Raw genomic sequence first — 114,547 nt, forward strand, 5'->3', positions numbered from 1 at the left:
CTGGCCGCCAGGATGTGCTGCGTGTCGATACCCAGGTCGAGTCCGAAGTAATCCTTGCGGGTCTTTACGGCCATCACCACTTCTTCAAGCGAACAGTTACCGGCACGCTCGCCAAGGCCGTTGATGGTGCACTCCACCTGCCGGGCGCCACCGATTTTCACGCCGGCCAGGGAGTTGGCCACCGCCATGCCCAGATCGTTATGGCAATGTACCGACCAGATTGCCTTGTCGCTGTTGGGAATGCGCTCGCGCAGGTTTTTGATGAAATTGCCGTAGAGCTCAGGGATAGCGTAGCCCACGGTGTCCGGCACGTTGATGGTGGTTGCACCTTCGTTGATCACGGCTTCCAGCACGCGGCAGAGAAAGTCGGGGTCCGAGCGATAACCGTCTTCAGGGCTGAACTCAATGTCTCCCATCAGGTTTTTAGCAAATCGCACAGACAACTTGGCCTGCTCGAACACCTGGTCAGGCGTCATGCGCAGCTTCTTTTCCATGTGCAGGGCGCTGGTCGCAAGGAACAGGTGCAGGCGTCCTGAGGCCGCCGGCTTCAAGGCTTCCGCGGCCCGCGAAATATCCCTGTCGTTGGCACGTGCCAATGAACAGACGGTGGAATCCTTGACAACCTCCGCGATGGCTTTCACGCACTCGAAGTCGCCGTTGGAGCTGGCCGCAAAGCCGGCTTCGATCACATCGACCTTCAGGCGCTCCAGCTGACGGGCGATCCGCAGCTTTTCGTCCTTGGTCATGGAGGCGCCGGGAGACTGTTCGCCGTCGCGCAAAGTGGTGTCAAAAATAATGAGTTTGTCCGTCATGGTGGGGCTCCTGGCGCACTGGGCGCTCTGTATTTTGAGTGTCTTGAATCGAGGCTAATTGCTAATTGCTGATGGTAGCTTCGCCGGTCAGCTGGCCAGCCCTGCTGCGCTGCAGGCCGGAGACGATGGCTTTAAGAGAGGCTGACACGATGTTGCCGTCCATACCGACGCCAAACAGCGTCTGGTCGTTGATGCGCAACTCCAGATAGGCCACCGCCTGAGCGCCTGCCCCCGCCCCAATGGCGTGCTCGTGATAATCCAGTACGCGAACGGTGTGGCCCGTTGCATCCGCCAGGCCCGTAACAAAGGCGTCAATGGGGCCGGTGCCGGTGCCTTCAACAGCATGGCGCCGCCCCGAGAGCTGCACGTCAGCCTTGATATGGAAAGACTCGCCGCCGGTCTTCCCGGTTTCTTCAATCACCAGCCGCTGTGGCGCGGCGATGGTCTGCACACCGTACTCTTTTTCAAACAGCGCAAAGATGTCTTTCCCGGTCAACTCTTTGCCCGTTGCATCCATCACCGATTGCACTACCTGGCTGAACTCGATCTGCAGCCGGCGTGGCAGTTCAAGCCCAAACTCGCTTTCGAGCAAATAGGCGATGCCGCCCTTGCCCGACTGACTGTTAACGCGAATCACGGCCTCGTAGCTACGGCCCAGATCCTTGGGGTCAATCGGCAAATAAGGCATGTCCCATACATCGCCCTCTTTGCGTGCAGCAAAGGCTTTCTTGATCGCATCCTGGTGTGAACCTGAAAACGAGGTGTAGACCAGGTCGCCCGCATAGGGGTGGCGGGGATGCACGGGCAACTGGTTGCAGTGCTCCACTGTGCGGCGAATCTCGTCGATCTCAGAGAAATCCAGCCCCGGGGACACGCCCTGGGTGTAGAGGTTGAGCGCGATGTTCACGAGGTCCACGTTGCCGGTACGTTCGCCGTTACCAAAGAGACAACCTTCGATGCGGTCAGCGCCTGCCATCAAGGCCAGCTCACCTGCCGCAGTGCCCGTTCCGCGGTCGTTGTGGGGATGAACCGAAATCACGATGGCATCGCGCCGGGCAAGGTGGCGATGCATCCACTCCATCATGTCCGCAAAAATATTCGGCGTGGAATGCTCCACCGTGGACGGCAGGTTGATGATGCATTTGCGTTCAGGCGTCGGCTGCCAGACATCGGTCACTGCGTCGACCACCCGTTTGGAAAAAGCCAGTTCGGTGCCAGACCACATCTCGGGTGAATACTGGAAAGTCCACTCCGTTTCAGGCTGTTCCGCGGCAAGTTGCTGGAAAAGGCGCGCATTGTCGGTCGCAAGCTTGACGATCTCATCCTCATCCATACCCAGCACTACACGGCGCATGACTGGAGCGGTGGCGTTGTAGAGATGAACAATGGCTTTTTTGGCGCCTTTGAGCGATTCGAAAGTGCGGCGAATCAGCGGCTCACGTGCCTGGGTCAGCACCTGGATGGTCACATCGTCAGGAATCAGCTTGCCGTCGATGAGTTGGCGAAGGAAATCGAACTCGACCTGAGAGGCCGAGGGAAAACCCACTTCGATTTCCTTGAAACCGATCTTCACCAAGGTATTGAACATCCTCAGCTTGCGGGGAATGTCCATGGGCTCGATCAGCGCCTGGTTGCCGTCCCGCAGATCCACGCTGCACCAGATGGGCGCTTGCGTCAGCACAGCATCTGGCCAGGTGCGGTCTGCCAGCTTGACTGGCGCGAAGGATTTGTATTTGCTGGAAGGTGTTTTCAACATGGTCATCTCATCAACCCCAAAGATTACAAAAACCAGCAACCCAAAACAAAAACGGCCCGTTGCTGGTGCAAACGGGCCGTTGAATCAGGTGTACGCGTGCGCTACCGTCTCCGCCCGTTGGCAGATAGCAGTAGTGCTAGCGAAATTCGTTTCATCCGGTCAATGTACCACAATTTTATTTGTGAAGACCGCGCTCGTCGGGCTCGTCGGTGGACGTAGAAATCACGCTGGTTTGCAGGCCCTTGGCCTTGCGCCAGCCATACAGCACGTAACCCGACAGGCCGTAAAGAACAAACAGGCCGAACATGACTGTGGGCGGGTGGATGTTGATGACGGCAATCCCGAGTGCGATCAATACGATGGCCGCGAAAGGTACGCTGCGCTTCATCTGAACGTCCTTGAAACTGTAAAAAGGCACGTTCGTCACCATCGTGAGACCAGCGTACAAGGTCAACGCAAAAGTCACCCAGCGAACTTCCATTCCGCTGATGCCAGCGTCGGTCATCAGCCAGATAAAGCCAGCCACCAGCGCGGCGGCTGCCGGCGACGGCAGGCCCTGGAAGAACCGCTTGTCGACCACTCCAGTATTCACATTAAAGCGAGCCAGGCGCAGCGCCGCGCAGGCGCAATAGACAAAAGCGCCAATCCAGCCCCAGCGCCCCAGGCTGGTCAGCGCCCAGACGTAGGCAATCAGGGCGGGTGCGGCGCCGAACGACACCATGTCGGAGAGCGAATCCATCTGCTCGCCGAATGCGCTTTGCGTATTGGTCATGCGGGCGACCCGGCCGTCGAGGCTGTCGAGGATCATGGCGCAAAAGACACCGATAGCGGCCTGGTCAAACCGCCCGTTCATGGCCATCACGATGGCGTAAAAGCCGCCGAACAGCGCGGCCAGCGTAAAGAGATTGGGCAGTATGTAGATGCCTTTGCGGCGCTTGCGTATCACCACGCCTTCCGTGGCGGTCGCCGATTCTTCGCCATCATGCATAAAAACACTCCTGAGGCACAACTGGTGCGCGTAAACAGCTACTAAATTCATAGCATCCAAGGACACCATCGAGGAGCCGGCCTGCCCACCGGGGGCTTGCAATTGCCGGCTCAAGGCGCCAAGGATACCAAGATCGAAGCTGCGATCATTTTTATCGCAGCGTCGATGTCATCAGCTTGACTTCATCAACAAAAAAGCCGCGCAGGAAGTTTGCGCGGCTTTTTGCAGGACAAGGCCCTCACAGAGGGCTGAAATCAGTTGCGAGTCTGGTCAACCAGCTTGTTTTTGGCAATCCAGGGCATCATGGCGCGCAGCTTCTCGCCCACCACTTCGATCTGGTGCTCGGAATTGAGACGGCGGCGGCTCAGCAGCGTAGGGGCGCCAGCCTGGTTTTCCAGCAGGAAGCTCTTGGCATATTCGCCGGTCTGGATGTCTTTCAGGCACTTGCGCATCGCATCCTTCGTTGCCGAAGTCACGATGTTGGGGCCGGTCACGTACTCGCCATATTCGGCATTGTTCGAGATCGAGTAGTTCATGTTGGCGATGCCGCCTTCATAAATCAGGTCGACGATCAGCTTGAGCTCGTGCAGGCATTCGAAGTAAGCCATTTCAGGCGCGTAACCGGCTTCCACCAGCGTTTCGAAGCCAGCCTTGATCAGCTCAACGGTACCGCCGCACAGAACGGCCTGCTCGCCGAACAGGTCGGTTTCGGTTTCTTCGCGGAAATTGGTTTCAATGATGCCGGCTTTGCCGCCGCCATTGGCCATGGCATAGGAGAGCGCCAGGTCACGAGCTTTGCCGGACTTGTCTTGATGCACAGCTACCAGGTGAGGCACGCCGCCGCCTTGGGCGTAGGTATTGCGCACCGTGTGGCCTGGGGCCTTGGGGGCCACCATCCAGACGTCGAGGTCGGCGCGAGGGATCACGGCACCGTAGTGCACGTTGAAACCGTGAGCAAACACCAGCGAGGCGCCTTGCTTGATGTTGGGGGCCACGTCGTTCTTGTAAACCGCACCGATCTGCTCGTCGGGCAGCAGAATCATCACCACGTCGGCGGACTTCACAGCGTCAGCGACTTCAGCGACCTTCAGGCCCGCCTTTTCGACTTTGGGCCACGAAGCGCCGCCCTTGCGCAAGCCGACCACCACTTTCACGCCACTGTCATTCAGGTTCTGTGCATGGGCATGGCCCTGGCTGCCGTAGCCGATGATGGCGACCGTCTTGCCCTTGATCAGGCTCAAATCACAATCTTTGTCGTAAAAAACTTTCATTTTTCTCTCCGGAATAAGTATTGGCGAAAATGCCCTTCGACAGGCTCAGGGCGAACGGTAAACGCATATCGCCACTTGGAAGTCCGTTCGCGTTGAGCCTGTCGAAACGCGCGCACGGACGGCTTGAATCAAACTCGCAAAATTCGCTCGCCGCGGCCAATGCCACTGGAGCCGGTTCGCACCGTTTCCAGAATCGCGCTGCGGTCTATGGCTTCGAGGAAGGCATCGTTCTTGGACTGGTCGCCGGTCAACTCGATCGTGTAACTTTTTTCGGTCACGTCGATGATTCGCCCGCGAAATATATCAGCCATGCGCTTCATCTCCTCGCGCTCCTTGCCGACCGCCCGCACCTTCACCATCATGAGCTCACGCTCGGTGTAGGCGCCTTCGGTCAGGTCAACCACCTTGACCACTTCGATCAGGCGGTTCAGGTGCTTGGTGATTTGTTCGATGACATCGTCAGAGCCCGTGGTCTGTATCGTCATGCGCGAGAGGCTCGGGTCTTCGGTAGGCGCGACGGTGAGACTTTCGATGTTGTAGCCGCGCGCCGAGAACAGGCCGACCACGCGGGAAAGAGCGCCCGGCTCGTTTTCCAGCAAAACTGCAATGATGTGTTTCATAAGAAGATTCCTCTTTTCGCTGCCCTCCCCTGCGCACGGTAATGCGCAGGCTCGGCAGACAATAGATTCGTCAGGTGACGGTGAATGAATGGATGTGGCGTCGTCAGGCTTAGAGGTCTTCCGACCCCAGCAGCATTTCAGTGATGCCCTTGCCTGCCTTGACCATGGGGAACACGTTTTCCGTAGGGTCCGTGCGGAAGTCCATGAACACCGTGCGATCCTTGAGCTTGCGGGCTTCACGAAGCGCGGGCTCCACATCCTGCGGCTTTTCAATCAGCATACCGACGTGCCCATAGGCCTCAGCCAGCTTCACGAAGTTGGGCAACGCGTCCATGTAGCTGCTGCTGTAGCGGCCTTCATAGTCGATTTCCTGCCACTGGCGCACCATGCCCAAGTAGCGATTGTTCAGCGACACGATCTTGATCGGCGTGTTGTACTGCAGGCAGGTTGAGAGCTCCTGAATGCACATCTGCACCGAGCCTTCACCGGTAATGCAGAACACTTCCGATTCAGGCTTGGCCATCTTGATGCCCATGGCGTAAGGGATACCCACGCCCATGGTGCCAAGGCCACCAGAGTTGATCCACCGGCGCGGTTCGTCGAATTTGTAGTACTGCGCGGCCCACATCTGGTGCTGGCCCACGTCGGACGTGATGTAGGTATCAGCGTCTTTGGTCATGTTCCACAGCGTCTCGACCACGTGCTGGGGCTTGATGACGTCGCCTTTGCCCATGCTGTATTTCATGCAATCGCGCTTGCGCCAGCCTTCAATGGTTTCCCACCAGCCACCCAGCGCATTGGCGTCGGGCTTGAGGCCGGACTCCTTGATCATGCCGATCAGCTCGGTCAACACGTCCTTCACGTCACCCACGATAGGGATGTCGACCCGCACGCGCTTGGAGATGCTCGAAGGGTCGATGTCGATGTGAATGATCTTGCGTTCGTTTTGGGCGAAATGCTTGGGGTTGCCAATCACACGGTCATCGAACCGGGCGCCAACGGCCAGCAGCACATCGCAGTTCTGCATGGCGTTGTTGGCCTCAATGGTGCCGTGCATGCCCAGCATGCCCAGGAATTTCTTGTCGCTGGCCGGGTAAGCGCCCAAACCCATCAGGGTGTTGGTGCAGGGGTAGCCGAGCATGTCGACCAGTGTGCGCAGCTCTTGCGACGCATTGCTGAGCAGCACACCGCCACCGGTGTAGATGTAGGGGCGCTTGGCAGACAACAGCAGTTGCAGGGCCTTGCGGATTTGCCCGCCGTGGCCTTTGCGAACCGGGTTGTAAGAGCGCATCTCAACGCTCTGCGGGTAGCCGCTATACGGCACCTTGTTGAAAGACACATCCTTGGGGATGTCCACCACCACAGGACCAGGCCGGCCGCTTTTGGCGATATGGAAGGCCTTTTTCAGGGTCTCCGCCATATGGCGTGCGTCCTTGACCAGGAAGTTGTGTTTCACGATGGGCCGGGTGATGCCGACCGTGTCGCATTCCTGGAAAGCATCCAGGCCAATGGCATGGGTAGGAACCTGCCCCGTGATGATGACCATCGGGATGCTGTCCATGTACGCGGTGGCAATACCGGTCACCGCGTTCGTCACGCCGGGGCCGGAAGTGACCAGTGCCACACCGACATCGCCGGTAGCACGGGCATAGCCGTCTGCGGCATGAACGGCGGCCTGCTCGTGGCGCACCAGGACGTGCTGAATCGTGTCCTGCTTGTAGAAGGCGTCGTAAATGTGCAGGACTGCACCGCCTGGATAACCCCAGACGTATTTGACGCCTTCGGCCTGAAGCGACTTGATAAGGATTTCCGCGCCGCGGAGTTCCTGGGAATTTGTTTGTGCAGACGCAGCTGCTGCGGAAGCGATTTCCGCTTTGGAGATTTCCATGATGAACCTTTGTGAATTTCTCTAACGAAATACCTTGGGTGCTTCTTCGCCCACTCTTGTGAAGCGGCGTCGAAACTTGAGGCCAGAACCATAAGCGGAAACATAAACCGCCGAGTCATGACCCGTTTGCCTTTTGAATTGCAGGCCGTATTATGACATTTCGCGTTGCGCAATGGCAGCAGATGCCCAAAAAGGGCGGGCCGGCACTGGTTGCGGTGCGATAATTTTCCAGCCGCGTCACCGGATGCGGCCTGATTGGCATTGGCTCCGCCCTGCGGAATTCGCGGGCTCCCAATGCAACGCTGGACGAACCGGACCCCACACCGTTGGCAACTGAACAAGAACTCTCGGATTTCCTGAAAAACGTTGAAAAACGGGCTTTCAAGCGCAGCATTTACCACGTGCGGGACGAGGAGGCTGCTCTCGATATCGTTCAGGACAGCATGATGAAGCTGGCGCAGCACTATGGCGACAAGCCCGCCTCAGAGCTGCCCATGCTGTTCCAGCGGATTCTGTCGAACACCACACTGGACTGGTTTCGCCGCCGCAAGACCCGCAATGCGCTTTTTTCCAACATGAGCGACTTCGAGTCGCCGGGGGAAGAAGGAGATTTTGATCTTTTGGAAACTTTAGAGAGCCTGACCAACTCTGAAGGTACGGAAAGCGCCCAAGATGCCACTGAACGGGCGCAGATATTGCATGAGATCGAACTGCAGGTAAAGGAATTGCCCGGCCGTCAACGGGAAGCCTTTCTGATGCGTTACTGGGAGGAAATGGATGTTGCTGAAACAGCAGCCGCCATGGGCTGTTCAGAGGGCAGTGTCAAAACGCACTGCTCACGCGCGGTCCACGCTCTCAGTAAAGCCCTGAGTGCCAAAGGTATAAGACTATGACTAATTCACTACAAAAAAGAGCCGATATCCTGCAGGACCGTTTTGGCCTGAAAACCGCGTCATACCTGTCCGCAGGTGCGGCAGACCTGCCTTACGACATTTCCGAGCGCCTGCGCGCTGCCCGTGTCCAGGCCGTGTCCAAACGCAAAATAGCGAAAACCCAAACCGCCTCCAGCGTCGTCGGAGCGGGTGGTAGCGCGGCGCTTACCTGGGGCTCCGAAGATGGTTTGGGCTGGTGGGCTCGCATCGGCTCGGTGTTACCGCTTGTTGCACTCGTGGTGGGTTTGCTGCTCATCAACTCGATTCAGGACGATAACCGCGCCCAGGAAGTGGCGGAAGTTGACGTGGCGCTGCTGACCGATGCGCTGCCACCAGCCGCCTTCGCCGACCCTGGTTTTGTCCAGTACCTCAAAACCACACGCCAGGCTCCTACGGTCCAATGACCCCGCAAGCCGCCGTTCGACAAAAATCATCTCCTTCTGGCCACTCGGCGCGGCTGCAGTGGCTGTCGTTCGAGTGGGTGCTCTTGGTCGCCGCGGTGCTGGCGCTGCCCTCCCTTTCCTTCGCGCAAGCAGCCAAGCCGGTTGCCGCCTCCAGTGCGCCCTCCGCCGCCAAATCCGCTGCGAGCGCGCCGGCCAAGGTCATTGTTTCCAAGCCATCCTGGGCTGAACTGACCTCTATGCAACAGCAAGCGCTCAGACCGCTGGCTTCGAGCTGGAACACCAACATCAGCGAACCGCAAAAGCGCAAATGGCTGGAAATCTCGAAAAACTACCCTTCGCTCTCGCCCGAAGAACAGGCGACCATGCACAGCCGCATGAACGAATGGGTCACCCTGAGCCCCCAGCAACGGGCCCAGGCACGGCTGAATTTCGCCCGGACCAAAGAACTCTCCAAGCAGCTGACGCCTGAAGAGAAAAAGGCCAAATGGGAGACCTACCAGGCTCTCAGCCCTGAAGAAAAACAAAAACTGGCCGCCAAAGCCAACCCCAAACCTGCAGGGGCTGCAACAGCTGTCAAACCGGTGGCACCTCAGAAGCTCGCTCCCGTTCCCCCGCACCCGGTCAAGGCAGCCAGTAAGCCTGCGCCTAAAATCACTTCTTCACAACCGGTAGCCGCCGCTCCCGCAGCCTTGCCTGCAAGCGGCGCCATCGGCGGTCCGGGCGCCACGCCACAGCGCTGAGCGCCGCCGGCCCGCCACCGGCCCGGATTTATTGGCCCGCTCCCGCTGCAGTCACCTGCCGGCGAGCATTCATAGCGATACACGTGACAGTCACCGATACCCCCCAAATACCGTCCCTGCCCAGGCGCATGGCCTGCTGGATGTACGAAGGCATGCTGATGTTCGGCGTGGTTTTTCTTGCCGGATACCTGTTCAGCACACTGAGCCAGACCCGCAACGCGCTGGACAATCGCCATGCCCTGCAGGCCTTTGTGTTCGTCATTTTCGGGATCTACTTCGTCTGGTTCTGGGCCAAGGGCCAGACGCTGGCCATGAAGACCTGGAACATCCGCGTGGTGGATGTCCATGGCGCACCCATCACCCAAAAACGCGCCCTGCTGCGCTATGCCTTCAGCTGGCTATGGTTCCTGCCCCCGCTGGCCGCAAGCTGGATATTCGCGTTGCCAGGCCGCGAGGGTGCTGTGCTGACTTTGGGTTGGGTCGCGATCTGGGCCATCCTGGCGCGCTTTCATCCCCAGAAACAGTTCTGGCACGACGCCTTTGCAGGCACGCGATTGATCACCTGGGTAGCGCCCGAAAGGCCTGGCCGCAAGGGCAAGCCCAAGCCAGAAGCCGCCGGTGCCGCACCTTCCAGCCAGCCCTAACATCAACATGCCATAAAGCTGCGCCACAATCGCCCCATGTCCGAACAAGTTCCGCTTTCCGCCTCAGTGCCAGCTTCCGCCAGCCCCGCCGCCCACACGGCTGTTGATGAGCAGGTCAATCCCCAAAAAAACCGCAAGGGCCTGAGCCGCGTCTGGCACGCCACCGGCTACTCTATTGCCGGCCTGCGCGCCGGTTGGCATGAAACGGCGTTTCGCCAGGAGGCCATCGCCTCCATCGTGCTCATACCCGCCGCTTTCTGGCTGGGCCGCAGCTGGGTCGAGACCGTTTTGCTGGCCGGCACGGTCATCCTCATCATGATCGTGGAGCTTCTCAATACCGGCATCGAAACCGCCATTGACCGGATTGGCCCCGAATGGCACGACCTGTCCAAGCGCGCCAAGGACATGGGCAGCGCCGCCGTCCTGCTCAGCCTGCTGCTTTGTGCGGGCACCTGGGCCATGGCGCTTTTTCAACGATTTACCGCATGAACATTGGCATCAACGAAGTGACCGAAGCTCAAAAACCTGCCTTTTCCATTTGCGTTTATTGCGGCTCACGCCCTGGTAATCAACCTGAATTTGCTGCGACTGCCGCCCTGGTCGGAACCTGGATCGGCACCCATGGCGGCCAGCTGGTCTACGGCGGCGGCCGAAACGGCCTGATGGGCATCCTGGCAGACGCGGCGCTGGCCGCCGGCGCCCGGGTGGTCGGTGTCATTCCCAAAGCGCTGGTCGAAAAAGAATGGGCCCACACGGGTTGCACTGAGCTGCACATCGTCGAAAACATGCATGAACGCAAACGCATCATGGCCGAGAAGGCGGATGCGTTTTTGGCCTTGCCAGGCGGCATCGGCACACTGGAAGAGCTCTTTGAAGTGTGGACCTGGCGCCAGTTGGGCTATCACGACAAACCAGTCGGACTGCTCAATATGGGCGGCTATTACGACAACCTGCTGGCCTTCCTGGACGCGTCAGTGAAGGCCGGGTTCATGAACGAATGGCTGATGGACCTGATACGCACAGGCACCAACGCCGAACCCTTGCTCGAAGCCCTGGTGCAATCGGCAGGCATGACACCTGCAGCCACCCGCCTCGACCAAATCTGACCTAGACCGCCGCTTCGTCTTCCTCACCGGTGCGAATGCGCACCACGCGCTCGACGCTGGTGATGAAAATCTTGCCGTCGCCGATCTTGCCGGTGCGCGCGGCGCGCACGATGGCATCCACACAGCGCTCCACGTCTTCGGTTTTCACCACGACTTCAACCTTGACTTTGGGCAGGAAGTCGACCACGTACTCGGCGCCACGGTACAGCTCGGTGTGACCCTTCTGGCGGCCGAAACCCTTGACTTCCGTAACCGTCAGGCCGGTCACGCCGCATTCGGCCAAAGCCTCACGGACTTCTTCGAGTTTGAAAGGCTTAAGGACAGCGGTAATTTGTTTCACTGAATATCTCCGTTGGTTTTAACTATCTTCAAAAGCATTTAGCGGCGTGCGACATGCAAGGTCTTCACCAGCAGGGACCGCGGGACTGGCTTTGCCAGACCGCAGGCGCAGCGGCCCCCTCGGGGGGCAGGGAGCTACGCGAAGCGAGCGACCGTGGGGGCCTCATTGTCTGAATTTGCTGGTAATAGGATAGCGCCAATCCTTGCCAAAGCTCCTGTGGGTGACCCTGATGCCCACCGGCGCCTGGCGGCGCTTGTATTCGTTGATGCGGATCAGGCGCGCTACACGCTCAACCACCGCCCGGTCAAAGCCGGCGGCGATGATGCCTTCCGCGCTTTCGTCATTCTCCATATAGCGCGACAAAATGGCATCCAGCACCTCGTACGGCGGCAGGCTGTCCTGGTCGGTCTGGTCGGGGCGCAGCTCGGCGCTGGGCGGGCGCGTGATGATGCGCTCGGGAATCGGGTTGCTGCCGGTGCCATAAGGATCATTGGCATTGCGCCAGCGCGCCAGGCGAAACACCGAAGTCTTGAGCACGTCCTTGATCACCGCAAAGCCGCCCGCCATGTCGCCGTAAAGCGTGCAATAGCCGGTCGCCATCTCGCTCTTGTTGCCTGTCGTCAGCACGATGGAGCCGAACTTGTTGGACAGCGCCATCAAAAACACCCCGCGTATGCGCGCCTGGATGTTTTCTTCAGTCGTGTCTTCCTTCAGGCCCTTGAATTCGCCCGCCAGCGAAGCCTTGAAGGCCTCGAACTCAGGCACGATGGAAATCTCGTCATAACGCACCTTTACCCGCTCGGCCATTTCGCGCGCGTCGATCCACGAGATGTCGGCCGTATAGGGCGAAGGCATCATCACCGCGCGCACCTTGTCGGCGCCCAGCGCGTCGACCGCAATCGCCAGCACCAGGGCTGAATCGATACCGCCCGACAAGCCCAGAATCGCGCCTGGAAAGCCGTTTTTGCCCAGGTAGTCGCGCACACCCAGCACCAGCGCGTCCCACAGGTCGGCTTCATGGCTGCGCTCGGGAATGGTGTTCGCTATTAATTTAATAGCTTCCTGCGTACGTTCTGCCTGGGTTACAAACAGGTTTTCCTTAAAACTCTCGGCCCGGCCGGCCAGGGCCCCGTCCGCTTGCAGCGCAAACGAGCGCCCCTCAAACACGATTTCGTCCTGCCCGCCCACCATGTGCGCATAAATCAATGGCAGGCCGGTGGCCAGAGACCGGGCCTGCATCATCTGCTCGCGCTCGCCGCCCTTGCCGACATGGAAAGGCGAGGCATTGATAACGACCAGCAGCTCGGCGCCGGCCTCTTTGGCCAGGCGGGCCGGCTCTTCAAACCAGGCGTCCTCGCAAATCAGCAGGCCGATGCTGATGGCGTCGTCGCCCTCTCCGGCCTGGAACACGCAGGTGCCCTGCCCCGGCGTGAAGTAGCGGCGCTCGTCAAACACCTGGTAATTGGGCAACTCCCGCTTGGCATAGGTTTCGATCATGCGGCCTTCGCGAAGCACTCTGGCGGCGTTGTGGCGCTGCTGCACTTCCACGCTTTTGGTGCGCAAGCCCTTGCCGTTGTCGCCGTGCGTGGGCGTGCCCACCACCACCGTCAGGCCTTTTAACCCGGCCAGCTCACGGGCCACCTGATTCACGGCATCATCACAGGCCTGGATGAAAGACGGGCGCAAAAACAGGTCTTCCGCCGCATAGCCGCAAATCGCCAGCTCGGGTGTCAGCACCAGGCGGGCGCCGTCCGCATAGGCCGTGCGGGCCGCCTCGATGATCTTTTGCGCATTGCCTGGCATGTCTCCTACGCAATAGTTCAGCTGGGCAACGCAGATTTTGAGTGGCATGTAGAAGTAAAACCCCGAAAAACACGTGAAAAAAGACTCAAACGATTATGTCATCCGCGTGCTGGATTCGCCGCTGAAGGTCAATGCCGCCGAATGGAACGCCTTGCTGGCCGCGCAAAGCCCGGGCGAGGCCGTCAACCCCTTTATGCGCCATGAGTACCTGGCCGCCCTGCACGAAAGCGGCAGCGCCACGCCTGAAACCGGCTGGACGCCCTGCTTTGTCACGCTGTGGAAAGGCGACGCACTGGCCGGCGCCTGCGCGCTCTACCTCAAAGACCACTCCTACGGTGAATACGTGTTCGACCACGCCTGGGCCAATGCCTACCAGCAGCATGGGCTGCCCTACTACCCCAAAGCCGTGGCCGCCGTGCCCTTCACGCCCGTCCCTGGCGCCCGCCTCCTGGCACGTACGCCGGCCGAGCGCACCTTGCTGGTCAAGGCGCTGGTAGCCTGGTGCACGGAGGAAGACCTTTCTTCCCTTCATCTGCTGTTCACCGCCGACGAAGATGTCGCCGCCTGCCAGGAAGCCGGCCTCATGCTGCGCCACACCGTCCAGTTCCATTGGTCTGGCCCGCCCTCCGGCTACCGCGACTTCGACGACTTCCTCGCATCCCTCAGCCAGGAAAAGCGCAAAAAGATCCGCCAGGAACGCCGCAAGGTGCAGGATGCCGGCATTAGCTTTCGCTGGTCGCAGGGCAAAGAGATCAGCGACGCCGACTGGGACTTTTTCTACCGCTGCTACGAACGGACGTATTACGAGCACGGCAACGCACCCTATCTCAGCCGCGACTTCTTCCAGCGCATGCAGGACACCATGCCGGAAAACTGGCTGCTGTTTGTGGCGGAGCACGGCGCTGACGGCCAGCGCCGGCCCATTGCGACAAGTTTGATAGCCATCAGCCCCAATCCCGCAGGGGCAAATGGCCAACTTCATGCGCAGAACCGGCCGCTGACCGCCTACGGCCGCTACTGGGGCGCCCTCGCCCGTGTGGACTGCCTGCACTTTGAGGCCTGCTACTACCAGCCGCTGCAGTGGTGCATAGAACACGGCTACCAGCGTTTTGAAGGCGGCGCACAGGGCGAGCACAAAATGGCCCGCGCCCTGCTGCCCGTCAAGACCACCAGCGCGCACTGGCTGGCGCATCCCGCGTTTGCCGACGCGGTAGAGCGCTTTCTGGAGCGGGAAGGCGCGGGAATCGCGAACTACATGGAAGACCTGGAGCGCCGCAACCCTTTCAAGCGGGAGTCGCCCCCGAGCCAGGCAAAGCCGGCGGTTTAAGTCGCCCCGCCTGCCAGGCAATCCATTCATGCCGATAGCGCCCATTTGCTATAAATACCCCAAAGGAATCCCATGCCCGATAACACCCCCACAGAACAAGGCCAGTACAAGGTCAATCTCGTCGAATGTCCCGGCCTGAGCGCCGACCAGCGCGCCGCCGCCGAATTGCGCTTTCGCATGGCGCTTGAATTTGCCCTGGGCGGCCCCGAGTACGTGCTGCCCTCACTGCAGGCCTACATGCTGGCGCAAACGTTGCAGGAAGACCTGCCGCTGGAAGGCGCCTCCGAAGCCGAGGAGCAGGTCATCGCGCTATGGCAGCACGCAGAGACCGACGCCATCCTCGCAGCCATGCGGCCCTTGGGCGACAACATGGACAACGCGCGCTTCGAGATCGTCCCACTCTGAAAGCCGCAACACCTTCTTTTCGATGACGGATATCGCCACACCTGCCCCGGCTCCGCCACTGGGCCGCACCCACGCCCGGCGCCTGCGCGACATCTACCGCTCCGCCGGCTGGCCTTCGCAGGACCTGCTGGAGATTGAACTGCTCGCCAGCGGCATGCTGCAACGTGTGGCCGGCCCGGCGGGCCATGAAACCCTGCGTGTCACCGACGCCGGTGTGGCTTACCTGGCCGAGACATTGCTGCGCAACCGCGCGGCCTTGTCCAAACACGAAGCGCTGGTCGGGCGCGTTGCCGGCGAGATGGTGCGCGCCGGCCGCATCACCTGGCGCGGCTTGAGCCTGCGCGCCCAACTTCCTCCTGAAACCGAAGGCGGCAAAGTGCGCTGGTGCATGGTGCGGCCCGACGTGTTCTCGATCCGCAATACCACAGTGCAGGAATACGTGGACCCCATCGTTCACGAGATCAAGGTGCACCGCGCCGACCTGCTGGGCGACCTGCGCCGCCCCGAAAAGCGCGCGGCCTACCTCGACCTGGGCGGCGAGTGCTGGTACGTACTGGGCTGCGACGCCAAAGGCCGGCCCATAGGCGCTGCTGATGAAGTTCCCACCGAGTGCGGCGTGATGCTGATGGAAAACAATCGCCTGCTTGTTGTTCGCGCCGCGCCGCGCCGCGCGCGGCAGCAATTGCCGCTCGGCGTATGGATGGCCCTGGCCAAAGCGACACCGGTGGCCGGGCTGCATGAAGACGAGCAAGGCATGCTGTCGGATGCGGATGTGACCGGCGGCTAGCTCGCACCTCTCATGCAAAATGGCCGCGGGCATCTCGTCTGCTCACCCGCCATCTAACTCATAAATACCATATGCATTTTTTCAAATCAGGGCAAAAGTTCGTCATTGCATTCACAGTTTTTCTCCTCGGAAGCGCGCTAAATTCCAGCGCATTCGCGGTGTCCAAGCCGGAGTCAAAAAACGTCGCAGAAGCAAGGGAACTGATCGATATTGATTACGGCGACGGGAGTGTGCAGAAGGCGATTCCCCTGCTTGAAAGAGCATTCAAAACGGACCCCAACGATGCGAACCTGCTCGTGCAGGCAGCGAGAGTCGCCGTCAAAGACGGTCACCTTTCGTTCGAGAAATTTCGCAACAATCCCTGGCAAAACTACGCCGACTTTCTGGACAAGGCATTGGCGATAGACCCGGCCAACGCCAAGGCGCACATCCTGAAGGCCCAGGTGTTTGAAAGCCAGGGGAATTACGCGGAACAATTAAACGAACTCAACAAGGCAAAGGCTTCGGGTACAGATGACCCGTGGCTACTCCATGGCTATGGCACGTATTACTTGAACGTCAGGTCGTTCAATGATGCGATCAGCTATTTCGAGATGATTGAAGCTCGCGGACCAGGCAAGACAGCATCCGACAGGAAGGCATACGTTGTGGCGCTATACGACGCCTCGAAATTCAAACTGAAAAATGAACCCCTTCTGGAAAGAACCAGAAAGTATGCGGCTTTGGCGCTGCAGAACAGGTACCCGACGGATGCCTGGACGCCGCAAGGGTATGCGGCAGCCTTTATCGCCCAGCAGGCATTTGACGACGCCATTGTTTATTCCAAGGCGGCGCTTAAAACCATGAACTTCGGGCTGGGACGGCTGACGCTGGCCGTGGCCTTATACGGCAAGGCAGCCCAACTGACTCTGGCACAAGGCCCGGAGCAGGAGATAAAACCATTGCTGGATGAAGCCAACGCTCTCGGTTTCAGGAAGGCGGATGTTTTTGGCTATATGAACGCGTGTTCTGGCTGCCGCTCTCATTTCAGTGAAATTGGCCCTACTCTCGAAAAAATAATCCCAAACTAAGGTCGCAGCCGATAGTGGAACGAGAAGCAGGTATCTGCGGGACTACTTCAAACTCAAACGCACGTACAGCAACGGCCTGACACAAAACGCCCCGGCAAACCCTAGTGCCGCAGTACTGCTCACTCGGTTAACGTCTCCTCACGGAGACAATAACCATGAAATCCCTCACCGGCCTCGACGCGACCTTTTTGTACCTTGAAACCCCCGAGATGCCCATGCATGTGGGCTCGCTCAATCTGTGCGAACTACCGGAGGGCTTCAAGGGCAGCTTTCACAAGGCGGTGAAAGACCACATCAGCAAACGCATGCACCTGGCGCCGGTGTTCAGCCGCAAGCTGGTGTTCATGCCGCTGGATCTGGGCCATCCGCTGTGGGTGGACGCCGACGAGGTGGACATCGACTTTCATATCCGCCGTGCAGACCCCGTCAAAAAAGGCGCGGCGCCCATGACGCTGGCCGAGGTGCACAAGCTGTGTGCCCAACTGCACGGCGAAGTGATTGATCGCGACTTCCCGCTCTGGGAGTTTTATATTTTTGACCGCATCCAGTTGCCAGCATCGCAAGGCGGCAAGGTCGTCGCGGGCTTTTTCTCCAAGATCCATCACGCGGCGCTGGACGGCAAAGGCGGCGTGATGCTGGCCAATGCCATGCTGGACTTGAGCCCGGTGCCGCGCGACGTGGCGCCGCCCGACCCTGAGCGCAAGCGCAAGCTGGAGGCCGACCTCAAGCTGGGCAAGATGATCGGCTCAGTGTTTTCCAGCTCGCTTGGGCAGCTGGCCAAGGTTGCCAAGTCGCTGCCGGCCGCGGCCTCCACCTTCGGCAGCACGCTGGCAAAGCAGTCCATCGGCAGCTCCGCAACCGGCGTCAAGGCCAAGATGCCGATGCGCCTGGCGCCGCAAACGCCCTTTAACGCCGGCATCAGCTCGGGCCGCGTGTTTGTTACCGCCACCATCCCGCTGGCCGAAACCAAAGCCATGGGCAAGGCAGTGGGCGGTTCGTTCAACGACATGGTGTTGTGGATCTGCTCGACCGCGCTGCGCAACTACCTCACGCAACACCACAGCCTGCCCAAAAAATCGCTGGTCGCCGCCATGCCGGTGTCGCTGCGCGAAGCCGGCGCCACCGACGCAAGCAACCTGGGCAACCAGGTCAGCATGAGCCTGGTTGAGCTGGGCACGCACCTGGCGCACCCGCTCAAGCGCATGAACGCCATCATGGCCTCGACCGGCAAGGTCAAGACTTCCATGCAAAGCCTGAAGGGTTTGCTGCCGACCGATTACCCCTCATTGCTGGCGCCGTGGCTGGTGGGCGGTGCGGCCAAGATGGCGCTCAACGCCTATGGCAAAAGCGGCATGGCCAGCCGCCTGCCCATGGTGGCCAACCTGGCCATTTCCAACGTGCCGGGCCCGCCTGTGCCGCTGTACCTGGCCGGCGCGAAGTTTCTGACCTTCCACCCGCTGTCCATCATCCTGCACGGCCTGGCGCTCAACATCACCATCCAGACTTACGCCGGCCATGTGGACTTCGGCATCATTGCCGACAAGAAAGCATTGCCGCATGCCAAGGACCTCGCGAAGGCGATTGAGGATGCGTTTACCGAGGCGCAGGCGCTGATGGCCAGCGCGCCATCTGCGGAGCCTGCCGCTGCGCCAGCGCCTGAAAAAGCGGCCAAGGTGGCAGCAAAGAAAACCGTCAAAAAAGTTGCAGCGAAAGCCCCGATGAAAGCGCCAGTGAAAGCGCCCGCAAAGACCACAGCAAAGGCAGCCCCGGTAAAAACCCGCAAAACAACTGTCACGAACGTGACGAAAACGACTGCCAGGCGTGCAAGTTAGAGGCGTCTCCCTCTGTAAACAACCGTAACCGCCTCCATACTGCTTCTGTCGGAACTCCAAAAAGACACTCAATGCTCCAAGCCATGGCAAGCCCGTCATCCAAGCGAAATTCTTCCAGTTCCCCCCACGACTCCCACAAACCGCCCCTGCACGACGTTCCTCCCAGCGCCTGGCTGCTGGCGCTCGAACTGCGCGCCTTCTGGGAATTCGGCGCCCTGCTCCCCAGCTGGCCGCTGCTGGCCCGCGCCCCGCGGGGTGACGGCCATGCGGTGATGGTGTTCCCCGGCCTTTCAGCCAATGACGCCACCACCGTGCCGCTACGCCACTACCTGCAGTCGCTCGGCTACAGCCCCTGGGGCTGGGACCAGGGCTTTAACTTCGGCCCGCGCGCCGGCGTGCTGGAAGAAGCCAAGGACAACCTGATCCGTACCTTTGAAGCCACCGGCCGCAAGGTCAGCCTGATCGGCTGGAGCCTGGGCGGTGTGTACGCACGCGAGCTGGCCAAAGAGTTGCCGCACATGGTGCGCGGCGTGATAACCCTGGGCTCGCCTTTTGCGGGCTCGCACAAGGCCACCAACGCCTGGCGTATTTATGAACTGACCAGCGGCCGCAGCGTGGAGCGCGAGTCCGAGAACTACGACCTGCCGGCCGCGCCGCCTGTGCCCACCACCAGCATTTACTCGCGCACTGACGGCGTGGTGGCCTGGCAAGCCAGCATCCAGGCGCCCAGCGCAAGCAACCCCAAAACAGAAAACATCGAAGTGCTGGCCAGCCACATCGGCCTGGGCGTGAACCCCAGCGCCTGGTGGGCGGTGGCCGACAGGCTGGCGCAAGCCGAAGGCCAATGGAGGCCGTTTCCGCGTGAAGACAAGGGGCGGCTGCACGGCCTGGTTTATCCGGATCCGGCGCGGGCTTAGCCTCAACGACCACGCGAATAAACGAACAAGACAAGAAAAAGCGCCTGAAGGATCAAACCTTCAGGCGCTTTTTTTTATGCTTTATCGGCAACAGGGCTTGCTATGTTATTGATAGCGGCTTACGCACATCCCGTGCGGGCTGGAACCCCAAGTTACCGGGATTTTCAGGTCAAATTCAGGCTTTTCCGTCTTTGGCGTAGTTGGCGATGCCGTCGGTGATTTCTTTCTTCGCGGCGTCCGGGCCTTCCCAGCCCAGCACCTTGACCCATTTGCCTTCTTCCAGGTCTTTGTAGTGCTCAAAGAAGTGGGAGATGGTCTTCAGGCGCAACGGGTTCATGTCTTCGGGCTTTTGCCACTGGGTATAGAGCGAGCATTTCTTGTCGATGGGCACCGCCAGCACCTTGCCGTCTTCGCCGGCCTCGTCCTGCATCTTCAGGATGCCGATGGCGCGGCAAGTGACCACCACACCGGGGATCAGCGGCACGGGCGTGATCACCAGCACGTCGACCGGGTCGCCGTCGCCGCTGATGGTCTTGGGCACGTAGCCGTAGTTGGTCGGGTAGTGCATGGACGTGCTCATGAAGCGGTCCACAAAAATCGCGCCGGACTCTTTGTCCACTTCGTACTTCACCGGATCGGCGTTCATCGGGATTTCGATGATCACGTTGAAAGATTCGGGAACGTTTTTACCGGGGGAAACTTTATCGAGGGACATGGTCGCTTTGAGTAGGTAAGAAAAAAGAAAACGGGAAGATGACGGAGAGATGAAAACGAGAGAGCCCAGCGTGGTGGATATCACCCGGCAGCCTGGGCAGGCGCTCAGTATTTACCCTCATTTTACTGATTCATACCTTACGCCCGGCCAAGTTGTCACGTTTTGGCAGTAAATTTCAAAGGTTGGCCAATCGTCTCCACCGTATGTTGGGAGCAGCGAGGAAGCAACGCAGCGGGGGTTAAGACACCATTTGCTAGCGTTGCAACCCCCTCCAAGCGAAAAACAACGTAGGAGATTTCACATGTCAGCTATGACAGGCAACTCAGCGCTCATTCTTGCGCTGGTCTGCGGACTGATCGCCGTCGGGTACGGCATCTGGGCACGCAGCTGGATTCTTTCGCAGGACGCGGGCAACGCCCGCATGCAGGAAATCGCGGCAGCCATCCAGACCGGCGCTGCTGCTTACCTCGCAAGGCAATACAAAACCATCGCCATCGTCGGCGTCGTCCTGGCGGTGCTCATCGGCCTCTTCCTCGACGGCAAGACCGCCGTCGGCTTTGTGGTCGGCGCGGTGCTCTCGGGCGCCTGCGGCTTTATCGGCATGAACGTCTCGGTGCGCGCCAATGTGCGCACCGCACAGGCGGCCACCAAAGGCATTGGCCCCGCCCTGGACGTCGCCTTCCGCGGCGGCGCCATCACCGGCATGCTGGTGGTGGGCCTGGGCCTTTTGGGTGTGACCGGTTTTTACTGGTTCCTCACCGGCAACGGCGCCTATACGCCGGACGTCAAACTGGCCAACCTGCTGAACCCGCTGATCGGTTTTGCCTTCGGCTCATCGCTGATTTCCATCTTCGCCCGGCTGGGCGGCGGCATTTTCACCAAGGGCGCCGACGTCGGCGCCGACCTGGTGGGCAAGGTCGAGGCCGGCATCCCTGAAGACGACCCGCGCAACCCGGCCGTGATTGCCGACAACGTGGGCGACAACGTGGGTGACTGCGCCGGCATGGCCGCCGACCTGTTTGAAACCTACGCGGTCACGCTGATCGCCACCATGGTGCTGGGCGCCCTGCTGCTGTCCAACGCCGGCGCCACCGCCGCGGCCTACCCGCTGGCGCTGGGCGGCGTGTCCATCATCGCCTCCATCATCGGCTGCTTCTTCGTCAAGGCCTCGCCCGGCATGAAGAACGTGATGCCGGCCTTGTACAAAGGCCTGGCGATCGCCGGCGTGCTGTCGCTGATCGCGTTTTACTTCGTCACGATCTGGCTCATGCCCGACAACGCCGTGACGGCCACCGGCACGCAGATGCGCCTCTTCGGCGCCTGCGCGGTCGGCCTGGTGCTGACCGGCGCGCTTTGCTGGGTCACCGAGTACTACACCGGCACGCAATACAAGCCCGTGCAGCACATTGCGCAGGCCTCCACCACCGGCCACGGCACCAACATCATTGCCGGCCTGGGCGTGTCCATGCGCTCCACCGCCTGGCCCGTGATTTTTGTCTGTATCGCCATCCTGGTGGCCTTCAAGCTGGCGGGCCTTTACGGCATCGCGATTGCAGCGACTTCCATGCTGAGCATGGCCGGCATCGTGGTCGCGCTGGACGCCTACGGCCCCATCACCGACAACGCCGGCGGCATTGCCGAGATGGCCGAGCTGCCCAGCAGCGTGCGCGACATCACCGACCCGCTGGACGCCGTGGGCAACACCACCAAGGCCGTGACCAAGGGCTACGCCATCGGCTCCGCCGGCCTGGCAGCCCTGGTGCTGTTTGCCGACTACACCCACAAGCTCGACGCCTATGGCACCACCATCAGCTTTGACCTGAGCAACCCGCTGGTCATCGTCGGCCTCTTTATCGGCGGCCTGATTCCTTACCTGTTCGGCGCCATGGCCATGGAAGCCGTGGGCCGCGCTGCGGGTGCGGTAGTGGTCGAAGTGCGCCGCCAGTTCCGCGACATCAAGGGCATCATGGACGGCACGGGCAAGCCCGAGTACGACACCGCGGTTGACATGCTGACCACAGCGGCCATCAAGGAAATGATGATCCCTTCGCTGCTGCCTGTGGTGGTACCTATCGTGGTGGGCCTGGCCCTCGGCCCGCAGGCCCTGGGCGGCTTGCTGATGGGCACCATCGTGACCGGCCTCTTCGTCGCGATCTCAATGTGCACCGGCGGCGGCGCATGGGACAACGCCAAGAAATACATTGAAGACGGCAACCACGGCGGCAAAGGCTCGGAGGCGCACAAGGCCGCCGTGACCGGCGACACCGTGGGTGACCCCTACAAGGACACCGCCGGCCCGGCCGTCAATCCGCTGATCAAGATCATCAACATCGTGGCGCTGCTCATCGTGCCGCTGGTGATGAAGTTCCACAGCGGCCCCGCACAGGCAGCGCCCGCCGCTCCCGTGGCCGAGCCCCCGGCCGTGAGCGCACCGGCTGCAACGCCGACCATGGCGGCCCCGGCGCCTGCAGCCGCCACGCCAGCACCTGCGGCCTCCAAGTAAGGAAGGCTCCCCCGGCAAAAAGCCCGCTTCGGCGGGCTTTTTTTATGGCACGTCCGCCCCGCAACAGGCACATGGTTTCAAGGTGAAAACCATTGTTACCGACTGTATACGCGCGGCATTTTCTGCACGGTCAGGCGCTTTTTAAATGCCACACTAGTTGCACCTTCGACTGTGTTTTGCCGTGCTTCGCCGCTCCGGCTTCGCATGTTTTCGAAGGATCTCAGCAAAAAACTTTCATTCAGGGAGGAATGACATGAGCAACAACAGTAGCAATAGCAGCAACCATAAAAAAATGAGCGTGTCGCAGTTGACGATGCTTACCGCCGTCAACATGCTGGGGTCAGGCATCGTCCTGCTACCCACCAAACTCGCCGAGATCGGCGCGATCTCGATACTTTCGTGGCTGGTCACCGCCACCGGCTCGCTGGCGCTGGCGTACTGCTTTGCGCAGTGCGGCATGCTCAGCCGCAAATCCGGCGGCATGGGCGGCTATTCCGAATACGCCTTCGGCAAGGCGGGCAACTACCTCACCAACTACACCTACGGCAGTTCGCTGCTGATCGCCAACGTGGCCATCGCCATCACCGCCGTGGGCTACATGACCGAGCTCTTCGGCGTGAAGCTGGACCCCATGCAGGTCGGCCTGGCCACCATCGCCCTGCTGTGGATCACCACCTTTGCCAACTTCGGCGGCGCGCACATCACCGGCAAGATCGGCAGCGTCACCGTCTGGGGCGTGATCGCACCGGTGGTGGCGGTCTCGACAATCGGCTGGTTCTGGTTCAGCGCCGACACCTACATGGCCGGCTGGAACCCGCACAACAAGTCGCTCTTTGAGGCGGCCAGCAGCTCCATCGCGATCACGCTGTGGGCTTTTCTGGGCATGGAGTCGGCCTGCGCCAACGCCGATGCGGTGGAGAACCCCGAGAAAAACGTGCCCGTCGCCGTGCTGGGCGGCACCATTGGCGCGGCGGTGATTTACATCGCCTCTACCAATGTCATCGCCGGCATTGTGTCCAACCCCGAGCTGGTGGCCTCCACCGCGCCCTTCGGCCTGGCCTTCGCGCAGATGTTCAACCCGATGGTCGGCAAGGTCGTGATGGCCATGATGGTGCTGGCCTGCGTGGGCTCGCTGCTGGGCTGGCAGTTCACCATCGCCCAAGTGTTCAAGAGCTCGGCCGACACCGGCTACTTTTTGCCGGTCTTCGGCATCGTCAACAAGGCGGGTACACCCATCATCCCCATGCTGATCCTGCTGGCGGTGCAAACCGCCCTGGCCCTGCTCACCATCAGCCCCGATTTGACCAAGCAGTTCGACACCCTGGTCAACCTTGCGGTGGTGACCAACATCATTCCCTACATCCTGTCGATGGCGGCGCTGATCACCATCCAGAAGATCTCGGGCGTGGACCCGAAAAAGGCGTTTTTTGTCAACGCCATCAGCCTGGTTGCGGCCGCCTACAGCTACCTGGCGCTCTACAGCTCTGGCACACAGGCGCTGATGCTGGGCGGCGTGGCCACCATCTTCGGCTACACCCTGTTCGGCTTTGTCAGTACGCGGCTGATACGGCTCGAAAAAGAAAAGCCGTACTCCCCAAACTGAAGCCGAACTGAGGCTGCGCAAAGGCCGGGCCGCCGGCCGGCCCAGCCCGTCCGATCCGCTTTGCCAAAAGGCATTCCTTTTATTTTTTGTTTTAAACACATCGCCAAAGGAGCGCGACCATGTTTTTCAAATCCCTCGACTACCCCATCGTCATCGTTGACAACTGCTATGACTCCCAGCACCTGCGCGGCACCATGATCCGTGAGCTGGCCGGCGAGCTGCGCGCCCAGGGCCAGCGGGTGATGGACGGCCTGACGCAGGACGATGCCCGTGTTGCCGTGCGCACCTATGTAGCCGCCTCGGCCATCCTGATTTCCATCGACGCGTCCGCCAGCCAGGCCGACCAGTTCGAAAAAATCGAAGCGCTGCTGGAAGACAACCTGGCACGGCATCCCGACCTGCCGGTGTTCCTTTACGGCGAACGCGGCTCGGTTGAAAAAGTCCCGACCCAGCTCGTCAAACATGTGCGCGGTTATTTCTACCTGTTTGAAGACACCAAGAGTTTTATCGCCCGCCAGGTGCTGCGCGCCGCCGAGGCCTATATGGAGCAGTTGCTGCCGCCTTTTTTCAAGGCGCTGGTCAAGCACACCGCGAGTTCAAATTACTCCTGGTACACGCCGGGCCACGCAGGCGGTGTCGCTTTCACCAAGTCGGCCGTGGGCCGCGCCTTTCACCAGTTCTTCGGCGAAAACACGCTGCGCAGCGATTTGTCCATCTCGGTGCCCGAGCTCGGCTCGCTGCTGGACCACAGCGGCCCTATCAAGGACGCCGAGGCCGAGGCCTCGCGCAACTTCGGTTCCGACCACACCTTCTTCGTCACCAACGGCACGTCGACTGCCAACAAGATCGTCTGGCACGGCACCGTGGCGCGCGGTGACGTGGTGGTGGTCGACCGCAACTGCCACAAGTCGCTGCTGCACTCGCTCATCATGACGGGCGCGATCCCGGTGTACTTTTTGCCCAGCCGCAATGCGCACGGCATCATCGGCCCCATCAGCCACGACCAGTTCGACCCTGCCGCGCTCCAGGCCCGCATCGCCGAAAGCCCGCTGGCCAGCAAAGCCATGGCCGCGGGCGCCAGGCTGCGCATCGCCGTCGTCACCAACTCCACCTACGACGGGCTTTGCTACAACGCCGAAAAAATCGCCCACCGCATAGGCGGCGCGGTGGACTACCTGCATTTTGACGAAGCCTGGTATGCCTACGCGGCCTTCCACCCCTTCTATGAGCACTACTACGGCATGGCCAAGGGCAAGCCGCGCGAGCAGGACGCCATCGTCTTCACAACGCACTCCACGCACAAGCTGCTGGCCGCGTTCTCGCAGGCCTCCATGATCCACGTGCGCGACAGCCGCACCCGCAAACTGGACACCGGGCGCTTCAACGAAGCCTTCATGATGCACACCACCACCAGCCCTCTTTACCCGGTGATCGCCGCCTGCGACATGGCCTCCAAAATGATGGAGGGCGAAGCCGGCGCCTCGCTGGTGCAGGAAATGCACGACGAATCCTTCGCGTTTCGCCGCGCCATGCTGCAGATCGAAGGCGACCTGCCCAAAAACGACTGGTGGTTCAAGGTCTGGCAGCCCGACCCGGTCATCAAGAAACTGCGCAAGGCCGCCGGCTCGGCGACGCCGGCCTCCCAGCCCGAAGACTGGTGCCTGCGTCCCAATGCCGACTGGCACGGCTTCGGCGCGCTGGCCGACGACTTCGTGCTGATAGACCCCATCAAGGTGACGCTGACCATGCCGGGCCTGGAGATGAGCGGCGACATGGGCGCGCAGGGCATACCCGCGCCGGTGGTCAGCAAATTCCTCTGGACACGCGGCATCGTGGTCGAAAAAACCAACCTCTATTCGCTGCTGATACTTTTCTCCATGGGCATCACCAAAGGGAAATGGGGCACGCTGGTGGCCGAGCTGATGAGCTTCAAGCAGCTTTACGACGCCAACGCGCCGCTCAACGAAGTGCTGCCAGACCTCACGGACGCCTACCCGCATGTGTACGCCACCACCGGCCTGCGCGACCTCTGCGACGCCCTGCACAACTTCAACCGCACCAACCAGGTTCCGCAGGTCATGCGCGAGATGTATGTGGAGCAGCCCGACCTGGCCATGATTCCGGCCGACGCCTACACCCACCTGGTGCGCGGCGAGGTCGAGAAAGTCGAGGCGCATGAGCTCAAGGGCCGCATCGCCGCCACCATGCTGGTGCCCTACCCGCCAGGCATTCCGCTCATCATGCCCGGCGAGCGCTACAACGAAAAAGCCGAATCCATCTTCCGCTACCTGGCGATCGCGCAGGAGCAGGACGCGCTGTTTCCCGGTTTCGAGTCCGACATCCACGGGCGCGAGGTGGAAACCGACGCCTCGGGCAAGCGCCGCTACCTGGTAGAGGTTCTCAAGAACTGAGGCCCTGCTTGTTTGATACCAGCGATTTCCCCCGCTGCCGCGAACGCCGGTTTCAAGCAAAATCAGGTCCATGCAGCTCAATTACATCGCCAACGCGTCGGTTCCATCCTCTTCCGGCAAAACCATTCCCGTCATCGACCCGTCCGACGGCCAGGCCTTTGACGAGATCCAGCGCAGCAATGCGCACGACATCGACACCGCGGTGCAAAGCGCCCGCGAGTGCCTGGAGCTGGTATGGAGCCGCTTTAGCGCCGCCGAGCGCGGGCGGCTGTTGATGCGGCTTTCCGCCAAGATCGCCGAGCATGCCGAAGAGCTGGCGATGATTGAGCAGCGCGACTGCGGCAAGCCGACCAAACAGGCGCGCGCCGATGCGGCCGCCCTGGTGCGCTACTTCGAGTTTTATGCCGGCGCCTGCGACAAGCTGCACGGCGACACCATCCCCTACCTGGACGGCTACAGCGTGATGACCTGGCGCGAGCCCCACGGTGTAACCGGCCATGTGATCCCCTGGAACTACCCGATGCAGATCTTCGGCCGCAGCGTGGGCGGCGCGCTGGCGGCGGGCAACGTCTGCGTGGTCAAGCCGGCCGAAGACGCCTGCTTGTCCTTGATCCGGGTGGCGCAACTGGCCGCCGAGGTCGGCTTTCCGGCCGGCGCCATCAATATCGTGACCGGCTACGGCCATGAAGTGGGCGACGCACTGGCCCGCCACAAGGGCATTGACCACATCAGCTTTACCGGCAGCCCCACGGTGGGCACGCTGATCCAGCAGGTGGCGGCCGAGCGCCACTGCCCCGTCACGCTGGAGCTGGGCGGCAAAAGCCCGCAAATCGTCTTTGCCGACGCCGACCTGGACCTGGCCATCCCGGCCATCATCAACGCCATCGTGCAAAACGCCGGTCAAACCTGCTCGGCCGGCTCGCGCCTGCTGGTGGAGCAGGCAATTTACGAGCCCCTGCTGCTGCGCCTGGGCGCCGCCTTTGAAAACCTGCGCGTCGGCCCCGCCGCCATGGACCTGGATGTCGGCCCGCTGATCCGGCAAAGCCAGCAGCAGCGTGTGTGGGACTTTTTAAGCGATGCGCAGGTGGCCAACATCAGCATGGTGGCCCAAGGCCAGATCGTCGACGAAGCACCCGAGACCGGCTTTTACCAGGCCCCCACCCTGCTGCGCGACGTGCCCGTGACGCACCGGCTGGCGCAGGACGAGGTCTTCGGGCCCGTGCTCTGCGCCATGAGCTTCAAGAACGAAGACCACGCGGTCGAGCTGGCCAACGCCACACAGTTCGGCCTGGTCGCCGGCATCTGGACGCGCGACGGCGCGCGCCAGTTCCGCATGGCCAAACGCGTCAAAAGCGGCCAGGTGTTCATCAACAACTACGGCGCCGGCGGTGGCGTCGAGCTGCCGTTTGGCGGCGTGAAGTCCTCAGGCTATGGCCGCGAAAAGGGCTTTGAGGCGCTGTATGGGTTTACTACGCTGAAGACGGTTGCGGTGCGGTATGGGTAGCTCGGACTCAAATGGTAGTTCTTCGTCAAATAAACCTCTGATTGACCACACCAAGCTGAGCTTACGGGAGTGGTTAAAAATCGTTTTAACACCAGAAGAAGATCGAAAAGTGTTGACTCAGGTCTGTTGCTTTCCAACAGATGAGCTGCTTCGCGAATTCTTATTAAACGTAGACCTGGTCTCTGATATCGAGTGCAGACATCTCCTGCGTTCACTGCTGATCGGCGGCGGAACCTATGGATTTGACCATCGGAATCTACCGTTTCATATCGAAAATTTGCCGCTAGAAAAGTCTGAATACCTTAGACGATTGATTACCGGTGAACGTGCTTGGGAAGGTATTCACTGGATACTAGACCTGCTACCCGACAATCCCAGAAAAGCACTGGCAGTCATGGAGATTTTCTCCAGCAATTTTTTTAATCAACTCTCCGACGGATTCCTAAATGGTCTTAACGATGCGGCGTCCATTATCAAAACGCGATATATCAAAAGAGACCACGAACCAGACGTTCTTCTAGAGTTAAAACCGCTAGAGTTTGAGTTCTTGGCTTATGAGCTGTTCCGAGCAATGGGTTATGAAGCTACTCATACGGGGAAATCTGGAGATGGTGGGATCGACGTACGTGCATGGAAAAAGGAAAGAGGCCAACAAGAGCATGTTTTTATCCAATGCAAGCTTGTAAAAGACAAAGTCGGTGTTTCACCATTGCGTGAATTGTTTGCGGTAGTCGAAACCCATCGCGCAAGTCGCGGCGTTTTCATCACCAACTCGGAGTTCACCAAACCGGCTATTCGCGAATCAGGCCTACGAGGCCATCGAGTCGAACTTTTGGGATTTGCAGCCTTGGACCGCCTTCTGAATGAGAATTTCGGCCCAGAATGGCCGGCACGCTTACCGGCTCTCGTTTGGCGCGCGAACAAACGAGACCGAAGCTGACTATTACTTATCACACGTGACCACGAACTCCGCTTCCATTAGCACTGATAGTTGACGACTGATTTGATGCTGAAGATGTAATAAGCTCACGTAGTAGTTCTAAAACCAATAACACTTGGAGACAAACCCATGCGGGTCAAAGACAAATCCATCATCGTCACCGGCTCCGGCGGCGGTATTGGGGAAGGCATCGCCAGGCGGCTGGCGGCCGAGGGCGCCAAGGTCATCGTCAACGACATCAACGTCGCGCTGGGTGAGAAAGTGGTGGCGGCGATCACCAAGGCGGGCGGCACCGCCTCCTTCTTCGCCGCCGATGTGACGAAGTCCAGCGAAGTCAAAGCGCTGGTCCAGGCCGCTGTGGACCGTTACGGCCGGCTCGACGTGATGGTCAGCAACGCCGGCTGGACGCACCGCAACCAGCCCGCGCTGGATGTGAGCGAGGACGATTTCGACAAGTGCTACGCCATCAACGTCAAAAGCATTTACCTGGCCACCATCCACGCCACGCCGGTGTTTCGCAGCCTGGGCGGCGGCAGTTTCATCAACATTGCCTCTACGGCCGGCGTGCGCCCCCGCCCGGGGTTGACCTGGTACAACGGCTCCAAGGGAGCGGTCATCACCACCTCAAAGTCGCTGGCAGCCGAACTGGGGCCTGACAACATCCGGGTGAACTGCATCAACCCGGTCTTTAACCCCGACACGGGCCTGTCCGCCGAATTTGCCGGCGGGCCGGTGGACGAAGAACGCAAGGCGAGGTTTCGGGCCAGCATCCCGCTGGGACGCTTCTCCACCGCGCTGGACGTGGCCAACGCGGCGCTGTATCTGGCCAGCGACGAGGCGGACTTCATCAGCGGGGTCTGCATTGAGGTGGATGGCGCTCGGTGTGTCTAAATAAACCCCTTGAGCTAACCCTCTGATCTCAACCCAGCATGAGCCGCGGAACCGGCTTTGCCGGGCCGCAGGCGGGCGACCCCCTCGGGGGGCAGCGTATTACACGAAGTGAAAAGCGTGGGGGCTACATCCGACCGTGGAACCGGCTCTGCCGGGCCGCAGGCGCCGCCCCTCGAGGGGGGACAGGCTACACGCAGTGAGCCTGGGCGGGGGGATTCATTGCATCAAAGTCAAAGGTCATTAATCGCGCATCCTTTGGGGATAAGGGCCGTTTTTGGCCCTTCAGCAGGGCCAATGGAGTAAATTCTCCCTTTAGGCCTCCCCACGATGACGATCAAAAAGATTATTCCGCTGGCAGATATACGCTACGCAAGCCGCGTACCGCATATTCCTGCCCGCTTGACGGCGCCGACGGGCCTGTTGAGTGACACGCTGGGCCGGCCGCTGCGGGACTTGCGCATCAGCGTAACGGACCGCTGCAACTTCCGCTGCAGCTACTGCATGCCGCGTGAGGTGTTCGACAAGGACTACGCCTTCCTGCCACAAACCTCGCTGCTGAGTTTTGAGGAAATCACCCGCCTGGCCAAGGTATTCGTGGCGCATGGGGTCGAGAAAATCCGGCTGACAGGTGGCGAGCCGCTGCTGCGCAAGCACCTGGAAGTGCTGATCGAGATGCTGGCAAAACTGCAGACGCCGCAGGGCAAGCCGCTGGACATCACGCTCACCACCAATGCATCGCTGCTCGCCAAAAAGGCCCAGTCGCTCAAAGACGCAGGCTTGCAGCGCGTCACCGTGAGCCTGGACGCACTGGACGACACGACCTTCCGGCGTATGAACGATGTGGACTTTCCGGTGGCCGATGTCCTCAAGGGCATTGAGGCCGCGCAAAAGGTGGGGCTCTCACCGCTCAAGGTCAACATGGTGGTCAAGCGCGGCACCAACGACGCCGAGATCCTGCCCATGGCCCGGCACTTCCGCCACAGCGGCGCGGTGCTGCGTTTTATTGAGTACATGGATGTGGGCGCCACCAACGGCTGGCGCATGGACGAGGTGCTGCCGTCTGCCCAGGTGGTGGAGCGCCTGAACGCCGAATTCCCACTGGTGGCTATTAACCCAAATTACACCGGCGAAACCGCCGAGCGCTGGCGTTATGCCGACGGCGCGGGCGAGATCGGCGTGATCAGCAGCGTGACCCAGGCTTTTTGCAGCGACTGCAACCGCGCCCGGCTCTCGACCGAAGGCAAGCTGTTTTTGTGCCTCTTTGCCAGCCAGGGCCAGGACTTGCGCGCCCTGCTGCGCGGCAGCTACGGCGACGACCAGATCGCGGCGGCGGTGGCGCATATCTGGCAGGGGCGTGATGACCGTTATTCGGAATTGCGCGCTGAGATGCCTGCCGACACGAGCACCTCTGATTCAAACGCCAAGCGCGTCGAGATGAGCTACATAGGCGGCTGATTTGACACCCAACGACCACCACGCCATGCCCATCCACGCCGAAGCCATCACAGGCGTGATCCTTGCCGGCGGCCGGGGTTCGCGCATGGGTGGGGTCGACAAGGGCCTGCAGAACTTCAATGGCGTGCCATTGGCCTTACATACGCTGATGCGGCTGTCGCCGCAGGTCGGCGAGGTCATGGTCAATGCCAACCGCAACCTCGCCGCCTACGAGTCTTTCGGCGTGCCGGTGTGGCCCGACAGCACCGGGCTGGGCGAGTTTGCCGGGCCGCTGGCGGGCTTTCTCACCGGGCTGGAGCGCTGCGAGACGCCTTATATGCTCACCGTGCCCTGCGACACACCGCTGTTTCCGGACGATCTGGTGGCGCGGCTGGCCCAGGCCTTTGTGGCGGAAGGCGCCGACTTTGCCATGGCCGCTGCACCGGAAGAAGACGGCCAGCTCAGACCCCAGCCGGTGTTTTGCCTCATGGGCACCCACATGCTGGAAAGCCTGGTGCGCTTTACCCATGGCGGCGGCCGCAAGATCGACGCCTGGACGGCGCAGCACAAAACCGCCCTTGTGCCCTTTGACCGGCCCGGCGACGACCCGCACGGCTTTTTCAACGCCAACACGCTGGCCGAGCTGCACCAGCTGGAATCCCGCCGGGACTAGGGCCTGTTAACACTATGTTTGCAAGATGCGTTGCGAGTCAAAAAGGCCTTGAGCAAGGCGCAAAACGCAGGCGGGGTGAACCCCGTCAAGGCTTTGCAACGCCGCGCAAGGCCTTTTTGATCGCAACCCGAAGGGAATGGGGTGAGAAAGCCGCCACTCGGCGTTGCGCTCCTAGCCCAGACGTGAGTCTGGGCGTCGTCACGCGCCTTGATTGGCGGCTTTCTCACCCCATTCGCATTTGTAAACATAGTGTTAACAGGCCCTAACACGTGAAAACACTGGACCAAATTGCCGCGGAGCTGCAAGGCTACGACCCGCAAGCTCTCTCTGCCGGCCAGGTGCTGGACTTCCTCTCCCGGCTGGTCATGCCGGTGCAGGATGCCCTTGAACTGCCGCTGATGCAGGCCTTTGGCCGGGTGCTCGCGAGCGATGTGGTCTCGCCCTTTGACGTGCCGCCCCACGACAACTCGGCCATGGACGGTTATGCCTTTGACGGCAGCCAACTGGCAGCCGGCACCGCGCTGGAGCTGCAGGTGGCGCCTGGCACCGCGCTGGCAGGCAAGGCCTGGCAAGGCAGCGTGCAGCCCGGCAAGTGCGTGAAGATCATGACGGGCGCCATTATGCCGCCCGGCCTGGACACGGTGGTGCCGCAAGAGTTTATTTCCGTGCGCACCGGGGCCGGCAACGCAGAATTCATCACCATTCCCCCCAAGCTGCTGGGCGCCGGCGACAACCGCCGCCTGCGCGGTGAAGACCTGATGCAGGGCCGGCCGGCGCTCCAAAAAGGAGAGTTGCTGACACCTGCCCGTCTGGGGCTGGCGGCCTCTTTGGGTCTCAAGACGCTGAGCACCTGGCGGCCGCTGCGCGTGGCGTATTTCTCAACGGGTGACGAAATCCTCTCGCTGGGCGAGGCGCCGCGTGAAGGCGCGGTGTACGACAGCAACCGCTACACCGTCTTCGGCATGCTCAGCCGTCTGGGCTGCGAGGTGATCGACATGGGCGTGGTGCGCGACGACCCGGCCCTGCTGGAAGCGGCTTTCACCGAGGCCGCCGCGCGAGCTGACGCCATCATCACCTCGGGCGGCGTCAGCGTGGGCGAGGCCGACTTCACCAAGGCCATGATGAAAAAGCTGGGCGACGTGGCCTTCTGGCGCATCGCCATGCGGCCCGGCCGGCCCATGGCCGTGGGGCGCATACCGGCCACCAAGGGCGGCAACCCCAACGGCGCCATTCTTTTCGGCTTGCCCGGCAATCCGGTGGCCGTGATGGTGACCTTTCTCGCCTTTGTGCGCCCCGCCCTGTTGCAGATGATGGGCGCCGGCGCCGAATCGCCGCTGCTGCTCAAGGCCCGCAGCACCGAAGCTATCCGCAAGAAAGCCGGCCGCACTGAATACCAGCGCGGCTGGGTTTCCACCGCACCGGACGGCTCACTGCAGGCCAAAACCACCGGCAGCCAAGGCTCGGGTGTGCTGCGATCGATGGCCGAAGCGAATGGGCTGATCGTGTTGCATCATGCGCAGGGCAACGTAGCGGTGGGCGATGAAGTCGATGTCCTGATGTTCGAAGGCGCGATCTAACCAGCTAGCGCAAAGAGATTACCCATAAAAAACGCCCTCCGGAGAGGGCGTTTTGCATTGAACTGCGTAGCGTCTTACTTGGCAACGTACTCAGGATGCTCATGATGTGCATCCGGCTGCTCTTTGGCCACAGCCTTGTTGGCGCCCGGAATCGCCTTGCGGGCAAACAGGGTGTACATGGTGGGCACCACAAAGACAGCCAGCACGCTGCCCAGCGACATCCCGCCCACAATCACCCAGCCGATCTGCATGCGGCTTTCAGCGCCCGCGCCGTGCGACAGTGCCAGCGGCAATGCGCCCAGCACCATGGCGCCGGTGGTCATCAGGATGGGCCGCAGGCGCTGTGACGAGGCCTTGACGACCGCGTCGATCATCTCCATCCCCTGCCCGCGCAGCTGGTTGGTGAACTCGACAATCAAAATGCCGTGCTTGGTGATCAGGCCCACCAGCGTGATCAGCCCGATCTGCGAATACACATTGAGCGAGCCGCCCGTCCATTTCAGCGCCAGCAAAGCGCCCAGCATGGACAGCGGCACCGACAGCATGATCACCAACGGATCGACAAAGCTTTCAAACTGCGCGGCCAGCACCAGGAAAATAAACAGCAAGGCCAGCACAAACACAATGGCCAGCGCGCCCTGCGAATTGCGGAACTCGCGCGAAGTGCCGTTCAGATCAGTGCTGTAGCCGGTCTTGAGTATCTTGGCCGATGTCTCATCCATGAAGCGCAGCGCCTGGCCCAGCGAGTAGTCGCTGGAGAGGCTGGCGGTGAACGAAACAGAGCGCCGCTGGCCGAAGTGGTTGAGCTCGCGCGGCGAAACGCTTTCGCGCACCTTCACCAGCGCCGACAACGGAATCATCGCGTCGTTGCGGCCGCGCACGTAAATGCGGTCAATGTCCTCGGGCGTAGTACGGCCGCTGGCCTGGGTCTGCACGATCACGTCGTACTGCTCGCCGTCGCGTTTGTAGCGCGTCACGTTGCGGCCGCCCAGCAGGGTTTCAATCGCCTTGGCCACCACCTCGACGCTCACGCCAAGGTCGGCCGCCTTGTCGCGCTCGACCTCGATGCGCAATTCGGGTTTATTGAGCCGCAGGTCCACGTCGGTGGAGACGATGCCCGGGTTCTTGGCCATCTCGTCCAGCATCTGGCGTGTGACGGCGTTGAGGTTCTGGTAGGTGTCCGAGGTCTGGATCACAAAATTGAGCGGCCGGTCGCGAAAGCCCTGCCCCAGCGACGGCGGCGTGATGGTGAAGACGTTGACGCCGGGCAGCGCATTGAACTTGGGCTGCAGTTCCTTGGCCATCTCGATGGTCGTGCGCTTGCGCTCGTCCCAGTCCACTGTGCGGTAGACCACGCTGGCCTGGGCCACGGTAGGGTTGCCGATGTTGGCAAAGATACGGTCGAACTCGGGGAAAGACTCGCCGACTTTCTCCATCGCCCGGGCATAGCGGTTGGTGTAGTCCAGCGTGGCGCCGTCAGGCGCCGTCACGTTCGCCAACACCACGCCGCGGTCTTCGATGGGCGAGAGCTCCTGCTTCATGGTCGGGAAGACCAGCGCGATGGCTGCCGCGCTGAGCACCATCACGCCCACCACGATCCAGCGCGCCTGGAAAATAAATGCCCTGAACTTCTGGCCCCAGCCCGAGCCTTCGCCCGAAGGCTCCCAGCGCTTGGTGACGATCCAGCGCAGCAGGTCGCCATAGCGGTCGGAAATGCTGGTCAGCACCTTTTCCATGGTGCGGTCAAAACGGTTGGGTTTGGGGTTGTGCTTGAGCAGCTGGGTGCACAGCATGGGCGTGAGCGTCAGCGCCACAAAGCCCGACACCACCACGGCGCCGGCCAGCGCCAACGCGAACTCTACAAACAGCCGCCCGGTGCGGCCCGGCGTAAACGCCAGCGGCGCGTACACCGCCACCAGCGTGGCCGTCATGGTGATCACCGCAAAACCGATTTCACGCGCGCCCTTGATGCCGGCCGAGAACGGGTCCATGCCCTCTTCGATGTGGCGGAAGATGTTCTCCAGCATCACGATGGCGTCGTCCACCACCAGGCCGATGGCCAGCACAAGCGCCAGCAGGGTCAAGGTGTTGATGGTGAAGCCGGCCAGCGCCATCAGGGCGAAGGTGCCGATCAGGCTCACCGGGATCGTTACGATGGGGATGATGGAGGCACGCATGGTGCGCAGGAAGACAAAAATCACCAGCGCCACCAGGATGATGGCTTCAGCAATCGTGCGGTAAACGTTCTTCACCGACTTGTCGATAAACACCGAGTTGTCGTTGGCGACGTCGATCAGCATGTCGGGCGGCAAGTCGGCCTGCAGCTTGGGGAAGGCTTCGCGAACACCCTTGGACAAATCCAGTGGGTTGGCTGTGGCCTGGCGGATCACGCCGACGGCCACTGCCGAGCGGCCGTTCAGGCGCACAGCGGTGCGTTCGTCGGCCGCGCCTTCCTGCACCCGCGCAACGTCGCGTATCTTGACCGAGAAGCCGTTGACGTTCTTGACCATGATGTCGCCGAACTGGCCGGGCCTGACCAGGTCGGTCTGGGAGGTCACGCTGAACTCACGCTGCTGCGACTCGATGCGGCCGGCTGGCAGCTCGAGGTTGCTGCGGCGTATCGCGTCTTCAACGTCTTGCGTGGTGAGGCGGTAGGAGGCCAGCTTGTCGGTGTCCAGCCAGACGCGCATGGCGTATTTGCGTTCACCGTAGATGCGCACGTCGGCCACGCCGGTCACGGTTTGCAGGCGCGGCTTGACGATGCGGTTAACCAGGTCGTTGATTTGCAGCGGCGTCATCGACTCGCTGGAAAACGCCAGCTGGATGACCGGGAAGGCATCGGCCTCGACCTTGGCGATCACCGGCTCTTCAATCGCCTGCGGCAGGCGGTTGCGCACGCGCGAGGTACGGTCGCGCACCTCGGCGGCGGCCGAATCGGCGTCTTTTTCAAGCCGGAAGCGCACGCTGATCTGCGCCTGGTCGGCGCGGCTGATGGAGGTGATCACGTCCACCCCGTCGATGCCCGCAATGGAGTCTTCGAGCGGCTTGGTGACTTGCGATTCGATCACCTCGGCGGACGCGCCCACATAGCGCACGCTGACGGTGACGACGGGTTCGTCAATCTTGGGGTATTCGCGCACCGTCAGGCGGTTGAAGCTGACGGCCCCAATCAGCACGATCAGCAGCGACAGCACGGTGGCGAAGACCGGGCGGCGTATGGAAACTTCAGCGAGTTGCATAGCGGATCAGGTTGGATCGCGGGCAGGCGGGCCGGCTGGGCTGCGCTCGGCGGGTGACACGCTGCGCACCGGAACCAGGGCGCCGGGGGCCGGGGCTTCCGACACCACGACACCGCAAGGGTTGGGGCCGGCCAATGGCGCTTGCTGGGCTGCGGGGGCCGCTGCGACAGCAGCCTTAGGGGCAGCAGCCTCAGGAGCCGCAGGGGCTGCTGCGGCCGGCGAAGCCTGTGGTGCTGGCGAAGCGGCAGCGGCAGCAGCAGCGGCTTTTCCATTGCCACCGCCCGAGCGGGCAGAAGCATTCGCGGCCAGGTCCACCACGCTCACCACCGTGCCGTCGCGCTGCACACGCTGCTGGCCTGTGGCCACCACGGTGTCGCCGGCTTCCAGTCCTTCAAGAATCTCGACCTTGCCGGGGCTGCGCAGGCCGACTTTGACTTCTACACGTTTGGTGGTGCGGGTCTGCTCGTTCGGGCCTTCCAGCAGCTTGATGACGAATTGCCTGGAACCCTGCGGAACAATCGCTTCCTCGGGCACCACACGGGCGTTTTCGCGCACGCCGAACACCGTGTTGACGCGGGCGAACATGCCGGGGCGCAACTGCAGCTGGCGGTTGTCGATGCAGCCGCGAATGCCGATGGAGCGGCCGTTGGCGTCGATCAAGGGGTCTATGGCCTGGATTTGTGCGTTGTACTTGCGCCCGGGCAAGGCATCGATGTCGAGCATGGCCGTCTGGCCGCGCTTGATCTTGTTCTGGAAACGCTCCGGCAGGCGGAAGTCGACAAAGATGGCTTCGATGTCTTCGATGTTAACGATGTCGGCGCCGTCCTTGAGGTAGTCGCCCACGTTGACGAGGCGGATGCCGGCGATGCCGTCAAAGGGCGCGACGATTTTCAGGCGGGCTGCCGTGGCCTGGGCCAGTGACAGCTTGGCCTCGGCCACCTGGAGGTTGGCTGCGCTCTCATCGAGCGATCGCTGGCTGATGAAGTTTTGCGCGACCAGTTCCTGGTTACGCTTCTGGTTGGCGCGGGCAATGGAAAGCTCGGCCTGGCTTTGCTGCACCTGGGCCAGCGGCAACTGGTCGTCGAACTGCACCAGCACCTGGCCTTTGCGCACGCGCTGGCCGTCGGTGAAATTGAGTTGCGTGATGCGGCCGCTGACCTCGGGCCGCAAGACCACGCCACGGCGTGAACGCAGGCTGCCCACGGCCTGGGTGTCATCCGACAGCCTGGCCAGTTCCACCCTGGCGGCTTCCACAGCGACCGGTTTTCCTGCAGCAGCGCCATTGCCGGTAGCGGCAGGCGACGCCTCCGCGGCATTGCCCGGCGCCTTGGGTTTCTGGAGCCACCAGGCAGCGCCCGATGCGACCGCAATGCCCGCTGCGGCGACCGCTATGTAGATTACTTTTGATGCCATGGGGGAGGAAAGCTTGTTATACAAAGATACAAACTTCCAATGTAGCAGGACACCATGGCAGAAGCAGCCTTTTCGGGGCTATGCCAAGGGGTAAGCGCGGTAGCTTTACAACGGCTTTACGCAAGGCTGCGCGGCCATATTGGGGCAAACGCTATGTACGCTTATGGTGCGCGTAACGGTCGGCCCGGCAAGGGCATGTTCAAGCCATGTGCTTATGCGCTTTTTTCGGTGCAGCCTCACCGCCGGCAGGCCGCCCCTGCGGCCTTGTTACAAACGGCCCAGCGCCCGCTCCACACCCTTGTTGGCCAGCGCGTCGGCGCGCTCGTTGCCGGGGTCGCCGGCATGGCCCTTGACCCAGCGCCAGTCGATCTTGTGGCCGCTGCCGCTCACGAGCGCGTCCAGGCGCTGCCACAGGTCCACGTTCTTGACGGGCGCCTTGGCCGCCGTGCGCCAGCCCCTGGCCTTCCAGCCGTGGATCCACTCGGTGATGCCCTTGCGCACGTACTCGCTGTCGAGGTACAGCGTCACGTTGCAGGGCCGCTTGAGCGCCGCCAGCGCCTCGATGACGGCCATCATTTCCATGCGGTTGTTGGTGGTGCCCAGCTCGCCGCCGAACAGCTCTTTTTCGGTGCCGCCCTGGGACAGCAGGACGCCCCAGCCACCGGGTCCGGGATTACCCTTACATGCACCGTCGGTGTAGATCACGACAGGCTGGGATGGAGTGGCTGGGCTGGTGGATAAATCGGTCATGCGTTGCGTTTGCCCGTGTTGTGCTTGTTTGTGAAAACGCCGGGCCACTTACCAGCACCCGGCGGTTAAAAAGGAAAAGAAAAATCAGTTCAGGCCGGTGGCCGCGACCGGGCGGCCGGCTCCTTGTTGGCCACCGCAGCCGGCGCCGCCGCCGGGGCCTTGCGCGTCTTCCAGGCGGGCTCCAGCAGCCGCACACCCCGCACACGCTTGACCGCTGCGAGAAAGTACACGGCGCCGAAGATGGGCCACCAGCGCTCGCCCGCGGCGTCCATCCACTCGAAGCGATCCAGCCAGGCCTGGCTGGTCAGCGCCGGGCGGTAGCAGCCAAAGCGCCCCGACTCTACCTCAAAGTCCAGCAGCCGCAGCCAGTCGCGCAGCCGCCAGTAGCCAATGAACTCGCCGGTCTTGGGCAGGAACAGACTGTCATAACCCCAGCGCTGGTAGAGGTGGCCGCGTCGCTGGCGCAGGCCCCAGAGGCTGGTGGGGTTCAGGCCGCTGATGACCACACGCCCCTCGGGCACCAGCACGCGGCTGACTTCACGCAGCGTGGCATGCGGGTCGCGGCTCAGCTCCAGCGTATGCGGCAGCACAACGAGGTCAAGGCTGCTTTCCGGAAACGGCAGCGCACCTGAATCGGTCAGCAAGGCCGCGCGCCGGGAACTTGCGGCCGGCGCGGCAGTCGCACCATCCGCCGGTGCGGGCGCAACAGGAGGAAGCGGTGATTCAAGCGCCAGCCATTTGTGCGGCATGCGGTTGGCCTGCAGGGCATCGAGTTCCGGCAGGCCCAGTTGCAGCGCGTGGTAGCCGAAGACATCACTGACGGCCTCGTCGAAATGCGTGCGTTCCCAGCCCAGCAGATAAGCGCCCGGCGGCGTCTTCAGCCAGTCGGTCAAACCTATAATTTCGGAGCTCATTGAGACCACCGCAAGTTCATCGAAACCACCGCATGTATTTGATCCCCATTCCTGCCTTCGACGACAACTACCTCTGGTTGTTGCATGACGGCAAGCGCGCCCTGGTCGTGGACCCGGGAGATGCCGGGCCGGTGCTGCGCGCCCTGAGTGAGCACGCATTGCAACTGGAGTCGATTCTAGTCACGCACCACCATGCAGACCACACAGGCGGTGTGGATGCGTTGCGAGAAGCAACCGGCGCCAAAGTCTATGGCCCGGCGACCGAGCGCATTCCGCAGCCCTACACACACCTGAACGGTGGCGACACGGCGCACGCATTGGGGCTGGACTTCCAGGTGATCGACGTGCCGGGCCACACGGCCGGCCACATCGCCTATTACACGCCCCACATGAACGGCAAACCCCTGCTGTTTTGCGGCGACACCTTGTTCTCCGGCGGTTGCGGGCGTTTGTTTGAGGGCACACCGGCGCAAATGCTGGCCTCGCTCGACAAACTTGCCGCCCTGCCCGCCAACACCGTGGTGTGCTGCACCCATGAATACACGCTGAGCAACCTGCGCTTTGCCATGGCGGTGGAGCCCGGCAATGCCGACCTGGTGGCCTACCAGGCGCAATGCATACGCCTTCGCGAGCAGAACCAGCCGACTTTGCCGACCTCCATGGCACAAGAACTGCTGGTTAACCCCTTTTTACGAACACGGCAAGCCACTATCATGACGGCTGCCCGGCACTTTGATGCGTCGGCCCGTGATGACACCACCGTATTTGCCGCCATCCGGCAGTGGAAAAACCAATTCAAATGACGCCCCATCACCGCACCACTGCAGCTTCTGGATCTTTCAGTTTCATCAATTCCCGCTTTGTTTCGCTCGCGTTTATCCTCGTTACGGCACTGCTTGCAGGTTGTGCAACGCAGCAGCAGCAGCCCCCCGGCATGCCGGGCGACCCCGTGCTGACCGCAGGGCCCGGTACCAAACCCCAATTGCCCACCGGCCCGCTCCAGGCCATCACGCCGGGCCAGGCCGGCTCACACCAGATCGTCGCCTCGACCGAGCCGCCCAAAGAGCTCTGGGACCGCATCCGCCGAGGCTTTGCCATGCCCGACCTGCAAAACGATCTCGTGACCGACCGTGAGCAGTGGTACGCCAGCCGGCCCGACTACATCCAGCGCATGACCGAGCGCTCCAGCAAGTACCTCTTTCACATCGTTGAAGAACTCGAGCGCCGCCAGATGCCGACCGAGCTGGCTCTGCTGCCTTTTATTGAAAGCGCCTTCAACCCGCAGGCCGTCTCCAGCGCCAAAGCCGCCGGCATGTGGCAGTTCATGCCGGCCACCGGCAAATACTTTGACCTGAAGCAAAACGCCTTCCGCGACGACCGCCGCGACGTGTTGGCCTCTACCCGCGCCGCACTCGACTACCTGCAAAAGCTGTACGGCATGTTCGGCGACTGGCACCTGGCGCTGGCTGCGTACAACTGGGGTGAAGGCAGCGTGGGCCGGGCCATCGCCAAAAACCAGAGAGCGGGCCTGGGCACCAGCTACACCGACCTGAACATGCCGGCGGAAACGCGCCTCTACGTGCCCAAGCTGCAGGCCGTCAAAAACATCGTCGCCAACCCGCAGGCCTTTCGCACCGAGCTGCCGCTGATCGAGAACCACCCCTACTTCCAGCAGGTGCTGATCACGCGCGACATCGACGTGGCCCTGGCCGCGCGCCTGGCCGACGTCAAGATTGAAGACTTCAAGGCGCTCAACCCTTCGGCGCACCGCCCTGTGATCATCGCGGCCGGCACGCCGCAAATCCTGCTGCCCTGGGACAACGCCACGGTGTTCCAGCGCAACTTTGAAGCCTACAGCCAGGGCCAGTACGCCAGCTGGACGGCCTGGACAGCGCCCAGCACCATGAACCCGGCCGAAGCAGCGCGCCGCACCGGCATGAGCGAGGCCGACCTGCGCGGCGTCAACAACATCCCGCCGCGCATGCTGATCAAGGCCGGCTCCACCTTGCTGGTGCCGCGCTCGGCCAAGGTAGAGACCGATGTGACCAGTCATGTCGCCGACAACGCCCAGGTGTCATTCGCGCCTGAGGTCGTGACCCGGCGCACCACCGTCAAGGCCCGCAAGGGCGAATCGGTGGCCACCATCGCCAAGCGCTACGGCTTGAGCGCCGCGAATGTGGCCGAGTGGAACAACGTCAGCACCTCCACCGCATTCAAGCTGGGCCACCAGGTGGTGGTGTTCCTGCCGGTCAAGAGCCATGCGGCTTCGTCCAGCCATGGCCGCGGCAAAAGCAACGTCAAGGCTGTCAAGCGCAGCAGCGCCAAGCCTGTTGTGAAGTCCAGGAAGCGCTGAAGTACCTTACGCCCCATCGAGGCGCGGCAAGGCTAGAACTTCATCGAGCCGACGCCGAAGAGGCCGATCAAGCCAATCACGATCAGGTAGATCGCCACGATGTAATTGAGCAGGCGCGGCATGATCAAAATCAGGATGCCGGCGATCAGCGAGACCAGGGGGCCAATGCTCAGGGAGAGGTTCATGATGCGTCCTTTAGGGCTTGTTGTACGGTGATTGCACTTTAGGGTGCAGGTACCGCAGCCGCTGTAGGACGACAGGAAAAGATGCGGGCGGCCGCCTGGCCGACGTTACCGACCGGTTGGCGGCCCGCCAGCCTGCTATTGGGCGGTAGACACAGGCGTGCCCTGCCCTTGCCAGTCGCCTCCCAGTGCCTTCACCAGAAACACCGACACCAGCATGCGCTGGCCGAGCAACTGCGCGGCCTGGCGCTCACTGTTGAGCTGCGACTGCTGCGCCGTGATGACGTCCAGGTAGCTCGCCACACCGCCCTCGTAGCGGTCGTTCGCAATCTCCAGCACACGCCCCGAGCTGGCGATGGCGCGCTGCGCCTGGCTGTAGGCGCGGTCCAGCGCGGTGACGCCGCTGATGCCGTCTTCCACTTCCTGCATGGCTGTGAGCACGACGCGGCGGTAGTTGGCCACCGTCACGTCATAGCCGGCCTGCGCGAAGTCCACGTTGGCGCTGATGCGGCCACCGTCAAAAAGCACCTGCGTCGCCGACACACCCAAAGACCACAGCACGCTGGGCGCATCGAACAGGCTGTGGAAAATCCGGCTGTCCAGACCCACAGTCGGGGACAGCGAAACACTGGGGTAAAACGCCGCGCTGGCCACGCCGATTTGCGCATTGGCCGCGGCCATGGCGCGTTCAGCCGAGGCGACATCGGGGCGGCGCTCCAGCACATCCGAAGGAATGCCCAGCGGAATCGCGGGCGGCGTGAGCGGCGTGGTCTGCGGCGGCAGTGTGAATTGCGGCGCGGGCGTGCCGGTGAGCGTGGCAATCGCATGCTCGAACTGGGCGCGTTGCCGCTTGAGCACGTCGACCTGGGTCAAGGTGGTGTCGAGCAGGGCTTGCTGCTGCGCCATGTCCAGGCCTGACGTGGCGCCCAGGTCATGCCTGTCAGTGGCCAGCACCAGCGAGCGCCGCTGCAGCGCGATGGAGCGCGCCAGCACATCGAGCTCGGTATCCAGCGCGCGCAGGCTGAAGTAGTTCACCGCCAGGTCAGAGGTCAGCACCAGGCGGGTGTTCTCCAGGTCGGCGGCAGACTGCTCCGCCGTCGCGCCCGCTCCGTCGACCAGGCTCTGCACCCTGCCGGCCAGGTCCACCTCATAGCTGACGGCCAGCGTGGCGGTGTAGTCGTTCTGCACCGTCGAAAAGTTCGGCGAGTTGTAGTTGGTCAGTGGCCGGTTTGCCGAGATCTTCTGGCGGGCGGCCCGGTAGCCGAAATTGACCTGCGGGAACAGGCTGGCCGAACTGACCGCCAGGCTGGCGCGCGCCTGCGCCAGCCGCGCATTGGCGGCGGCCAGTGTCTGGTTGCCGGACATGGCTTTTTGCGCCAGCGCGTTGAGCTGGGGGTCGCCAAAACGCTCCCACCATGGGCCCTTGGCGGCCACGTCATTGGGCGTGCTGGCGCGCCAGGGCGCCTCTACCTGCCAGGCCACGGGCATATCGACTGTGGGCTTGCGGTAGGCCGGGCCTGCCGAGCAGCCGGCCAGCACGGCGCCGGCCAGTACCGCCCAGAGCGCGCTCCTCGGACCTGTTGCCTTCATCCTGTTCACGGTGCAGCTTTCCCTGCTTCGGCCTTGGCCTCAGCCTTGCCTTCCGTTTTTCCCTTGTCGGCAACCGCCACGCCCGGCTTCTGGCCGGCCTTGTCGCCTGCTTTGTCGTCCTCGGCGGCGTTGAAAGTCACGGTGTCGCCTTCGGCCAGCGAGTCCGACGGGTTGAGCACCAGGCGCTCACCGCTGCTCACGCCACCAACCACCTCCACCCGCTCACCGTAATTGCGCCCGAGCTGCACAGGCTTGAGGCGCACACGCCCTTCAGCGTCGATAGCCGCCACCTTGACGCCGTCGCCGCGAATGATCAACGCATTGTTCGGAATGGCCAGGCCGCGGCTGGCCGCCAGCGGCAATGCCACTTGCACAAAAGCGCCCGGCAGCAAGGTGCCTGCTGTATTGGGCAGCGATATCTCTACCTGCATGGAGCGCGAGGTGGCGTCAATGGACGCCGCCGTGCGGGCTACCTGGCCCTGGAATTTCTGGCCGCGCAGTTCGGCCTGCGTCACCACCACGCTTTGCCCCGGCTTGACGAGCTGCGCGTAAGTCTGCGGCACGTTGACGTAAAGCCGCAGCGGGTCGGTCTGCGTGACGACGAACAGCGCTCGCGTCAGGCCGCCGCTGGCGCCGGCATCGATCAGGTCGCCGGTGTCGACGTTGCGCCGCGTGATGACGCCATCGGTGGGCGCGATGATGCGCTTGAAGTTTTCGAGCTGGCGCAGGCGCTGCACATTGGCCTCAGCCGCCGCCAGGTTGGCGCCGGCCTGCGCGCTGGCGCTGCGGCGTTCGTCGACTTCCTGTTGCGAGACTGCATCCTTTTTGCGCAGCGCCTCCCAGCGCACTGCCGTGCTCTGGGCCAGGTCCAGGCTGGCCGCGGCCTGCTGCCGCGCGGCAACCGCTTGCGACAGCTGCTGGTCGATCTCAGGCGTTTCAATCTCGGCCAGCAGTTCACCCTTGGCGACACGCGCGCCTATGTCTTTGGTCCAGCGCTTGACGTAGCCGCCCGCGCGCGCATAAATCGGTGACTGCACAAAGCCCTGCAACGTGCCCGGCAAGGCCAGCGTCTGGCCGGTCTCGCTGGCCTTGGCCAGTGTGGTCTTCACATAATTCTTGTTGCGTTCGGCAGCGCCGGCTTCGAGTTCTTTGGCGTTGTAGACCCGGCTGATCACCGTGCGGCCCGCGCCTACGGCCAGCACCACCAGCACGATGACAGCGGCGATCTTGGCGCGGCGCACGATCTGCCCGCGCTTGAGCAGTTCACCCGACTCACCCGGCTCGACGGGATGCAAGGCCAGGGGGGAATGGCGTTCTTCGGACATGGCTCAGCTCTCCTGGGGCACGGTGCCCGCGGCTTCATGGGGTGCGGGCGGTGTGCCGCGGCGCGCCTTGCGCTGCGCCAGGCGCTGGTGCACCCCGGCGTAGATCACAGGCACAAAAAACAAGGTCGATACAGTAGCAAAAAGCAGGCCGCCAATCACAGCCCGGCCCAGCGGCGCGTTCTGCTCGGCGCCCTCGCCCAGGCCCAGCGCCATCGGGATCATGCCGATGATCATGGCCAGCGCCGTCATCAGCACCGGGCGTATGCGGGTGGCGCCGGCCTCCAGCGCCGACGACAGCGGCGTGATGCCGTCTTCCATGCGCTGGCGGGCGAAAGACACCACCAAAATACTGTTGGCTGTCGCCACGCCCATGGTCATGATGGCGCCCGTCAGGGCCGGCACACTGAGCGTGGTACCCGTGATAAAGAGCATCCAGGCAATGCCCGCGAGCGCGGCCGGCAGCGCGGTGATGATGATGGCCGCGTCCGTCCAGGACTGGAAGGTCACTACGATCAGCAAGTAAACCAGCACGATGGCCATCGCGAGCCCCAGGCCCAGGCCGATGAAGGAGTTCTGCATGGTCTGCACCTGGCCGCGTATGGCGACCTGGTTGCCGCGTGTGAGTTTGGGCTCCATCTCGGCCACCAGCGTCTTGATCTGGCTGGCCACACTGGCCAGGTCGGTGCCCTGCACGCTCACATAAACGTCGATCGCGGGCTGGATGTTGTAGCGCGAAACAATGGGCTGCTGCCGCCCGGCGCGCGCATCCACCAGGTTGCCCAGCAGTTGTGTCGGGTTGGCCGGTGCGGCCGCGCCATTGGCGCCGCTGTTGGCGTTAGGTGTTGAACCCACGGGGATGCTGAGCAGTGAATCCACCGAATCCACGTTGTACTGCGGAGACTGCACCACCACGTTGTAAACCACGCCGTTCTGCGGGTTCAACCAGAAGGCCGGCGCCGTTTGCGAGCTGCCCGACAGCGCGATCAGCACGTTCTGGCCGACGTTGGCCGCACCCAGCCCGAACTGCTGCAGCCGCGTGCGATCCATGCGCAGGTCGACGACCGGGCCGTCCAGGCGCTGATGCACATGGGCATCGACCGCGCCCGGTATCTTGCGGATGGCCTTGGTCAGCTCGGCCGCACGCTCCATGTTGCCGTTGATATCGTTGCCGGTGAACTGCACGTCAATGGCCGCAGGCAGGCCGAAGTTAAGGATCTGCGTCGAGATGTCGGCCGGCTGGAAGAAAAACTCCACATTGGGAAAACGTTTGGGCAGCTCGGCCCGCAACAGGCTGATGAATCCGTCGGTCGGCTTGTGCCCATCTTTGAGCGACATCAAAATCTCGCCGTCCATGGTGCCTATGGTGCCGGCATTGCTGTAGGAGAGATTGATACCGCTGTTGGGCAGGCCGATGTTGTCCAGGATGGTTTCAAGCTGGTCGGCCGGGATCATTTCGCGAATCGCCGTTTCCACCGCATCGGCAATGCGCACGGTTTCCTCGATACGCGTGCCGGTGGGCGCACGCATGTGCAGGCGAATCTGGCCCGCGTCCACACTTGGGAAAAAGTCGCGGCCCAAAAATGGGTACAGCAGGCAAGACAGCAAGCAGAAGCCGAGGAACAGCTGCGCAAAGCGCCGGCGGTGCGACAGCGCCGCCGACAAGGCCAGCGTGTAGGCGCGGCGCACGCGCTCGAACTGCGAATCAAAGCTGCGGTAGAGGCGCTGCAGCGGGCTGGGTTTGGTCTCAGCTTGTGCCGCCTCGTGCACACCGCCCATGAGCAGCATCACCAGCGTCGGCACCAGGGTGCGCGACAGGATGTAAGACGCGATCATCGCGAACACCACGGCCTCGGCCAGCGGCACAAACAGGAAGCGCGCCACGCCCGAGAGGAAAAACATGGGCACGAACACGATACAGATGCACAGCGTGGCCACAAAAGCTGCCGGGCCGATTTCGCCGGCGCCGACTTCAATCGCGTCATTGAGCGGCTTGCCCATATGCAGGTGGCGCTCGATGTTCTCTATGGTCACGATGGCCTGGTCCACCAGGATACCGACCGACAGCGCCAGGCCGCCCAGCGTCATCAGGTTGAGCGTTTCGCCCAGCGCGAACAGCACCAGGATGGAGGTCAGGATGGAGAGTGGAATCGTCAACGCGATGATCAGCGTGCTGCGCCAGTTGCCCAGGAAGAGCAGCACCATCAGGGCCGTCAGCGCGGCGGCGATCAGCGCTTCGATGATCACGCCGACCACGGCTGCCTTCACAAAAACCGACTGGTCAAACAGCGGCGTAACCTTCACATCGGACGGCAGGGTCTGCACCACGCGCGGCAGCAAGGCCCGCACATTGGCCACAATGTCCAGCGTGGAGGCGCCGCCGTTTTTGAGCACCGACACCAGCACACCACGCGCGCCATCCTGGCGCACCACATTGGTCTGGGGCTGAAAGCCGTCGCGCACATAGGCCACATCACGCAGATAGGTGGTGACGTTGTTGGCCGTGCGCACCGGCAGGTCGTTCAGGCCGGCCAGTGCGTCGGGCGAGCCATTCATGCGCACGGTGTATTCGGTTTCACCGAACTTGACGGTTCCCGAGGGCAGGATCAGGTTCTGCGTGTTGACGGCGTTGACCACGTCAGCCGGTGACAGGCCGCGCGCCTGCAGAGCCTGGGTGTCCAGGTCCACAGAGATCACGCGCACCTTGCCTCCGTAGGGGAATGGCGAAGCAACGCCGGGCACCGTGATGAGCTGCGGGCGCAGGCCGTTGACGGCGGTGTCGAACAGCGCGTTTTCAGGCAACGTCGCGCTGGACAACGCCAACTGCATGACAGGGATGCTGGACGCCGAATACTTGATCACCAGCGGCGGCGTGATGCCGGGCGGCAGTTGCCGCACCTGCGTTTGCACCGAGGCCACCACCTGGGCAATTGCGGTCTGGATGTTGACGCCGGGCTGGAAGAAGACCTTGATGATGCTGACGCCGGCCAGCGACGTGGACTCAATGTGCTCGATGTCGCTGACCACGGTGGTCAGGCCCCGCTCCGTCTGGCCCGCCACACGCTGACCCATTTCCTGGGCCGGCAGGCCGTTGTAGTTCCAGATGACGCTGATCACCGGGATGTTGATCTCGGGGAAGATGTCCGTCGCCATGTTCCTGAGCGCGAACGGCGTGGCCAGCACGATGAGCATGGCCATCACGATGAACGTGTAGGGGCGTCGTAACGCCAACTGGACCATTGACATGAGGCGTCAGCTCCGGGGATTGGGGGTTACGAAATGATACGTGATCGTAGTGTTAACCCGAGGTAAAGAACACCCTCCCAAAAGCTCCTAAAGCCCCTCCCAAAGCCCGGAAAATCACAGTTTTTCGGTTTCCCCCGTCCGGGGCTGCCATTTCATCAGCCGCTTTTCCAGCCGGCCCACTATGCCGTCCAGCACCAGCGCGAAAGCCGTCAGCACCACAATGCCGGCAAACACGGTATTGACGTCAAACGTGCCTTCCGCCTGCAAGATGAGGTAGCCCACCCCGCGGGCCGAACCCAGGTATTCCCCCACCACCGCCCCCACAAAAGCCAGGCCCACCGAGGTATGCAGGCTGGAAAACACCCAGCTGGTGGCGCTAGGCAGGTACACGGTGCGCAGCAGTTGCCGCTGGTTGGCGCCCAGCATCCGGGCATTGGCCAGCACGACCGGGCTGACTTCTTTCACACCCTGGTAAACGTTGAAAAAGACGATGAAGAACACCAATGTGACGGCTAAAGCCACCTTGCTCCAGATGCCCAGGCCCAGCCACAGCGAAAAAATGGGCGCCAGAATCACCCGCGGCATCGAGTTGGCGGCCTTGATGTAAGGGTCCAGGATCGCGCTGGCCGTGGGCGCCAGGGCCAGCCACAGCCCGCAGGCCAGGCCCAGCGCCGTGCCGATGCCAAAGGCCAGCACGGTTTCCAGCAGCGTGGTGCCCAGGTGCAGGTAGATGTCGGCGTTGCCCGCCAGCCCCTCAGGAAACAGCGCGCTGGGGCCAAAGCCAAACGGCATGAACCAGCTCCACACCCTGCCCGCGACCTTGATGGGCTCGCCCAGGAAAAACGCAATTTGCTGGTCGCGCGAAGCCAGGTGCCAGCAAATCAGGATGAAGACCAGCAGGCCGATCTGCCATGCGCGCAGATTGCTTTCGGTGGGCTTGATATGGCGCCACATGGTCAGGCCGCCTTCTTCAGTTGCTGCGCGTAGCCCTTCAGCACTTCATCGCGCAGCACATCCCAGATCTGTTTGTGCAGCTCCACAAATCGCGGCTGGCTGCGTACCTCTGCCACGTCGCGCGGACGCGGCAGGTCAATCGTGAATTCACCAATGGGGTGCGTGCCCGGGCCGGCCGACAGCACCACCACACGGTCACTCATGGCGATGGCCTCGTCCAGGTCGTGCGTGATGAAGAGCACCGCCTTCTTTTTGGCGGCCCACAGCTCCAGCACTTCGTTTTCCATCAGCTGGCGGGTCTGGATGTCGAGCGCGCTGAAAGGCTCGTCCATCAGGATGATGTCGGGGTCCAACGCCAGCACCTGGGCCAGCGCGGTGCGCTTGCGCATGCCGCCCGAAAGCTGGTGCGGATAGCGGTCACCAAATTCGCCCAGGCCCACCCGCTCAAGCCAGGCCTGCGCCTGGCGGCGCGCCTCGTCATCGGGAACGCCCCGGTACTGCAGGCCCATCATGACGTTGGCAATGGCGCTGCGCCAGGGCATCAGGGCCTCGGTCTGGAACATATAGCCGGCGCGGGTATTGATACCGGCCAGCGGTGCACCAAAAACCTTCACCTCACCCGACGAGGGCTCCAGCAGGCCGGCGCCGATATTGAGCAGGGTGGATTTGCCGCAGCCCGTAGGCCCGACGACCGACACAAATTCACCGGCACTGATGCGCAGCGTGGTGTTGCTGACGGCCGTATAGCGCTGGCCCGCATCATCGCGTGAGCGAAAGGTGCAGCTGATGTCGATCAGCTCAAGGGCGTAAGCGTTGTCGGGTTCAGGCATGGCACAAGCTTATAGCAAGCTGCCTGCAAAAAGCAGGCAGCGCGAGGTGACCGGAGAAGATGCCTCAAGCCTTGAATCGCTCTTTGGCCCGGCGCGAAAACTCGTTGGTATAGGTTTTGGCCAGATCGATCTTGTCGGCTTTAACCGTGGGGTCAAAACTTGCCAACGCCTTCAGGGCCGTACGCGCCCCGTCGTCGGGGATGATGCCGTCCAGCGAGATCGATTCACGCACCTTGTTGAATGACGCCAGGTACAGCGCGCGGTCGCCCAGCAGGTAGCTCTCGGGCACGGTCTTGATGAGGTCGCCGGGGCCTGCAGTCTGTAGCCATTTGAGGCCATGCACGATGGCATTGGCCAGCGCCTGGCAGGTATTGGGATGCTTCTGGATAAAGTCCAGCGGCGCATACAGGCAGCCCGCCGGCATGGAGCCGCCAAAAACTTCCACCGTGCCCTTGAGGGTGCGCGTGTCGCTGATGATCTTCACCTCGCCTTTTTGCTCGAGCATGGTCATCACCGGGTCGGTGTTGCTCATGGCGTCGATCTGGCCTGAGCGCAACGCAGTGAGCGCGCCTGCCGCCGTGCCCACGCCGATAAAACTCACGTCACTGGGTTTGAGCCCCGCCCGGGACAGCACCAGGTTGGCCATCATGTTGGTGGACGAACCCGGCGCCGACACGCCAATCTTCTTGCCCTTCAGGTCGGCCACGGTTTTGTAGTTGGGCATGTTCTTGGTAGAAACACCAAACGCAATCTGCGGCGCCCTGCCCTGCAGCACAAAAGCCTGGAACATCTGGTTCTTGGACTGCAGGTTGATGGTGTGCTCATAAGCGCCCGAGCAGACATCTGCCGACCCACCCACCACAGCCTGCAAAGCGCGTGCACCGCCGGCGAAGTCGCTGATTTCGACGTCCAGTCCCTCAGCCTTGAAATAGCCCAGCTGTTCGGAAATGGTGAGCGGCAGATAGTAGAACGCCGCCTTGCCGCCCACTGCGATGGCGATTTTGGACTTCTCAAGCTTGGGTTGAGCGCGAAGGGCCGGCAATGCCAGTGCTGCCGCAGCCAGTGCGGTGCCACCGGCAAAGGTCCGGCGGGAGATCAGGGGTTGGCGGTTCATGTTGGGCCTCTCTTTATAGTTGCAGCAAGCTTATCGAGACGTAAAAAAACCCGCATCGGTATCATCCCGTGCGGGTTTTTACGGTGAGCGCCCGCCGCAGTTACCACTGGTTACTGCGGCAATGCACGCCGTGATCAGCGATAGCCTGAGAAGAGAATGCAGATATTGATGAAGAGCGCCGCAGCCCAGATCGCGGAGCGGGCCTTGGCCAGGTCGGCCACGTACATCATGACGTAAGCGATGCGCAAGACCACAAAAAGCAGCGCCAGGATGTCCAGCCGCGTCTGACCGGCCTGCAAGAGATGCGCAATGACGACGGCCACAAAAAAGAAGGGCAGCGACTCGAAGGTATTTTGCTGAGCGGCATTGGCACGGCCACGCCAGTCGCTTTGCCGCGCCAGCCAGCCGCGCGGGTTGTGGTTGTCAAAACCGCCGTCACGCCGGGGCGTGCTCATCATGCCGTACTTGGCCAGCGCGGCGCAGGCAATCGGCATCAAGGCCATGATCAGGACACACCAGTAGGCGACGGTAAAGCGTGCGAATGTCATGCTGGAATCCTCTTCATCTTTCGTTTGTTGTTGCCCGCTACAGGCTTTTGGTTTTTTGGTGTTTGGATTGAATTTTTCGAGCTGGCGGAAGCTGAAGGAATCAGTGGCGAAGCGCCATGTTCACCGGCGGTCCACCAGCGCGTGAGCAATCGTTCCCAGGTCCACATATTCAAGCTCGCTGCCGACCGGCACACCGCGCGCCAGGCGCGTCACCTGCACACCGCGGCTTTTCAGCGCCTGGGCTATCACATGGGCCGTGGCCTCGCCTTCCGCGGTGAAGTTGGTTGCCAGAATCACTTCCTGCACCTCGCGTGATTCGGGCGGCAAGGCCTCGCCGCGCGCATCTTTGGGCACCACGCGGTCAAACAGCTTTTGCAGGCCTATGTCGTTGGGGCCTATGCCGTCCAACGGGCTGAGTTTTCCCATGAGCACAAAGTACAGGCCCTTGTAGGCCAGCGTGCGCTCCAGCGCCGCCTGGTCTGCCGGCGTTTCGACCACGCACAGCTTGCTGCGGTCGCGCTGCGGGTTAGCGCAGGTGGTGCACAGCTCTTGCTCCGTCAGGGTGTTGCACAGGGTGCAGTGCTTCACGCTGTTGACCGCATGCTCCATGGCCCGGGCAATCTGCAAGGCGCCCGGTTTGTCGTGCTGCAACAGGTGAAACGCCATGCGTGCGGCCGACTTCGCGCCCACACCGGGCAGCTTGCGCAGCGCCTGGGTCAGGCCCTCAAGAGCGTTGGAGTCAGCCATTAAAGGCAGCAGCCTTTAGAAGGGGAGCTTCATGCCAGGTGGCAGGCCGGCCGTGAGCTTGCCCATCTTTTCCGCGCTCACTTCTTCGGCCTTGCGCACTGCGGCATTAAAGGCAGCAGCCACCAGGTCTTCCAGCATGTCTTTGTCGTCGGCCAGCAGGCTGGGGTCGATTTCAATGCGCTTGACGTCGTGCTTGCAGGTCATGGTGACCTTCACCAGGCCGGAGCCGGCTTCGGCGGTGACTTCCACAAACGCCAGTTCGTCCTGGGCCTTCTTGATGTTGTCCTGCATCGCCTGCGCCTGCTTCATCAGGCCTGCGAGTTGTCCTTTGTTAAACATGGGTTCTTCCTTTAAAACTTGAAATTGGGGGTGTTTTTGTATCGGGATGAGCGCCTGAAATTTACGCCCTAAAGACTGGCTTGAATCATATCGGCTTGGCAGCCAGCGGCCGGATGCTGCCGGGGACAATTCTGGCGCCCCAGTCGCGCATCAAGTCCTGCACCAGAGGGTCGTTCTGGATCATTTCTTCAGCCGCGCGCTGGCGTTCAGCCTGCGCGGCGGCATTGCGGCGCGCCGGCGTGTCGGTGACAGGCCCCACTTCCACCGCCAGCTTGAGGGCCGCGTCGCCCACATGGGTTTGCAGCGCAGCCTGCAGCTTCTCGCGTGCGGCCGCCTGGTTGAGCGACTCGCGCTCCACGCGCAGCGTCCACAGCCCGTCAGCCTGGCTGCGCAACTCGGACTGCAGGCCCAGCTCACGCGTGAGTGCGGCTACCGCCTCGGCGGCCACCATCTGGTTGACCGTCTGGCTCCAGGCTTCGCCCAGAGGCACAGGCACCAGCGGCGCGGGCGCTGCGGCGGCTGCCGCGGGCTGCGGGCGTTGAGGCGGTGGAGCCTGCACGGCCACAGGCTCAGGCATCGCCGCAGGGCTTGCTACTGATTCAGGAGCAGCTTGCGCCCGTTCCACCTGGTCTGGAGGCTGATTTGACTGGAAATTTTGCGGTGCGGCGGCCGGCGGCGCCCGCACGGCAACGGGTTCAGGCGCAGGCGCACGAACCGGCGCCGCAACGCGTTCGGGCACCGCAGGCGGCACAGGTGCACTGGCCCGGGCGGGCTCAGGCTGAGGCTTTTTTCCAGGCTCGGCGGCACTCCCCATACTGGTTTGTGCACCGGAGGCTGAAGGCTTGAAGGCCAGCAGGCGCAGCAGCACCATGGTCAGGCCCGCGTATTCGTCAGGCGCCAGGCCCAGCTCACCGCGCCCGTGCAGGCAGAGGCTGTAGAGCAACTGGGTTTCGTCAGCCGGCAGCGCTTGCGCCAGCCGGGCTGTTTCAGCAATGTCCGGATCGGCCGCATCGTCGCCGGCGCCCATCTCAGGCACGGCCTGCAGCACCGCCATGCGCTGCAAGACTGACGTCATTTCTTCGAGGGTGGACGCCGCACTCAGGCCATTGAGCCGAAGCGCCTCCGAAGTCTCCACCACGGTCTTGCCATCGCCGCGCGCCAGTGCGTCGAGCAGGCGATACACGTAACTGCGGTCCACGCTGCCCAACATGGTGCGCACGCTGGCTTCTTCGAGCGAGCCCGAACCAAAGGCAATGGCCTGGTCGGTCAGCGAAAGCGCATCGCGCATGGAGCCCCGCGCCGCGCGCGCCAGCAGGCGCAGCGCCTGCGGCTCGGCCGGCACGTTTTCAACGCCCAGCACCTGCGTCAGGTGCTCCAGCACCGTCTCGGGCGCCATGGGCCGCAGGTTGAACTGCAGGCAGCGCGACAGCACCGTGGCCGGCACCTTTTGCGGGTCGGTCGTGGCCAGCACAAACTTCAAATATTCAGGCGGTTCTTCCAGCGTCTTGAGCATGGCGTTGAACGCCGTGTTCGTCAGCATGTGCACCTCATCGATCATGAAGACCTTGAAGCGGCCGACGACGGGCTTGTAAACGGCTTGCTCCAGCAACTGGGCGATTTCATCCACACCGCGGTTGGACGCCGCGTCCAGCTCGGTGTAGTCCACAAAACGGCCGCTGTCGATATCGGTACAGGCCTGGCACACACCACAAGGCGTAGCCGTGATGCCGCCCTGCCCGTCAGGCCCCAGGCAATTAAGCGATTTGGCCAAAATCCGCGAAATCGTCGTCTTGCCCACGCCCCGCGTACCGGTGAACAAATAGGCATGGTGAAGGCGCTGCGTAGCCAGCGCATTGCCCAGCGCCTGCACCACATGCGACTGCCCCACCATTTCAGAGAAATTTTTGGGGCGGTATTTGCGGGCAAGAACGAGATAGGACATCCAGCCATTCTAATTTGCTGTGGGGTGGCCTTCAGGGGGTGTTTTCGGGCGATCTTCCCGCTGCCGAAAGGGTCATTCCCAAGTCCCTTACAATCGAGCGTGACGGGCCTTCCCGCATGGTAAAGCGGCCAACCGGGTCAGGTGGGGAACCAAGCAGCCCTAACTGTGGAGTCAGTGCCGGGGTCAAGGCTCGTCACCTTATTTATCTCAAATCCGCGTTTCTTGCGGGTTTCGTGTCTAGAGCGGCTTCTCGCTGCGGTTTGTATCACTTGAGTGCTTTGCTTTGTTAATTTATGAAGCAGGAGAAAGAAATGACTCAAGTCGAAGAATTGAACCTCCAGGGCTTCCGGCGGTACGTCAAAAATCCTCGCTCCAAATAATCTTCAGGACGCCTACGAGCCGGCCCACAAGAATATTTGTCTCGAATACCAGCACTCCTTAACGCAGTCCTGAAGCGGGCCGTATCGCTATTCGATATTCCATACTGCAATTGATCCCCCAGCTTTCGTTCACGATGTTTATGAGTTTGCAGAAATGATTGGCATCATGGTAATTTCGGCGTGGATTAACTGAAATAAGAGTACCGCTGCAGAGGCAATACTCTCAATCGAATAGGTTAAAAACTAAAGAAAAGAATGAACTCAGACGTTTTCATCAGTTATAGCCACGACTCTACTGAACATATGGAAAGAGTGCGTGTGCTCGCAGATAAGCTACGAGCAGAAGGTGTCAATTGCGACATTGATCAATACGAAGACGCCCCAGCAGAAGGCTGGCCTCGCTGGATGGATCGGAAGGTCCGTGACTCCGAGTTCGTTCTCGTTGCCTGTACCGAAACTTACGAAAAGCGCGCAAGCGGGAGAGATGAAGCCGGAGTCGGGTTGGGAGCAAAGTGGGAGAGCGGAATAATCATTAGTGACCTCTATCACTTTGAGGGCAACAACCTCAAGTTTATTCCCGTCATATTCGACTACACGGACAGATTATTTATTCCTAGGCCTCTCAGAGATACGACCTACTATCACCTCGGAAAAGCCGCAGGCTACGAGGCGCTTTATCGACGACTCACCGGCCAGCCGAGTATTGAGAAACCTCCGCTCGGTAAAGTACGTCGCCTGGAGCGGGAGCGCCTTGCCCCGCTTCCGGAGAAAAGCGTCAAATCTACCCCATCAATGTTGTTGGTATCACCAATCGACGAAGAACTTTGGCAGAACGCCGAATGGAAAGCCGTTGCTTATGGTCGCAAGCGAGGTAGTGTGCCATTGCTCAGTTTTGGCTTCAAAAACGAGTTAGCGGCTCGAAAAATTTTCCAAGGTTGGCGTGAACGATTCGGGACCGTTGATGACGAAAGCGAGTTGCGCATCGCTGTAATTGAGGGGCAAATCGCGGGACAAGCTGGAACATACACAGTTCATATCACTGCTGATCCAAAGGCAGTGCGCAAGCGGCTAGAAAAACAGGGCGTTCGCCTTGAAGACCACACCGTCATTTCTGGCTCGAGATTTCTTAGAATAAAAGCCGACGATGATGCACTCAGCAACTTTCAGGCAGATTTTGCAGAGCATAAGCATTGCTATCTTGCACCTAGCCTCCTATTCGAGGGTCAGGGAGCGGGAAAAATCTTTACCGATCTTGCTCTCCGAGTGAGCAATGTCGTTTTCAGAGAAGCGTCGGATATTAGCCAGCGGGACTTGGACTATGGCGTAATTGAAGGGCCCCCAAATCGCGCGGCGTAAGCCGTGACTGATGTATTGGCAATGCTTTGCTGGGACTAGAAGTTTCGACGCAATCTCAATCAACACCACATGCAACGTTGGCTATCAAACAAAGTCCTTGGCTGGGCTCCCGACAATGAAGGCGGGTCGTACACCGACAACGAACGCCTTCGCCGTCCTCACGAAATTTTTGCTCACGCTGAGAACGTTTTAGGGACAAAGGATTCGGAGTTTGCAGTTGCCGATTCTATTTTTGCACTTAAACGAGCCATCAATAGTCGCTTGCAACACATCGAAGAACTATACCGGCTTAGTACTCTTTTTCCAAAAAGCGTTGGAGCCCTTGAAAGGCTCGAGTATGTCGGTCTAGCCCGACCGATGGTTGTCAAACAACTCTTCGAACTTCGAAATGACATAGAACACAACGACGTGATGCCGCCAAATCAGCAACGCGCTCGAGAGTTGATTGACGCAACCTGGTATTTCCTGCGTACCACTGACTCTGCCTGCAAAATGGTCCCCGATCGTTTGCTTCTGCGGTCGGCTTATCCGGGCACATTTCCGCCTGAACAGTGGATCACGCTGTGCCCATCACGAGATGGCTCAAACCGATTTGATATCGTGGGATGGGTTTCGGAGGACCTGCTGGCAGAAGTCGATGGTCCTGACTCATTCAAGCTGGAGCTCGAGAAGCTCGGCAAGAAACCGAGTGGTCCGCCACCTGGGTCTGACGATGAAATCGCGAACTGGGCCCATATTCATAACTCAGCTCGTGGAGATAACGAGCGGGCGGTCATTGGGAAGGCGATATTGAGTAATGATATTCAACGTGAGTATTGGCGGCTCGTGATCGCTACAACGTAAAAACTCCTTGGTGTTGTATGACGCCCTTCTGTATCGCCTGACCAAAGCGAGCCCTCTGGAGCCTGCATGGATACCGGGCTTCAGATTTTGGATGGCGATATCAAGCTCACCGCCTTTTTCACCTCAGATCCGCATTGCGTGCGGGTTTTATTTCTAAGTCGACGCCCGAAAACATCTCAGAACTCGTCGGTAACAAAGCGGCTATGTACCGGATTTCAAATCCGTCTAACCCTGATGCTGTTGCTCCAAATACCGAAGCAACCCCTCACAGGCATCCTCCACCAGATCGAGCACATGCTCAAAGCCATCCTTGCCGCCGTAGTAAGGATCAGGCACCACCTGGCGGTCATGCTTCAGGCAAAACTCCGTCAACCTGCGTACCTTGCCAAGATGTTCAGGCGGGCACTCTTCCTGGATCAAGGCCAGGTTGTCCCAGTCCATCGCCAGGATCAAATCGTGGCGCTCAAAATCCGAATCTGAAATTTGCCGGGCCCTAAGGGCTGACAAGTCATAGCCGCGTTTGACGGCATGCGCCTGCGAGCGCTCGTCAGGCGGATTGCCGGGGTGGTAGTTGTGAGTACCGGCAGAGTCGACCTGAATGACTTTGGCAAGGCCGCGCTCGGTAACTTTTTGCTGGAACACGCCGTGAGCCGTGGGGCTGCGGCAGATATTGCCCATGCAGACAAAAAGAATGGAGTAGCTGGCGGCCATAGCGCCCCTTCAAGGCGTTGCTGAAGGCAACAGAATACGAAACTGGATCAGGTAAGGCGTTTTGACCCAATCACCGTCCAGATAATCCGGGCCCATCGCCAGATTTGTCCATCTGTCAGACATGTCAGCCGTGGCTATAAAGGACTGTATGTAGCTGCCGGACGAGGTGCACAAAGACGAAAAGTTTTCCTCTCCTTTATCTACCGCAGCTCGAATGTTCACCCCATAGTTGACTTGCAGCTTGTGGCCTGACGGGAGACAAATAGCAAGCCGTCGTGACTTGGCCTGGGGTCCGGAACTCACGAGGTATCTGCCCGCCAGATCGTGCGGCACGACGTAGCCGCGATCCATGACCCCGAGTGAATCAGGCTCTGCGGCGACCGAGTAAAACAGTACCTTGCCGGTTTCACCTGGCAGGGACGCCTGACTTGTGATTCGACACTGCTTCTCGCCTCGGTAAGCGGTATCGGTAAGAGGGCTTCCCTGATTCTCAAAGTTGCAGGCATATCCCTCTCTGACCTGCAGCACGAATGGCTGCGCTTGAAGATGAATGGGCTGGTCTTGCTGCGCCAGCGCCGGCGCGCAAAAGGCCATGACCAACAAACAAAGCGTCAAATTCGATGGCTGCATAACGCTGTACCCTTTGTTCGGAGCCGGGGACTACCGGGCAGCCTCTTCAATCGCCTCGGTCGTCTGCAGCGCATGCTGCGCAATCTGCGACGAAGCCAGCGCCAGCGAAGCCAGCGCGTAAGTGCCGCTGATGATGCCTTTGTAGGCTACTTCCGCCCCAATGGCGTCCTGGCCCAGGCCTTCGGTGGCGGCGATGATGCAGGCTTCTACGCTGTCCAGGCCGGCGTCGCCGTAGAGGTCTTCGCCTTCGTAGCTGACGCGGTATTCGAACTCCTCTTGCATCATGGGTTCGATGTGGAAACGGACAATCATGGTGGCCTCTTTTTCTTCAGATGCACGGATTCTTGGGATTCTTGTCTGAAACTGCTTGCTCTGAAATCAGGAGCTGCTTACGCCTTTCTTGATTGGGCTAGAGGCCGAAATGGCTTCTAACGCCCTGCCCGGCGGCCCGGCCGCTGGCAAAGCAGGCGGTCAGCAGGTAGCCGCCCGTGGGCGCTTCCCAGTCGAGCATTTCTCCGGCGCAGAACACGGGCTGGAGCATGGCGGCTGTAGAGGCGAGCTGCAACTGCGCGCTCAGGCCCTCAAACATCACGCCGCCTGCGGTGCTGATGGCTTCGTCGATGGGTCTCGTAGCCGTTACGCGCACCGGCAGCGCCTTGATGCCGGCGGCCAGGCGCACCGGGTCGGCAATCGCGTCTTTGGCCAGCAGTTCATACAACATCGCAGCCTTGATGCCGTCGAGGTTGAGGCGGCTCTTCAAGTGGCTGGAAAGTGAACGTGAGCCGCGCGGGTGGCGCACTTCGGCCAGCACCTGCTCGGGCGATTTGTCCGGCAGCAAGTCGAGCATGAAGGTGGCGCTGCCGTGGGCGGCGATTTCGTCGCGCAGCAGGCTGGATACCGCGTAGACCAGGCTGCCTTCCACGCCGGTGGCCGTGGCGATGAACTCGCCTTTGCGGCTGAAGCTGCGGCCGCGTGAATCGGTGAATTGAATGGCAACCGACTTGAAGGGCTGGCCGGCAAAGCGGCTGGCGAAATGTTCCGTCCAGCCGGTGTGTGCCTGCGGGCTTTTGCCGATGAGCTCTTGCAGAAATTCACGCCGGGTTTCGCCGGGCTCGGCCACAGCCTCCTGGATCTGCGCCGGGCTATCAGGCCGGGCAGCCACATCAAAGCCGCAGTTGGATGGCAAGAGCGGCGCCACCGCCGCGCCGCGTGCTGCCAGCAGCGGCGCCCAGGCGCCGTCAGAGCCCAGCCGCGCCCAGCTGCCGCCGCCCAGCGCGAGCACCACGGCGTCTACCTTTGCCAGCACCTCGCCGGCGGGCGTTGCAAACTTCAGCGCGCCGTCATCGGCCCAGCCCAGCCAGCGATGCCGCATGGAGAACTGCACGCCGGCCTGGCGCAGGCGATGCAGCCAGGCGCGCAGCAGCGGCGCGGCTTTCATGTCTTTGGGAAACACGCGGCCTGAAGTGCCGACAAAGGTTTCGATGCCCAGCGCCTCGGCCCAGGCGCGCAGCTCAGCCGCGCCGAATGCGGACAACAGCGGCTGCAAGTGCGCGGCGTGCTCGCCATAGCGGCTCATAAAGATCTGTGGCGGCTCGGAGTGCGTGAGGTTCAGGCCGCCAATGCCGGCCAGCAAAAACTTGCGGCCCACCGAGGGCATAGCGTCGTACACCTGCACGGACAGCACAGCGCCGGCGCCGGCCAGCACCTCGGCGGCCATCAGGCCGGCGGGCCCGCCGCCGATCACGGCGACGCGCAGTGGGCGGCTTGGGGAGGATTCAGAAGGAACGGCAATAGAGGTCAATGGGTTGCCGCCTGTTGCGGGTCACGAGTTGAGTGAAGAAGAAAAGATTTCGCCTTGAAGCCGGCAGAGTGCGCCGCCACGGCTACAAGCGCTGGCGCGTTGCGGATCACCGGGAGCCCGCAATTATTGCAGGTGCCGTGATGGCGCTGGAAGCGGCGAATCCAGGTGCGCGGAAAGCACCAGCTGCGTGCATAAAACGACAGGTTATTAGAAGAGTTAATACCAACACCTTACCGTCTCTATACAGATTTGAGATTTATCCGAAAAATATTCTCGGAGGAGCTATTGACTCGTCACAAATTGCATAAACTGCCGTGCTAGCATTAATAAGCATGCTTATTAGATAAGCAACAACCAGAAAAAACCGTTTGGGAAAACAGATGACAAGAAGAGACAGCAGCGCCACGCTACCCGCTACCCGCCCGCTCGCGCGCCGGCATTTTCTCCAGCAATGCGGAACCGCCGCGGCTGTCTTTGCAGCGCCTTCGTGGGCGCAATCCCGCACGATACGCCTGGGCACCACGGTGGACCAGACCGGCCTTGAAAAAGGCATTGGCAGCGATCTGGTGAGGGGCGCCACGGCTTACTTCAATGCCGTGAACAAGGCCGGCGGCATCAATGGCGCCAAGGTGGAACTGGTCACCGCAGACGACCAGTTCAAACCCGACCTCGCCAAGGCCAACGCGCAAGCCTTCCAGGCTGACAGCTCCGTCTTTGGCATCCTCAGCCCTCTGGGCACCCGCCCCACCGCGGCCATTGTTGAAACCATCCGCGACTTCGCGGTGGTAGGACCGATTGCCGGCGCCGCCGCCGTGCGCAAGAACAGCCCGCCCAATGTGTTCTGGGTGCGCGCCACGTTCGACGCCGAGATCGAAAAACTGATTCACACCGCCGTCACGCTGGGCACGACCCGCATCGGCATCGTGCATCCCAAGGACCCGCTGGGCCTGTCCATCCTGGCTTCCTTCCAGAAGGTCATGGCCGAGGTGAAGCTGGAGCCGGTGATCATCGCCACCACCCCCACCAACACCAGCACGGACGTCGAGCCCGCAGCCAAGCTGATCGCGAAGGCGCAGCCGCAGGTGGTCATCATGGTGCTGTCGGGCGTTGCACCGCTGTTTGTGAAAGCCCTGCGCGATGCGGGCGGCACGAGCACGGTCTACGGCCTCTCCAACGCAGCCAGCGCCGTCAATATCGCGGCCATGGGCGACAAGGCGCGCGGCGTGGGTTTTGCCATCATCGTGCCCTCGCCGCTGTCCAACAAAAACACACTGGTGCGCAGCTACCAGGCCGACATGCAGGCCAGCGGCTGGAAGGACTACACGCTGTTCGGCCTGGAGGCCTATGTCAATGCGCGGGTGATGGCCGAAGGCCTGCGCCGCGGCGGCAGCAAGGTGACGCGTGAATCGCTGATCAATGCGCTGGACAGCATCACCAACTTCGACCTGGGCGGCATGCGCGTCAACTACGGCAACGGCAACCGTGTGGGCAGCACCTTTGTGGACGTTGGCGTAGTGGGCTTTGACGGCCGGCTGCTGACCTGATCTTTGCAGCACCGGCCTTGCGCCGGTGCATGTTCACGACATCCGTTACATAGGCGGCGCAAACCCATTGCGCCCAACAATCACACGCAGCGCGGTCGGCTTGCCTTCACGCTCCTGCGCGGTGACCATCACTTTGGCGCCGGGCACCAGCAAGACGTTCTCATCGGCCTTGGCAGGCTTGAAGGACACCACGGGTGCATCGGGCGGCACGATGACGATTTTTTCGCCGTCCTTGTAGCGCAGCGTGAGCTTTTGCCCTCCGGGCACTGACGAAGGCGCCATGGCCAGATCGGCCACTGTGGCGTTGGTCATGGTGCTTTGGGGCAGCAAGTCATAGGGCCGGTGGCCTTCACCGGTGCCGCGTGCGGCTTCAGGAAACACCACCACTTCCAGCGCCAGCTGGCTGCCGTCGGCCTGTGGCATGGCAGCGGTGCCGATGTAGCTGCCGGGCTTGATGTCGGCCAGCGCCAGCGGAAAGACTTCCGCGACATCCATCGCGGCGGGCCGCACCAGCGTGATGACTTCACCGCCGCGCTCCCTCACCGTGAGGCTGGTGGCATCGACTTTTTCAATCGTGGCGCGCAAACGCAGCGTGGGGTTGGCGGGCGCCTGCGCCATCGCGAGGGGGACGGCGGCCAGCAAGGCCAGGGAAGCCAGCGAACTGGCAAGGTGCTTGAGTTTGATCATGAAATGCCTTTCAGCCGGCATGTAATCGGAATCTGCGCCGGACAGGCCCGGTGTGATCAATCCACCATCACCACAGTTCCCTGCCCGGTAAGAAAAGCTGCTTTGACCGGCTCGCCGGGGTAAATCAGCTGCACGGCCGCGCGGTAGACCTGCAATTGCGCTACCAGTGCCGGCTGCAACTGCGGCGCCACGGCCGATTTGTAGTCCAGCACCCACCAGTGACCTTCATGGCCGGCATCTTTGCGCTGCACCAGGCGGTCCAGCCGCAGCGCCTGGCCGGCATACACCAGGTCAACCTCATTGCCCTGCCAGGCGATGGCATCGTGGCGCCAGGCCCAGGCGCCCTCGCCCGCCCGAATGCGGCGCGCCAGCTCGGCCGCCTGCCGGGCTTGCGCGGGGCTGAGGCGAAACTCGCGTGCCGCGGCCTTCACTTGTTCCGCCGACAGCGCACCGCTCCACTCCAGCAAGCGGTGCATGGCCTTGCCGATGCGCGCCTTGAGGGAGTCTTCGTCCAGCCGCTCCACCGCGGGCGCAGCGGGCATCAGTGCTTCGGGCAACTCCGGCAGCTCAGGCAGGTAGAACACGCCGGCCTCCGCCGCATCGAGATGGGCGCCTGCGGACTCGTCCGCCACCGGCGCGGGCAATTCGCCGACCAAGCCCTGCAGGCGCTGCCACCAGCTCTCGGTCGTGACGCGGTGCGGCTCTATCGACGAGACGACCAGGGTGTGGCGCGCACGTGTCAGCGCCACATAGAGCGCGTTGAGCTCTTCACGCTTGCGGGCAGCCTGCTCGTTGGCCAGGGTCTCGGCCGCGCAGGCGGGTGGCCGGCTTTCGCTGACGAGGAAGACAAACTTGCGCGGCTCGGTCGCTTCGCCGGGCCAGTCGACCAGCACGCCCATGCTGTCGGCATTGCGCTCTACCGTGTCGGTGTCCAGCAGCAGCACGGCCTCGGCCTCCAGGCCCTTGGCGCCGTGAATCGTCAAAAGGCGCACGGCCTCGGTGCTGACTGTTGCCGGCGCCTGGGTGCCGCCCGCCTTGAGGGCCCGCACAAAGCTGTAGGGCGTGGCGTAACGTCCGCCGTCCAGCGCCAGCGACACGCCCAGCAGTGCGCGCAGGTTGGCGACCACCGCGCTGCGCCCGGCCGCCGGCGCGGCTGCGCCAAAGCGCGCGAGCACATCGCCGTCGTCGTAAATGCCTTGCAGGGCGTCATGCGGCGGCAGGCTGTCCAGCCAGCCCTTCCAGCGGGTAAAAATAGCCCCCAGCCCTTTCAGATCGGACGCAAGCAGCTCCTCTTTTTGTAGCAACTCGTACCAGGGCACTCCATGCTCGCGGTGCAGCAAGGCCAGTTGCACCAGGCTGTCATCGCCCAAACCAAAGAGCGGCGAGCGCAACGCGCGCGCCAGCGAGAGGTCATGCTGCGGCGACACCAGCACGTCGAGCAGAGCCACCACGTCCAGCACTTCGCAGCAATCGATCAGCTCGGTTTTCTCGCCCACCTGCGCAGGGATGTGCAACGCGCGCAACTCGTCTTGCAGCGGCAACAGGCCCGCGCGTTTGCGCGAGAGGACCATCACGTCTTGCGGCCTGAGGCCACCGGCCACCTGTTCAGAAATCCACGCAGCAGCCTGGCGGGCCTCGCGTGTGCGCAGGGTTTCCTCGGGCAGCTCGCGCGGCATGGTCAGGCTGTCGCGCCAGCCTGCGGCCAGCGGCGAGGCCTCTTCCTCGTCCTTGTTTCGCGGTATGGGCGGCAGGCGGCCTACCGCACCGGGTACGCCCGAGGCGGTGGTGTGCTCGCGAAAGCCTTCATAACCATCGGCTTCACGCGCCGTGACCATGGCGGCATTGACGGTGTCTATCACCGCCTCAGCATTGCGGCGGGTGTGGTCGCAGCTGAGCAAGTCACCGCCCAGGCCATGCACCACAAAGGCCTGCGCGGCGCGGAACACCTGCGGCTCCGCGCGGCGAAAGCGGTAAATACTTTGTTTGGGGTCGCCCACCAGAAACACACTGGGCGCCGTGCCCGCGCCTGAATAGCCGATAAGCCAGGAGTACAGCGCCTGCCACTGCAGCGGGTTGGTGTCCTGGAACTCGTCAATCATCAGGTGGCGTATGCGCGCGTCCAGCCGCTCCTGCACCCAGCCCGACAAAACGGGGTCGGCCAGCATGAGCAGCGCGACGCGCTCCACATCGTTCATGTCGACCCAGCCGCTGTCGCGCTTCAGGGCGGTGTACTGCGCAATCACCACGCGGGTCAGGCGCGCCATGCGTTGCTGGTACTGCCAGGCGTCGTGTTGCTGGCGGGCCTGCGCCACACGAAGCACGAGGTCTTGCGCTTCGCGGATGCGTTCAATGCCCGCGATCTTGTCGCCGAACTTGCGGGCCGTGCCTTTTTCAGTGAGCAGAGCAGTCAGGACGGCGGGCATGTTGCCGCTGCTCAAGGCCAACTCCAGCTCCACACCTTTGGCCGAAAAGGTCGGCGCGCTGGCGCGGCCCAAGGCCTTGGCGGCTTCCAGCAGCAGGCGGTGATTCGATGCGTCAGCAGCATCGGTGGCCAGACAGTCTTCGGGTGCATCCAGGCCGGCGAATTCGGGGAACTGCACGCCGAAGGCTTGCACCGACGCGTCGATGACGCCCTTTTCATCGGCCAGCGTGAACTCGGTGCGCTTGTCGAGCGCGGCCTGCAAGGCCTTGTCGGTCTGAAAGCGCCCATGCGCCAGCACCACGGCTTCAAAGTCGGCCCGGTGTGATGCGTCGGCCGCGACGGCCGCGTAAAACCGGCGCCAGACCAGCGCACGCGCGGGCGCATCGTCTTCCAGCAACTCGTAATTGACGGGCAGCTCCAGCCGCTGCAACACCGCCACCGGCGCGCTGCGCAGCAAGGCGGCAAACCAGCTGTGAAAGGTGCGGATCTGCACCGAGCGGCCGCTCGCCAAAATAGACCGATATAAATTTGATAGCTGCTCGCGCATATCCTGAGCGGCTTTCAGGCCTTTTTGGCTGGAAACATCGAGCTTGACGCCGCGCATCTGCAATTCGCGCAGCAAGGTGGCGTCATCCGCATGGGCAAAAGCCTTGAGCCAGTCGTCCAGACGCTCGCGCATTTCACCGGCGGCTTTTTTGGTGAAGGTGATGGCCAGGATTTCATGCGGCAACACCTGCTGCCCGGGCGCGGCCGTCGCCCCATCAAGCAGCGCGCGCACGATGCGCGAGACCAGCATCCAGGTCTTGCCCGCGCCGGCGCAGGCTTCTACCGCCACGCTGCGCCGCGGGTCGCAGGCGATGGCATAGAAGGCGTCGGCCGACAGCGGCTCGCCGTTGCATTCGTAGGCGGCGGCGTGGGCGACCAGTGTTTGGTTTGGAGGTGTCATCGCCCCGCCCCCTCCGCACTTTCCTCGTCGAGGGCCCAGAAGTCCTTACGGCACAGGCCGCGCGCCGCGCAGTAAACACAGGCCTGGCCTTCGCCCAGCGCCGGCAGCGCCGCGCCGCGCGCGATGCGGGCCATGTCGGTCAGGATGCTGTCGATGAGCTCGTCGCGCAGACCGACGATGTCGGGCTGCTCGTAAGTGCGGGTCGGCTCTTTTTCGCCCAGATTCACATAAGCCGCGGCCAGCGTGTCGTCGGTCATCAGCGCGGCATAAAAAGCCAGCTGCGTGTCTTCCTGGCCGTTTTTGATGCGCTCGGCGGTCGTGCTGCGTGGCTCGGTCTTGTAGTCGATCAAGAGCGCGTGGCCGTCGGCCTGGCGGTCTATGCGGTCCAGCTTGCCCAGCAGGGTGATGCCGCCCAGCGGCACTTCGCGCCAGGCTTCACCGGCTTCAAAGGTGGCGCCGGTAGCTTCGTGCCCGGCCAGCCATTCGAGGTAACCCTCTCGCACGCCCGGCCAGGCGGCGGCGAAGGGCAGGAATTCGCTCTCGCTCAGCGCCAGCTCATGTGTGGCGGTGTCGGCCGCTGCGTTGATCAGCGCCAGCCGTGCCTGCGGGTCTTGCGTGGGCGCGGCGTGAAGGGCGTCATGAAAGTGTTGCAGCAGGCTGTGCAACCAGTTGCCGAAGTCGCGCTTGCCCAGTTCGCTTTCCAGCTCTTCTGGTTCCTGCAGCTTGAGCTGGCGCAGCGCGAAAAACCGGTAAGGGCAGCGCCGCAGATCTTCATAGGCGCTGGCAGACAAACGGGTGACGGGCAAGGCTTCACCGGTCGGGAAGGGATGCGGCGTGGGCTGGATGTCTATGGCGCGCAGGACGCGCGGGTCGGCGGCAACCGGGGTCTCCTGCGCGGCATCATCCTGCGCCAGCAAGAGCTCCTGCACAAACCCGCTGGGAATCAGGTGCTCGCCCGACTCGCTGGTGCGCCACAGCACATCGACATGCGGCATGCGCAGCGCGTAATGCCAGGCCTGGCGCTGCGCGGCGGCGAGCGCCTCGCGCGAAGGCAGGCCCAGCAATTCGCGCTGGCCTGGCGTCCAGGGGCCGGTGGGCTCGGGCGAGACCGGCAGGCGGATCTCGTCGCAGCCGGGCAGCACCACCGCCTGCATGGGCCGGCCTAACAGTTGCGGCAGCGGCAGGATGACGACTTGCTCGGCCGGCGGATGCAGCGGCGAAAACTTGCCGCCCTCCAGCGCCTGGTTGGCCCATTGGGTGAAGTCGTGAAGCCGCATCACCGGGGAGGCTTCAAATTCAGTCTCGGCCCCTTCATGCAGGCGCAGCACGTCAAGCACCGTCTGGCCGGCCTCGTCCTGCGCCAATGCGTCCCATTGCCCGGCCGATTGCAGCGCGGCACGCAGGTCGCGCAGCCACATCGCCAGCGGGCGGGCACGGCCAAAAGGCGTGCGCAGCGCGTTCACCTCGCGCGCCAGCGGCCCCGTCGCGGCAAATGCGGGCGGGACAATTCCCTCCTCCGGAAAGTCCGGCAGGTCGCGCCAGGCGCGCACGCCTACCCGGCGCAGCTCGGTCTCGGCGGTGGTCAGCATGGCGCTGTCAAAGGCCGGGGCGTTTTTCAGCCAGTCAAGCACGGAGTCGGTTGAGGCGTCCCAGGGCATGGCGCGCAGCAGGCTCATCAGGCTGGCGGCAGCGCGGGTGGTGGAAAGCTTCCAGCCGGTTTCGTCGCGCATGGCGATGCCGCGCTCGGCCAGCATCGCGCCTACGCGGCGCGTGAGCTGCCGGTCTTGGGCGATCAAAGCGACTGGGCTGCGGCCTTGCAACAGATGGGCCAGCACACAGGCGGCCGCGCGGCCCGCTTCGTCTTCGGCGTCCTGGGCGGCGTGCAGTGCCGGCGCTTGTGGGTTTGCGTCAAAGGGAATACTCAAGGGGATGGACACCGAGAGCTCGCCGAAATGCGCCTTGAGCGACTCAGTGAGCGGGTCGGCCTGAAAGCCTTCGAGCACAGCGAAGAGCAAGGGCTTGGCCTGGTACAGGCGGTCAGTGGGGTACGCAGAAGTTGCGGCCCAGGCCAGCGCAATGCGGCCGACCGCGGCTTCCAGCGCCAGCACGGGCGAATCGAGCCCGGCTCCCAGCGTGAGTGCCAGCCGCTCACTCCAGGCCGGGCGCCGCGCCGGCGGGACGGCGGCGGCAACACCCGCCAGGCTCCAGGCCGCCTCAACCAGGCGGCCGGCCAGCGCATCCTGCTGGTTGGCCAGGCCGGCGCGCGCCAGCAGCGAGGCGGCGGTCAGCATGTCGACTGCCATGTCCATACGCAAGTCATCGCCCGAGGGGGCAAAAAGGCCTAGCGTGCCGCCCAGCCCGCTGGCCCAGTTCATGGTGGTTTCAAAGCGCGGCACAAAAAACGTGGCCCCGGCCTGCGCGGCCCAGGCGTGGCGCGCCTGCTGGATCAGCTGGGCATAGGGCAGCAGCACCACGGCTTCGGCCGGGTGCACGCCGCGGGCCTGCAACGTGGCGGCCAGTTGCGCCATGGCCTGCTGCCAGCACAGCGCGTCAGGCGGCGCCAGGGCGGTGTCGGCAGTCTGGGCAGGTGGCATGAAGAATGGTGTGAAGAGTCTGGTGAATGGACGAAACGCGGGCAAATAAGCAGGGGTTTGCGGCAGGTATACGGCGAAAAAGCGACGAAAAAGCGGCAAGAACGGCTTGTCAATTGAGGACGTCGCTATCAGGGTGATAGCCCCGGCCCGCCCGACCCGGCCACTTGCTTTCTGCCACAATGACTGCAACTCAGCCCTGTACCTAATGGTACCCATCCTAAACAGACCAAAAAAGGAGCCGTCATGGCAAGCGAACTGATCAAACATACCACCGATGCCACCTTCGAAGCCGACGTGCTGCAGGCCTCCAAACCCGTGCTGGTGGATTACTGGGCTGAATGGTGCGGTCCTTGCAAGATGATTGCCCCCATCCTCGACGAAGTGGCCTCCGGCTACGACGGCAAGTTGCAGATCGCCAAAATGAATGTGGACGAAAACCGCGACATCCCCGCCAAGTTCGGCATTCGCGGCATCCCCACGCTGATGCTGTTCAAGGACGGCCAGCTGGCCGCCACCAAAGTGGGCGCCATGAGCAAAGCCCAATTGACTGCGTTCATCGACCAGCAACTGGCCTGAGATTTTTGAGCGCCGGAAAGGAAGCACGGCAACCCGCCGCTTCCTGACCGGGCCGGCCCCATCAACCGCCCGCCCGGACACATGGAAATCAACGCGATTTCCCTTGTGAATTTCCTGTCATAATGTGCTTTATTCACCGGCTGGCCCTCCGCCATCCGGTTCGAGTTCCCGGTTTGTAAGCCATCTCGCGGCTTCTTTTCAAACCTCCCCCGTTTTCCATCAATGAACTCCGCAAGGAGTAATTCCATGCACTTAAACGAACTCAAGGCACTGCACGTGTCTGAAGTCCTCAAGCAGGCCGAAGCCCTTGAGATTGAAAACGTCGGCCGTATGCGCAAGCAGGAGCTGATGTTTGCCATCATCAAAAAACGTGCAAAAACCGGCGAGACCATCGTGGCCGACGGCGTGCTGGAAGTGCTTCCCGATGGTTTCGGTTTCCTGCGTGCACCGGACTCGAGCTACACCGCCTCGACCGACGACATCTACATCAGCCCCAGCCAGATCCGCCGCTTCAACCTGCACACCGGCGACATGATCGAAGGCGAAGTGCGCACCCCCAAGGATGGCGAGCGCTACTTTGCCCTGAACAAGCTCGACAAGGTCAACGACGGCCTGCCCGAAGACAACAAGCACAAGGTCATGTTCGAGAACTTGACCCCGCTGTTCCCGCGCGAGCAGTTCAAGCTCGAGCGCGACATCAAGGGCGAAGAAAACCTGACCAGCCGCATCATCGACATCGTCTCGCCCATCGGCAAGGGCCAGCGCGCCCTGCTGGTCGCGCCGCCCAAGTCCGGCAAGACCGTGATGATGCAAAACATCGCCCATGCCATCACCGCCAACTACCCCGAAGTGGTCATGATGGTGCTGCTGGTGGACGAGCGCCCTGAAGAAGTGACCGAAATGCAGCGCAGCGTGCGCGGCGAAGTCATCTCTTCCACCTTTGACGAACCCGCCGCACGCCACGTGCATGTGGCCGAAATGGTGATCGAGCGCGCCAAGCGCCTGGTCGAGCTCGGCAAGGACGTGGTCATCCTGCTGGACTCCATCACCCGCCTGGCCCGCGCCTACAACAACGTGCTGCCGTCGTCGGGCAAAGTGCTGACCGGCGGTGTGGACGCCAATGCGCTGCAACGCCCCAAGCGCTTTTTCGGCGCGGCCCGCAATATTGAAGAAGGCGGCAGCCTGACCATCATCGGGACCGCGTTGGTCGACACCGGCAGCCGCATGGATGAAGTGATCTTTGAAGAATTCAAGGGCACCGGCAACTGCGAAATCCACCTGGACCGCCGCCTGTATGAAAAGCGCGTTTTCCCGGCGATTCACCTCAACCGCAGCGGCACCCGCAAAGAAGAGCTGCTACTCGCACCTGAAATCCTCCAAAAATCGCGAATTTTGCGTCAATTCATGTACAACATGGATGAAATCGAGTCCATGGAGCTCATGCTCAAGAACATGAAGGCGACGAAGAACAACCACGAGTTCTTCGACATGATGCGGCGAGGCGGCTAAAGCCGCCTCGCCAAATATGGCCCCCACGGTCGCTCACTTCGTGTAGCTCCCTGCCCCCCCCCCGAGGGGGTCGCCCGCCCTGCGGCCCGGCAAAGCCGGTTCCGCGCGCTCATGCTGGCTTGAAGATTCAGGCCGCATGCAGCGGGGGTATTTCACCAGTGGGGGCCGCGGGTCCGGCTTCGCCGGCCCCAGGCGCCGCCCCCTAGAGGGGGGAACAAGCTACACGCAGTGAGCTTGGACGGGGGTGCTATAATGTGCGGCTTAGCGGAAAGTGCCCAGGACTGGCTTGTGTGGCTCCCGCATCGAACAAGGAAGATCATGAAAGAAGGCATTCACCCCAATTACCGCGAAGTTTGTTTCCTGGACTTGTCCAACAACTTCAAGTTTGTGACCCGCTCGTGCGTCAACACCAAAGAAATGGTGACCATGGATGACGGCCGCGAATTGCCCCTGTACAAGCTCGATACGTCCAGCGAATCGCACCCCTTCTACACCGGCACGCAAAAATCCGTCGACAACATGGGCGGCCGCGTTGAGAAATTCCGCAACCGTTTCGGCAAAACCGCCGCTAAAGACGCTGCCAAGTAAGCTGCGAAATTTTCGCCAGCTTGCCAAAAAGCAGCCTGAATTTCAGGCTGCTTTTTTTTCGGCAAAATTTGCCGGGGGCCGCGAGGCGCCCCGGCCCGGTTTAACGCAAAATCACCGATGGCTCGCGGCGCGTGACCGGCCTGCTTCTTTTGCCCCGTTCACCGCTGCGCCCCTTTCAAACCTCCAACCGTTTTGAACAAACCCTCTCCCGCCATCATTGCCCAGTCCGCCGTGCGCCGCCTGCCCCGGCTGGCGCTGTGGCTGTTCTGCATTGCCTATGTGCTGCCGGGCTTCCTGGGGCGTGGCCCCTGGAAGAATGAGGACATCGCTGCGTTTGGTGTCATGCGCGAGCTCGCATCGGCCGCATCCAACTGGCTGCAGCCCCAATTGCTGGGCCAGGTCACCGGTTTTGATGCGCTGGCGCCTTACTGGCTGGGTGCCATCGCCATCAAATGGCTGCCCTTCCTGGACCAAGCCCTGGCGGTGCGCATTCCGTTTGTGCTGCTGCTCGCGCTGACGCTGCTGGCCACCTGGTACGCCGTCTATTACCTTGCCCGCAGCCCGTTAGCCCAGCCGGTCGCCTTTGCCTTTGGCGGCGAGGCCAGCCCGGTCGACTATGCCCGGGCGATTGCCGACGCCGGCGTGCTGGCGCTGATTGCCTGCCTCGGGCTGGCGCAGCTGTCTCATGAAACCACACCGGCGCTGGCGCAGCTGGGCTTCACCGCGCTGGCCTTCTATGCCATGGCGGCCAGCCCCTACCGCCGGGCCACCAAAATCCTCGGGCCGGCCTTCGGCCTGCTGATCGGACTTGGCGGCCTGGCCCTGAGCGGCGCGCCCACATTGGCCCTGCTGTTCGGTATTGGGGGTGCACTGGTCGAGTGGACCCATATGCGCTGGGGCACCGACCAGACGGATCCCGCAGCCAAGCAACAGTCCTGGCACTGGGTTTTGCTGATCACCAGCATCACGCTGGGGGTTTCACTGCTCGCTTACTCGCTGGACCTCTGGCGCTGGCGCATCCACTTGCCCGGCACCGAAGACGCCTCGGCCTGGAAAGACTGGCGCAGCCTGGGCCGCCTGCTGCTGTGGTTCACCTGGCCGGCGTGGCCGCTGGCGATGTGGACGCTTTTCCGCTGGCGCAGGCAGCTGGCCAGCCGCCATGTCGCGCTGCCGCTTTGGTTCGCCGCAATGGCAGTCGCCGCCACGCTGACCACCACAGCCTCCGACCGCAGCCTGCTGCTCAGCCTGCCGCCGCTGGCCGCGCTGGCCGCCTTCGCGCTGCCCACGCTCAAGCGCAGCGTGGCTTCGCTGATCGATTGGTTCACCCTGCTGTTCTTCACGGGCTGCGGCATCATCATCTGGGTGGTCTGGATCGCCATGCAGACCGGCGTGCCACGCCAACCCGCCGCCAACGTGGCCAAGCTGGCGCCCGGTTTTGAACCCAGCTTTTCCTGGTTTGCCTTTCTGGTGGCCCTGGCCGCCACCGTCGCCTGGGCCTGGCTGGTCAAGTGGCGGGCGGGTGCGCAGCGCGCGGCCGTCTGGAAGTCGCTGGTGCTGCCCGCCGGCGGCGCCACGCTGTGCTGGCTGCTGCTGATGACGCTCTGGATGCCGCTGCTCGACTATGCGCGCAGCTTTGCGCCCATGTCGCGCCAGATTGCCAGCCTGGTCGACAAAAACGACTGCGTTGAAATCTACGGCATCGGCAGCGCGCAGGCGGCCGCCCTGCAATACCACGGCCAGCTCGAACTGCGCCAGGCCGGCCCAGAGGCCAGCTGCCCTTATCTGATCGTCGACATCGAAGCCCAGCCTACGCTCAGCAGCACGGTTAATTTGCCTGACTGGGCCTTCCAGGCCACGGTGCGCCGGCCCACGGACAAAACGGAGAATGTGCTTCTCTACAAGCGGGTCAGCCTTGGCACTGCGCCACCCGCCAAGCCCGCCAGCAGCAACCGCCGCGCCAAACCCAGAACCAGCCCTTGAGCGAACTCAGGATCATCAGCCGGCATGCCGGCACGGTGCTTGTCGGGCAACTGGCCATCATGGCATTCGGCGTCGCCGACACCGTGATTGCCGGCCGCTACAGCGACGAAGCGCTGGCGGCCCTATCGATAGGCTCAGCCCTCTATGTCAGCGTCTACGTCGGCCTGATCGGCATCGTGCAGGCGCTGTTGCCCATCTGGGCCGAGATGCTGGGTGCGCGCAAGCATGAAGCGGTAGGCGCGTCGCTACGCCAAAGCATGTACCTGTGCGGCTTCATCGTGGTGGCGGGCATGACCGCGATGCTCTTTCCCGGCCCCCTGCTGCGCTGGGCAGAGGTGCCCGAACTCATGCGGGGCGAGGTGCAGCATTACCTGGCGGTGCTGGCCTTTGCGTTCGCGCCGTCCCTGGTCTTTCGCATCTACAGCACCTTTAACCAGGCGCTGGGCAAGCCGCTGCTGGTCACCTGGCTGCAGGTCGGCGCCTTGCTGGTCAAGATTCCGCTGTCGATCTGGCTGGTAGCCGGCGGCGCGGGCGTGGAGCCCATGGGTGCGGTGGGCTGCGCCTGGGCCACGCTGATCGTGAACTACCTATTGATGGTGCTCGCCGTGGTGATGCTGCGCACGCAGTCACTCTACAAACCGTACAACATCTGGGACCGCATGGAGCGCCCTGACTGGTCGCAGATCGGCAACTTCGCCAGGCTGGGCATCCCGGGCGGGCTGGCGTATCTGGTGGAGGTGACATCGTTCACCCTCATGGCGCTGTTTATCGCCCGGCTGGGCACCGTCGCCTCCGCAAGCCACCAGATTGCCTCCAGCGTAGCGGCCGTGCTCTACATGATGCCGCTTTCCATGGCCATCGCCTGCAGCGCGCGCGTGTCGTTCTGGATAGGCGCGGGCCGCCCGGACTATGCCAAACGCGTGGTGCTGCTCGGGCTCAAGCTCACCGGGCTCGCCGCGATCACGCTGGCCACCTTTGTATCGCTGGCAGGCCCCCTGCTGGCGGGCTGGTATTCAGGTAACCCCGAAATCGTTGCGCTTGCTTCGTCGCTGCTGGTGTGGGTGGCCTTCTACCATGTGGCGGATGCGACCCAGGCCCTGACCGCATTCCTGCTGCGTTGCTACCGCATCACGATCACGCCATTGGCGCTGTACGGTGTGCTGCTTTGGGGGCTTGGGCTTCTGGGAGGTTATCGCCTGGCCTACACCGGCGTCGCCGGCCATGCGGCCACGCAGTCCACGGCAAGCTTCTGGGCTGCCAGCACGGTAGCCATTGGGTTGGTGGCTACCTGTTTTCTGGGCTTGCTGTGGCACGCCGTCAGGCGCAGCCTGCGGGTGCCAGCTTCGACTCAGGCAGCCTGAGTCAGCGGGACGGCCTGAGACGCCTGGATCCGGCGCACACGCGCAGCCGGAAAGACGATGGAGAAGCAGGAGCCCTGCCCCAGCTCGCTGGTAATGTGCAACTCGGCCCCGTGGCGCTGCGCCACGTGCTTGACGATGGCCAGGCCCAGGCCGGTTCCACCGGTTTCGCGTGAGCGGCTGCGGTCAATCCGGTAAAACCGCTCCGTCAGCCTCGGCAGGTGTTCCGGCGCAATACCGGGGCCGGTGTCCTTGACCTTGAATTCCCCTCGCCCGTCTTCCAGCAACAACCAGGTGACGCGGACCAGCCCGCCTTCGGGCGTGTAGCGCACGGCATTGGTCACCAGGTTGGACATGGCGCTGTATAGCTCGGTTTGCACCCCGGCAACCTCGCAGGCCGGCCCCGGATCGAACTCAAGCCGGTGCCCCTGCGGTGCAATCACGCCCGACAGGGCCCGCGCCTCCTGCTCGCACTGGGCCAGCAAGGCGCCGAGCGTGGTCCAGTCATTGGCGCCGGGAAACGGGCTGCCTTCAAGCCGCGACAGGGTCAACAAGTCATTCACCAGCGTCTGCATTCGCTGGGACTGCTGCGCCATCAGCGACAGGTAGCGGGCGCGCTCAGGCTCCTTGAGGGGCAGCGTCTGAAGCGTTTCAATGAATCCCGACAACACGGTGAGCGGCGTGCGGATCTCATGCGACACGTTGGCCACAAAATCCCGGCGCATGGCTTCGGCCAGCTCGACGGCGGTGATGTCGCGCGACAGCAGCAGCTTGCGGTCCTTGCCGTAGGAGTGCACATGCACAGAAAGCTTCACCGGCCGCGCCGGTGTGCTGAAGCTGCCGGGAATCACCACGTCATGGGAGAACTCGCCCGCAGCCATATAGGACTTGAACGCCGGCTCGCGAACCAGGTTGGCGATGTGCTGCATCACGTCCCGCTGGGCGTCAAAACCAAAGTGCTGCGTGGCCATCTGGTTGCACCACTCGATGCGGCCTTGCGAGTCCAGCAACACCACGCCGCTGGGAGACGCCTGCATGGCGGCCAGAAACTCATCCAGCCGCGCCTGGCTTTCCTGTAGTTGCTGGTCGCGGCTTTTGAGCAGCCTGCGGGTGCGGTCCACCACCTCGCCCCATACGCCTGGCAGGCTGGGGGCAATGCCGGCCATCGCAGCCGGCGCCTCGTTGTTTTGTTCGGTGCGCAACCAGCGCAGCAGGCGATTGATGAAAAAGCTGTCGATCGCCAGCCAGACCAGCGCCCCCACGGCCAAGCCTATGCCCAACCCGAAGCTCAGGCCGTTGACAGTGCGCTCCCAAAAGCCCAAACCGCCGCCGACAATCATGCAGGCGGCGAAAATAATCCACCGATTGATCATGCGCTGGATTGTGCAGCAGCCACCGGGGCGTTGGCGGACATTGCGGTCAAACGGTAACCGGCGCCGCGAACGGTTTCCACCATGGCGCCGGCAACGCCCAGGGCTTCCCGCAGGCGCTTGACGTGCACGTCGACCGTGCGTTCTTCGATAAACACATGGTCGCCCCACACCTTGTCGAGCAAGGCGCTGCGGCTGTGCACGCGTTCCGCATGCTTCATCAGGTAATGCAACAGCTTGAACTCGGTGGGGCCGAGTTTGAGCTCCTGGCCCTGGTAAGAAATGCGATGGGTTGCCGCGTCCAGAATGAGTGCGCCCACCGCCACACTGTCGTTCACCGATTCGGGCGCACGGCGGCGCAGCACGGCGCGGATGCGCGCCAGCAGCTCCTGGGTAGAGAACGGCTTGGTGATGTAATCGTCGGCGCCGGCATCCAGCCCCGCCACCTTGTCCGGCTCGTCGCCGCGGGCCGTCAGCATCAGGATGGGGATGCTTTTGGTGCGCGCCTGCTTGCGCCAGTGGCGGGCCAGCGCAATGCCGCTTTGGCCCGGCAGCATCCAGTCGAGCAATATGGCGTCGGGCAGCACAGCGTCGAGTTCGCGCTGGGCAGAGACACTGTCTTCCGCCACCACGGGGTCAAAGCCGCCATGCCGCAGGTTGACGGCAATCAACTCGGCAATGGCCGGCTCGTCTTCAACGATCAATACGCGTGGCTGGTGTTTCATTCAAGGTTACTTTACAGCAGACTCGATCTGTTCCATAGGGGTGTGGCGCACATCGGCCCCTTTGACGATATAGATGATGAATTCTGCAATGTTCTTGGCATGGTCGCCCACGCGCTCGATGGCCTTGGCCACAAACAGCAAATCCAGGCTCGGGGAAATGGTGCGCGGGTCTTCCATCATGTAAGTGATGAGTTTGCGCACAAAGCCGTCGAATTCCTGGTCGATCTGGTCGTCTTCCTTGAGGATGGAAACCGCCACAGCCGTATCCAGCCGGGCAAAGGCGTCCAGGGCCTTGCGCAGCAGGCCAGAGGCGAGTTCCGCCGCGACGCGCAGGTCCGAAGACGGCAGCGCGCGGGACGATCCGCTTTCAATGATGGACTTGACCATGCGTGCGATTTTTTCGGCTTCGTCGCCGGCACGCTCAAGGTTGGCCGTGGTTTTCGAGATGGCGATCAGCAAACGCAGGTCACGGGCGGTTGGCTGGCGCCGCGCGATGATGGACGACAGTTCGCGGTCGATGTCGATTTCCATCGCGTTGACGCGGGACTCGGCTTCGATCACCTGGTTGGCGCTCTCGGCATTGAATTGCGACAGCGCGTAAATGGCCAGGCGAATCTGCGATTCGACCAGCCCGCCCAACTCCATGACGCGCGAAGAGACGCCGTTGAGTTCGCTGTCAAACTGGGTCGAAAGGTGTTTATCAGGCATGTGTGCTCCCTAGTCTGGATCAGCCGAAACGGCCGGTGATGTAGTCTTCGGTTTCTTTGCGCTTGGGCTTGAAGAACAGGTCTTCGGTGGCGCCGAACTCAACCAGGTCGCCCAGGTACATATAGGCGGTGTAGTCGCTGCAGCGTGCAGCCTGCTGCATGTTGTGCGTCACGATAACCACGGTGTAGTCGTTCTTCAGCTCTGCGATCAGCTCTTCCACCTTGGCGGTAGAGATCGGGTCCAGCGCCGAGCAAGGCTCGTCCAGCAGCAGCACTTCCGGCTTGATCGCGATGCCGCGGGCAATGCACAGGCGTTGCTGCTGGCCGCCCGAGAGGCTGGAGCCGCTCTGGTTCAGCTTGTCCTTGACTTCGGTCCAAAGTGCGGCCTTGCGCAGCGCCCACTCCACACGCTCGTCCATGTCAGAAGCATTCAGGCTTTCAAACAGCTTCACGCCGAAAGCGATGTTGTCGTAGATCGACATCGGGAATGGCGTCGGTTTCTGGAACACCATGCCGACCTTGGAGCGGATCAGCGCCACGTCTTTTTTGGACGTGAGCAGGTTTTCGCCGTCAAACATGATTTCGCCTTCAGCGCGCTGCTCGGGGTAGAGCTCATACATGCGGTTGAAGATGCGCAGCAGCGTGGATTTGCCGCAGCCGGATGGGCCGATGAAGGCGGTGACTTTTTTCTCCGGAATTTCCAGGTTGATGCCCTTGAGGGCGTGGAATTTGCCGTAGTAGAAGTCGAGGTTCTTGACCGAAATTTTCGATTGCTCGCGTTGTGCGGTGATGGTGTCCATCTGTGACCTTGTTGTGTTGGTTGGGCTGAAAGCTAGGGAAGTCAGCCGGTCAGTTTTTGGCTCGCGTCAAGACACGCGCCAGGATGTTCAGGCCAAGCACGGCCATCGTGATCAGGAACACGCCTGCCCATGCCAGCTGCTGCCAGTTTTCGTAAGGGCTCAGCGCAAACTTGAAGATCGTGACAGGCAAGCTGGCCATTGGCTGGCTCAAGTCAGACGTCCAGAACTGGTTGTTCAGCGCGGTAAAGAGCAGCGGAGCCGTTTCACCGGCGATCCGTGCAACCGCCAGCAGAATGCCGGTGGTGACGCCGGCGCGTGCCGCCCTCAGCGTGATGCTGGTGATGACTTTCCATTTCGGCGCGCCCAGGGCATAAGCTGCCTCGCGCAGGCCCGGTGGAACCAGTTGCAGCATGTTTTCGGTGGTGCGGATCACCACCGGAATCACGATCAAGGCGAGCGCCAGAACGCCGGCCCAGCCGGAATACGACTTGAACTGCGACACCACAACGGTGTACACAAACAGGCCGATCACGATGGACGGTGCTGACAGCAAAATGTCATTGACGAAGCGCGTCACCGAGGCCAGCATGCCCTTGGTGTTGTACTCGGCCAGGTAGATGCCCGCCATGATGCCGATCGGCGTGCCCACAAATGTAGCCAGCAGCACCATCAGGAAGGAACCGTAAAGCGCATTGGCGATACCGCCCGCCTCGTTGGGCGCCGGCGTCATCTGGGTCAGGGTTGCCCATGAGAGGCCGCCGATGCCCAAGCGGATGGTTTCCCAGAGAATCCATGCCAGCCAGAACAGGCCGAAAGACATGGCTGCAAGAGAGAGAACCAGCGCGATCCCGTTGACCCGCTTGCGGCTGGCGAACTTTGCCAGGCGCGCGTCTTGTGCAGCGGTACTCATGTTTTCACCCCTTCACTCTTTCGCAGTTGAGCCAGCAGCAGTTTGGACAGCGACAGCACGACAAACGTGATGAAGAACAGCACAAGGCCCAGGTAAATAAGCGCTGCCTGGTGCAGGCCCTCGCCCGCTTCAGCGAACTCGTTGGCCAGCGCCGACGTGATGCTGTTGGCAGCCTGAAAGAGGCTGAGCGAATCCAGCTGGTTGAAATTACCGATCACAAAAGTGACCGCCATGGTTTCACCCAATGCGCGTCCGAGTCCCAGCATGATGCCGCCCACTACGCCGGCCTTGGTGTAAGGCAGCACGACTTTGGAGACAACTTCCCAGGTGGTGGAACCCAGCCCGTAAGCCGATTCCTTAAGCAGCACCGGCGTGACTTCGAACACGTCCCGCATCACAGAAGCGATGAAGGGAATGATCATGATGGCCAGGATGATGCCGGCCGACAAAATGCCGATGCCCACGGGAGGGCCGGACACCAGTGCGCCCAGGTAAGGCACGCCGGTCAAAAGGCTTTGCAGCGGCTGCTGGACGTAAGTGGCCAGGATGGGGCCAAACACTAGCAGGCCCCACATGCCGTAAACGATGGACGGCACGGCGGCGAGCAGCTCGATGGCGGTGCCCAGCGGCCTTTTGAGCCATGCGGGCGACAGCTCGGTCAGGAACAGCGCAATGCCGAAGCTCACCGGCACCGCGATGACCAGGGCGATCAGGGAGGTGGCGATGGTGCCGTAAATCATGACCAGGCCGCCGTACTCGCCCTTGACAGGGTCCCAGACGCTGCTCGTCAGAAAGCCGAGGCCGTATTTGCTGATGGCGGGCCAGGCCCCGATCACCAGCGAAACAAGGATGCCGAACAGCAGGCCCAGGGTGAGCCAGGCCGCGCCCTGTGCAGCCCAGCCGAAGAGCCGGTCTGCCAGGGGGCTTCTGCGCACAGCGCCGCCAGGAGGAGGATTGGTCATATCGCGTCCGGTCGCTTTGGCCGGGTGGTCAAAAGCGGCCCGGCTAGCCGGAAGTGTAGAGGACACGTGAGAAACCCCTATGGTATGTAACGTCTGCGGAAAATCAGCTTGTAGCGCTTACTCGAATTACTTGTAAGCAACCGTCTTGCCCGATGCGTCCTTGATGTCGCCCCAGGCTTTTTCGATGATGGTCTTCACGGCGGCAGGCATGGGCACATAGTCCAGGTCGTCGGCGGTCTTGTCGCCGTTTTTGTAGGCCCACTCAAAGAACTTGAGCGAAGCGGCTGCCTGGGCTGGCTTGTCCTGGACTTTTTGCATCAGGATGAAAGTCGCGCCGGTGATGGGCCACGAATCCTTGCCGGGCTGCTCGGTCAGGATCTGGTAGAAGCTCTTGGACCATTCGGCACCTGCGGCGGCGGCCTTGAAAGCGCCGTCTTCAGGCGACACGAAGTTGCCGGCAGCGTTCTTCAGCTGGGCAAAGGTCATCTTGTTTTGCTTGACGTAGGCGTATTCCACGTAGCCGATCGAGTTGGGCAGACGGCCGACGAATGCCGCCACACCTTCATTGCCCTTGCCGCCGGCGCCCACTGGCCAGTTCACTGCGGTGCCCTCGCCCACTTTGGTCTTCCACTCGGCGTTCACTTTGCTCAGGTAGTTCGTGAAGATGAAGCTGGTGCCGGAGCCGTCAGCGCGGCGAACCGGTGCAATGGCTGCATCAGGCAGGGGCAAGGTGGGGTTCAGGGCCTTGATGGCGGGGTCGGTCCACTTGGTGATCTTGCCGAGGTAGATGTCGCCCAGTACCTGGCCGCTCAGCTTGAGCTGGCCGGGAGCGATGCCCTTGATGTTGACCACGGGAATGACGCCACCGATCACGGTGGGGAACTGCATCAGGCCTTTCTTGGCCAGTTCGTCGTCTTTCAAAGGCGCGTCGGAAGCGCCGAAATCAACCGTTTTGGCTTCGATCTGGCGCAGGCCGGCGCCGGAGCCGACGGATTGGTAGTTGATCTTGACGCTGGTGGCCTTGTTGTAATCAGCAGCCCATTTGGAATACAGGGGAGCCGGGAAGCTGGCGCCGGCGCCGGTCACGTCCTGGGCAGCGGCGAAAGTGGCAAACGATGCCAGGGCAAGGCCCGCTACGGTAGTCAGGGAAGCTTTGAAAGTCAGGTTCATCAGAACACCTCTTGGTTTGGAAATAGTCGGATTGATTGGGATTGCCAGGAACGATGCGTCGACTGTAGGAATCTTGTGTGACAAGGATGTGACAAATATGACAGCGTTTCAGAGGGCCCAGACCCCTCGCCACCACTCGGGAGCGTCACAAAACCTTCAAATTACCGTCACGAATCTGTCACTCGCGTCTCCTACCCTTGGCCCTGTCTTAATCAGGAGAACTTCCCAATGTTGAACCGCCGCTTTCTGGTCCTCGCCGCCGCTGTCGCCGCCCTCGCCGGCTGCGCCACCTCTTCCACCCCTGTGTCTGTAACCGACACCATTGCAGCCCAATCCCAGCTGAGCACGCTCAACGGCCTGGTCAGCAAGTCCGGTCTGTCCGATACCCTCAAATCCGGCGGTCCTTACACCGTGTTTGCCCCCACCAATGAGGCTTTTGCCAAAGTGCCCGCCAAAACCATGGACGACTTGGCCAAAAACCCCGCCCGCCTGAAGGAAGTTCTGACGTACCACGTCGTTCCCGGCAAGCTGATGGCCGCCGACGTCAAAAACGGCAACAGCAAAACCGTCAACGGCGCCAATGTGGCCCTCTCCAAGGCCGGCGAATTCGTCACCGTCGAGGAAGCCCTGGTCCAGACCGCCGACATCTCCGCCACCAACGGCGTCGTGCACATCGTGGACGCCGTCCTGATCCCGCCCGCCAAGTAAGCCCACCGGCACATGAACGGGTCAAGCCTGAGGGTTTGGCCCGTTTTTTATTGGATTCACAGCATTTTCGTGCTCCAGACCCTCCTCAGCCGTTATCTGACGTACGTAAGCAGCTACGTTTTTTATAGCAAGCCATAGAAGGCGGGTTCGCCCGCACAGGGACCACTCATGCCATTTCAGACGCCCGCCTTGAGCCGCCGCCAGTTGCTGCGGCGCGCCAGCCTTGTCACGGCAGCCGCGGCGGTTGCATGCCCCGCCTGGGCGCAGACCGGCAAAGCCGCATCACGCAGCATCGTGGTGGCGCAGCCGGTCGACTTCTCCCAGGCGCAGCAAGACGTGTCCAAGGATTTCCTGATTGGCTCGCGCGCAGCCTGGCAGGACATCAACCTGCGCGGCGGCGTTCGCGGCCGGCCTGTCCAGCATCTGGCGCTGGAGACCGACGGCACCCCCGCCAGCCTGCGCACGGCCCTGGACTCGGTCAAGGACAACGCAGGCTGCGTGGTCCTGTCGGGCAGTGCCGGCGACCAGGTGGCCAGCCAGATCGTGGCGCTTTCCGTCCAGGGCGGGTTGAACATTCCCCACGCCGCGCCCTGGCTGCAAAACTCCAGCCTTGAGATCGGCGACAAGACCTTCCCCATCTTTGCCGCCCGCCAGGAGCAGATCACCTACGCGCTCAAAAGCCTGCAGTCCATGGGCCTGAAGGAGCTGGGCGCGATTTACGCCACAGCCCAGGACTACACCGCCTATCACACCGACGTGGAGCGCATTGCCGTCGGCATGCAGCTCAAGCTGCAGCCTTTCAAGGCCGAGGGCGATCTGCGCGCCCTGGGGCAAAAACTCACACCGCGAACGCCCGCCATCCTGCTGTTTGTGGGCGGAACGCCGGAGCTCGCCGAATTTACGCAGGGCATGGAAAAGCAGGCCCGCCAGCGCTACATCGTCGCCCTGGCCGACGTCAACCTGCAGACCATGCTGCAAATGGGCGCCGCACGCAACACGCCCGTCATTGCCACCCAGCCGGTGCCGCTGGTCAATGCCGCCCTGCCGGTGGTTCGCAGCTACCGCGAAACGCTGGCCCGCCTCTTCGACGAGCCGCCCACGCCGCTCAGCCTGGCCGGCTTCATCGCCGCGCGCTACACCTACGAGGTGCTCACCGATGTCGATGGCCCCGTGAACCGCCAGAGCGTGCTCAACGCCTTCCAGCGCCGCACCAGCATGAACGTCGGCGGCTTCGCCGTCAGCTTCAACCCCCAGCGCCGCAGCGGCACCTACGTCACGCAAAGCATGATGACGGTTGACGGCCGGCTCATCGGATAAGGCTGAAGTGCTGATGCGAGTCCCCCGCGAATGCTATGCTGAGCCCTCAAGAAAACACTCAGACATGCAAAATGGAACGCTGCTCGCGGCTGTGGATCTCGGGTCCAACAGCTTTCGTCTCGAAATTGGCCGCTTTGACCACGGCCGCATACACCGCACCGAATACATCAAGGAAACGGTCCGCCAGGGCAACGGGCTAGACGCCGACCGCAACCTGACCCCAGAGGCCATGCAGCGCGGCTGGGACTGCCTGGCGCGCTTTGGCGAGCGTCTGGCCGGCTTCAAGAAGTACCAGGTTCGCGCCGTTGCCACCCAGACCCTGCGCGAGGCGCGCAACCGCGAAGAATTCCTCACGCGCGCCTACAAAATCCTCGGTTTCCCCATCGACGTCATACCCGGCCGTGAAGAAGCCCGCCTGATTTACCAGGGCGTAGCGCACTTGCTGCCGCAGTCCGGCGAACGCCGTCTGGTGGTGGACATCGGCGGGCGCTCTACCGAGATGATCCTCGGCAAAGGCCTGGACGCACGCACCATGGAGTCCTACCGCGTCGGCAGCGTCGCCTGGTCGATGAAGTACTTCCCTGACGGCCAGTTCACGCCGCGCGCTTTCGAGACGGCCGAGATCGCCGCGAAAGCGGTTCTTGACGAAGCCGTCAATGCCTACCGCGCCGGCACATGGGACACCGCCTACGGCTCTTCCGGCACGATTGGCGCCGTCAGCGACGTGCTGACCGCCTCAGGCTGGCCTGCGGGCCTGGTCACGCGCGAAGGCCTGGACTGGCTGCTGGACCGCCTGCTCAAGGCGCAAAGCGCCGACCGCATCAAGCTAGACGGCATGAAAGACGACCGGCGCGCCGTGATAGGCGGCGGTGTCAGCGTGCTGAGGGCCGTGTTCGACCTGCTGGGCATCGCGCAAATGGAGGCCGCACAGGGCGCCCTGCGCCATGGCGTGCTTTATGACCTGGTAGACCGTGAGCAGGACCTGACCGACTTGCGCTCCACCACCGTGCAGCGTCTGGCCGCCAAGTTCAACGCCGACAATGTGCAGGCCCAACGCGTCAGCAAGGTCGCCAAGCAGCTGTTTGTCATGGCCTGCAAGGGCATGCCCGCGGCGGAGTCCGCCCGCTTTCAGCGCAAGCTTGAGTGGGCAGCGGAGCTTCATGAGATCGGCAGCCAGATCTCGCACAGCGACTATCACAAGCACGGCGCCTACATCCTGGACAACGCCGATGCACCCGGCTTTGCGCTGCCCGAGTTGCACCGCCTGAGCCTGCTGGTGCTGGGCCACCGCGGCAAGCTGCGCAAGCTGGAAGTCAACTTTGAAGACCGGGTCTTCATCCAGCAGTTGCTGTGCCTGCGCCTGGCAGTCATCCTCTGCCATGCCCGGCGCGACCCCGACCTCAAAGGCCTGCAGCTTGAAAGCGGCGCCGAACCCGGCAGGATTTTTGTGCTGAACTGCCGCGCCGGCTGGGCGCAGGCCTTCCCGCAATCGGCGCACCTACTGCAGGAAGAAGTCCTGGCGTGGCAAAAGACGCCGTGGACGCTGGTCGTTCCCAGCGCTTAAACCTTTTTTCTGCCTTCCTCCTCGCGACTCAGCGCGGCCCCGTCACGGGCCGCTGCGGGCCCGCGGCTTGACCGTTCGCAATCAAACCGTATAAACTGTATATACGGTTTATTTAACCGCTCACTTAAAAGGATCAATCCATGGCAACCAGCAAAAAAGCAACTGCGAAACCCGCCGCACCGGCGCCCACTACGGCTAAACCAGCCGCAGCGCCCAAGGCCCCCGTGAAAACCGCCGCCAAGCCAGCGCCGAAAAAAGCGTCCCCCGCCAAGGCCCCAGCCGGCAAAGGCACGGTCAAGAAAGCCACCGTGAAAAAGACCGGCGCCAAAAAGCCAGCCGCCAAACCCCAGGCCAGCGCCAAGCCTGCCAAACCCGCCAAGCCGGAAAAAACCAAAAAACCAAAACTGGTGCGCGACAGCTTCACCATCCCCAAGGCTGAGTACGTAGTCCTCGACGACCTCAAACAACGCGCCGCCAAGCTGACCCGCCCCGCCAAGAAAAGCGAACTGCTGCGCGCCGGCATCAAGCTGCTGGCCAGCATCTCCGATGCGGCTTTCCTGACCGCGCTGGAGCAGGTTCCCGCCATCAAGACGGGCCGTCCTACGCTCGGTTCTTAAATACACAAAGGCGAACATCCGGCGCTCGCAAGAGCGCTGGGTCTTACATTGCCTCCTGCACCCGTTGCGCGAGGGCTCTAGCGCCCGTAGCTAAAACAAAGTACCCCATCCGACGAGGGTTAGAGGTTACTCATCCGGCGCACTAAGAACTTGCCCAAGATTCAGTTTGAGTTCTTCGCCCTTCGCTGGTGTAGGTGCGTTTGAGATGGCCAGCGCGGCTGCGACTTTTGCTTCACACCTGCGATTGAGTGCAAATAGCACGTGCGCTTCAACAACGCGCGTGAGCCAATGATTTGGCGCACTGCTGGTGGATGGAGTCAACGCTTCCAGTGCGAGCTCAGGTGCGCCATGACGAAGCAGTTGCTCTGCGAGAAAGTAGCGCGCGATGAGCACGGCAGGCGCTCCCTCTGCATTTCCTTGCGTCAGCTCTGCCGCAAGTGATTTTTTCAGTTGCACGGTTGCTTGATCATGCTTCCCGAGTTCGTTCAGGACGCAGGCATATTCGCCGTGATAAGCCGATAGGCCCCAGTGCTGCGGGTCAGCCAAGGGGATGGCTGCTTCATAGAGAAGCCTGGACTGCTCATGATGACCAGCTTCCCACTGGTCAAACGCTTCACGGGCCAGTTCTGCGGCCCTGGGTTGGTCGATCATTTGGATACCTGAAATTGACGCTGTCGTCCGTACCGGCGGCCCCGTCCGCCTCACTGGGACCATTTGATGGACAACACCGATTGCCGCACCGCTACGATGCTTGTCTGGGCCGTAGCGGGAGCTTCAACCGTCACCAGTAAGACCGTGCTCGGCCCAAGCGCAGCGAACTGAGCAAACCATGAGTTGTCGTTCGCCTGTGAGATCAATTCGTACACCGCCACTCCCGGAGAACCTTGGGTTCTTCGCAAAGGGACCACAACTTTCAGCTCGGGATCGCTCGCGGCACGTTCTATAGAGCGGAGAACGTTCTGCTCCATTTCCGCCCGGATTTTCTGTGCTTCCGCGGGTGTACCACCTCCCTGCAACTTCGCCGAACTAAGCTGCAACAGCTCGCCATCTGGACCTCGTGCCGAAACGGGTTTGGTCTGGAGGTTCTTCACCCATCCGGCGGGTAGAGTCATTGCAAACGAGGCCGTTTCGAGCACATCCGCAGCAACGGCAGGCGAGGAGAAGGCAGCCAGTGACGCAAGTTGGACCAAGAGCTTTCGCATGCAAATTTCCTGAGAGTTAACGTAGAAATAAACTGGCGACTGAAGATACGTCCATATCGATTGACCCGTTATACCTTGACCGCATGCGTACTCTCTCGATTGAGAGTTACTGGTTCAGGCGCCTGCATTAATGCCTGAACCAATGAGCAGGCCGATGGGGACGCATACACCGAGCCCTATAACGATACGAAGAAAAAACTCTCTGAGCGGCATAAGCCGGCATCGAACCTCAACAACAAAAGTGATGAGAAACGAAACTATGACGGCCAAAACCGCATGGAGAAGCAGATCTTCCGGGTACCGTGCACCTAAGTTCGCGATGACCGAGATGACGGCTACAGCCTCCAGAACGTATTCCGGGAATTTCAGTAATGCCAGTGTTCTGTCGGTTAGGGGCGCGCCTCTTGCTTTGGTAAACCCCTGAACGAAGCCGAACGGAATGGACGCAACAACCGTAGCGAGGAAGATTAATGCCCCGTAAGCGAACACGAGTGTTGGATTCATAGGCATCTAAATGTCAATGAGGCCCGTGTACAGGAATTGCGGCAAAGCCGCCTTGTATGGTTGAGCGTGTGCGTCGATCGACATGTTAGGCATCAGCATTCCGTTCACCAGAAACTGAACACACCCATGAACGCCGGGATCATGAGCACCCCCAGCATGATCAGGAGCGCCACCCCACAGGCCATAGCGTAACGCGCATGAAGGCGCGCCGTCCGAAACAAAATGAACTGAAGCAAGGGCGCACCGAACATAAAAAGGACGCCGCCATACAGCGACATGAGGAAGAAGCCCGGGCCGCCGCCACCGATGACAGCAAATGCGACCAGACTTACCGCCAGCAGAGGGCCTGACAGCCAGGATAGCAAGCGAGTAGTGGAGCGGCTCATGCGAGAAACCCTGCAGCCGAGCCAACTGCACACACGACGGCAAGAATGCCCCAGAGCCACACTGTCTGGCGTAGATCACCGATTCCGTAGCGCGCATTCCACTCCTTGCGCTTTTCCTGCTCCTGGAGCGGCACACCACCCATGTCCTGCTTCAAACCCTTCGCCGTCAGCGTATAGGGCACTTCAGCTGCAGGAACTGCCAACCGCCACGCGTCGTACGCGAGCCAGGCGAAGATCAGGGCGGCGGACAGCAGGAGCCAGGAGCTCATAGGGGTTTTAGCGTTTGGCTTGAGCGGCGCCGACAGAGCGGCGCCAAAAGGCGAATACGGCCTGACGCAGAAGCGGTTCGGTATAGATGAGTGTGGCCTCGTGCGACATGGCGACTAATGTAATGTACGCCGCAGAAGCTGCGTCCCGGCTCAGACCACTGCGGGGCGAACCAAGGCTTGCGTCAGAGCACTTCAGGCGACTGCACAGTCACCACAACGGTCTGGTCAATCCCATCCCGGTCGCGGTTGCGCAGCCACCAGAGCGCGCCCTTTTTGACGGGGCAATCGCTTTCCTGCAGGCCCAGCAAAAGGGCAATGGTTTCGCCCAGCATGGGTTGGTGGCCGACCACCAGAATCGGCGATTTGGCGGTGGGCCATTGCACCAGTTCCAGCAGTTGTTCCACTGTGGCGTCGGGCGCCAGCTCGTTGCGGATTTTGTATTTGCGCCCCAGCGCCAATGCAGTCTGTTCGCAGCGCCTTGCCGGGCTGACAAAGATGCGAGCGCCCTCCGGCAGCTGGCGGTCCAGCCAGTTGGCCATGCGGGCCGCCTGCTTTTCACCTCTTGATGTCAGCGAGCGTTCGAGATCGCTGCTGCCCTGCGGGTCACCTTCGGGCCAGTCTTCTGCCTCTGCATGACGCCACAGGATGAGGTCCATGTCATTTGTCCTGTTGTTGGGGAGCCGAGTAGCGCGCCATCAAGGCCGCCTGCGCACCGTGGCGCGTGTGGGGGTCACCGGTGCTGACCCTGAGGTAAGAGCCGTCGGGCTGCAAATCCCAGGCGTCGCGGCTGTCATGCAGGTAGGCCACCAGGCATTCATCGATGATGCGCTGGCGTAATACCGGGTCGGTCACCGGCCAGGCCAGCTCGACCCGGCGCAGCATGTTGCGGTTCATCCAGTCGGCGCTGGAGAGCAGTAGCGTCTCTTCTTCCGCGCAGCGGAAATAAAACACCCGCGAATGCTCCAGGAAGCGGCCGATGATGGAACGCACGCGGATGTTGTCTGTCACGCCCGGCACCTGGGCCGGCAGCATGCAGGCGCCGCGCACAATCAAATCGATCTTCACGCCGCACTGCCCGGCCTTGACCAGTGCCAGCATCAGGTCTTCATCGGTCAGCGCGTTCATCTTGGCAACGATGCGCGTGTCTTTGCCTTGCGAGGCGGCCTCGCCCAGCGCGTCGATTTTTTCGATCAGCTTGCGGTGCAGCTGGAACGGCGCCAGCAGCAAATGGTGCAGCTTGGGCAGGCGGCTCTGGCTGGCCAGGTGCACAAACACGTTGTCGATGTCGGCCGTCATCAGCGGGTCGGCCGTCAGGTAACTCAGGTCGGTATAAAGGCGCGCTGTGCGCGGGTTGTAATTACCGGTCGAAAGATGGGCGTAGCGCACCAGGTGCTTGCCCTCGCGGCGCGTCACCAGCAGCATCTTGGCGTGGGTTTTCAGGCCCACCACGCCGTACACCACCTGCGCGCCTATCGACTCCAGCATTTCCGCCCAGTTGATGTTGGCTTCTTCGTCAAAGCGCGCCTTGAGCTCCACCACCACGGTCACTTCCTTGCCGCGCCGCACGGCTTCGCGCAGCAGCACCATCAGCTCCGAATCGGCGCCAGTGCGGTAAATGGTTTGTTTGATAGCGAGTACTTGCGGATCGTTGACCGCCTCTCGCAAAAACGCCAGCACACCGTCAAAGCTCTCAAAAGGCTGGTGGATGGACACATCGCCTTCCTTGAGCCGCTCAAAAAACGATTCGCCGGACTGCAGCTGCGTGGGGTAGCAGGCGCTGTAGCCGGGAAAGAGCAGCTTGGGGTCGTTGACCAGGTCGACCAGTTGCGTCAGGCGCACCAAGTTCACCGGGCCATGCACGCGGTACAGCGCCAGCGACGGCAGATTGAACTGCTTGAGCAGAAAGCTGGCCAGGTGTTCAGAGCAACCCGCCGACACCTCCAGCCGCACGGCCTGGCCGTAATGCCGTTGCTCCAGCCCCTGGCGCAAGGCGGTACGCAAATTCTTGACGTCGTCTTCATCGACGGCCAGATCCGAATGGCGGGTGACGCGGAACTGCGAGAACTGGCCTACTTCACGGCCGGGAAACAGTTCGGTCAAGTGCGCCCGGATCACGCTGGAGATCGACACGAAGAGCCGGCTTTTATCCTTGCCGTGAGACGGCATGTGGATCAGCCGCGGCAGCACACGGGGCACCTTGACGATGGCAATATCGTTTTCACGCCCAAAGGCGTCATGCCCGCCGAGACGGACGATGAAATTAAGCGATTTGTTGGCCACTTGCGGGAAGGGGTGCGAAGGATCCAGCCCCACCGGAACCAGCAGGGGCCGCACTTCCCTCTCAAAATACTCTTTCACCCAGCGGCGCTGGGCCGGGTTGCGTTCGCCGTGCGAAACGACGCGTATGCCCTGCCGCTCAAAAGCCGGCAGCAGGTCATCGTTGTAGAGGGAATACTGGCGCGCCACCATGTCATGGGCGGCGGACGACAGGGCCCTGAACGATTCGATCGAATACAGGCCTTTTGAATCATTGGCCTGGAAGGCGGTGAGGTGGGGCGCGGTGCGGACTTCGAAGAATTCGTCCAGATTGGACGAGACGATACACAAAAACCTCAGGCGCTCGAGCAGCGGCACATCCGGGCGTTTGGCCCAGTCCAGCACCCGCTCATTGAAGGCCAGGATGCTGTGGTCGCGATCCAGAAACTGGACGGGTGGCGCGGCGGCGGCCACCGAGGCAGGAGAAGTGGGCATCAGCAAAGTGGTCTTTGTCAAAAAACGTAATCCCGAGTGTTGTCGGGTTTCATGACAAAGTCGTGACAGTACTTTTAGCTGATATTGCTCCCGCCTGTGGCGGCTGGCAAGCGTGTCCCCTGGCTGCCCTTGGCGCTACCAGGGTTAGTCTGGGCGCCGCTTTGCACCGCATTTTGAGCGGTGTTAACGAGATAAGACGCAAAAAGCTGCGCCGCATGGCCCCAGCTGAAGTCCAGCGCGCGCAAACGGGCTTCGTGGCGCGGCACGGCCAGCGCGCTGTAACAGGCCTGCTGCAAATCTTCATTCATGACACCGCCGTGACAGCTTCCGTCGGCCTTTCCAAGCACTTCCAGCGGGCCATCGACCGGATAAGCCGCCACCGGCGTGCCGGCAGCCATGGATTCCAGCATCACCAGGCCAAAGGTTTCCGACCGGCTGGGAAAGACAAACACGTCGGCAGCCGCATAGACCTTGGCCAGCTCATCCCGGGCCAGGACACCCATCCAGCGGACTTGGGGATAGCGCTCTTTCAGCGTGGCCTCCAGCGGGCCCACGCCGCACACCACCTTGGTGCCGGGAATGTCCAGCTTCAAAAAGGCATCGATGTTCTTCTCATAGGACACCCGGCCTACAAACAGCGACACCGGACGCACCATGGTGCCCATGGGCGGGTAAAGGCAAGGTTGCGGCTCAAAACCGAAAAGCTCGGTGTCCACGCCGTGCGTCCAGCTGCGCAGGTTGCGAAAACCCCGCTGCTCCAGCATGCGCAGCACGCCGTGGGTAGGCACCATCACACCCGACGAAGGCCTGTGGAAATGGCGAAACAGCGCATAACCCCATGACAGCGGAATCTTCAGCGCCGCATGCAGGATTTCAGGGAACTTGGTGTGGAATGCCGTCGTGAAGCGCAGGCCACGCTTGAGGCAGTAGCCCCGCGCCGCCCAACCCAGCGGGCCTTCGGTGGCGATATGAATGGCTTCGGGCTCGAAAGCATCCAGTTTTTCCGTCAAACCACGTTTGGGGCGAACCGCCAAGTCAATGCCGGCATAACCGGGGCAAGGCCGTGTCTTGAAGAGGTTGGGGTGAATCACATTCACCTCATGCCCCAGCGTTTCCAGCTCACGCACCAGCTCCACCAGGGTGGTGACGACGCCGTTGACCTGCGGTTGCCAGGCGTCGGTGACCAGTGCGACCTTCATGCCACCACCGTCGAAGCCGCATGGCCGCGGCCTTGCGTCTCATGTGCGGGCGCCCAGTGCACCAGCTCCAGTGTGCCGTCGAAGTTTTCGACCAGCGCGGTGCGGCTTTCCACCCAGTCGCCGTCGTTGCAGTACAGCACGCCGTTGATTTCGCGCATCTCGGCGCGGTGGATATGCCCGCAGACCACACCCTGGTGGCCGCGCCGGCGCGCTTCGTTGGCCACAGCCACTTCAAAGTCGGTGACGTAATTGAGCGCGCTCTTGACCTTTTGCTTCAGGTAGCTAGAGAGCGACCAGTAAGGCAAGCCCATGCGGGCGCGCAGGCTGTTCAGGTAGCGGTTAAGTTTGAGCGTGAATTCATACAGGTTGTCGCCCACATAGGCGAGCCATTTGGCGCACTGCACCACGGCGTCGAAGTAGTCGCCGTGGATGATCCACAACTGGCGGCCGTCGGCGGTGGTGTGCACGGCTTCATCGATCACCTCGATGCCGCCGAACTGGTTGCCAATAAATTCACGCGCAAACTCATCGTGGTTGCCGGGCACGTAGATGATGCGGCAGCCTTTGCGGGCGCGGCGCAGCAACTTTTGCACCACGTCGTTGTGCGACTGCGGCCAGTACCAGCGGCGGCGCAGCTGCCAGCCGTCCACGATGTCACCCACCAGGTAGAGGTTGTCGCTGGGGTGGGCTTTCAGAAAGTCCAGCAGCGCGGCCGCCTGGCAGCCGGGCGTGCCCAGGTGGACGTCGGAGATAAAGATGGTGCGGTAGCGTTTGCGCAGCGAGTCGTCGTCATCATGGTCGTCGCTGCCCCCGCCGAAGCCGTTGCCCAGCGCACCCATCGCGTCAAACATGCTTCGCATCAGGCCTCCGTGGTGTTGCCCGGCACCGGTTTGCCGGAGAAGTGTTTCAGGTAGCGCGGCGGCAGGTCGGCGATGCGCATCATCATGGGCAGGTCGGCCGAGTTGAAATCAGGGTCCCAGGCCGGCGCGCCCAGCACCTTGGCGCCCAGGCGCAAGTAGCCTTTGATCAGTGCGGGCGGCTCCACGTCCAGCGTGTCGTCCAGCTTCTCGACGGGCAAGGCCAGGCGCGGCGTGACGCGGTATTCAATCGCGGCGAGATGCGTTTCGCGCACCTGGCGCCAGATGCTGGCGGCCGCATGGCCACTCGAAACACCGTTGTGCTGCATCGGGATGCTGGCGCAGCCGATCATGGTGTCGAGCTGGTTGCGCGACATGAACTCGGCCAGCGCGCCCCACAGCGCCAGGATGACGCCGCCGTGGCGGTGGTCGGCATGCACGCAGCTGCGGCCCAGCTCGACCATGCGCTCGCGCAGTGCGCGCAGGCGGGTCAGGTCGAACTCGGTGTCGCTGTAGGTGCTGCCTACGCGCTTGGCCTGCGTGGGCGTCAGCACGCGGTAGGTGCCGATGACTTCCTGGCTGTCGGCATCGCGAACCAGCAGGTGTTCGCAGTAGTCGTCAAACAGGTCCACATCGTGGCCGGGCAAGGTCTTGGACAGCGTGGCGCCCATCTCGAGCGCGAAGACCTGGTACCTCAGGCGCTGCGCCTGCCGGACCTCGTCCTGGTGCCGGGCCCAGCTGACCGAGATTTTCCCCACTGGAGCCCTTTGAACAGGGGCTGGACTGACAGCATGACCGCTTTGATGAAGTGACCCCCGTGGCATTGCGACTGGCGACAATGCAAAGGTGGGATTGGGCAGTTCTTTCATGGCTAACTCCTTGTTTCCTTGTGTCTCAACAATTTCGGCAGTTCATCAACTCAGCGATTCAACAAATCAAAACAACTCAACAACTCAATAAATCAAATCGCGCTGTAAAAAAGCCCCAAAAAATGGGGCTTCGACTTTCAATCACCGGCGGCCAGAGAAACCGCCTTGTCGCGTCGCCCCAGACTCGCGGCCATCATCGGCCGCGCGTTCGACAAGCCCTCCAGCCAGGGCCGCGTTCCGGCCTTGAACTTCAAACCACCCGGGCTGTTGGCCAGGGCCTGGGCCGTGCAGCGCAAAATACGCAGGCACTGCTTGTTCAGGTCTTGAAAGCCGGCGCTCAAACCACGGCTGGCGGTGTTCGATTCCGGTCCCATCGGGTGCTCTGTCATGCTGGTCATGACGTGATTCTGGGAGGAGGGGGTGACGCGTTCGTGTCAGTTCAATGGCAGTTGTGTGACAGGGCGCAGGGGGCCATCAGACGTGGCTGCAAAGCGACAGGCCACGCAGCGTAGGAGATCGCCGACCTGGTAAGGCGAAAGGCGCGTGCAAAAGAGGCATGGCCGCGCGCGCTACTTTCGGGGCTTCACCACAAGGCCCGCAGCCGGGCGCCCCAGCCAAGGAGAACCACCATGCCCAAAGGCGACAAGTCAGCCTACACCGACAAGCAAAAACGCAAGGCCCGGCACATTGAAGAAGGTTACGAAGACCGCGGCGTAGGCAAGGAAGAGGCCGAACGCCGCGCCTGGGCCACAGTCAACAAGGAAAGCGGCGGCGGCGAAAAGTCCGGCTCCGGACGCGGCAAGCCGGAGAACCATTCGGCTTCACGCAAAGGCGGGCTGCTGGGCGGCGCTGCGGCGGCCGCACGCCCGGCCGCTGAGCGCTCGGCCTCGGCCAAAAAAGGCGCAGCCACCCGCAGGCGCGACGCCGCGAAATAAGGGTTTAGCGGCCGACGACGCGATCGCCCTTCTCGTTGATCACCTGCTCGCCGTCTTCCTTGGCAAAGGCGCCGCGCTGCGGCAGCGGCAGGATGTCCAGCACCACCTCCGACGGGCGGCACAGGCGCGTGCCGATGGATGTCACCACGATGGGCCGGTTGATCAGGATGGGGTGGGTCAGCATGGCGTCGATCAGCGCGTCGTCGCCCAGCGCGGGGGCGTCCAAGCCCAGTTCCTTGAAAACAGCTTCCTTTTCGCGAATCACCTCGCGCACCGGAACCGCCATCTGCGCGACCAGCTCCCGCAGTTTTTCGCGCGTGGGGGGCGTTTTCAGGTATTCGATGACTTCGGGTTCGATGCCGGCATTGCGAATCAAGGCCAGCGTGTTGCGCGAAGTGCCGCATTTGGGGTTGTGATAGATGGTGACGTTCGTAGTTGTGGCGGCTGTCGTGGCGGAAGGCATGCGGGAGCTCCTAAAAAATGGATGAATTGTGAATGGCTTGCATCGATTCAATATTTCAATTATATTTGAAATATGGAATCTTTAACTGCATCCCCCGAGCTTGCCATCCTCGATGAAAGCGCCGCCGTCAGGGCACTGGCGGCCCTCGCCCAGGCTCAGCGGCTACGCGCCTTCCGCGCACTCGTCGTCGCCGGCCCTGAAGGATTGACGCCGGGCGTGATGGCCGAACAGCTGGGCGTCGCCCCCAGCGCCCTCTCCTTCCATCTGAAGGAGCTCGCGAATTCAGGCCTGGCCAGCAGCGAGGCACGCGGCCGCAACCTGATCTACCGCGCCAACTTCAGCCAGATGAATGCGCTGCTCGGCTATTTGACCGAGCACTGCTGCGAAGGCGGCGTCTGCGAAGTCGCCACGCCCCCCGGTTGCACCACCTGCTAGCCACCCAAGGAGAACCTCATGAAACGCTTCCATGTCCATGTCCACGTCAAGAACCTTGAGCAAAACATCGCCTTTTACTCCGCCATGTTCGAACAGCAACCCGCCCGCACCGAGGCCGACTACGCCAAGTGGATGCTGAACGACCCACCCGTCAATTTCGCCATTTCCACGCGCGGCGATGCGCCCGGCATCGACCACCTGGGCATCCAGGTCGAGCGCGCTGAAGAACTTGATGCCCTCAAGGCCAGCGCCACCCGCGCCGATATGACTTTGCTGGACGAAGGCCCCACCACCTGCTGCTATGCCCGCAGCGACAAATACTGGCTGACCGACCCGCAGGGCATCGCCTGGGAGCAGTTCCACACGCTAGACAGCATTCCCGTATTCAGTGAAGCCAAGCCCGCCACCGGCAAGGCCTGCTGCGCCGCGCCGGCCGGTGCAACTGCGGCGTGCTGTTAAATCCTGCAGCGGACGCACCCCGCACACCCTCACTCGCCCGGCAAACGCTGGCGGAATTCGTCGGCACCGCCGCCCTGCTCTGCGCCGTCATAGGCTCCGGCATCATGGCCGAGCGCCTGTCGGCCGGCAACATGGGTGTGGCCCTGCTGGCCAACACACTCGCCACCGTGTTTGCGCTTTATGTGCTGATCGAGGTGCTGGGCCCCATCAGCGGCGCGCACTTCAATCCGGTGGTGACGCTTGTTATGTGGTCAAAAAACCCTGAAACCCGCGCAGGACGAGTGCAAGCTGCTTCCCTTTTTATAGCAGCCCAATTGCTGGGCGCAGTCGCCGGCGCCTGGCTGGCGCATGCCATGTTTGACATGAGCGTGCTGCAGCTAAGCACCAAGGTGCGCAGCGGCGGCGGCCAGTGGCTGGCCGAAGCGGTCGCCACCGCCGGGCTGATTCTGGTCGTGCTGCGCGCGCCGGCCGCCAAGGCGCCGGCGCTGGTGGCCTGCTACATCGGCGCGGCTTACTGGTTCACCGCCAGCACCTCGTTTGCCAACCCGGCTGCCGTGCTGGGGCGCATGCTGTCCGACAGCTTTGCCGGCATCACGCCCGCCAGCGCGCCTGGCTTTGTGCTGGCCCAGGCTGCCGGTGCGTTCGCGGGTGTGGCGCTGCACCGCGCGCTGGGCGCGCAGCAGGTGTCAACCGGAAGCTGAAGCCAACGCAGAGCTAGCGGGCAGCCCTGCATTCCTTGCTACCCTTGTGCCCGTGACCCCTCAAAGCCGCACCGCCACCATCGTCCAGCTGGGCCTCGCCCAAACGCTGGCCTGGGCTTCGAGCTACTACCTGCCGGCCATCCTCGCGGTGCCCATGGCGCGCGACCTCGGCATCAGCACACCCACCGTGTTTGCCGCGTTCTCAGCCGCGCTGGTGGTGTCCGCACTGCTGGGGCCGGCAGCCGGCAAAGCCATAGACCGGCATGGCGGCAAACCGGTGCTGGCGGCTAACAGCCTGATCTTTGCCGCCGGGCTGGCCACGCTGGCCTTCGCGCAAGGGCCGGTGGGCCTCTTTGCCGGATGGGTGATCCTGGGTGTAGCCATGGCCGCAGGCCTTTATGAAGCGGCCTTCGCCGCGCTGGTGCACCTGTATGGCAAAGACGCGCGCGGCGCCATCACCGGCATCACGCTGTTTGCCGGTTTTGCCAGCACCGTGGGCTGGCCGCTCTCGACCTGGCTGGAGCTGGAATGGGGCTGGCGCACGACCTGCCTGGTGTGGGCGGCGCTGCACTTGCTGCTGGGCCTGCCGCTCAATTGGCGATTGCCTGGCTCATCCATCTCATCCACGGCTACTCACTCAGCTCCAGACATTGCCGCAGAAGCACTCCCTGATTCCGCTCCGCCCCAAACCACACAGCCCGCGCCCGCAGCCACAGCCCGCACCGCCGCCCTGCTCGCACTGGTGTTCGCCGTGACCTGGTTCATCAGCACCGCCATGGCCGCCCACCTGCCACGCCTGCTGCAAGCCCATGGCGTGCCGCTGGCCACCGCGCTGATATTTGCCGGGCTGGTCGGCCCCGCGCAGGTGGCCGGGCGGCTGCTCGAATACGGCCTGCTGCGCAATATCCACCCGCTGATTTCGGCGCGCGCGGCGGGCGCGATGCACACCTTGGGCGCGGCAGTGTTCCTGTTCTTCGGCGTGCCGGCCGGCGCGATATTTACTGTGCTGCACGGCGCCGGCAACGGGGTGCTGACGATTGCCAAAGGCACGCTGCCGCTGGTGCTGTTTGGCGTACGCGACTACGGCGTACGCCAGGGCCTGCTGATGGTGCCGGCCCGCTTCGCGCAAGCGACGGCGCCGTGGTTGTTTGGTCTGGCGATTGACCGTTTTGGCGCGGGTGCGCTGTGGTTTTCAGCGGCGTTGGGGTTGGTGGCGTTTGCGGCGCTGATGCTGCTGCATGACCCTTCTTCCGCGGCAGCCCGGCACGGGGACTGAGCTAGGATGCCTGCAATCAGACAAAAGCGGACATTTAACAGATGAAGTTCAGCTACTCTTTTAGCATCCCCTTGGCAACCCCTTTGCCACCAGTCGAAAAACTGTACTCGTTCGACTACAACGAATTCACACTCAGTCTCACCGAGGACTGGCGGCTGATTCCTACCGTCGAAGAACGCACCTTTAACTGGTACTCCGAAAAGGAAAAAGCAGGAATTACTGTCAGCACCGATTTCTACGAGGTACCGGAGAACAAATGGGCTGCATTCGCCGAAGTGAACCTGAACAGCCGGCACAAAGCATTCGAGGGTATCGCTGACGAAGCTGTGACCGTGATCAACCGCAGCATTGCACCCTATTCTGGCGGGGGTGGCCTGGAACTTAGCTACGTGGCGCATGACGCCAAGACGACTTACCTGTATCTGGGATATGTCACCTCGCGGAAGATTTTTAATTTCACTCTTACCTATGGCACAGACAGGATGGCTGCCATCGCTCTCTACAACAAGACGATGCAAGAACGGCTGCGCGTCAAGATTCCTTAGAGCAGCGCGATGTCATCACCCATGAAAACCAGAATCATGTACATCGAAGCGAAGTCGGGCGGGTTGACCGGCCCCGCGCGAATTGGCCGCGTGACCGCATCGAAGACAGGCGCAACGCTGTACTACCAAGGCAAGGCGTTCCAAAGCCTCAAGGGCGCCGGACTCAAGTCCAACTACTTCGACGTTGAGACGGGTGAGCACTACTGGATCTCAGGACCACGCCGGGATGGCCGCGATGCGCTTTACGCGACAAATATTCAGCCAGACATTGATGCCGACGTGGCGCATGAGTACTGGGCGACGATTCGGCAGTCGCAGGCATCCAGGCAGTCATAGAGCCCTGCCCTGAGTGCCGAGCCCACTTCGGACATCAGCAAGAGGGCAGCGTCCAGTCGGAAGCAGACATTCACCCAAGGACCAAGGTATGCGAGGCACAGACGAATTCGATCAGGCATCCGCGAAGCGCATGACCTTTGCCCGTAAAAACTGTGCTCAGCACGCAGGCGTGCTGGTGCTCATCACGGCACTGGGGTATTCCACGAACGTTGCATCGCAGGGATCAGCCACTCAGGCAAAGGCAGAGCAAGAAGTCAGAATTCAGGTGTGCGTTCCGTCCAAGCGGATCTACTTCAACGATCTTGAGCTTGATCAGCTTGAGAACCATCCAAACTTCACAAGGTATTCGAAGCAGCAATTGGAACTCGCGCCAAAGACGATCAGGCGTGTCGCGCCCATCGACGACCCCAGGGTGATGAATGATCCCCGAGCGGTTAAAAGTTACGGAATTAATTTTGCAGAGGCACTGAACAGGGCCGGAGGGTTCAGCATGAGCTCCGGCTTCATGCCCGTCGAGGACTCAACCATCAGTGGTCAGCCTGTGTATGAGAAGGGTTACGGATTTCCGGCTAAAAACTACATTGCGATCAGGGTCGCATTGCTGAATGCGGATGTTCAGTCCGGGACCACTTCGCCCACCTTCTGGTTCAAGCTGCCGTCAACCATTTCCGCTGACAAGTTCTCTGACTGGTTACCACCGGTTTCGACGGAAAGCGAACCGTCCAGCTCGCAGTTTTGGTATGGATTGAGTAACGGCAAGGACCTGCCGATTCAAGCGATCCCTGCCAACGCGCCGAAGATTCGGGTCAGCTTGCGCAAGAGCCGCCAGCCCCATACCGATCCGGCAACCGATTTTCTTCCAGCACTGACGACAGCCAGGCTCAAACTGAGGACCGCCACAAGCGGCTCTCAGTTCGTCTATGAATTTGTCGCGAAGACGAATGAAGTCATCCCTGATTGTTAGGCCAAGTTCTGCCGGGTAGCCGGCCAAACCCACGCGCCGCGCTCATCAAGCATCACGCCTCCCCAACCTCCCGCCGCCCTCCCCCACGCCGCAGCTTCGCCCCCTTGCTCGCCACAAACAGCGAATGCCGGTGGATGAGTTCGTTCACCAGGTCCACCAGCGTGGCCATCTCCGAGCCGAACTCGCTGGTCTGGTAGCACATGTAGACGCCGTGCGAGCGCACGTCGGGCTTGACGTTGAGCCGGGTAATGCGGCGTGACTCCACCTCCAGCCGGACCACGCGCGTCGGCAGCAAACCGACGGCCAGCCCTTGCGCCACCACCTGCATGGTGACCCAGATGTTGTTGCAGGTGGTCAGGCGTTTGGGGGTGATACCGGTCTTGGCGAACCAGGCGTTGGCGGTGGCATACAGCAGGCCGTTGGGGCCGCTCACGATCATCGGGTGTTCGGCCAGCGCCTTGGGGGTCAGTTCATCTTTGGCAAAGGCCGCGCCGTAGGGCGCAAACCAGCCGAATTCGTTTTCGCCCAGGTAGAGCGTGGTGACATGCGCGTCCACCACGGGCTCGGAGACGATGGCGATATCGAGTTGACGTTCGTTGAGTTTGCTGCTCAGGGTGCTGGTGTCGCCGATGAACACGGAGGTCTGGATCTGCGGGTAATAGAGCTCCAGCTTTTTCAGCAGGTCGATGAACGAGATCAGCGCAAAGCTCTCATTCATGCCGATGCGCAGCACGCTTTTGAGCGGGCTGCGCGTTTTGAAGCGCGCACCGATGGCGTCTGTGGTCTCCAGCATCTGCTCTGCGTAGGCCACCAGCGCATGCCCTTCGGCGGTGATGCGGATGCGCGGGCCGTTGCGCACAAACAGGCGGGCGCCCAGCGCGGCTTCCAGTTCCTTGATGCGGGTGGACACGCTGGGCTGCGTGATGTGCAGGGCCAGCGCGGCCGCATGGAAGGTGCCGAGTTTGACCACCCGGTCGAAGGCTTTGAGTTGGTCCAGGGTCACGTTCATCGCTGTGCTCTTTTCATTGCTATGGGTCTACAGAAGACTATATCTATCACTAACCTACAAAACAATTGATTTTTCTTTTAGTGCGTTTTCGCCGAGCATTCGCTTGTGCCTGGATTTACAGCAACAGGCTGTGGGGCAACAGACAACTTTGACAATCAATCTGGAGACAACATGAGTGGACAACTTTCAGGGCGCATCGCGCTGATCACGGGCGCGAACCGCGGCATCGGCCTGGCCATCGCAAAGGAATACGCGCGCGAAGGCGCCGAGTGCATCCTGGCCGGCCGCAACCTCAAGGCGCTGGAGGAACTGGCGGCCAGCTTTCGCGCCGCCGGCGGCAAAGCCAGCGTGGTCGAGCTTGACCAGGAGAACGACGACTCCGTCCGTGCGGCCACCGCCAAAATCCGCGCCAACTTTCCCCGCCTCGACGTGTTTATCGCCAACGCCGCCTCGCTGGGCGCGCGCCAGCCCATCATCAGCTACCCGCTCGATGTCTGGCGCCAGACCTTTCAGATCAATGTGCATGCCAACCTGCTGCTGCTGCAGGGCCTGGATGCTTTGCTGCGCAAGTCCGACTCAGGCCGTGTGGTGTTTCTGAGCGCGCAGGTCGCCACCATGGCCAAGGTGGGCACCGGCTCCTATGCCGTTAGCAAGGCCGCGCTGGAGTCCGTGGCCCGCATCTACATGATCGAAGGCCAGGACACACCGATCCGCGTCAATACCGTGAGCCCCATGGCCACGCGCACCGAGATGCGCGCCCGCGCCATTCCCGACGAAGATCCAATGACGCTGAAAACCCCGGACGAGATCGCGCCGCTGTTCGTTGAGCTGGGCCTGGCCTCCTGCACCAAACAGGGCGAGTGGATCAACGCCGACAAGTGGCTGGCAGCCAGAAAGGCAGGCCAAAAATGAAACCCTCCGTCCTCTTGAAGACCGCGGCCATCAGCCTGGCGCTGGGGGCCGGCATAGCGCCCGCCGTGCGGGCGGCCGACCCCTTCCCCAGCAAGCCGATCCAGTTCATCGTGCCGGTGCCGCCCGGCAATGCCGGCGACCTTGCGGCACGAGCCCTGGCCGACCGCCTCAGCAAAAACATCAAGCAGCCGGTGGTCATCGACAACCGCGTGGGCGCCGGCGGCAACATAGGCGCGGCCTTTGCGGCCAAGGCGCCCGCTGACGGTTACACCGTGCTGATCGCCTCCAGCGGCGTCTTCACCGCCAACCCGCACCTCTACAAGCTGAATTTCGACCCGCAGAAGGACTTCATCCCCGTCACGCTGATTTATTCAGGCGCGCCCATGCTGGTCACCAACGTCGCGACCGGCCCCAAGAGCGTGCAGGAGGTGATAGAGATGGCCAAAAAGCAGCCGGGCAAGATCAGCTTTGCCAGCTACGGCTCAGGCCATATCTCGCACATCCTGGGCGAGATGTTCAAGAAGCAGGCCAATATCGACCTGCTGCATGTTCCCTATAAAAACTCGCCGTTGACCGACGTCATGTCGGGCCAGGTGGACCTGATCTTTGAATCCTCGCTGCTCGTCGTCGGCAACAAGGAGCGCTTGAGGCCGCTGGCCACCGTGAGCGCCAAACGCGACCCCAGGCTGCCCAACGTGCCCGCGATGTCCGAGTTTCTGCCCGGCTTCGAGATGACGGGCTGGGTGGGCGCGTTTGTTCCGGCGGGCACGCCGTCCGACGTCGTCAACTACCTGAACCGCGAACTGGCGGCGGCCATCAACAGCCCCGAATACAAAAAGCGCCTGGACGACCAGATGCTGGACCCGGGCGGCAACTCGCCGGCCGAGTTCGCCACCTTTGTGCGCACCATGTCAGACCGCGTCGGCCAGGTGATACGCGACGCCAAGATCAAGGCGGACTGACGATGAAATGGTGCAGATATGAAGGCCCAACGGGCCCGGCGTACGGATTGGTGGAAGGCGACACCGTCTTCGAGCTGGCGCACGCGCCCTATGAGACGGTCACGCGCACCGGCAAAAGCCATGCGCTCGCATCGCTCAAGCTGTTGCCGCCGGTGGTGCCGGGCAACTTTTATGCGGCAGGCCGCAACTATGTGTCGCATGTGCACTGGGCCAACGACTACCACCGCATGACCCTGTCGGTGCCCACGCAGGCCGATATCGGTTACCGCTCGCCCAACGCACTCACAGGCAGCGGCTCCGACATCGTGGTTCCGCGCAACTCGACCGGCTCCATTGAATTCGAGGGCGAGATCGTCGCAGTCGTCGGGCGCAAAGCCAAACACCTGACCGAGGCCAATGCGCTCGACTGCATCTGCGGTTACACACTGGGCAACGACCTGAGCGAGCGGGCCTACCAAAAGTCCGACAGCACCTTGTGGCGCGCCAAGAACATCGACACCTTCAAACCGATGGGGCCGTTTGTCGTCAACGGCATAGACCCGATGGCACAAACCATTGGCGTTCGTGTCAACGGCAAAACTGTCAGCGAGTACAACACCGCAGACATGATCTTCAGCATCGCCCACTACATCGCGCGCATGACCGAATTTGTGACGCTGCACCCCGGCGACGTGATCTGGATGGGCTGCGACGGCCCGACCCTGCCGGCGCTGCAAACCGGTGACTTGGTGGAGGTTGTTAACGACAGCCTGGGCGTGTTGGCCAACCGGGTGACGAAGGAGATTTAGGACCGAGAAGTACTTGTTTCTCTCGAAGAAAGGGAAGAACACCTGATTGGCCGCAGGAGCGAAGGCTCGTCGGACTGAAAGGGAGTTTGTAAAAATCGGGGAGAAATGCCACTCTGGGCCCAAAGCGGGCGCGCGGTGAGTTGACCCGATTGACTAGCACCTACCCCCAAGAGCGCATCCGAGAGACGAAAAGCACCCACCCAGAATATCCCGAGCACGAGAAGAAGCGAGAGAAATTTCAGTGACGCCAAGAATCCACCTTTGGCGCCGCGCGTTGCAAAAAGATAAGGAAATACAGCGAATACAAGCACCAGGAACCACGCTACGGTGAATATCAGCGCTACGTAGCGCGACTTCCCATGAGACGGCGCATCCTTAAGCGCCCAGGATAAAAAAACGCCTATAAGTCCGAAGGTCCACAGAAACGAAACAACTGCGGAGCCAAGCGGTGAACTGGCCGGGATAAGGCCTGCCTCAACCGAGATGATGAAGATAAGGGGTGTGCCGCAGAACCAGCCAATGCCCCAGATCAGGTGGCGAGTCGTATTACTCATCTTTATGGATCTCCGATTCCGGCGATAGAGGCCGGGGTCTCGATGTGGACTTACTCCAGCCACTTCTGAAAAAACCGCGCTTGCCCCATCGCCGGATCCAGCTGGAAACCACCAAAGCCCACACGCTCATACAGCTTGATGGCGCCCACATTGCCTTGCAGCGCTTCCAGCGTCAGCTTGCAGGCGCCGCGCTCGCGCGCAATCTCTTCTACCTTTGCCAGCATCTTCTCGCCGATGCGCTGGCCACGGTAGCCGGGTCGCACGGACACGTCATGGACGTTGACCAGCGGACGACAGGCAAAGGTGGAGAAACCCTCAATGCAGTTGATGAGGCCCACGGCCTGCTCACCCTCAAATGCGAGCACGCTGAAGGCCTGCGGGCGCGCGGCAAGTTCCTTGATGAGATTGTCTTTGGCGAAATCGCTGAGCGGGTGGCCCCCGCCTGCCAGGTCGCGCGCATACACATCGAGCAGGTCTACGACTGCGGCTGCATGCACCGGGTTGGCATAGTCGGCGCGGAGCACCGTTAGCGAAGTCTGGGATTGAGATGGGGAAGAAGAGTCAGTCACGCGATCACCTTTTTGAACAGCAATCGGCCATTCTAGAGAGCGCCGGTCACCGCCCTCGATCAAGCCGGTAAAGCCTCACCGCGTTCTCACCCATCACCGCCGTCTGACCCTTCGCGTCCAGCCCGGCAAGCAGCTGCTGCGCCTCACCCCACCACTGGGCGTAAGTACTGGCCAGTTCCAGCACCGGCCAGTCGCTGCCCCACACGACACGGTCGGCGCCAAAGCTTTGCAGCACGTGTTCGCCCCAGCGCCGCACAGCGCCTGGCTGCGGGTTCGGGCCGGCTTCGGTCATCAAGCCTGAGAGTTTGCACATGGCCTGGGTTTCATTCGCGATGCGCGTTATGCCTTCGGCCCAGGGTTGCCATCCGCCCGCTGCGATGTCTGGCTTGGCACAGTGATCAATCACCATGCGCAACTCAGGATGGCGCGCGGCCAGCGTCAGGATGTGGGGCAAATGGACGGACTTCACCAGCGCGTCAAACACGAGGCCGCAATCCGCCATGGCGCGCAAAGCCGGCGTCAGCGCGGGCTGCAATATCCATTCGGCATCGGCGATGTCCTGCAACATCGGCCGCAAGCCCTTCAGGCGCGGGTGTTTTGCCAGTTTCTCGATGCGGGCCGGGGCGTCGGCGGCCAGCATGTCCACCCAGCCCACCACGCCCAGCACCGCAGGGTTCGCCTCGGCCTGGGCCAGCAAAAACCGCGTCTCGGCTTCGGTCGGCGCGGCCTGCACCAATACGCCACCGGTGATGCCATGCGGCACGGACTGCGCCTGCCAGTCGGCCACGGCCACATCACGGTAGACAGGCGCCAGCGCCGGGGTTAGCCAGCCATAGTCGCCCCGCGCCAGTTGCCAGCAATGAAAGTGCGCGTCGATCTTTGCCATCGCCGTCATGGCGTGGGCGCCTCTGCCGGCAGCAGGCCCTGCTGGCGCAAGTCGGCCCAGAATGCGGGGGGAATCGGGTGCTGCATCATCGCCACCGCATCGGCCCATTCGGCGACCTTGCGTGCGCCCAGCATCACGATCTCTACTGCCACATGGGCCAGCGGAAACTGCAGCGCCGCTGCGCGCAGCGGCACGCCGTGCGTCTCACACACCGATTCGATGCGGGCGGTTCGCTCAAGCCATTCGCCCGCAGCCGGCGCATAATTAAAACTCGCTGCCCCACCCCGTGCACCGGTCGCCAGAATGCCCGAGTTGAACACCCCGCCCAGCGCAATGCGCACACCGCGTGCCGCGCACTGTGGCAACAGCGCAGCCAGCGCGCTGTGGTCCAGCAGGCTGTAGCGCCCGGCCAGCATCAGCACGTCCAGTTCAGATTCGCGCAGCACCTGCAACACCACGTCCACATCGTTGGTGCCCAAGCCTATGGCACGGATCAGCCCTTCCCGCTTCATCTGCCGCAACTCGGGCAGGGTTTCGCTTATCACCTGCCGCAAGACTGCCGGCGCGCGCTCGCCGTGCGAAGCCGCATCGGGGTCATGCACATACACCACATCCAGCCGCGGCAAACCCAGGCGCTGCAGGCTTTCTTCCACGCTGCGGCGTGTACCGGCCGCACTGAAGTCCCACACCTGATTAAAAGGCAATATGTCGACGTAGCCGTGCTGGGCGCGTGCGGCATTCGCGTCCGGCAGCAGCAAGCGGCCCACCTTGCTGGAGAGCACATAGCCGTCCCTCGGGTGCCCGCGCAACGCATCGCCCAGGCGCCGCTCCGACAAGCCGTGGCCGTAATGCGGCGCTGTGTCAAAAGTGCGGCAGCCATCGGCCCAGGCGGCGTCAATCAGCGCCCTGGCATCGGCATCCGAAACGGCGCTGAACAGGTTGCCCAGCGGCGCGCCACCCAGGCCCAGCCGCAGGCCGCTTCCCTCGCAGGCAGAGAAAACAGGGGCCATGCCCCCAGTCGCAGTGGTCATACCGGCTTTGATTTCAATTTCGGTTTCATTCGGATTCAGGGTTAGTCCTGATAAAAGTTCAGTCATGTTATGACTAACATGTCAGTGATTGACAGCGGGAAATCCCGAAGTTCCTTCAAATCCAATGACACCCCATCAGCAAATCACTGGCCGCCGCGCCGGGCCGCCCCAAGCAAGGCCGGCCCCCTCGGGGGGCAGCGTATTACACGAAGTGAAAAGCGTGGGGGCTCATTTTTATGCTTAAGAACATCCCGCCCCTGCTCACACCCGACGCCTTGCACGCCCTGGCCAGCATGGGCCATGGCGATGACGTGGCGATTGTGGATGCGAACTTTCCCGCAACACAGGTGGCGCACAAAAGCGGCGCCCGGCTGGTGCAGCTGGCGGGCGCTACCTCGACCCAGGCGCTTCAGGCCGTGCTGCAGCTTTTGCCGCTAGACAACTTTGTGCCGGATGCGGCCTGGACCATGCAGGTGGTGGGCGATGCCCACTCAGTTCCCGAACCCGTCGCCGAATTTGGCAATGTGCTGCGCCAGGCCGGTGAACGCCCTGCCGCCACGCTCGAGCGGTTTGACTTTTACGCCCAGGCGCAAAACGCCTTCCTCATCCTGCAAACCGGTGAGCAGCGCAAGTACGGCAACATCCTGCTGCGCAAGGGTGTGATCTCCAGCGACGCGGATTGACCTTCATGAACAGCGCCGCAACCGCCCCCATCAGCTTGCGCGCGCAGGCCTATGCGAGTTTTCAGCAGCAGATTGTTGACGCAAACATCCGCCCCGGCCAGTTCGTCTCGCAGCGCGAGCTGATGCAGCTGCTGGGCATGCCGCTGGGCGCGGTACGCGAGCTGATTCCCCGCCTGGAAGCCGAAGGCCTTCTCAAGACCGTGCCGCAGCGCGGCCTGCAGGTGGCGCATGTGGATTTGAAACTGATCAACAACGCCTTCCAGCTGCGCCGCCTGCTGGAGCGCGAAGCCGCCAGCCGCTTTGTTACCACGGTGTCCGACACCGATCTCGCCGCCATCGAGCAGGCCCACCTCAACATCGTCAAGCGCGCCAAAAAGAAGGCGATTGACGACGCCCTGCTGGAAGACGCCACCACGGTCGACTGGGGCCTGCACGATTTGATGATCGACGCGCTGGGCAATGAGCTGATCTCCGAGGTCTACCGCATCAACAGCCTGCGGGTGCGCCTGATCAAGCTTGAAGCCTCATCCCTTTCCCCGGATGTGCTGATTCCCGCGATGGAAGAGCATCTCTGGTTTATCGACGCCCTCAAGCGGCGCGACGCACAAGCCGTGGTCGACCGCCTGAGCCACCACATCGAAAGCGCGCACCGACGCGTGCTAGGACTGCCGCGGCCCGACATGCCGTGGTCTTTGGAGACCCCTGAATGACGCGTTCTTTCCCCGCCGCCGAAAAATCCTTTCGCGGCATCTGGCCCGCCCTGCTGACGCCGCTCACGGCCGATCTCGGCATTGACCATGCCAAATTCGCCGCCCACTGCAAGGCGCTGATCGCCAGCGGCTGCCCCGGCGTGACGGCTTTCGGCACCACGGGCGAAGGCCCTTCGTTCTCATTGCAAGAGCGCAAGGAAGCGATTGACCAACTGATTAAAAACGGCATTCCAGCCGCGCAAATCATGGTCTCGACCAGCTGCGCCGCCCTGCCCGAAACGCTGGAGCTCACGCGCCACGCCGTGACAGCGGGCGTGCACGGCTGCCTGATGCTGCCGCCGTTTTTCCTCAAGGGTGTTTCCGACCAGGGCATCATCGACGGCTACCGCTACGTCATCGACGGCATGGCCGGCACGCCCTTCAAGCTTTACCTGTACCACATCCCCCAGGTCACCGGCGTTCCGCTGTCGCACCATGTGATCAGCACGCTCAAGAAGCAGTACCCGGACACCATCGTCGGCATCAAGGACAGCGCCTGCAACACCGAGCACTCGGTGGGCCTGGCCAATGCCTTCATGAAAGACATGACGGTTTATGTCGGCTTTGAGCCCGACCTGCCCGAGATGGGCAAGCGCGGCAGCACGGGCGCCATCAGCGGCCTGGCCAACTTCATGCCGCGGCTGGTCAAGCGCCTGGTGACTGAGCCCGATGCAGCCGCGACGCCGGCCGAGCGCGAGCGTGTCGTCAAGCTGATCGGCCTGCTGAACGGCTATTCGCTGATGCCGGCCCTCAAGGGCATCATGGCGATATTGAGCGGCGATAAAGCCTGGCTGCGCGTGCGTGCGCCGCTGGTAGCCCTGACAGCTGATGAATACCAGGCGCTGGAAAAAACCATCGCCGCCTTCGGGATTGATACAAAATCCGAGTGATTGTTGAAGATTGAGTACCGACTGCTGACCCGGGGCCTGAGCCCGAAAACGATTGACCTAAAAAAGGAGACAACCATGAAGACTTCCCTCTCGACCACCCTTCGCCGCACGCTTTTGGCCGCGGCTTCCGCCACCCTGCTGATGGGCGCGTTGCTGCCCGCCGCCCAGGCCCAGAACAAGGTGGTGCTGCGCGTATCCACCCCGGCCGTGCCGGACGACTGGCACGCCAAGATGTGGACGGTCTTCAAGGACAACCTCGAAAAAAGCGCGCCCGGCGAATTCGACGTGCAGATCAACCTGAACGCCTCGCTCTTCAAGCAGGGCACTGAGCCCGCGGCCATGGCGCGCGGCAACCTTGAGCTCTCCTCCATCTCGGCCTTTGACATCGCCAAGCTGGTGCCCGAGTTCTCCATCTTCACCGCCGGCTACATCGTGCGCGACCCGGACCACCAGCAAAAGGTGTTCTCCGGCCCCATAGGCACCGAGATGTTCAAGCACGTCTCTGAAAAGATGGAAGTCACGCCACTGTCCACCGTCTACCTCGGCACGCGCCAGGTCAACCTGCGCGAAGCCCGCAATGTCAAGGTGCCGGCCGACTTGAAGGGCGTGAAGCTGCGCATGCCCGGTTCCAAAGAATGGCTCTTTCTGGGTGAAGCCCTGGGCGCCACGCCCACACCGCTGGCCTTTGGTGAGGTTTACCTGGGTCTGAAGACCGGCACCATCGACGGCCAGGACAACCCCCTGCCGTCCGTGCGCGCCGCCAAGTTCTATGAAGTGACCAAGCAGATCGTCATGACCAGCCACCTGGTCGACGGCATCTTCATTGCCATTTCGAACAAGGCCTGGAACGGCATGAACGCCGCGCAAAAGACCAAGGTAACCGCCGCCGCCCAGGCCGCAGCCGCCTACAACAACGAGAACCGCATCAAGGAAGAAGGCCAGCTGGTGGACTTCTTCAAGAAGGAAGGGTTGCAGGTCACCACGCCGGACGTGGACGCCTTCCGCAAGACCGTGCAGACGACCTACCTGAACTCCGAGTACGCAAAAGTCTGGCCCAAAGGCCTGCTTGAGCGCATCAACGCCACGAAGTAAGTCCTGCGGCAAGCACCACAACTCCCATGAAAAGCTGGCCCCAAAAAGCCGCCAACATCATTGGCGGCGGACTCTTCCTGACCCTGTTCATCGTGTTTGTGATCCAGATCACCGCGCGTTTTTTCTTCGACAAGCCCCTGGCCTGGACGGACGAGGCCGCTGTGATCCTCTACGTGTGGGTCATTCTGTGGGCGGCCGCCGTGGTGGTGCCCGAGCGTGAGCACGTGGTGTTTGACCTGGTGTGGAACAGCGTGCCCTACCGCGGCCGGCAGGCCATGGCCATCATCGGCAACCTGCTGGTGGGCGGCCTGGCGGCCTGGGGCATCCCGGGTTGCTGGGACTACGTGCACTTCATGGCCCGTGAAGGAACGCCCGTGCTGGGCGTGTCCTTCCAGTGGGTCTTCATGCCTTTTGTGCTGCTGCTTGCTGCTTTGGCGGTGCGCTCGGCCTGGGCGATCTGGAACGCGATCCGTGGCAAGGGTCTTGAAGCGGAGTTGCGGATATGACAAGCGGTATCTGGGTATTGGTTGGGGTGCTGGCCGGCGGCATGCTGCTGCGCATGCCCATCGGCTTTTCAATGATCGCGGCGGGTATCGGCTACCTGGCCGTTAAGGGCCAAGACATAGGCCTGGTGGCTGAGCAGATCGGCAACGGCCTTTACAACAGCTATGTGCTGCTGGCCGTGCCGCTTTTTGTGTTTGCCGCCAACATCATGAATGCGGGCACGGTGAGCGAGCGGATTTTTGACTTCTGCCGCATCCTGGTGGGCCGCATGCGCGGCGGCCTGGCGCAGGTCGACATTTTGGTCAGCGTGATCTTCTCGGGCATGAGCGGCAGCGCGATTGCCGATGCGGCCGGCCCCGGCCTGGTCACCATCCGCCAGATGCTGAAAAAGCCCGAGTACACACGCGGCTTTGCCGGCGCCGTGGTGGTGGCCAGCGCCACGCTGGGCCCCATCATTCCGCCGTCGATCCCGATGGTGATTTATGCGCTGGTCTCGGGCGCCTCGGTGGGCGCGCTCTTTCTCGGCGGCGTGGTGCCGGGCTTTTTGATGGCCGGCCTGATGATGGGCGTCGTCGCGATCATCGCCAAAAAACGCAATATGCCGCGCGACGAACCTGTGCCACGCTCTGAATGGGCCGGCCTGATCTTTCGCGGCGCGCTGCCGCTGTCCATGCCCATCGTGCTGCTGGGCGGTATTTATTCGGGCATCTTCACGCCAACCGAAGCCGCCGCTGTGGCCGCGCTGCATGCGCTCATCCTGGCGGCCGTGGTGTTTCGCGCGCTCACGTGGCGCAGCTTCTGGGGTGTGGTGATGGAATCAACCCGCGGCAGCGCGGTCATCACCATGATCCTGGCCGGCTCCTTCATGCTCAACTACGCCTTCACCGCCGAGGGCGTGCCGCAGGCCATGGCGGCCTGGGTCGACAGCATGCATTTTTCGCAGATCGGCTTTTTGCTGATGGTGAACTTCATGTTCCTGGTGCTGGGCTGCTTCCTCGACGTGTCGGTGCTGCTGCTGGTGTTTGTGCCCATGCTGCTGCCCGCCGCCAAGCTGCTGGGCGTGGACCTGGTGCACTTCGGCGTGCTGGTGGTGCTTAACATGATGATCGGCCTGATCCACCCGCCCTTCGGCATGCTGCTTTTTGTGACCAAGGCGCTCACCGGCATCCCCATTGGCGAAATGATGAAGGAAGGCTGGCCTTTCCTGGTCATGCTGCTGCTCTTGTTGCTGGCGATGACTTTCTTCCCGCAAATCGTTCTCTGGCTCCCACAAACCATGGGCTACGGAGCTAAATGATTCTCCCCGAAGCGCCTTCGGCGCCTCCCCTCAAGGGGCGACACCTGCGGCCCGGCAAAGCCGGTTCCGCGGCGTCTGCTTGGTGGCACCCGCCCACAGCTCAGATCGGCGCTTCACTCCTGAGATCGCGGCATGAATGACGATGTAAGTGCCGATGTCGTCTGCGTCGCGAGCTGGAACGCCGACCTGATTTCGCAGGTGGCCAGGCCCATCGCCCGTGGCGAGACGCTGATGGCGAGCAGCTTCAGCATCAGCCCGGGCGGCAAAGGCAGCAATGCTGCGGTGGCCGCCGCTCGCCAGGGCGCACGTGTGGCGCTGATCGCCCGCATCGGCGACGACGACTTCGGCCGCATGGGCATGGCCTTGTGGCAGGGCGAAGGCATAGACACCCGGCACGTCGAGCAGGTAGCGGGCGAGCGCAGCGGCGTGGCGCAAATCCTGGTCTATGAAGACGGCGACAACAGCATTGCCGTCTACCCCGGCGCGGGCACGGGCCTGAACGCACGCCATGCGCAGGCCGCCGCGCAGCTGCTGCGGGGTTGCCGCGTCGTGATGGCGTCCTGCGAAGTGCCGGCCGAAGCCACGCTGGAAGCCTTTCGCCTGGCGCGCCAGGCAGGCGCCCTCACCCTGCTCAACCCGGCGCCGGCACGGCCGCTGTCTGACGAACTGCTTGCGCTGGTGGATGTGCTCACACCCAATGAGAGTGAACTCTATTTGCTGGCCGGCCCAGGGCACGACGGCTCCCCCGCCGAGGCTGCCCGGCAGTTGCTCAGCCGTGGTGCGCGTGCCGTGCTGGTGACGCTGGGCGCGGCCGGCTGCCGCCTCTACCAGGCGGGCCAGCCGCCCGTCACGCTGGCGGGCCGGACCATGCCCGTACGCGACACCATAGGCGCTGGCGACACCTTCACCGGCGCACTGGCAGCGGCGCTGGCGCGCGGCGAACCATTGCCTTCGGCGATGCAATGGGCCAATGCGGCGGCGGCGCTGTCGGTGACGCGGCACGGCGCCATTGACGGCATCCCGCGCCACGCAGAAGTGGCGGCCCTGCTCGCCTGAGTCAGCCCAGGCTTTGTCAGGGGTTGACCTGCAGGTCAATGAATACGAGCGCAAACAGCTAGCAAAACAGCAGCAATCCCCCAATTCAGCAGCGGCAACGCCGCATTTGCCCGCCGGCCTGTAGGCCGAGCCCCCCTTTACAGGAGGTTTACGAGCCTCTTTCGAGCCGTATATCTGCGCCCGCAGTGTTGCAGTGATAATTATTCAGCGCCGTCCGAATGAAGCCTCAAGGTTTTGTTCAGACGGGAGCCATGACTACCCATCAAACACAAAAAATGCCGCGCCGGCCGGGCTGAACCCGGTTGAAGCGGCGGGCACCAAGGACAGCTGATGGACCCGAAAGCCGAAACGCCGCAAGACGGCGCCGTGACCCCTCCCCGCAAACGCATCAGCCGCCGCGCGTCCATCATCGGCAGCGTGATCGCCGTGATTGCTCTGGCCGGCATAGGCTGGCTGGCCTGGCATTTGACCCACCCATCTACCGACGCCGCCGGAGGCGGCTTTGTGGGCGGCAGGCGCGGCGCGCCGGCCACCACGGTCGGCGTGGCCACCGCTGAGCGGGCCAGCATCCCGATTGTTCTGGAAGCCCTGGGCACCGTCACCCCGCAGGCCACCGTCCGCGTGCGGCCGCAGGTTTCGGGCGTGATGGAAAAAGTGCTCTTCAAGGAAGGCCAGATGGTCAAGGCCGGCGAGTTACTGGCCACCATAGACCCGCGCCAGTTTGAAATGGCCCTAATGCAGGCCACCGGCCAGCGCCAGCGCGACGAAGCCCAGCTCGACAGCGCCCGCGTGACGCTGCAGCGCTTCAAGACCCTGCTCGAGCAGGACTCCATCGCCCGCCAGGAGGTCGACACCCAGGCCGCGCTGGTCAAGCAGCTTGAAGGCACCGTCGTCGTCGACAAGGCCTCAGAAGGCACGGCACGCCTGAACCTGGGCTACACCCGGGTGGTCGCGCCCGTGAGCGGCCGCGTCGGCCTGCGTACCGTGGACGTGGGCAATGTGGTGAGCAACGGCGACGCCAACGGCATTGCCCTCATCACCCAGATCACGCCCATTGACGTCGTCTTCGCCATCCCGCAGGACCAGGTCGGCGAGCTGCAGCAAAACGCCGCCAAGGGCCAGGCCATGCCGGTCACCGCGCTGGACCGCACACGCGCCGTCACGCTGGACACCGGTACCTTCGCTTCGCTGGACAACCAGGTCGACATCACCACCGGCACCGTCAAGGCCAAGGCCCGCTTCACCAACAGCCAGCTCAACCTC

General features: G+C 62.1%; 109 protein-coding genes and 1 other RNA gene (2 of these 110 running past the window's edge). 56 read left to right on the plus strand and 54 right to left on the minus strand.

Translation table 11 applies throughout. The annotated features are described in order from the left end of the window. The 6 genes from BM408_RS01085 to BM408_RS01110 all read right to left on the minus strand — a co-directional run. Positions 1–812: the 5' portion of a 2-isopropylmalate synthase gene (locus tag BM408_RS01085; protein ID WP_092126071.1), read on the minus strand. Its footprint begins 727 nt before the window's first position; the window shows 812 of its 1,539 coding nt (coding positions 1–812); it begins with the start codon at positions 810–812; its stop codon lies beyond the left edge, outside the window. 61 nt (positions 813–873) lie between these two features. Then, entirely contained in the window at positions 874–2,568 is a 1,695-nt protein-coding gene (leuA, locus tag BM408_RS01090; protein WP_092127213.1) for a 2-isopropylmalate synthase, read from the minus strand. 175 nt (positions 2,569–2,743) lie between these two features. Next, positions 2,744–3,556, minus strand: a complete 813-nt coding sequence (gene pssA, locus BM408_RS01095) for a CDP-diacylglycerol--serine O-phosphatidyltransferase (RefSeq protein ID WP_092126073.1) — start codon at positions 3,554–3,556, stop codon at positions 2,744–2,746. A 254-nt stretch (positions 3,557–3,810) separates the two neighbouring features. Next, complete coding sequence (ilvC, locus tag BM408_RS01100; protein ID WP_092126075.1) at positions 3,811–4,827, minus strand: ketol-acid reductoisomerase; 1,017 nt, start codon at positions 4,825–4,827, stop codon at positions 3,811–3,813. A 128-nt stretch (positions 4,828–4,955) separates the two neighbouring features. Then, the gene (ilvN, locus tag BM408_RS01105; RefSeq protein WP_007869681.1) at positions 4,956–5,447 is read right to left on the minus strand and encodes an acetolactate synthase small subunit; all 492 of its coding nucleotides are present in this window, start codon (positions 5,445–5,447) and stop codon (positions 4,956–4,958) included. Positions 5,448–5,556: 109 nt separating this feature from the next. Then, positions 5,557–7,335, minus strand: a complete 1,779-nt coding sequence (locus BM408_RS01110) for an acetolactate synthase 3 catalytic subunit (RefSeq protein ID WP_092126077.1) — start codon at positions 7,333–7,335, stop codon at positions 5,557–5,559. A gap of 326 nt (positions 7,336–7,661) precedes the next feature. On the opposite strand from BM408_RS01110, the gene BM408_RS01115 reads away from it, so the two are divergent. From BM408_RS01115 to BM408_RS01140, 6 genes are all read left to right on the plus strand, one after another. Further along, positions 7,662–8,228 (plus strand): RNA polymerase sigma factor, encoded by a 567-nt coding sequence (locus BM408_RS01115; RefSeq protein WP_092126079.1) that lies wholly within the window; start codon positions 7,662–7,664, stop codon positions 8,226–8,228. After that, positions 8,225–8,671 (plus strand): DUF3619 family protein, encoded by a 447-nt coding sequence (locus BM408_RS01120; protein ID WP_092126081.1) that lies wholly within the window; start codon positions 8,225–8,227, stop codon positions 8,669–8,671. Before BM408_RS01115 ends, BM408_RS01120 begins: the two co-directional genes overlap by 4 nt. Then, positions 8,668–9,411: a DUF3106 domain-containing protein gene (locus tag BM408_RS01125; protein ID WP_092126083.1), complete on the plus strand. Its 744-nt coding sequence runs from the start codon at positions 8,668–8,670 to the stop codon at positions 9,409–9,411. Before BM408_RS01120 ends, BM408_RS01125 begins: the two co-directional genes overlap by 4 nt. 128 nt (positions 9,412–9,539) lie before the next feature. Continuing rightward, a complete protein-coding gene (locus tag BM408_RS01130) occupies positions 9,540–10,055 on the plus strand; it encodes an RDD family protein (protein WP_092126085.1) in 516 nt (171 codons plus the stop codon). 36 nt (positions 10,056–10,091) lie between these two features. Further along, positions 10,092–10,544: a diacylglycerol kinase gene (locus tag BM408_RS01135; RefSeq protein ID WP_254774664.1), complete on the plus strand. Its 453-nt coding sequence runs from the start codon at positions 10,092–10,094 to the stop codon at positions 10,542–10,544. Then, positions 10,541–11,161 carry an LOG family protein gene (locus BM408_RS01140; RefSeq protein WP_092126087.1) on the plus strand — a complete coding sequence of 207 codons (621 nt, stop codon included), beginning with the start codon at positions 10,541–10,543 and terminating at the stop codon, positions 11,159–11,161. The genes BM408_RS01135 and BM408_RS01140 overlap by 4 nt, the downstream gene beginning before the upstream one ends. A gap of 1 nt (position 11,162) precedes the next feature. On the opposite strand, the gene BM408_RS01145 is transcribed toward BM408_RS01140, so the two are convergent. Next, a complete protein-coding gene (locus tag BM408_RS01145; RefSeq protein ID WP_007869659.1) occupies positions 11,163–11,501 on the minus strand; it encodes a P-II family nitrogen regulator in 339 nt (112 codons plus the stop codon). A 162-nt stretch (positions 11,502–11,663) separates the two neighbouring features. Next, entirely contained in the window at positions 11,664–13,352 is a 1,689-nt protein-coding gene (locus BM408_RS01150; RefSeq protein WP_092126089.1) for an NAD+ synthase, read from the minus strand. Between the two features lie 25 nt (positions 13,353–13,377). Here BM408_RS01150 and BM408_RS01155 point away from each other — a divergent pair, with 25 nt between their 5' ends. From BM408_RS01155 to BM408_RS01180, 6 genes are all read left to right on the plus strand, one after another. Beyond that, entirely contained in the window at positions 13,378–14,631 is a 1,254-nt protein-coding gene (locus BM408_RS01155; RefSeq protein WP_092126091.1) for a GNAT family N-acetyltransferase, read from the plus strand. Between the two features lie 72 nt (positions 14,632–14,703). Next, complete coding sequence (locus tag BM408_RS01160; protein ID WP_092126093.1) at positions 14,704–15,036, plus strand: hypothetical protein; 333 nt, start codon at positions 14,704–14,706, stop codon at positions 15,034–15,036. Positions 15,037–15,058: 22 nt separating this feature from the next. After that, positions 15,059–15,823, plus strand: coding sequence for a hypothetical protein (locus BM408_RS01165; RefSeq protein ID WP_092126095.1), 765 nt, complete (start codon positions 15,059–15,061; stop codon positions 15,821–15,823). Positions 15,824–15,894: 71 nt separating this feature from the next. Further along, the gene (locus tag BM408_RS01170; protein ID WP_092126097.1) at positions 15,895–16,893 is read left to right on the plus strand and encodes a tetratricopeptide repeat protein; all 999 of its coding nucleotides are present in this window, start codon (positions 15,895–15,897) and stop codon (positions 16,891–16,893) included. Between the two features lie 155 nt (positions 16,894–17,048). Further along, positions 17,049–18,725 carry a wax ester/triacylglycerol synthase family O-acyltransferase gene (locus BM408_RS01175; protein ID WP_092126099.1) on the plus strand — a complete coding sequence of 559 codons (1,677 nt, stop codon included), beginning with the start codon at positions 17,049–17,051 and terminating at the stop codon, positions 18,723–18,725. Between the two features lie 83 nt (positions 18,726–18,808). After that, positions 18,809–19,642: a lipase family protein gene (locus BM408_RS01180; protein ID WP_092127216.1), complete on the plus strand. Its 834-nt coding sequence runs from the start codon at positions 18,809–18,811 to the stop codon at positions 19,640–19,642. A gap of 175 nt (positions 19,643–19,817) precedes the next feature. Here BM408_RS01180 and ppa read toward each other — a convergent pair whose 3' ends face one another. Then, the gene (ppa, locus tag BM408_RS01185) at positions 19,818–20,357 is read right to left on the minus strand and encodes an inorganic diphosphatase (protein ID WP_092126101.1); all 540 of its coding nucleotides are present in this window, start codon (positions 20,355–20,357) and stop codon (positions 19,818–19,820) included. A gap of 310 nt (positions 20,358–20,667) precedes the next feature. Here ppa and BM408_RS01190 point away from each other — a divergent pair, with 310 nt between their 5' ends. The 9 genes from BM408_RS01190 (at position 20,668) to glp (ending at position 33,893) form a co-directional block, all read left to right on the plus strand. Further along, positions 20,668–22,860, plus strand: a complete 2,193-nt coding sequence (locus BM408_RS01190; protein WP_175541679.1) for a sodium-translocating pyrophosphatase — start codon at positions 20,668–20,670, stop codon at positions 22,858–22,860. 253 nt (positions 22,861–23,113) lie between these two features. Beyond that, positions 23,114–24,463 (plus strand): putrescine-ornithine antiporter, encoded by a 1,350-nt coding sequence (gene potE / locus BM408_RS01195; RefSeq protein WP_092126105.1) that lies wholly within the window; start codon positions 23,114–23,116, stop codon positions 24,461–24,463. A 119-nt stretch (positions 24,464–24,582) separates the two neighbouring features. Beyond that, positions 24,583–26,874 (plus strand): Orn/Lys/Arg family decarboxylase, encoded by a 2,292-nt coding sequence (locus tag BM408_RS01200; RefSeq protein WP_092126107.1) that lies wholly within the window; start codon positions 24,583–24,585, stop codon positions 26,872–26,874. 70 nt (positions 26,875–26,944) lie between these two features. Then, on the plus strand, positions 26,945–28,378 hold the full coding sequence (locus BM408_RS01205; protein ID WP_092126109.1) for an aldehyde dehydrogenase family protein: 1,434 nt from the start codon (positions 26,945–26,947) through the stop codon (positions 28,376–28,378). Continuing rightward, a complete protein-coding gene (locus BM408_RS01210; RefSeq protein ID WP_092126111.1) occupies positions 28,371–29,318 on the plus strand; it encodes a restriction endonuclease in 948 nt (315 codons plus the stop codon). Before BM408_RS01205 ends, BM408_RS01210 begins: the two co-directional genes overlap by 8 nt. A 129-nt stretch (positions 29,319–29,447) precedes the next feature. Continuing rightward, positions 29,448–30,209 carry an SDR family oxidoreductase gene (locus tag BM408_RS01215; RefSeq protein ID WP_092126114.1) on the plus strand — a complete coding sequence of 254 codons (762 nt, stop codon included), beginning with the start codon at positions 29,448–29,450 and terminating at the stop codon, positions 30,207–30,209. Between the two features lie 327 nt (positions 30,210–30,536). Continuing rightward, a complete protein-coding gene (gene moaA / locus BM408_RS01220; RefSeq protein ID WP_092126116.1) occupies positions 30,537–31,664 on the plus strand; it encodes a GTP 3',8-cyclase MoaA in 1,128 nt (375 codons plus the stop codon). A gap of 25 nt (positions 31,665–31,689) precedes the next feature. Beyond that, a complete protein-coding gene (mobA, locus tag BM408_RS01225; RefSeq protein ID WP_092127218.1) occupies positions 31,690–32,316 on the plus strand; it encodes a molybdenum cofactor guanylyltransferase MobA in 627 nt (208 codons plus the stop codon). A 269-nt stretch (positions 32,317–32,585) separates the two neighbouring features. Then, positions 32,586–33,893, plus strand: coding sequence for a molybdopterin molybdotransferase MoeA (gene glp / locus BM408_RS01230; RefSeq protein ID WP_092126118.1), 1,308 nt, complete (start codon positions 32,586–32,588; stop codon positions 33,891–33,893). 74 nt (positions 33,894–33,967) lie between these two features. On the opposite strand, the gene BM408_RS01235 is transcribed toward glp, so the two are convergent. The 4 genes from BM408_RS01235 to BM408_RS01250 form a co-directional block, all read right to left on the minus strand. After that, positions 33,968–37,132, minus strand: a complete 3,165-nt coding sequence (locus BM408_RS01235) for an efflux RND transporter permease subunit (protein ID WP_092126120.1) — start codon at positions 37,130–37,132, stop codon at positions 33,968–33,970. 6 nt (positions 37,133–37,138) lie between these two features. Beyond that, a complete protein-coding gene (locus BM408_RS01240; RefSeq protein WP_092126122.1) occupies positions 37,139–38,545 on the minus strand; it encodes an efflux RND transporter periplasmic adaptor subunit in 1,407 nt (468 codons plus the stop codon). Positions 38,546–38,812: 267 nt separating this feature from the next. Next, positions 38,813–39,295, minus strand: a complete 483-nt coding sequence (gene rnhA, locus BM408_RS01245) for a ribonuclease HI (RefSeq protein WP_092126124.1) — start codon at positions 39,293–39,295, stop codon at positions 38,813–38,815. Positions 39,296–39,384: 89 nt separating this feature from the next. After that, positions 39,385–40,209, minus strand: a complete 825-nt coding sequence (locus BM408_RS01250) for a class I SAM-dependent methyltransferase (protein WP_175541644.1) — start codon at positions 40,207–40,209, stop codon at positions 39,385–39,387. Positions 40,210–40,241: 32 nt separating this feature from the next. On the opposite strand from BM408_RS01250, the gene gloB reads away from it, so the two are divergent. Both gloB and BM408_RS01260 read left to right on the plus strand, forming a co-directional pair. Continuing rightward, entirely contained in the window at positions 40,242–41,012 is a 771-nt protein-coding gene (gene gloB / locus BM408_RS01255) for a hydroxyacylglutathione hydrolase (RefSeq protein ID WP_092126126.1), read from the plus strand. A gap of 131 nt (positions 41,013–41,143) precedes the next feature. Beyond that, the gene (locus tag BM408_RS01260) at positions 41,144–42,562 is read left to right on the plus strand and encodes a transglycosylase SLT domain-containing protein (protein WP_254774666.1); all 1,419 of its coding nucleotides are present in this window, start codon (positions 41,144–41,146) and stop codon (positions 42,560–42,562) included. Positions 42,563–42,594: 32 nt separating this feature from the next. On the opposite strand, the gene BM408_RS01265 is transcribed toward BM408_RS01260, so the two are convergent. The 11 genes from BM408_RS01265 to dnaX all read right to left on the minus strand — a co-directional run bounded on the left by BM408_RS01265 (position 42,595) and on the right by dnaX (position 55,376). Next, positions 42,595–42,747, minus strand: coding sequence for a DUF3096 domain-containing protein (locus BM408_RS01265; protein WP_092126130.1), 153 nt, complete (start codon positions 42,745–42,747; stop codon positions 42,595–42,597). 135 nt (positions 42,748–42,882) lie between these two features. Continuing rightward, positions 42,883–44,334, minus strand: a complete 1,452-nt coding sequence (locus BM408_RS01270) for an efflux transporter outer membrane subunit (protein ID WP_092126132.1) — start codon at positions 44,332–44,334, stop codon at positions 42,883–42,885. A 5-nt stretch (positions 44,335–44,339) separates the two neighbouring features. Then, positions 44,340–45,659 (minus strand): efflux RND transporter periplasmic adaptor subunit, encoded by a 1,320-nt coding sequence (locus tag BM408_RS01275; protein WP_092126134.1) that lies wholly within the window; start codon positions 45,657–45,659, stop codon positions 44,340–44,342. 3 nt (positions 45,660–45,662) lie between these two features. Further along, on the minus strand, positions 45,663–48,902 hold the full coding sequence (locus BM408_RS01280; RefSeq protein WP_092126136.1) for an efflux RND transporter permease subunit: 3,240 nt from the start codon (positions 48,900–48,902) through the stop codon (positions 45,663–45,665). Positions 48,903–49,016: 114 nt separating this feature from the next. Beyond that, the gene (locus tag BM408_RS01285) at positions 49,017–49,856 is read right to left on the minus strand and encodes an ABC transporter permease (RefSeq protein ID WP_092126138.1); all 840 of its coding nucleotides are present in this window, start codon (positions 49,854–49,856) and stop codon (positions 49,017–49,019) included. A gap of 2 nt (positions 49,857–49,858) precedes the next feature. After that, the gene (locus BM408_RS01290; RefSeq protein ID WP_092126140.1) at positions 49,859–50,686 is read right to left on the minus strand and encodes an ABC transporter ATP-binding protein; all 828 of its coding nucleotides are present in this window, start codon (positions 50,684–50,686) and stop codon (positions 49,859–49,861) included. A gap of 64 nt (positions 50,687–50,750) precedes the next feature. Further along, the gene (locus BM408_RS01295; protein ID WP_175541645.1) at positions 50,751–51,800 is read right to left on the minus strand and encodes an ABC transporter substrate-binding protein; all 1,050 of its coding nucleotides are present in this window, start codon (positions 51,798–51,800) and stop codon (positions 50,751–50,753) included. Between the two features lie 134 nt (positions 51,801–51,934). After that, positions 51,935–52,348: an MAPEG family protein gene (locus BM408_RS01300; protein ID WP_092126142.1), complete on the minus strand. Its 414-nt coding sequence runs from the start codon at positions 52,346–52,348 to the stop codon at positions 51,935–51,937. Between the two features lie 120 nt (positions 52,349–52,468). Continuing rightward, on the minus strand, positions 52,469–53,095 hold the full coding sequence (gene recR / locus BM408_RS01305) for a recombination mediator RecR (RefSeq protein ID WP_092126144.1): 627 nt from the start codon (positions 53,093–53,095) through the stop codon (positions 52,469–52,471). Between the two features lie 15 nt (positions 53,096–53,110). Continuing rightward, entirely contained in the window at positions 53,111–53,434 is a 324-nt protein-coding gene (locus BM408_RS01310) for a YbaB/EbfC family nucleoid-associated protein (RefSeq protein WP_092126146.1), read from the minus strand. An 85-nt stretch (positions 53,435–53,519) separates the two neighbouring features. After that, on the minus strand, positions 53,520–55,376 hold the full coding sequence (dnaX, locus tag BM408_RS01315) for a DNA polymerase III subunit gamma/tau (RefSeq protein WP_092126148.1): 1,857 nt from the start codon (positions 55,374–55,376) through the stop codon (positions 53,520–53,522). Between the two features lie 101 nt (positions 55,377–55,477). On the opposite strand from dnaX, the gene ffs reads away from it, so the two are divergent. From ffs to BM408_RS22635, 3 genes are all read left to right on the plus strand, one after another. Further along, an RNA gene (gene ffs, locus BM408_RS01320) (signal recognition particle sRNA small type) lies at positions 55,478–55,574 on the plus strand. A gap of 437 nt (positions 55,575–56,011) precedes the next feature. Next, entirely contained in the window at positions 56,012–57,112 is a 1,101-nt protein-coding gene (locus tag BM408_RS01325; protein WP_092126150.1) for an SEFIR domain-containing protein, read from the plus strand. Between the two features lie 69 nt (positions 57,113–57,181). Then, positions 57,182–57,955 carry a hypothetical protein gene (locus BM408_RS22635; protein WP_139237282.1) on the plus strand — a complete coding sequence of 258 codons (774 nt, stop codon included), beginning with the start codon at positions 57,182–57,184 and terminating at the stop codon, positions 57,953–57,955. Between the two features lie 225 nt (positions 57,956–58,180). On the opposite strand, the gene BM408_RS01335 is transcribed toward BM408_RS22635, so the two are convergent. The 4 genes from BM408_RS01335 to BM408_RS01350 all read right to left on the minus strand — a co-directional run bounded on the left by BM408_RS01335 (position 58,181) and on the right by BM408_RS01350 (position 61,097). Beyond that, positions 58,181–58,666 carry a low molecular weight protein-tyrosine-phosphatase gene (locus BM408_RS01335; protein WP_092126154.1) on the minus strand — a complete coding sequence of 162 codons (486 nt, stop codon included), beginning with the start codon at positions 58,664–58,666 and terminating at the stop codon, positions 58,181–58,183. Positions 58,667–58,675: 9 nt separating this feature from the next. Further along, a complete protein-coding gene (locus BM408_RS01340) occupies positions 58,676–59,296 on the minus strand; it encodes a hypothetical protein (protein ID WP_092126156.1) in 621 nt (206 codons plus the stop codon). Positions 59,297–59,326: 30 nt separating this feature from the next. Then, positions 59,327–59,608, minus strand: a complete 282-nt coding sequence (locus BM408_RS01345; protein WP_092126158.1) for a hypothetical protein — start codon at positions 59,606–59,608, stop codon at positions 59,327–59,329. Positions 59,609–59,705: 97 nt separating this feature from the next. Next, complete coding sequence (locus BM408_RS01350) at positions 59,706–61,097, minus strand: TIGR03862 family flavoprotein (RefSeq protein ID WP_256375243.1); 1,392 nt, start codon at positions 61,095–61,097, stop codon at positions 59,706–59,708. A 32-nt stretch (positions 61,098–61,129) separates the two neighbouring features. Between BM408_RS01350 and BM408_RS22640 the strand changes: the two genes are divergently transcribed. Together BM408_RS22640 and BM408_RS01355 are read left to right on the plus strand one after the other, a co-directional pair. Further along, positions 61,130–61,405 carry a hypothetical protein gene (locus BM408_RS22640; RefSeq protein WP_139237283.1) on the plus strand — a complete coding sequence of 92 codons (276 nt, stop codon included), beginning with the start codon at positions 61,130–61,132 and terminating at the stop codon, positions 61,403–61,405. A 72-nt stretch (positions 61,406–61,477) separates the two neighbouring features. Continuing rightward, positions 61,478–62,641, plus strand: a complete 1,164-nt coding sequence (locus tag BM408_RS01355; protein WP_092126160.1) for an ABC transporter substrate-binding protein — start codon at positions 61,478–61,480, stop codon at positions 62,639–62,641. 45 nt (positions 62,642–62,686) lie between these two features. Here BM408_RS01355 and BM408_RS01360 read toward each other — a convergent pair whose 3' ends face one another. The 3 genes from BM408_RS01360 to BM408_RS01370 are packed head-to-tail and all read right to left on the minus strand — an operon-like array spanning position 62,687 to position 69,290. Further along, positions 62,687–63,328 (minus strand): hypothetical protein, encoded by a 642-nt coding sequence (locus BM408_RS01360; protein WP_092127225.1) that lies wholly within the window; start codon positions 63,326–63,328, stop codon positions 62,687–62,689. A 56-nt stretch (positions 63,329–63,384) separates the two neighbouring features. After that, complete coding sequence (locus BM408_RS01365; RefSeq protein ID WP_092126162.1) at positions 63,385–66,696, minus strand: UvrD-helicase domain-containing protein; 3,312 nt, start codon at positions 66,694–66,696, stop codon at positions 63,385–63,387. Further along, the gene (locus BM408_RS01370) at positions 66,693–69,290 is read right to left on the minus strand and encodes a PD-(D/E)XK nuclease family protein (protein ID WP_092126164.1); all 2,598 of its coding nucleotides are present in this window, start codon (positions 69,288–69,290) and stop codon (positions 66,693–66,695) included. The genes BM408_RS01365 and BM408_RS01370 overlap by 4 nt, the downstream gene beginning before the upstream one ends. Before the next feature lie 243 nt (positions 69,291–69,533). Between BM408_RS01370 and trxA the strand changes: the two genes are divergently transcribed. From trxA to BM408_RS01395, 5 genes are all read left to right on the plus strand, one after another. Beyond that, positions 69,534–69,866, plus strand: a complete 333-nt coding sequence (gene trxA / locus BM408_RS01375; protein WP_092126166.1) for a thioredoxin TrxA — start codon at positions 69,534–69,536, stop codon at positions 69,864–69,866. Between the two features lie 246 nt (positions 69,867–70,112). Continuing rightward, positions 70,113–71,375 carry a transcription termination factor Rho gene (gene rho, locus BM408_RS01380; protein ID WP_007875125.1) on the plus strand — a complete coding sequence of 421 codons (1,263 nt, stop codon included), beginning with the start codon at positions 70,113–70,115 and terminating at the stop codon, positions 71,373–71,375. 318 nt (positions 71,376–71,693) lie between these two features. Continuing rightward, positions 71,694–71,963 carry a type B 50S ribosomal protein L31 gene (locus BM408_RS01385; protein ID WP_092126168.1) on the plus strand — a complete coding sequence of 90 codons (270 nt, stop codon included), beginning with the start codon at positions 71,694–71,696 and terminating at the stop codon, positions 71,961–71,963. A 192-nt stretch (positions 71,964–72,155) separates the two neighbouring features. Beyond that, positions 72,156–73,943, plus strand: a complete 1,788-nt coding sequence (locus BM408_RS01390; RefSeq protein WP_092126170.1) for a hypothetical protein — start codon at positions 72,156–72,158, stop codon at positions 73,941–73,943. Continuing rightward, positions 73,940–75,304 carry an MATE family efflux transporter gene (locus tag BM408_RS01395; RefSeq protein ID WP_092126172.1) on the plus strand — a complete coding sequence of 455 codons (1,365 nt, stop codon included), beginning with the start codon at positions 73,940–73,942 and terminating at the stop codon, positions 75,302–75,304. Before BM408_RS01390 ends, BM408_RS01395 begins: the two co-directional genes overlap by 4 nt. Here BM408_RS01395 and phoR read toward each other — a convergent pair. The 7 genes from phoR to pstS form a co-directional block, all read right to left on the minus strand. Continuing rightward, positions 75,292–76,674, minus strand: a complete 1,383-nt coding sequence (gene phoR / locus BM408_RS01400; RefSeq protein ID WP_254774667.1) for a phosphate regulon sensor histidine kinase PhoR — start codon at positions 76,672–76,674, stop codon at positions 75,292–75,294. The two genes, BM408_RS01395 and phoR, sit on opposite strands and share 13 nt — an antisense overlap. Then, a complete protein-coding gene (gene phoB / locus BM408_RS01405) occupies positions 76,671–77,396 on the minus strand; it encodes a phosphate regulon transcriptional regulator PhoB (protein ID WP_092126174.1) in 726 nt (241 codons plus the stop codon). Before phoB ends, phoR begins: the two co-directional genes overlap by 4 nt. Before the next feature lie 6 nt (positions 77,397–77,402). Further along, positions 77,403–78,104: a phosphate signaling complex protein PhoU gene (gene phoU, locus BM408_RS01410; RefSeq protein WP_092126176.1), complete on the minus strand. Its 702-nt coding sequence runs from the start codon at positions 78,102–78,104 to the stop codon at positions 77,403–77,405. 19 nt (positions 78,105–78,123) lie between these two features. Next, positions 78,124–78,903 carry a phosphate ABC transporter ATP-binding protein PstB gene (gene pstB, locus BM408_RS01415; RefSeq protein ID WP_092126178.1) on the minus strand — a complete coding sequence of 260 codons (780 nt, stop codon included), beginning with the start codon at positions 78,901–78,903 and terminating at the stop codon, positions 78,124–78,126. A 49-nt stretch (positions 78,904–78,952) separates the two neighbouring features. After that, the gene (gene pstA / locus BM408_RS01420) at positions 78,953–79,813 is read right to left on the minus strand and encodes a phosphate ABC transporter permease PstA (protein WP_092126180.1); all 861 of its coding nucleotides are present in this window, start codon (positions 79,811–79,813) and stop codon (positions 78,953–78,955) included. Continuing rightward, positions 79,810–80,775, minus strand: coding sequence for a phosphate ABC transporter permease subunit PstC (gene pstC / locus BM408_RS01425; RefSeq protein ID WP_254774668.1), 966 nt, complete (start codon positions 80,773–80,775; stop codon positions 79,810–79,812). Before pstC ends, pstA begins: the two co-directional genes overlap by 4 nt. 126 nt (positions 80,776–80,901) lie before the next feature. Further along, positions 80,902–81,945, minus strand: a complete 1,044-nt coding sequence (gene pstS, locus BM408_RS01430; protein ID WP_092126184.1) for a phosphate ABC transporter substrate-binding protein PstS — start codon at positions 81,943–81,945, stop codon at positions 80,902–80,904. 228 nt (positions 81,946–82,173) lie between these two features. On the opposite strand from pstS, the gene BM408_RS01435 reads away from it, so the two are divergent. The 4 genes from BM408_RS01435 to BM408_RS01450 all read left to right on the plus strand — a co-directional run bounded on the left by BM408_RS01435 (position 82,174) and on the right by BM408_RS01450 (position 86,151). Continuing rightward, entirely contained in the window at positions 82,174–82,653 is a 480-nt protein-coding gene (locus tag BM408_RS01435) for a fasciclin domain-containing protein (RefSeq protein WP_092126186.1), read from the plus strand. 168 nt (positions 82,654–82,821) lie between these two features. Further along, the gene (locus BM408_RS01440; RefSeq protein WP_092126188.1) at positions 82,822–83,970 is read left to right on the plus strand and encodes an ABC transporter substrate-binding protein; all 1,149 of its coding nucleotides are present in this window, start codon (positions 82,822–82,824) and stop codon (positions 83,968–83,970) included. A 64-nt stretch (positions 83,971–84,034) separates the two neighbouring features. Then, positions 84,035–85,534 (plus strand): exopolyphosphatase, encoded by a 1,500-nt coding sequence (gene ppx, locus BM408_RS01445; RefSeq protein WP_092126190.1) that lies wholly within the window; start codon positions 84,035–84,037, stop codon positions 85,532–85,534. Positions 85,535–85,674: 140 nt separating this feature from the next. Continuing rightward, positions 85,675–86,151 (plus strand): hypothetical protein, encoded by a 477-nt coding sequence (locus tag BM408_RS01450; RefSeq protein ID WP_092126192.1) that lies wholly within the window; start codon positions 85,675–85,677, stop codon positions 86,149–86,151. A gap of 126 nt (positions 86,152–86,277) precedes the next feature. On the opposite strand, the gene BM408_RS01455 is transcribed toward BM408_RS01450, so the two are convergent. The 11 genes from BM408_RS01455 to BM408_RS01505 form a co-directional block, all read right to left on the minus strand. After that, positions 86,278–86,802, minus strand: coding sequence for a tetratricopeptide repeat protein (locus BM408_RS01455; protein ID WP_092126194.1), 525 nt, complete (start codon positions 86,800–86,802; stop codon positions 86,278–86,280). Between the two features lie 50 nt (positions 86,803–86,852). Next, entirely contained in the window at positions 86,853–87,353 is a 501-nt protein-coding gene (locus tag BM408_RS01460; RefSeq protein ID WP_092126196.1) for a hypothetical protein, read from the minus strand. Between the two features lie 114 nt (positions 87,354–87,467). Beyond that, positions 87,468–87,857 carry a hypothetical protein gene (locus BM408_RS01465; RefSeq protein WP_139237284.1) on the minus strand — a complete coding sequence of 130 codons (390 nt, stop codon included), beginning with the start codon at positions 87,855–87,857 and terminating at the stop codon, positions 87,468–87,470. Positions 87,858–87,961: 104 nt separating this feature from the next. Then, entirely contained in the window at positions 87,962–88,243 is a 282-nt protein-coding gene (locus BM408_RS01470) for a hypothetical protein (protein WP_139237285.1), read from the minus strand. Further along, positions 88,240–88,512, minus strand: a complete 273-nt coding sequence (locus tag BM408_RS01475) for a hypothetical protein (protein ID WP_092126203.1) — start codon at positions 88,510–88,512, stop codon at positions 88,240–88,242. Before BM408_RS01475 ends, BM408_RS01470 begins: the two co-directional genes overlap by 4 nt. 182 nt (positions 88,513–88,694) lie before the next feature. Continuing rightward, positions 88,695–89,168 carry a SixA phosphatase family protein gene (locus BM408_RS01480; RefSeq protein WP_092126205.1) on the minus strand — a complete coding sequence of 158 codons (474 nt, stop codon included), beginning with the start codon at positions 89,166–89,168 and terminating at the stop codon, positions 88,695–88,697. A 1-nt stretch (position 89,169) separates the two neighbouring features. After that, positions 89,170–91,263, minus strand: a complete 2,094-nt coding sequence (gene ppk1, locus BM408_RS01485; RefSeq protein WP_092127230.1) for a polyphosphate kinase 1 — start codon at positions 91,261–91,263, stop codon at positions 89,170–89,172. 74 nt (positions 91,264–91,337) lie between these two features. Then, a complete protein-coding gene (locus BM408_RS01490; RefSeq protein ID WP_092126207.1) occupies positions 91,338–92,462 on the minus strand; it encodes a glycosyltransferase family 4 protein in 1,125 nt (374 codons plus the stop codon). Next, a complete protein-coding gene (locus BM408_RS01495; RefSeq protein ID WP_092126209.1) occupies positions 92,459–93,322 on the minus strand; it encodes a UDP-2,3-diacylglucosamine diphosphatase in 864 nt (287 codons plus the stop codon). Before BM408_RS01495 ends, BM408_RS01490 begins: the two co-directional genes overlap by 4 nt. Continuing rightward, on the minus strand, positions 93,322–94,188 hold the full coding sequence (locus BM408_RS01500) for a GNAT family N-acetyltransferase (protein WP_092126211.1): 867 nt from the start codon (positions 94,186–94,188) through the stop codon (positions 93,322–93,324). Before BM408_RS01500 ends, BM408_RS01495 begins: the two co-directional genes overlap by 1 nt. Positions 94,189–94,325: 137 nt before the next feature. After that, entirely contained in the window at positions 94,326–94,586 is a 261-nt protein-coding gene (locus BM408_RS01505) for a hypothetical protein (protein WP_092126213.1), read from the minus strand. 231 nt (positions 94,587–94,817) lie between these two features. Here BM408_RS01505 and BM408_RS01510 point away from each other — a divergent pair, with 231 nt between their 5' ends. Beyond that, positions 94,818–95,123: a plasmid stabilization protein gene (locus BM408_RS01510; protein WP_092126215.1), complete on the plus strand. Its 306-nt coding sequence runs from the start codon at positions 94,818–94,820 to the stop codon at positions 95,121–95,123. Between the two features lie 4 nt (positions 95,124–95,127). On the opposite strand, the gene arsC is transcribed toward BM408_RS01510, so the two are convergent. Next, entirely contained in the window at positions 95,128–95,586 is a 459-nt protein-coding gene (arsC, locus tag BM408_RS01515) for an arsenate reductase (glutaredoxin) (protein ID WP_092126217.1), read from the minus strand. A 72-nt stretch (positions 95,587–95,658) separates the two neighbouring features. On the opposite strand from arsC, the gene BM408_RS01520 reads away from it, so the two are divergent. The 7 genes from BM408_RS01520 (at position 95,659) to BM408_RS01550 (ending at position 100,302) form a co-directional block, all read left to right on the plus strand. Next, the gene (locus tag BM408_RS01520; protein WP_092126219.1) at positions 95,659–96,021 is read left to right on the plus strand and encodes an ArsR/SmtB family transcription factor; all 363 of its coding nucleotides are present in this window, start codon (positions 95,659–95,661) and stop codon (positions 96,019–96,021) included. Between the two features lie 18 nt (positions 96,022–96,039). After that, a complete protein-coding gene (locus tag BM408_RS01525; protein ID WP_092126221.1) occupies positions 96,040–96,480 on the plus strand; it encodes an ArsI/CadI family heavy metal resistance metalloenzyme in 441 nt (146 codons plus the stop codon). Then, a complete protein-coding gene (locus tag BM408_RS01530; RefSeq protein WP_305790666.1) occupies positions 96,471–97,181 on the plus strand; it encodes an aquaporin in 711 nt (236 codons plus the stop codon). The genes BM408_RS01525 and BM408_RS01530 overlap by 10 nt, the downstream gene beginning before the upstream one ends. A 52-nt stretch (positions 97,182–97,233) precedes the next feature. Continuing rightward, positions 97,234–98,457 (plus strand): MFS transporter, encoded by a 1,224-nt coding sequence (locus tag BM408_RS01535; RefSeq protein WP_092127235.1) that lies wholly within the window; start codon positions 97,234–97,236, stop codon positions 98,455–98,457. 41 nt (positions 98,458–98,498) lie between these two features. Further along, positions 98,499–99,002, plus strand: coding sequence for a hypothetical protein (locus BM408_RS01540; protein ID WP_092126223.1), 504 nt, complete (start codon positions 98,499–98,501; stop codon positions 99,000–99,002). A 36-nt stretch (positions 99,003–99,038) separates the two neighbouring features. Beyond that, on the plus strand, positions 99,039–99,338 hold the full coding sequence (locus BM408_RS01545) for a 1-deoxy-D-xylulose-5-phosphate synthase (protein ID WP_092127238.1): 300 nt from the start codon (positions 99,039–99,041) through the stop codon (positions 99,336–99,338). An 88-nt stretch (positions 99,339–99,426) separates the two neighbouring features. Continuing rightward, positions 99,427–100,302 carry a hypothetical protein gene (locus BM408_RS01550; protein WP_092126225.1) on the plus strand — a complete coding sequence of 292 codons (876 nt, stop codon included), beginning with the start codon at positions 99,427–99,429 and terminating at the stop codon, positions 100,300–100,302. A gap of 52 nt (positions 100,303–100,354) precedes the next feature. Here the strand turns inward: BM408_RS01550 and BM408_RS01555 are convergent, their stop codons facing one another. After that, positions 100,355–101,311 carry a LysR family transcriptional regulator gene (locus BM408_RS01555; RefSeq protein WP_092126227.1) on the minus strand — a complete coding sequence of 319 codons (957 nt, stop codon included), beginning with the start codon at positions 101,309–101,311 and terminating at the stop codon, positions 100,355–100,357. 171 nt (positions 101,312–101,482) lie between these two features. Here BM408_RS01555 and BM408_RS01560 point away from each other — a divergent pair, with 171 nt between their 5' ends. From BM408_RS01560 to BM408_RS01570, 3 genes are read left to right on the plus strand one after another with little or no spacing between them, the layout of a single operon-like run. Continuing rightward, a complete protein-coding gene (locus tag BM408_RS01560; protein WP_092126228.1) occupies positions 101,483–102,223 on the plus strand; it encodes an SDR family NAD(P)-dependent oxidoreductase in 741 nt (246 codons plus the stop codon). Beyond that, positions 102,220–103,185: a Bug family tripartite tricarboxylate transporter substrate binding protein gene (locus BM408_RS01565; RefSeq protein WP_092126230.1), complete on the plus strand. Its 966-nt coding sequence runs from the start codon at positions 102,220–102,222 to the stop codon at positions 103,183–103,185. The genes BM408_RS01560 and BM408_RS01565 overlap by 4 nt, the downstream gene beginning before the upstream one ends. Before the next feature lie 2 nt (positions 103,186–103,187). After that, the gene (locus BM408_RS01570; RefSeq protein WP_092126232.1) at positions 103,188–103,973 is read left to right on the plus strand and encodes a fumarylacetoacetate hydrolase family protein; all 786 of its coding nucleotides are present in this window, start codon (positions 103,188–103,190) and stop codon (positions 103,971–103,973) included. A 604-nt stretch (positions 103,974–104,577) separates the two neighbouring features. Here the strand turns inward: BM408_RS01570 and BM408_RS01575 are convergent. Genes BM408_RS01575 through BM408_RS01585 form a run of 3 tightly spaced genes read right to left on the minus strand, consistent with a single transcriptional unit; the run spans position 104,578 to position 106,992 of the window. Continuing rightward, a complete protein-coding gene (locus tag BM408_RS01575) occupies positions 104,578–105,096 on the minus strand; it encodes a GNAT family N-acetyltransferase (RefSeq protein WP_092126234.1) in 519 nt (172 codons plus the stop codon). Between the two features lie 46 nt (positions 105,097–105,142). Further along, positions 105,143–105,991, minus strand: coding sequence for an amidohydrolase family protein (locus BM408_RS01580; protein WP_254774669.1), 849 nt, complete (start codon positions 105,989–105,991; stop codon positions 105,143–105,145). Then, positions 105,988–106,992, minus strand: a complete 1,005-nt coding sequence (locus tag BM408_RS01585; protein WP_092126237.1) for an aldo/keto reductase — start codon at positions 106,990–106,992, stop codon at positions 105,988–105,990. The genes BM408_RS01580 and BM408_RS01585 overlap by 4 nt, the downstream gene beginning before the upstream one ends. Before the next feature lie 257 nt (positions 106,993–107,249). On the opposite strand from BM408_RS01585, the gene BM408_RS01590 reads away from it, so the two are divergent. The 8 genes from BM408_RS01590 to BM408_RS01625 form a co-directional block, all read left to right on the plus strand. Then, positions 107,250–107,696: an RbsD/FucU family protein gene (locus BM408_RS01590; protein WP_092126239.1), complete on the plus strand. Its 447-nt coding sequence runs from the start codon at positions 107,250–107,252 to the stop codon at positions 107,694–107,696. A gap of 5 nt (positions 107,697–107,701) precedes the next feature. Beyond that, positions 107,702–108,406 (plus strand): GntR family transcriptional regulator, encoded by a 705-nt coding sequence (locus tag BM408_RS01595; protein ID WP_092127243.1) that lies wholly within the window; start codon positions 107,702–107,704, stop codon positions 108,404–108,406. Further along, positions 108,403–109,335: a dihydrodipicolinate synthase family protein gene (locus tag BM408_RS01600; RefSeq protein ID WP_092126241.1), complete on the plus strand. Its 933-nt coding sequence runs from the start codon at positions 108,403–108,405 to the stop codon at positions 109,333–109,335. The genes BM408_RS01595 and BM408_RS01600 overlap by 4 nt, the downstream gene beginning before the upstream one ends. A gap of 75 nt (positions 109,336–109,410) precedes the next feature. Then, entirely contained in the window at positions 109,411–110,427 is a 1,017-nt protein-coding gene (locus BM408_RS01605) for a sialic acid TRAP transporter substrate-binding protein SiaP (RefSeq protein WP_092126243.1), read from the plus strand. Between the two features lie 26 nt (positions 110,428–110,453). Beyond that, the gene (locus BM408_RS01610) at positions 110,454–110,933 is read left to right on the plus strand and encodes a TRAP transporter small permease (protein WP_092126245.1); all 480 of its coding nucleotides are present in this window, start codon (positions 110,454–110,456) and stop codon (positions 110,931–110,933) included. Next, complete coding sequence (locus BM408_RS01615) at positions 110,930–112,228, plus strand: TRAP transporter large permease (RefSeq protein WP_092126247.1); 1,299 nt, start codon at positions 110,930–110,932, stop codon at positions 112,226–112,228. Before BM408_RS01610 ends, BM408_RS01615 begins: the two co-directional genes overlap by 4 nt. A gap of 132 nt (positions 112,229–112,360) precedes the next feature. Then, complete coding sequence (locus BM408_RS01620; RefSeq protein ID WP_092126249.1) at positions 112,361–113,284, plus strand: ribokinase; 924 nt, start codon at positions 112,361–112,363, stop codon at positions 113,282–113,284. Positions 113,285–113,614: 330 nt separating this feature from the next. Further along, positions 113,615–114,547, plus strand: partial view of an efflux RND transporter periplasmic adaptor subunit gene (locus tag BM408_RS01625; protein ID WP_092126251.1) — the 5' portion only. Its footprint extends 654 nt past the window's final position; the window shows 933 of its 1,587 coding nt (coding positions 1–933); it begins with the start codon at positions 113,615–113,617; its stop codon lies beyond the right edge, outside the window.

Origin of the sequence: Polaromonas sp. YR568, from assembly GCF_900116715.1 — a bacterium.
In the GTDB taxonomy this organism is placed as follows: domain Bacteria; phylum Pseudomonadota; class Gammaproteobacteria; order Burkholderiales; family Burkholderiaceae_C; genus Polaromonas.

Coding starts and splice junctions, on each gene's coding strand:
- BM408_RS01620 (WP_092126249.1), top strand. CDS start 112,361: ATGAATGACGATGTAAGTGCCGATGTCGTCTGCGTCGCGAGCTGGAAC.
- ilvN (WP_007869681.1), bottom strand. CDS start 5,447: ATGAAACACATCATTGCAGTTTTGCTGGAAAACGAGCCGGGCGCTCTT.
- pstA (WP_092126180.1), bottom strand. CDS start 79,813: ATGAGTACCGCTGCACAAGACGCGCGCCTGGCAAAGTTCGCCAGCCGC.
- potE (WP_092126105.1), top strand. CDS start 23,114: ATGAGCAACAACAGTAGCAATAGCAGCAACCATAAAAAAATGAGCGTG.
- pstC (WP_254774668.1), bottom strand. CDS start 80,775: ATGACCAATCCTCCTCCTGGCGGCGCTGTGCGCAGAAGCCCCCTGGCA.
- BM408_RS01455 (WP_092126194.1), bottom strand. CDS start 86,802: ATGATCGACCAACCCAGGGCCGCAGAACTGGCCCGTGAAGCGTTTGAC.
- BM408_RS01205 (WP_092126109.1), top strand. CDS start 26,945: ATGCAGCTCAATTACATCGCCAACGCGTCGGTTCCATCCTCTTCCGGC.
- BM408_RS01240 (WP_092126122.1), bottom strand. CDS start 38,545: ATGGCATCAAAAGTAATCTACATAGCGGTCGCCGCAGCGGGCATTGCG.
- BM408_RS01295 (WP_175541645.1), bottom strand. CDS start 51,800: ATGAACCGCCAACCCCTGATCTCCCGCCGGACCTTTGCCGGTGGCACC.
- phoB (WP_092126174.1), bottom strand. CDS start 77,396: ATGAAACACCAGCCACGCGTATTGATCGTTGAAGACGAGCCGGCCATT.
- BM408_RS01590 (WP_092126239.1), top strand. CDS start 107,250: ATGCTTAAGAACATCCCGCCCCTGCTCACACCCGACGCCTTGCACGCC.
- BM408_RS01560 (WP_092126228.1), top strand. CDS start 101,483: ATGAGTGGACAACTTTCAGGGCGCATCGCGCTGATCACGGGCGCGAAC.
- BM408_RS01555 (WP_092126227.1), bottom strand. CDS start 101,311: ATGAACGTGACCCTGGACCAACTCAAAGCCTTCGACCGGGTGGTCAAA.
- BM408_RS01585 (WP_092126237.1), bottom strand. CDS start 106,992: ATGGCCCCTGTTTTCTCTGCCTGCGAGGGAAGCGGCCTGCGGCTGGGC.
- BM408_RS01190 (WP_175541679.1), top strand. CDS start 20,668: ATGACAGGCAACTCAGCGCTCATTCTTGCGCTGGTCTGCGGACTGATC.
- BM408_RS01120 (WP_092126081.1), top strand. CDS start 8,225: ATGACTAATTCACTACAAAAAAGAGCCGATATCCTGCAGGACCGTTTT.
- phoR (WP_254774667.1), bottom strand. CDS start 76,674: ATGATCAATCGGTGGATTATTTTCGCCGCCTGCATGATTGTCGGCGGC.
- BM408_RS01520 (WP_092126219.1), top strand. CDS start 95,659: ATGGAATCTTTAACTGCATCCCCCGAGCTTGCCATCCTCGATGAAAGC.
- BM408_RS01470 (WP_139237285.1), bottom strand. CDS start 88,243: ATGAGCCGCTCCACTACTCGCTTGCTATCCTGGCTGTCAGGCCCTCTG.
- BM408_RS01475 (WP_092126203.1), bottom strand. CDS start 88,512: ATGAGCTCCTGGCTCCTGCTGTCCGCCGCCCTGATCTTCGCCTGGCTC.
- BM408_RS01130 (WP_092126085.1), top strand. CDS start 9,540: ATGGCCTGCTGGATGTACGAAGGCATGCTGATGTTCGGCGTGGTTTTT.
- BM408_RS01290 (WP_092126140.1), bottom strand. CDS start 50,686: ATGCCTGAACCCGACAACGCTTACGCCCTTGAGCTGATCGACATCAGC.
- BM408_RS01310 (WP_092126146.1), bottom strand. CDS start 53,434: ATGTTTAACAAAGGACAACTCGCAGGCCTGATGAAGCAGGCGCAGGCG.
- BM408_RS01135 (WP_254774664.1), top strand. CDS start 10,092: ATGTCCGAACAAGTTCCGCTTTCCGCCTCAGTGCCAGCTTCCGCCAGC.
- mobA (WP_092127218.1), top strand. CDS start 31,690: ATGCCCATCCACGCCGAAGCCATCACAGGCGTGATCCTTGCCGGCGGC.
- BM408_RS01140 (WP_092126087.1), top strand. CDS start 10,541: ATGAACATTGGCATCAACGAAGTGACCGAAGCTCAAAAACCTGCCTTT.
- BM408_RS01500 (WP_092126211.1), bottom strand. CDS start 94,188: ATGAAAGAACTGCCCAATCCCACCTTTGCATTGTCGCCAGTCGCAATG.
- moaA (WP_092126116.1), top strand. CDS start 30,537: ATGACGATCAAAAAGATTATTCCGCTGGCAGATATACGCTACGCAAGC.
- ppx (WP_092126190.1), top strand. CDS start 84,035: ATGCAAAATGGAACGCTGCTCGCGGCTGTGGATCTCGGGTCCAACAGC.
- BM408_RS01260 (WP_254774666.1), top strand. CDS start 41,144: ATGCCGGGCGACCCCGTGCTGACCGCAGGGCCCGGTACCAAACCCCAA.
- BM408_RS01200 (WP_092126107.1), top strand. CDS start 24,583: ATGTTTTTCAAATCCCTCGACTACCCCATCGTCATCGTTGACAACTGC.
- BM408_RS01180 (WP_092127216.1), top strand. CDS start 18,809: ATGGCAAGCCCGTCATCCAAGCGAAATTCTTCCAGTTCCCCCCACGAC.
- rnhA (WP_092126124.1), bottom strand. CDS start 39,295: ATGACCGATTTATCCACCAGCCCAGCCACTCCATCCCAGCCTGTCGTG.
- BM408_RS01490 (WP_092126207.1), bottom strand. CDS start 92,462: ATGAAGGTCGCACTGGTCACCGACGCCTGGCAACCGCAGGTCAACGGC.
- BM408_RS01250 (WP_175541644.1), bottom strand. CDS start 40,209: ATGAGCTCCGAAATTATAGGTTTGACCGACTGGCTGAAGACGCCGCCG.
- dnaX (WP_092126148.1), bottom strand. CDS start 55,376: ATGTCCTATCTCGTTCTTGCCCGCAAATACCGCCCCAAAAATTTCTCT.
- BM408_RS01545 (WP_092127238.1), top strand. CDS start 99,039: ATGTACATCGAAGCGAAGTCGGGCGGGTTGACCGGCCCCGCGCGAATT.
- BM408_RS01600 (WP_092126241.1), top strand. CDS start 108,403: ATGACGCGTTCTTTCCCCGCCGCCGAAAAATCCTTTCGCGGCATCTGG.
- recR (WP_092126144.1), bottom strand. CDS start 53,095: ATGGCTGACTCCAACGCTCTTGAGGGCCTGACCCAGGCGCTGCGCAAG.
- BM408_RS01165 (WP_092126095.1), top strand. CDS start 15,059: ATGACGGATATCGCCACACCTGCCCCGGCTCCGCCACTGGGCCGCACC.
- BM408_RS01550 (WP_092126225.1), top strand. CDS start 99,427: ATGCGAGGCACAGACGAATTCGATCAGGCATCCGCGAAGCGCATGACC.
- BM408_RS01440 (WP_092126188.1), top strand. CDS start 82,822: ATGCCATTTCAGACGCCCGCCTTGAGCCGCCGCCAGTTGCTGCGGCGC.
- BM408_RS01385 (WP_092126168.1), top strand. CDS start 71,694: ATGAAAGAAGGCATTCACCCCAATTACCGCGAAGTTTGTTTCCTGGAC.
- BM408_RS01365 (WP_092126162.1), bottom strand. CDS start 66,696: ATGACACCTCCAAACCAAACACTGGTCGCCCACGCCGCCGCCTACGAA.
- BM408_RS01510 (WP_092126215.1), top strand. CDS start 94,818: ATGCCCAAAGGCGACAAGTCAGCCTACACCGACAAGCAAAAACGCAAG.
- BM408_RS01595 (WP_092127243.1), top strand. CDS start 107,702: ATGAACAGCGCCGCAACCGCCCCCATCAGCTTGCGCGCGCAGGCCTAT.
- BM408_RS01340 (WP_092126156.1), bottom strand. CDS start 59,296: ATGCAGCCATCGAATTTGACGCTTTGTTTGTTGGTCATGGCCTTTTGC.
- BM408_RS01215 (WP_092126114.1), top strand. CDS start 29,448: ATGCGGGTCAAAGACAAATCCATCATCGTCACCGGCTCCGGCGGCGGT.
- phoU (WP_092126176.1), bottom strand. CDS start 78,104: ATGCCTGATAAACACCTTTCGACCCAGTTTGACAGCGAACTCAACGGC.
- rho (WP_007875125.1), top strand. CDS start 70,113: ATGCACTTAAACGAACTCAAGGCACTGCACGTGTCTGAAGTCCTCAAG.
- pstS (WP_092126184.1), bottom strand. CDS start 81,945: ATGAACCTGACTTTCAAAGCTTCCCTGACTACCGTAGCGGGCCTTGCC.
- BM408_RS01335 (WP_092126154.1), bottom strand. CDS start 58,666: ATGGCCGCCAGCTACTCCATTCTTTTTGTCTGCATGGGCAATATCTGC.
- BM408_RS01345 (WP_092126158.1), bottom strand. CDS start 59,608: ATGATTGTCCGTTTCCACATCGAACCCATGATGCAAGAGGAGTTCGAA.
- gloB (WP_092126126.1), top strand. CDS start 40,242: ATGTATTTGATCCCCATTCCTGCCTTCGACGACAACTACCTCTGGTTG.
- BM408_RS01525 (WP_092126221.1), top strand. CDS start 96,040: ATGAAACGCTTCCATGTCCATGTCCACGTCAAGAACCTTGAGCAAAAC.
- BM408_RS01370 (WP_092126164.1), bottom strand. CDS start 69,290: ATGCCACCTGCCCAGACTGCCGACACCGCCCTGGCGCCGCCTGACGCG.
- BM408_RS01210 (WP_092126111.1), top strand. CDS start 28,371: ATGGGTAGCTCGGACTCAAATGGTAGTTCTTCGTCAAATAAACCTCTG.
- BM408_RS01110 (WP_092126077.1), bottom strand. CDS start 7,335: ATGGAAATCTCCAAAGCGGAAATCGCTTCCGCAGCAGCTGCGTCTGCA.
- ppk1 (WP_092127230.1), bottom strand. CDS start 91,263: ATGCCCACTTCTCCTGCCTCGGTGGCCGCCGCCGCGCCACCCGTCCAG.
- BM408_RS01450 (WP_092126192.1), top strand. CDS start 85,675: ATGGCAACCAGCAAAAAAGCAACTGCGAAACCCGCCGCACCGGCGCCC.
- BM408_RS01570 (WP_092126232.1), top strand. CDS start 103,188: ATGAAATGGTGCAGATATGAAGGCCCAACGGGCCCGGCGTACGGATTG.
- pstB (WP_092126178.1), bottom strand. CDS start 78,903: ATGGACACCATCACCGCACAACGCGAGCAATCGAAAATTTCGGTCAAG.
- BM408_RS01355 (WP_092126160.1), top strand. CDS start 61,478: ATGACAAGAAGAGACAGCAGCGCCACGCTACCCGCTACCCGCCCGCTC.
- BM408_RS01325 (WP_092126150.1), top strand. CDS start 56,012: ATGAACTCAGACGTTTTCATCAGTTATAGCCACGACTCTACTGAACAT.
- ilvC (WP_092126075.1), bottom strand. CDS start 4,827: ATGAAAGTTTTTTACGACAAAGATTGTGATTTGAGCCTGATCAAGGGC.
- BM408_RS01170 (WP_092126097.1), top strand. CDS start 15,895: ATGCATTTTTTCAAATCAGGGCAAAAGTTCGTCATTGCATTCACAGTT.
- BM408_RS01265 (WP_092126130.1), bottom strand. CDS start 42,747: ATGAACCTCTCCCTGAGCATTGGCCCCCTGGTCTCGCTGATCGCCGGC.
- BM408_RS01580 (WP_254774669.1), bottom strand. CDS start 105,991: ATGACGGCGATGGCAAAGATCGACGCGCACTTTCATTGCTGGCAACTG.
- trxA (WP_092126166.1), top strand. CDS start 69,534: ATGGCAAGCGAACTGATCAAACATACCACCGATGCCACCTTCGAAGCC.
- BM408_RS01505 (WP_092126213.1), bottom strand. CDS start 94,586: ATGACCAGCATGACAGAGCACCCGATGGGACCGGAATCGAACACCGCC.
- BM408_RS01125 (WP_092126083.1), top strand. CDS start 8,668: ATGACCCCGCAAGCCGCCGTTCGACAAAAATCATCTCCTTCTGGCCAC.
- BM408_RS01175 (WP_092126099.1), top strand. CDS start 17,049: ATGAAATCCCTCACCGGCCTCGACGCGACCTTTTTGTACCTTGAAACC.
- BM408_RS01610 (WP_092126245.1), top strand. CDS start 110,454: ATGAAAAGCTGGCCCCAAAAAGCCGCCAACATCATTGGCGGCGGACTC.
- BM408_RS01270 (WP_092126132.1), bottom strand. CDS start 44,334: ATGAAGGCAACAGGTCCGAGGAGCGCGCTCTGGGCGGTACTGGCCGGC.
- BM408_RS01300 (WP_092126142.1), bottom strand. CDS start 52,348: ATGACATTCGCACGCTTTACCGTCGCCTACTGGTGTGTCCTGATCATG.
- BM408_RS01540 (WP_092126223.1), top strand. CDS start 98,499: ATGAAGTTCAGCTACTCTTTTAGCATCCCCTTGGCAACCCCTTTGCCA.
- ppa (WP_092126101.1), bottom strand. CDS start 20,357: ATGTCCCTCGATAAAGTTTCCCCCGGTAAAAACGTTCCCGAATCTTTC.
- BM408_RS01495 (WP_092126209.1), bottom strand. CDS start 93,322: ATGCGAAGCATGTTTGACGCGATGGGTGCGCTGGGCAACGGCTTCGGC.
- BM408_RS01460 (WP_092126196.1), bottom strand. CDS start 87,353: ATGCGAAAGCTCTTGGTCCAACTTGCGTCACTGGCTGCCTTCTCCTCG.
- BM408_RS01280 (WP_092126136.1), bottom strand. CDS start 48,902: ATGTCAATGGTCCAGTTGGCGTTACGACGCCCCTACACGTTCATCGTG.
- BM408_RS01275 (WP_092126134.1), bottom strand. CDS start 45,659: ATGTCCGAAGAACGCCATTCCCCCCTGGCCTTGCATCCCGTCGAGCCG.
- BM408_RS01435 (WP_092126186.1), top strand. CDS start 82,174: ATGTTGAACCGCCGCTTTCTGGTCCTCGCCGCCGCTGTCGCCGCCCTC.
- arsC (WP_092126217.1), bottom strand. CDS start 95,586: ATGCCTTCCGCCACGACAGCCGCCACAACTACGAACGTCACCATCTAT.
- pssA (WP_092126073.1), bottom strand. CDS start 3,556: ATGCATGATGGCGAAGAATCGGCGACCGCCACGGAAGGCGTGGTGATA.
- BM408_RS01605 (WP_092126243.1), top strand. CDS start 109,411: ATGAAGACTTCCCTCTCGACCACCCTTCGCCGCACGCTTTTGGCCGCG.
- BM408_RS01360 (WP_092127225.1), bottom strand. CDS start 63,328: ATGATCAAACTCAAGCACCTTGCCAGTTCGCTGGCTTCCCTGGCCTTG.
- BM408_RS01480 (WP_092126205.1), bottom strand. CDS start 89,168: ATGGACCTCATCCTGTGGCGTCATGCAGAGGCAGAAGACTGGCCCGAA.
- BM408_RS01160 (WP_092126093.1), top strand. CDS start 14,704: ATGCCCGATAACACCCCCACAGAACAAGGCCAGTACAAGGTCAATCTC.
- BM408_RS22635 (WP_139237282.1), top strand. CDS start 57,182: ATGCAACGTTGGCTATCAAACAAAGTCCTTGGCTGGGCTCCCGACAAT.
- leuA (WP_092127213.1), bottom strand. CDS start 2,568: ATGTTGAAAACACCTTCCAGCAAATACAAATCCTTCGCGCCAGTCAAG.
- BM408_RS01285 (WP_092126138.1), bottom strand. CDS start 49,856: ATGTGGCGCCATATCAAGCCCACCGAAAGCAATCTGCGCGCATGGCAG.
- BM408_RS01565 (WP_092126230.1), top strand. CDS start 102,220: ATGAAACCCTCCGTCCTCTTGAAGACCGCGGCCATCAGCCTGGCGCTG.
- BM408_RS01235 (WP_092126120.1), bottom strand. CDS start 37,132: ATGCAACTCGCTGAAGTTTCCATACGCCGCCCGGTCTTCGCCACCGTG.
- BM408_RS01150 (WP_092126089.1), bottom strand. CDS start 13,352: ATGCCACTCAAAATCTGCGTTGCCCAGCTGAACTATTGCGTAGGAGAC.
- BM408_RS01615 (WP_092126247.1), top strand. CDS start 110,930: ATGACAAGCGGTATCTGGGTATTGGTTGGGGTGCTGGCCGGCGGCATG.
- BM408_RS01465 (WP_139237284.1), bottom strand. CDS start 87,857: ATGAATCCAACACTCGTGTTCGCTTACGGGGCATTAATCTTCCTCGCT.